Origin of the sequence: Undibacterium sp. JH2W (genome assembly GCF_049340425.1) — a bacterium.
In the GTDB taxonomy this organism is placed as follows: domain Bacteria; phylum Pseudomonadota; class Gammaproteobacteria; order Burkholderiales; family Burkholderiaceae_D; genus Undibacterium.
On the sequence record NZ_JBMPOT010000013.1, the window covers coordinates 1 to 113,869 of the forward strand.

109 protein-coding genes and 2 pseudogenes (1 of these 111 cut by a window edge) are annotated in these 113,869 nt (G+C 51.8%); 56 read left to right on the forward strand and 55 right to left on the reverse strand.

Annotated elements, in window-relative coordinates; all coding sequences use genetic code 11:
• Positions 1-978: 978 nt before the first annotated feature.
• The gene (locus ACO0LC_RS19515; RefSeq protein ID WP_423006146.1) at positions 979-2,109 is read right to left on the reverse strand and encodes a hypothetical protein; all 1,131 of its coding nucleotides are present in this window, start codon (positions 2,107-2,109) and stop codon (positions 979-981) included.
• 151 nt (positions 2,110-2,260) lie between these two features.
• Between ACO0LC_RS19515 and modA the strand changes: the two genes are divergently transcribed.
• The 7 genes from modA to ACO0LC_RS19550 are packed head-to-tail and all read left to right on the forward strand — an operon-like array spanning position 2,261 to position 8,550.
• Positions 2,261-3,019, forward strand: coding sequence for a molybdate ABC transporter substrate-binding protein (gene modA / locus ACO0LC_RS19520; RefSeq protein WP_423006148.1), 759 nt, complete (start codon positions 2,261-2,263; stop codon positions 3,017-3,019).
• A 17-nt stretch (positions 3,020-3,036) separates the two neighbouring features.
• Entirely contained in the window at positions 3,037-3,711 is a 675-nt protein-coding gene (gene modB, locus ACO0LC_RS19525) for a molybdate ABC transporter permease subunit (protein ID WP_423006150.1), read from the forward strand.
• 24 nt (positions 3,712-3,735) lie between these two features.
• Positions 3,736-4,434, forward strand: coding sequence for an ABC transporter ATP-binding protein (locus tag ACO0LC_RS19530; protein WP_423006152.1), 699 nt, complete (start codon positions 3,736-3,738; stop codon positions 4,432-4,434).
• A gap of 56 nt (positions 4,435-4,490) precedes the next feature.
• On the forward strand, positions 4,491-6,515 hold the full coding sequence (locus ACO0LC_RS19535) for a TonB-dependent receptor plug domain-containing protein (RefSeq protein ID WP_423006154.1): 2,025 nt from the start codon (positions 4,491-4,493) through the stop codon (positions 6,513-6,515).
• An 11-nt stretch (positions 6,516-6,526) separates the two neighbouring features.
• Positions 6,527-7,069: a molybdopterin-dependent oxidoreductase gene (locus tag ACO0LC_RS19540; protein ID WP_423006156.1), complete on the forward strand. Its 543-nt coding sequence runs from the start codon at positions 6,527-6,529 to the stop codon at positions 7,067-7,069.
• Positions 7,070-7,104: 35 nt separating this feature from the next.
• Complete coding sequence (locus ACO0LC_RS19545) at positions 7,105-7,731, forward strand: nitrogen fixation protein NifQ (RefSeq protein WP_423006158.1); 627 nt, start codon at positions 7,105-7,107, stop codon at positions 7,729-7,731.
• Positions 7,732-7,737: 6 nt separating this feature from the next.
• Positions 7,738-8,550 carry a TOBE domain-containing protein gene (locus ACO0LC_RS19550; protein WP_423006160.1) on the forward strand — a complete coding sequence of 271 codons (813 nt, stop codon included), beginning with the start codon at positions 7,738-7,740 and terminating at the stop codon, positions 8,548-8,550.
• 486 nt (positions 8,551-9,036) lie between these two features.
• On the opposite strand, the gene ACO0LC_RS19555 is transcribed toward ACO0LC_RS19550, so the two are convergent.
• On the reverse strand, positions 9,037-11,202 hold the full coding sequence (locus ACO0LC_RS19555) for a gluconolaconase (protein WP_423006162.1): 2,166 nt from the start codon (positions 11,200-11,202) through the stop codon (positions 9,037-9,039).
• A gap of 158 nt (positions 11,203-11,360) precedes the next feature.
• Between ACO0LC_RS19555 and ACO0LC_RS19560 the strand changes: the two genes are divergently transcribed.
• Positions 11,361-12,068: a glutathione S-transferase N-terminal domain-containing protein gene (locus ACO0LC_RS19560; RefSeq protein WP_423006164.1), complete on the forward strand. Its 708-nt coding sequence runs from the start codon at positions 11,361-11,363 to the stop codon at positions 12,066-12,068.
• 78 nt (positions 12,069-12,146) lie between these two features.
• Here the strand turns inward: ACO0LC_RS19560 and ACO0LC_RS19565 are convergent, their stop codons facing one another.
• Positions 12,147-12,842 carry a substrate-binding periplasmic protein gene (locus ACO0LC_RS19565; protein ID WP_423006166.1) on the reverse strand — a complete coding sequence of 232 codons (696 nt, stop codon included), beginning with the start codon at positions 12,840-12,842 and terminating at the stop codon, positions 12,147-12,149.
• A gap of 175 nt (positions 12,843-13,017) precedes the next feature.
• On the opposite strand from ACO0LC_RS19565, the gene can reads away from it, so the two are divergent.
• From can to ACO0LC_RS19580, 3 genes are all read left to right on the forward strand, one after another.
• Positions 13,018-13,695, forward strand: a complete 678-nt coding sequence (gene can, locus ACO0LC_RS19570) for a carbonate dehydratase (protein ID WP_423006168.1) — start codon at positions 13,018-13,020, stop codon at positions 13,693-13,695.
• A gap of 115 nt (positions 13,696-13,810) precedes the next feature.
• Positions 13,811-13,972 carry a DUF2256 domain-containing protein gene (locus ACO0LC_RS19575; protein WP_423006170.1) on the forward strand — a complete coding sequence of 54 codons (162 nt, stop codon included), beginning with the start codon at positions 13,811-13,813 and terminating at the stop codon, positions 13,970-13,972.
• Positions 13,973-13,998: 26 nt separating this feature from the next.
• Positions 13,999-15,558: a cryptochrome/photolyase family protein gene (locus ACO0LC_RS19580; protein ID WP_423006172.1), complete on the forward strand. Its 1,560-nt coding sequence runs from the start codon at positions 13,999-14,001 to the stop codon at positions 15,556-15,558.
• Between the two features lie 93 nt (positions 15,559-15,651).
• Here the strand turns inward: ACO0LC_RS19580 and ACO0LC_RS19585 are convergent, their stop codons facing one another.
• Complete coding sequence (locus ACO0LC_RS19585) at positions 15,652-16,269, reverse strand: nitroreductase family protein (protein WP_423006174.1); 618 nt, start codon at positions 16,267-16,269, stop codon at positions 15,652-15,654.
• A 37-nt stretch (positions 16,270-16,306) separates the two neighbouring features.
• Positions 16,307-17,188 carry an EamA family transporter gene (locus tag ACO0LC_RS19590; RefSeq protein ID WP_423006176.1) on the reverse strand — a complete coding sequence of 294 codons (882 nt, stop codon included), beginning with the start codon at positions 17,186-17,188 and terminating at the stop codon, positions 16,307-16,309.
• Between the two features lie 189 nt (positions 17,189-17,377).
• Here ACO0LC_RS19590 and ACO0LC_RS19595 point away from each other — a divergent pair, with 189 nt between their 5' ends.
• Positions 17,378-17,881 (forward strand): MarR family winged helix-turn-helix transcriptional regulator, encoded by a 504-nt coding sequence (locus ACO0LC_RS19595; protein ID WP_423006178.1) that lies wholly within the window; start codon positions 17,378-17,380, stop codon positions 17,879-17,881.
• Between the two features lie 209 nt (positions 17,882-18,090).
• Here ACO0LC_RS19595 and ACO0LC_RS19600 read toward each other — a convergent pair whose 3' ends face one another.
• From ACO0LC_RS19600 to ACO0LC_RS19615, 4 genes are all read right to left on the reverse strand, one after another.
• On the reverse strand, positions 18,091-18,447 hold the full coding sequence (locus ACO0LC_RS19600) for a carboxypeptidase-like regulatory domain-containing protein (protein WP_423006180.1): 357 nt from the start codon (positions 18,445-18,447) through the stop codon (positions 18,091-18,093).
• Between the two features lie 194 nt (positions 18,448-18,641).
• A complete protein-coding gene (locus tag ACO0LC_RS19605; RefSeq protein ID WP_423006182.1) occupies positions 18,642-19,040 on the reverse strand; it encodes a hypothetical protein in 399 nt (132 codons plus the stop codon).
• 326 nt (positions 19,041-19,366) lie between these two features.
• Complete coding sequence (locus ACO0LC_RS19610; RefSeq protein WP_423006184.1) at positions 19,367-20,152, reverse strand: hypothetical protein; 786 nt, start codon at positions 20,150-20,152, stop codon at positions 19,367-19,369.
• A 151-nt stretch (positions 20,153-20,303) separates the two neighbouring features.
• On the reverse strand, positions 20,304-20,948 hold the full coding sequence (locus ACO0LC_RS19615) for a TetR/AcrR family transcriptional regulator (protein ID WP_423006186.1): 645 nt from the start codon (positions 20,946-20,948) through the stop codon (positions 20,304-20,306).
• A gap of 220 nt (positions 20,949-21,168) precedes the next feature.
• Between ACO0LC_RS19615 and ACO0LC_RS19620 the strand changes: the two genes are divergently transcribed.
• Positions 21,169-22,242, forward strand: a complete 1,074-nt coding sequence (locus tag ACO0LC_RS19620) for an MBL fold metallo-hydrolase (protein ID WP_423006188.1) — start codon at positions 21,169-21,171, stop codon at positions 22,240-22,242.
• 50 nt (positions 22,243-22,292) lie between these two features.
• On the forward strand, positions 22,293-23,156 hold the full coding sequence (locus ACO0LC_RS19625) for an SDR family oxidoreductase (RefSeq protein ID WP_423006190.1): 864 nt from the start codon (positions 22,293-22,295) through the stop codon (positions 23,154-23,156).
• Positions 23,157-23,241: 85 nt separating this feature from the next.
• Here ACO0LC_RS19625 and panB read toward each other — a convergent pair whose 3' ends face one another.
• From panB to ACO0LC_RS19660, 7 genes are all read right to left on the reverse strand, one after another.
• Complete coding sequence (panB, locus tag ACO0LC_RS19630; RefSeq protein WP_423006192.1) at positions 23,242-24,054, reverse strand: 3-methyl-2-oxobutanoate hydroxymethyltransferase; 813 nt, start codon at positions 24,052-24,054, stop codon at positions 23,242-23,244.
• Positions 24,055-24,485: 431 nt separating this feature from the next.
• Positions 24,486-24,833: a DMT family protein gene (locus ACO0LC_RS19635; RefSeq protein ID WP_423006194.1), complete on the reverse strand. Its 348-nt coding sequence runs from the start codon at positions 24,831-24,833 to the stop codon at positions 24,486-24,488.
• A 29-nt stretch (positions 24,834-24,862) separates the two neighbouring features.
• Complete coding sequence (folK, locus tag ACO0LC_RS19640; protein ID WP_423006196.1) at positions 24,863-25,348, reverse strand: 2-amino-4-hydroxy-6-hydroxymethyldihydropteridine diphosphokinase; 486 nt, start codon at positions 25,346-25,348, stop codon at positions 24,863-24,865.
• A complete protein-coding gene (pcnB, locus tag ACO0LC_RS19645; RefSeq protein ID WP_423006198.1) occupies positions 25,345-26,703 on the reverse strand; it encodes a polynucleotide adenylyltransferase PcnB in 1,359 nt (452 codons plus the stop codon). The genes folK and pcnB overlap by 4 nt, the downstream gene beginning before the upstream one ends.
• Entirely contained in the window at positions 26,700-27,377 is a 678-nt protein-coding gene (locus tag ACO0LC_RS19650) for an HAD family hydrolase (protein WP_423006200.1), read from the reverse strand. The genes pcnB and ACO0LC_RS19650 overlap by 4 nt, the downstream gene beginning before the upstream one ends.
• A gap of 1 nt (position 27,378) precedes the next feature.
• Positions 27,379-28,074 carry a DnaA regulatory inactivator Hda gene (gene hda, locus ACO0LC_RS19655; RefSeq protein WP_423006202.1) on the reverse strand — a complete coding sequence of 232 codons (696 nt, stop codon included), beginning with the start codon at positions 28,072-28,074 and terminating at the stop codon, positions 27,379-27,381.
• Positions 28,071-29,156: an AI-2E family transporter gene (locus ACO0LC_RS19660; RefSeq protein WP_423006204.1), complete on the reverse strand. Its 1,086-nt coding sequence runs from the start codon at positions 29,154-29,156 to the stop codon at positions 28,071-28,073. Before ACO0LC_RS19660 ends, hda begins: the two co-directional genes overlap by 4 nt.
• 153 nt (positions 29,157-29,309) lie before the next feature.
• Between ACO0LC_RS19660 and purM the strand changes: the two genes are divergently transcribed.
• From purM to ACO0LC_RS19675, 3 genes are all read left to right on the forward strand, one after another.
• A complete protein-coding gene (gene purM / locus ACO0LC_RS19665) occupies positions 29,310-30,353 on the forward strand; it encodes a phosphoribosylformylglycinamidine cyclo-ligase (RefSeq protein ID WP_423006206.1) in 1,044 nt (347 codons plus the stop codon).
• Between the two features lie 209 nt (positions 30,354-30,562).
• Positions 30,563-30,790, forward strand: coding sequence for a BrnT family toxin (locus tag ACO0LC_RS19670; RefSeq protein WP_423006208.1), 228 nt, complete (start codon positions 30,563-30,565; stop codon positions 30,788-30,790).
• A gap of 25 nt (positions 30,791-30,815) precedes the next feature.
• The gene (locus ACO0LC_RS19675; RefSeq protein WP_423006210.1) at positions 30,816-31,073 is read left to right on the forward strand and encodes a BrnA antitoxin family protein; all 258 of its coding nucleotides are present in this window, start codon (positions 30,816-30,818) and stop codon (positions 31,071-31,073) included.
• Positions 31,074-31,208: 135 nt separating this feature from the next.
• Here the strand turns inward: ACO0LC_RS19675 and ACO0LC_RS19680 are convergent, their stop codons facing one another.
• Both ACO0LC_RS19680 and ACO0LC_RS19685 read right to left on the reverse strand, forming a co-directional pair.
• On the reverse strand, positions 31,209-32,372 hold the full coding sequence (locus ACO0LC_RS19680; RefSeq protein WP_423006212.1) for a hypothetical protein: 1,164 nt from the start codon (positions 32,370-32,372) through the stop codon (positions 31,209-31,211).
• Positions 32,373-32,833: 461 nt separating this feature from the next.
• Positions 32,834-33,598, reverse strand: a complete 765-nt coding sequence (locus ACO0LC_RS19685) for a substrate-binding periplasmic protein (protein ID WP_423006214.1) — start codon at positions 33,596-33,598, stop codon at positions 32,834-32,836.
• Between the two features lie 108 nt (positions 33,599-33,706).
• Here ACO0LC_RS19685 and ACO0LC_RS19690 point away from each other — a divergent pair.
• From ACO0LC_RS19690 to ACO0LC_RS19700, 3 genes and pseudogenes are all read left to right on the forward strand, one after another.
• Positions 33,707-33,943, forward strand: a pseudogene (locus ACO0LC_RS19690) (GNAT family N-acetyltransferase); the annotation flags it as partial.
• A gap of 190 nt (positions 33,944-34,133) precedes the next feature.
• A complete protein-coding gene (locus ACO0LC_RS19695) occupies positions 34,134-35,246 on the forward strand; it encodes an HAF repeat-containing protein (RefSeq protein ID WP_423006216.1) in 1,113 nt (370 codons plus the stop codon).
• A 138-nt stretch (positions 35,247-35,384) separates the two neighbouring features.
• Positions 35,385-35,795, forward strand: coding sequence for a lysozyme inhibitor LprI family protein (locus tag ACO0LC_RS19700; protein ID WP_423006218.1), 411 nt, complete (start codon positions 35,385-35,387; stop codon positions 35,793-35,795).
• Between the two features lie 150 nt (positions 35,796-35,945).
• On the opposite strand, the gene ACO0LC_RS19705 is transcribed toward ACO0LC_RS19700, so the two are convergent.
• The 12 genes from ACO0LC_RS19705 to ilvA form a co-directional block, all read right to left on the reverse strand.
• Positions 35,946-37,388, reverse strand: coding sequence for a slipin family protein (locus ACO0LC_RS19705; RefSeq protein WP_423006220.1), 1,443 nt, complete (start codon positions 37,386-37,388; stop codon positions 35,946-35,948).
• Between the two features lie 317 nt (positions 37,389-37,705).
• Positions 37,706-38,545, reverse strand: a complete 840-nt coding sequence (locus ACO0LC_RS19710) for a hypothetical protein (RefSeq protein WP_423006222.1) — start codon at positions 38,543-38,545, stop codon at positions 37,706-37,708.
• Positions 38,546-38,678: 133 nt separating this feature from the next.
• Entirely contained in the window at positions 38,679-39,647 is a 969-nt protein-coding gene (locus ACO0LC_RS19715; protein ID WP_423006224.1) for an aminoglycoside phosphotransferase family protein, read from the reverse strand.
• Positions 39,648-39,727: 80 nt separating this feature from the next.
• Complete coding sequence (locus tag ACO0LC_RS19720) at positions 39,728-40,867, reverse strand: WD40/YVTN/BNR-like repeat-containing protein (RefSeq protein ID WP_423006226.1); 1,140 nt, start codon at positions 40,865-40,867, stop codon at positions 39,728-39,730.
• A 148-nt stretch (positions 40,868-41,015) separates the two neighbouring features.
• On the reverse strand, positions 41,016-41,588 hold the full coding sequence (locus ACO0LC_RS19725) for a polymorphic toxin-type HINT domain-containing protein (protein WP_423006228.1): 573 nt from the start codon (positions 41,586-41,588) through the stop codon (positions 41,016-41,018).
• A gap of 83 nt (positions 41,589-41,671) precedes the next feature.
• Positions 41,672-42,535 (reverse strand): RNase adapter RapZ, encoded by an 864-nt coding sequence (gene rapZ, locus ACO0LC_RS19730; protein ID WP_423006230.1) that lies wholly within the window; start codon positions 42,533-42,535, stop codon positions 41,672-41,674.
• A 53-nt stretch (positions 42,536-42,588) separates the two neighbouring features.
• Positions 42,589-43,530, reverse strand: a complete 942-nt coding sequence (gene hprK / locus ACO0LC_RS19735; protein WP_422954109.1) for an HPr(Ser) kinase/phosphatase — start codon at positions 43,528-43,530, stop codon at positions 42,589-42,591.
• Positions 43,531-43,632: 102 nt separating this feature from the next.
• On the reverse strand, positions 43,633-44,106 hold the full coding sequence (locus tag ACO0LC_RS19740) for a PTS sugar transporter subunit IIA (RefSeq protein WP_423006232.1): 474 nt from the start codon (positions 44,104-44,106) through the stop codon (positions 43,633-43,635).
• A gap of 102 nt (positions 44,107-44,208) precedes the next feature.
• Entirely contained in the window at positions 44,209-46,887 is a 2,679-nt protein-coding gene (locus ACO0LC_RS19745; RefSeq protein ID WP_423006234.1) for a sensor domain-containing phosphodiesterase, read from the reverse strand.
• Positions 46,888-47,048: 161 nt separating this feature from the next.
• Positions 47,049-47,642, reverse strand: a complete 594-nt coding sequence (locus ACO0LC_RS19750) for a hypothetical protein (RefSeq protein WP_423006236.1) — start codon at positions 47,640-47,642, stop codon at positions 47,049-47,051.
• Positions 47,643-47,696: 54 nt separating this feature from the next.
• Entirely contained in the window at positions 47,697-48,542 is an 846-nt protein-coding gene (queF, locus tag ACO0LC_RS19755) for an NADPH-dependent 7-cyano-7-deazaguanine reductase QueF (RefSeq protein ID WP_423006238.1), read from the reverse strand.
• 32 nt (positions 48,543-48,574) lie between these two features.
• Entirely contained in the window at positions 48,575-50,125 is a 1,551-nt protein-coding gene (gene ilvA, locus ACO0LC_RS19760) for a threonine ammonia-lyase, biosynthetic (protein WP_423006556.1), read from the reverse strand.
• Between the two features lie 153 nt (positions 50,126-50,278).
• On the opposite strand from ilvA, the gene ACO0LC_RS19765 reads away from it, so the two are divergent.
• From ACO0LC_RS19765 to ACO0LC_RS19775, 3 genes are all read left to right on the forward strand, one after another.
• Positions 50,279-50,770 (forward strand): YqaA family protein, encoded by a 492-nt coding sequence (locus ACO0LC_RS19765; RefSeq protein WP_423006240.1) that lies wholly within the window; start codon positions 50,279-50,281, stop codon positions 50,768-50,770.
• 16 nt (positions 50,771-50,786) lie between these two features.
• Positions 50,787-51,650, forward strand: coding sequence for a metallophosphoesterase (locus ACO0LC_RS19770; RefSeq protein ID WP_423006243.1), 864 nt, complete (start codon positions 50,787-50,789; stop codon positions 51,648-51,650).
• Positions 51,651-51,838: 188 nt separating this feature from the next.
• Positions 51,839-53,140, forward strand: a complete 1,302-nt coding sequence (locus ACO0LC_RS19775; RefSeq protein WP_423006245.1) for an HAD family hydrolase — start codon at positions 51,839-51,841, stop codon at positions 53,138-53,140.
• A gap of 126 nt (positions 53,141-53,266) precedes the next feature.
• Here ACO0LC_RS19775 and ACO0LC_RS19780 read toward each other — a convergent pair whose 3' ends face one another.
• Entirely contained in the window at positions 53,267-54,367 is a 1,101-nt protein-coding gene (locus ACO0LC_RS19780) for a hypothetical protein (RefSeq protein WP_423006247.1), read from the reverse strand.
• Positions 54,368-54,861: 494 nt separating this feature from the next.
• Between ACO0LC_RS19780 and ACO0LC_RS19785 the strand changes: the two genes are divergently transcribed.
• From ACO0LC_RS19785 to ACO0LC_RS19795, 3 genes are read left to right on the forward strand one after another with little or no spacing between them, the layout of a single operon-like run.
• The gene (locus ACO0LC_RS19785) at positions 54,862-58,836 is read left to right on the forward strand and encodes a DUF3683 domain-containing protein (protein ID WP_423006249.1); all 3,975 of its coding nucleotides are present in this window, start codon (positions 54,862-54,864) and stop codon (positions 58,834-58,836) included.
• Complete coding sequence (locus ACO0LC_RS19790; protein ID WP_423006251.1) at positions 58,836-59,264, forward strand: HIT family protein; 429 nt, start codon at positions 58,836-58,838, stop codon at positions 59,262-59,264. Before ACO0LC_RS19785 ends, ACO0LC_RS19790 begins: the two co-directional genes overlap by 1 nt.
• A complete protein-coding gene (locus ACO0LC_RS19795) occupies positions 59,261-59,680 on the forward strand; it encodes a gamma-butyrobetaine hydroxylase-like domain-containing protein (RefSeq protein ID WP_423006253.1) in 420 nt (139 codons plus the stop codon). Before ACO0LC_RS19790 ends, ACO0LC_RS19795 begins: the two co-directional genes overlap by 4 nt.
• A 790-nt stretch (positions 59,681-60,470) precedes the next feature.
• Here ACO0LC_RS19795 and ACO0LC_RS19800 read toward each other — a convergent pair.
• Complete coding sequence (locus ACO0LC_RS19800) at positions 60,471-61,166, reverse strand: hypothetical protein (protein WP_423006255.1); 696 nt, start codon at positions 61,164-61,166, stop codon at positions 60,471-60,473.
• 4 nt (positions 61,167-61,170) lie between these two features.
• On the reverse strand, positions 61,171-62,205 hold the full coding sequence (locus ACO0LC_RS19805) for an NADP-dependent oxidoreductase (protein WP_423006257.1): 1,035 nt from the start codon (positions 62,203-62,205) through the stop codon (positions 61,171-61,173).
• 141 nt (positions 62,206-62,346) lie between these two features.
• On the opposite strand from ACO0LC_RS19805, the gene ACO0LC_RS19810 reads away from it, so the two are divergent.
• The 11 genes from ACO0LC_RS19810 to pcp all read left to right on the forward strand — a co-directional run bounded on the left by ACO0LC_RS19810 (position 62,347) and on the right by pcp (position 73,419).
• Positions 62,347-63,264: a LysR family transcriptional regulator gene (locus ACO0LC_RS19810; RefSeq protein ID WP_423006259.1), complete on the forward strand. Its 918-nt coding sequence runs from the start codon at positions 62,347-62,349 to the stop codon at positions 63,262-63,264.
• 143 nt (positions 63,265-63,407) lie between these two features.
• Positions 63,408-64,142, forward strand: coding sequence for a bifunctional demethylmenaquinone methyltransferase/2-methoxy-6-polyprenyl-1,4-benzoquinol methylase UbiE (gene ubiE, locus ACO0LC_RS19815; protein WP_423006261.1), 735 nt, complete (start codon positions 63,408-63,410; stop codon positions 64,140-64,142).
• A 75-nt stretch (positions 64,143-64,217) separates the two neighbouring features.
• Positions 64,218-65,117, forward strand: a complete 900-nt coding sequence (locus tag ACO0LC_RS19820; protein ID WP_423006263.1) for a Tim44 domain-containing protein — start codon at positions 64,218-64,220, stop codon at positions 65,115-65,117.
• A gap of 151 nt (positions 65,118-65,268) precedes the next feature.
• Complete coding sequence (locus ACO0LC_RS19825) at positions 65,269-65,850, forward strand: ubiquinone biosynthesis accessory factor UbiJ (RefSeq protein WP_423006265.1); 582 nt, start codon at positions 65,269-65,271, stop codon at positions 65,848-65,850.
• Complete coding sequence (gene ubiB / locus ACO0LC_RS19830) at positions 65,847-67,412, forward strand: ubiquinone biosynthesis regulatory protein kinase UbiB (RefSeq protein ID WP_423006267.1); 1,566 nt, start codon at positions 65,847-65,849, stop codon at positions 67,410-67,412. Before ACO0LC_RS19825 ends, ubiB begins: the two co-directional genes overlap by 4 nt.
• 13 nt (positions 67,413-67,425) lie before the next feature.
• Positions 67,426-68,034, forward strand: a complete 609-nt coding sequence (locus tag ACO0LC_RS19835) for a methyltransferase (protein WP_423006269.1) — start codon at positions 67,426-67,428, stop codon at positions 68,032-68,034.
• A gap of 272 nt (positions 68,035-68,306) precedes the next feature.
• Entirely contained in the window at positions 68,307-69,329 is a 1,023-nt protein-coding gene (locus ACO0LC_RS19840) for a patatin-like phospholipase family protein (RefSeq protein WP_423006271.1), read from the forward strand.
• Positions 69,330-69,392: 63 nt separating this feature from the next.
• Positions 69,393-70,742 (forward strand): CDP-diacylglycerol--serine O-phosphatidyltransferase, encoded by a 1,350-nt coding sequence (gene pssA, locus ACO0LC_RS19845; RefSeq protein WP_423006273.1) that lies wholly within the window; start codon positions 69,393-69,395, stop codon positions 70,740-70,742.
• Between the two features lie 291 nt (positions 70,743-71,033).
• Entirely contained in the window at positions 71,034-71,768 is a 735-nt protein-coding gene (locus ACO0LC_RS19850; RefSeq protein WP_423006275.1) for a DUF969 domain-containing protein, read from the forward strand.
• Positions 71,765-72,751, forward strand: coding sequence for a DUF979 domain-containing protein (locus ACO0LC_RS19855; RefSeq protein WP_423006277.1), 987 nt, complete (start codon positions 71,765-71,767; stop codon positions 72,749-72,751). The genes ACO0LC_RS19850 and ACO0LC_RS19855 overlap by 4 nt, the downstream gene beginning before the upstream one ends.
• Positions 72,752-72,768: 17 nt before the next feature.
• Positions 72,769-73,419 (forward strand): pyroglutamyl-peptidase I, encoded by a 651-nt coding sequence (pcp, locus tag ACO0LC_RS19860; RefSeq protein WP_423006279.1) that lies wholly within the window; start codon positions 72,769-72,771, stop codon positions 73,417-73,419.
• Between the two features lie 192 nt (positions 73,420-73,611).
• Here pcp and ACO0LC_RS19865 read toward each other — a convergent pair whose 3' ends face one another.
• The 5 genes from ACO0LC_RS19865 to ACO0LC_RS19885 form a co-directional block, all read right to left on the reverse strand.
• Positions 73,612-73,941 (reverse strand): hypothetical protein, encoded by a 330-nt coding sequence (locus ACO0LC_RS19865; RefSeq protein WP_423006281.1) that lies wholly within the window; start codon positions 73,939-73,941, stop codon positions 73,612-73,614.
• Positions 73,942-74,203: 262 nt separating this feature from the next.
• Positions 74,204-75,238 carry a WD40/YVTN/BNR-like repeat-containing protein gene (locus tag ACO0LC_RS19870; protein ID WP_423006283.1) on the reverse strand — a complete coding sequence of 345 codons (1,035 nt, stop codon included), beginning with the start codon at positions 75,236-75,238 and terminating at the stop codon, positions 74,204-74,206.
• A gap of 42 nt (positions 75,239-75,280) precedes the next feature.
• On the reverse strand, positions 75,281-76,729 hold the full coding sequence (locus tag ACO0LC_RS19875) for a DUF4407 domain-containing protein (RefSeq protein ID WP_423006285.1): 1,449 nt from the start codon (positions 76,727-76,729) through the stop codon (positions 75,281-75,283).
• A 2-nt stretch (positions 76,730-76,731) separates the two neighbouring features.
• A complete protein-coding gene (locus ACO0LC_RS19880; RefSeq protein WP_423006287.1) occupies positions 76,732-77,502 on the reverse strand; it encodes a LytR/AlgR family response regulator transcription factor in 771 nt (256 codons plus the stop codon).
• The gene (locus tag ACO0LC_RS19885) at positions 77,495-78,748 is read right to left on the reverse strand and encodes a sensor histidine kinase (RefSeq protein WP_423006289.1); all 1,254 of its coding nucleotides are present in this window, start codon (positions 78,746-78,748) and stop codon (positions 77,495-77,497) included. The genes ACO0LC_RS19880 and ACO0LC_RS19885 overlap by 8 nt, the downstream gene beginning before the upstream one ends.
• Positions 78,749-78,958: 210 nt before the next feature.
• Here ACO0LC_RS19885 and ACO0LC_RS19890 point away from each other — a divergent pair, with 210 nt between their 5' ends.
• Both ACO0LC_RS19890 and ACO0LC_RS19895 read left to right on the forward strand, forming a co-directional pair.
• Positions 78,959-79,573: a DUF4337 domain-containing protein gene (locus ACO0LC_RS19890; RefSeq protein WP_423006291.1), complete on the forward strand. Its 615-nt coding sequence runs from the start codon at positions 78,959-78,961 to the stop codon at positions 79,571-79,573.
• A gap of 161 nt (positions 79,574-79,734) precedes the next feature.
• On the forward strand, positions 79,735-80,349 hold the full coding sequence (locus ACO0LC_RS19895; protein WP_423006293.1) for a hypothetical protein: 615 nt from the start codon (positions 79,735-79,737) through the stop codon (positions 80,347-80,349).
• Between the two features lie 160 nt (positions 80,350-80,509).
• Here ACO0LC_RS19895 and ACO0LC_RS19900 read toward each other — a convergent pair.
• Positions 80,510-80,608 (reverse strand): annotated as a pseudogene (locus ACO0LC_RS19900) (GDP-mannose pyrophosphatase); the annotation flags it as partial.
• An 87-nt stretch (positions 80,609-80,695) separates the two neighbouring features.
• Between ACO0LC_RS19900 and ACO0LC_RS19905 the strand changes: the two are divergent.
• Positions 80,696-81,451: a DeoR/GlpR family DNA-binding transcription regulator gene (locus tag ACO0LC_RS19905; RefSeq protein ID WP_423006295.1), complete on the forward strand. Its 756-nt coding sequence runs from the start codon at positions 80,696-80,698 to the stop codon at positions 81,449-81,451.
• 21 nt (positions 81,452-81,472) lie between these two features.
• On the opposite strand, the gene ACO0LC_RS19910 is transcribed toward ACO0LC_RS19905, so the two are convergent.
• From ACO0LC_RS19910 to ACO0LC_RS19930, 5 genes are all read right to left on the reverse strand, one after another.
• A complete protein-coding gene (locus ACO0LC_RS19910) occupies positions 81,473-82,276 on the reverse strand; it encodes a substrate-binding periplasmic protein (RefSeq protein ID WP_423006297.1) in 804 nt (267 codons plus the stop codon).
• Between the two features lie 196 nt (positions 82,277-82,472).
• Positions 82,473-83,381: an MBL fold metallo-hydrolase gene (locus ACO0LC_RS19915; protein ID WP_423006299.1), complete on the reverse strand. Its 909-nt coding sequence runs from the start codon at positions 83,379-83,381 to the stop codon at positions 82,473-82,475.
• A complete protein-coding gene (locus ACO0LC_RS19920; RefSeq protein ID WP_423006301.1) occupies positions 83,338-83,871 on the reverse strand; it encodes a hypothetical protein in 534 nt (177 codons plus the stop codon). The genes ACO0LC_RS19915 and ACO0LC_RS19920 overlap by 44 nt, the downstream gene beginning before the upstream one ends.
• A 232-nt stretch (positions 83,872-84,103) precedes the next feature.
• Positions 84,104-86,491, reverse strand: coding sequence for a DUF6600 domain-containing protein (locus ACO0LC_RS19925; protein WP_423006303.1), 2,388 nt, complete (start codon positions 86,489-86,491; stop codon positions 84,104-84,106).
• 151 nt (positions 86,492-86,642) lie between these two features.
• The gene (locus ACO0LC_RS19930) at positions 86,643-87,611 is read right to left on the reverse strand and encodes a LysR substrate-binding domain-containing protein (RefSeq protein ID WP_423006305.1); all 969 of its coding nucleotides are present in this window, start codon (positions 87,609-87,611) and stop codon (positions 86,643-86,645) included.
• 109 nt (positions 87,612-87,720) lie between these two features.
• Here ACO0LC_RS19930 and ACO0LC_RS19935 point away from each other — a divergent pair, with 109 nt between their 5' ends.
• Both ACO0LC_RS19935 and ACO0LC_RS19940 read left to right on the forward strand, forming a co-directional pair.
• Positions 87,721-88,005: a hypothetical protein gene (locus ACO0LC_RS19935; protein WP_423006307.1), complete on the forward strand. Its 285-nt coding sequence runs from the start codon at positions 87,721-87,723 to the stop codon at positions 88,003-88,005.
• On the forward strand, positions 88,002-88,382 hold the full coding sequence (locus ACO0LC_RS19940) for a VOC family protein (RefSeq protein WP_423006309.1): 381 nt from the start codon (positions 88,002-88,004) through the stop codon (positions 88,380-88,382). Before ACO0LC_RS19935 ends, ACO0LC_RS19940 begins: the two co-directional genes overlap by 4 nt.
• A 94-nt stretch (positions 88,383-88,476) precedes the next feature.
• Here the strand turns inward: ACO0LC_RS19940 and ACO0LC_RS19945 are convergent, their stop codons facing one another.
• Positions 88,477-89,457, reverse strand: coding sequence for an alpha/beta hydrolase (locus ACO0LC_RS19945; RefSeq protein ID WP_423006311.1), 981 nt, complete (start codon positions 89,455-89,457; stop codon positions 88,477-88,479).
• An 83-nt stretch (positions 89,458-89,540) separates the two neighbouring features.
• On the opposite strand from ACO0LC_RS19945, the gene ACO0LC_RS19950 reads away from it, so the two are divergent.
• Positions 89,541-90,176: a TetR/AcrR family transcriptional regulator gene (locus ACO0LC_RS19950; protein ID WP_423006313.1), complete on the forward strand. Its 636-nt coding sequence runs from the start codon at positions 89,541-89,543 to the stop codon at positions 90,174-90,176.
• 158 nt (positions 90,177-90,334) lie between these two features.
• Here ACO0LC_RS19950 and ACO0LC_RS19955 read toward each other — a convergent pair whose 3' ends face one another.
• Complete coding sequence (locus tag ACO0LC_RS19955; protein WP_423006315.1) at positions 90,335-92,323, reverse strand: OPT family oligopeptide transporter; 1,989 nt, start codon at positions 92,321-92,323, stop codon at positions 90,335-90,337.
• Positions 92,324-92,653: 330 nt separating this feature from the next.
• On the opposite strand from ACO0LC_RS19955, the gene ACO0LC_RS19960 reads away from it, so the two are divergent.
• Positions 92,654-93,865 carry a hypothetical protein gene (locus ACO0LC_RS19960; RefSeq protein ID WP_423006316.1) on the forward strand — a complete coding sequence of 404 codons (1,212 nt, stop codon included), beginning with the start codon at positions 92,654-92,656 and terminating at the stop codon, positions 93,863-93,865.
• Here the strand turns inward: ACO0LC_RS19960 and ACO0LC_RS19965 are convergent.
• The 3 genes from ACO0LC_RS19965 to ACO0LC_RS19975 all read right to left on the reverse strand — a co-directional run bounded on the left by ACO0LC_RS19965 (position 93,862) and on the right by ACO0LC_RS19975 (position 96,043).
• Complete coding sequence (locus ACO0LC_RS19965; protein ID WP_423006318.1) at positions 93,862-94,557, reverse strand: flavin reductase family protein; 696 nt, start codon at positions 94,555-94,557, stop codon at positions 93,862-93,864. The genes ACO0LC_RS19960 and ACO0LC_RS19965 overlap by 4 nt on opposite strands.
• 114 nt (positions 94,558-94,671) lie before the next feature.
• Positions 94,672-95,469: a type IV pili methyl-accepting chemotaxis transducer N-terminal domain-containing protein gene (locus ACO0LC_RS19970; RefSeq protein WP_423006320.1), complete on the reverse strand. Its 798-nt coding sequence runs from the start codon at positions 95,467-95,469 to the stop codon at positions 94,672-94,674.
• Between the two features lie 136 nt (positions 95,470-95,605).
• Complete coding sequence (locus tag ACO0LC_RS19975) at positions 95,606-96,043, reverse strand: Lrp/AsnC family transcriptional regulator (RefSeq protein ID WP_423006322.1); 438 nt, start codon at positions 96,041-96,043, stop codon at positions 95,606-95,608.
• A 131-nt stretch (positions 96,044-96,174) separates the two neighbouring features.
• On the opposite strand from ACO0LC_RS19975, the gene ACO0LC_RS19980 reads away from it, so the two are divergent.
• The gene (locus ACO0LC_RS19980) at positions 96,175-96,789 is read left to right on the forward strand and encodes a LysE family translocator (RefSeq protein ID WP_423006324.1); all 615 of its coding nucleotides are present in this window, start codon (positions 96,175-96,177) and stop codon (positions 96,787-96,789) included.
• A 161-nt stretch (positions 96,790-96,950) separates the two neighbouring features.
• Here the strand turns inward: ACO0LC_RS19980 and ACO0LC_RS19985 are convergent, their stop codons facing one another.
• The 4 genes from ACO0LC_RS19985 to ACO0LC_RS20000 form a co-directional block, all read right to left on the reverse strand.
• Positions 96,951-98,537 carry a DUF4139 domain-containing protein gene (locus ACO0LC_RS19985; RefSeq protein ID WP_423006326.1) on the reverse strand — a complete coding sequence of 529 codons (1,587 nt, stop codon included), beginning with the start codon at positions 98,535-98,537 and terminating at the stop codon, positions 96,951-96,953.
• A 193-nt stretch (positions 98,538-98,730) separates the two neighbouring features.
• Positions 98,731-99,039, reverse strand: coding sequence for a putative quinol monooxygenase (locus tag ACO0LC_RS19990; protein ID WP_423006328.1), 309 nt, complete (start codon positions 99,037-99,039; stop codon positions 98,731-98,733).
• A 36-nt stretch (positions 99,040-99,075) separates the two neighbouring features.
• Entirely contained in the window at positions 99,076-99,897 is an 822-nt protein-coding gene (locus tag ACO0LC_RS19995; protein WP_423006330.1) for a helix-turn-helix domain-containing protein, read from the reverse strand.
• Positions 99,898-100,014: 117 nt separating this feature from the next.
• A complete protein-coding gene (locus tag ACO0LC_RS20000; protein ID WP_423006332.1) occupies positions 100,015-100,824 on the reverse strand; it encodes a substrate-binding periplasmic protein in 810 nt (269 codons plus the stop codon).
• A 506-nt stretch (positions 100,825-101,330) separates the two neighbouring features.
• Here ACO0LC_RS20000 and ACO0LC_RS20005 point away from each other — a divergent pair.
• From ACO0LC_RS20005 to ACO0LC_RS20035, 7 genes are all read left to right on the forward strand, one after another.
• Positions 101,331-101,927: a DUF938 domain-containing protein gene (locus tag ACO0LC_RS20005; protein ID WP_423006334.1), complete on the forward strand. Its 597-nt coding sequence runs from the start codon at positions 101,331-101,333 to the stop codon at positions 101,925-101,927.
• Between the two features lie 107 nt (positions 101,928-102,034).
• Positions 102,035-103,000: a YHYH protein gene (locus ACO0LC_RS20010; protein ID WP_423006336.1), complete on the forward strand. Its 966-nt coding sequence runs from the start codon at positions 102,035-102,037 to the stop codon at positions 102,998-103,000.
• A 550-nt stretch (positions 103,001-103,550) separates the two neighbouring features.
• Entirely contained in the window at positions 103,551-104,213 is a 663-nt protein-coding gene (locus tag ACO0LC_RS20015) for an SCO family protein (RefSeq protein WP_423006338.1), read from the forward strand.
• Between the two features lie 115 nt (positions 104,214-104,328).
• Positions 104,329-104,808: a hypothetical protein gene (locus ACO0LC_RS20020; RefSeq protein WP_423006340.1), complete on the forward strand. Its 480-nt coding sequence runs from the start codon at positions 104,329-104,331 to the stop codon at positions 104,806-104,808.
• A gap of 9 nt (positions 104,809-104,817) precedes the next feature.
• Positions 104,818-105,522: a hypothetical protein gene (locus ACO0LC_RS20025; protein WP_423006342.1), complete on the forward strand. Its 705-nt coding sequence runs from the start codon at positions 104,818-104,820 to the stop codon at positions 105,520-105,522.
• 240 nt (positions 105,523-105,762) lie between these two features.
• A complete protein-coding gene (locus ACO0LC_RS20030) occupies positions 105,763-106,779 on the forward strand; it encodes an SPFH domain-containing protein (protein ID WP_423006344.1) in 1,017 nt (338 codons plus the stop codon).
• A gap of 14 nt (positions 106,780-106,793) precedes the next feature.
• Complete coding sequence (locus tag ACO0LC_RS20035) at positions 106,794-107,762, forward strand: sugar kinase (RefSeq protein ID WP_423006346.1); 969 nt, start codon at positions 106,794-106,796, stop codon at positions 107,760-107,762.
• A gap of 328 nt (positions 107,763-108,090) precedes the next feature.
• Here ACO0LC_RS20035 and ACO0LC_RS20040 read toward each other — a convergent pair whose 3' ends face one another.
• Complete coding sequence (locus ACO0LC_RS20040; RefSeq protein WP_423006348.1) at positions 108,091-108,783, reverse strand: hypothetical protein; 693 nt, start codon at positions 108,781-108,783, stop codon at positions 108,091-108,093.
• Between the two features lie 356 nt (positions 108,784-109,139).
• On the opposite strand from ACO0LC_RS20040, the gene ACO0LC_RS20045 reads away from it, so the two are divergent.
• The 4 genes from ACO0LC_RS20045 (at position 109,140) to ACO0LC_RS20060 (ending at position 113,489) form a co-directional block, all read left to right on the forward strand.
• The gene (locus tag ACO0LC_RS20045) at positions 109,140-110,084 is read left to right on the forward strand and encodes an ADP-ribosylglycohydrolase family protein (RefSeq protein WP_423006350.1); all 945 of its coding nucleotides are present in this window, start codon (positions 109,140-109,142) and stop codon (positions 110,082-110,084) included.
• A gap of 283 nt (positions 110,085-110,367) precedes the next feature.
• Positions 110,368-111,765: a class II fumarate hydratase gene (gene fumC, locus ACO0LC_RS20050; RefSeq protein ID WP_423006352.1), complete on the forward strand. Its 1,398-nt coding sequence runs from the start codon at positions 110,368-110,370 to the stop codon at positions 111,763-111,765.
• 94 nt (positions 111,766-111,859) lie between these two features.
• Entirely contained in the window at positions 111,860-112,159 is a 300-nt protein-coding gene (locus tag ACO0LC_RS20055) for a putative quinol monooxygenase (RefSeq protein WP_423006354.1), read from the forward strand.
• 79 nt (positions 112,160-112,238) lie between these two features.
• Positions 112,239-113,489, forward strand: coding sequence for an ectonucleotide pyrophosphatase/phosphodiesterase (locus ACO0LC_RS20060; RefSeq protein ID WP_423006356.1), 1,251 nt, complete (start codon positions 112,239-112,241; stop codon positions 113,487-113,489).
• A 187-nt stretch (positions 113,490-113,676) separates the two neighbouring features.
• Here the strand turns inward: ACO0LC_RS20060 and ACO0LC_RS20065 are convergent, their stop codons facing one another.
• On the reverse strand, positions 113,677-113,869 hold the final stretch of the coding sequence (locus tag ACO0LC_RS20065) for a GNAT family N-acetyltransferase (protein ID WP_423006358.1). The gene runs 305 nt beyond the window's last position; only the last 193 of its 498 coding nucleotides appear in the window; its start codon lies off the right edge, out of view; it ends in the stop codon at positions 113,677-113,679.

The window sequence follows — 113,869 nt, forward strand, 5'->3', positions numbered from 1 at the left end:
TATAACCGCCAGCGACGTCACTCGCGTCTTGGCAATATATCGCCAGCCTTATTTGCTGAAAATTTTAATCGGCACTCACAGGCAGCTTAGAACATGAGTGTCCGCTATTGACAGTACACCTCACTTTAATCAAGATATTGGTAGATTGATTTCCATCTGTTGGAAGGCAATCCAATTTTTTAATTTCAACATGCTCAAAGCGTGGCTCTGTTATCTCAATGAATTCAATTCCCCGAACAATGAGTTCGACTAGCAGTACGCCTGCAAAAACAAATAACCCCCATTCATTATGCCCAGCTAGATGAAGCCAGATACCGCTAAAAAATGCAAAAGTTGATAAGATAAATCGACATAAGTCTTTTTTTCTGAATCTGGTCAGTAGGTAATAGCTTATCCAGAATCTCGTTTGAATTCGCATGAAAGTCTTTCAATTTTGGGATTGATATTTTGCACAAGTAGTAATTCTTAAATTATCAATTAGGTACTATTTTAAAGTTAAAATAAGATATTTTGTTGATTTTTATTTAATTTTTCAAGCAACTCAGATGGAGTTTTCTTGCTTTAAATTAACTACATTAAGGTCGACAATCCCTTTTTGAAATTCCTTATATCAGTGCACATTACGCTTCAAAGTCATTTTCTCTCCATGCAACGCGAATACAGCAAGGTAGTTGCCTCACCAGCCCGCATAGCGGAGACTAAGACGATACTGCGTCTTTCAGAATTTTCTCCTCAATACCTGAGCCCGCCGAGTTGGAAATGTATGAATGTGAGCGTAGACCTGATGCCCCGCTGCGCATCTGGCTGGGTGAATACCCGGCAGACCGCAACCTCAAAAAAGCCATGCTGGCTGAGGAAGATACGCGCGGTCGTTGAGCATGCAAAAAGTGGCGGTTAAAGTGGCGCAAAAGCCTGCCACAAACCGCCACCCATTTTCTTCAGCATTGCCAATACTTCCGCGTAATTTCTCAAGCAATATCAGGGCAATTGCAACTGCATGGGATAGTTTTTCTTGCCCATCCACACACCAGATAAAACGCCATCCTTGAGCTTTAGCTCCATCTTGTAATTCTTGCCTTCAGGATCGGGATTGGTTTCAGTAAATTCCAGCTGATTGTTTTTCATATCACCGCTGAGCGGTATGGCTTTGCGGTGCTTGTCGTAAAAATAGACGGCAGTATAGTGTTTGTCTTCGCTGTACTGTATCAGCATGGTGATGGGATTATTCCCCAGGCTGCCGTGCAAGACCTGCCCCTGCCAGCCATCGGCCTTTGCTACTCCCTCATTGAGCAATAAGGCGCGTCCATATGCATTCATATAGGGGCGCAAATTCTCAAAGCTGACATTGACGGCAATATCGCCTACGTCATCCAGTGCACGCATCGCATGATTGCTACATCTGCCCAGGAAAACGATGAGTTTGTCCTGCAAGAAACGGACTGAGCGCTGCAAGGGGTGTTCATCTGTCTTCACCTGGCTCAGGCAATCTTCATTGAGGCTGATACGGCTTTCAATATCATCAAGTTCTGTCTTCCTGGTTTTGCTCTTCTGTGCCTTTTTCAACTGTGCATTCAGTGTGCTCAATTGCTGGCGGTATTGCCTGGTTTGTTCAGCCTTGATTTGCTGTGCCAGGTATTTTTTCGCATTCGCTTGCAATACATCATGCAAGCCAAGATGGCGGCCAGTCTGCAAGTCAAAATTAAAGTAAAGATGATTTAGCTCGCAGTAAGCGCCGCAGCCATCCATCGCTATGCTCATCGATAGCAGGCGCTCACTTTGATATTCGAGCTTGTAGTCCATGCCTGCAATACTTGCCGTGTCCATATCGGCTTCGCGCCATTCCTGTACATAATTGCGTGGCGGCAGAGACTCCAGTGTTCCCAGGTAGATACGCTCATTGATGAGTCTTGCTATGTCCTGCTTCTCCATCTGCAAGTAAGGCATCACTACTTCATCATATCTTTTGCCACGCTCTTCTTCATTTTTAGCTTTGATCTTGATGCGGCTGATAGTCAAATTGTTTTCGGGTGCGGCAATTGCAGTACTTGCACTGAAACTCAAGATGGCGCTCAAGAGGCAAGAACTGAGCAAGATGATATGTTTATGCATGAGAATTAAATTCTGACTATGGGCGGGAATAAATGATGGCCTTTATAGCATGATCCAGGTCAAGTATTCCCAAAAATGCGGCGCTCAGGCCGTGAAAGTCGCTATATATAAGTGTATATTACGCTTCTGGTTCACCTTTCTCTGGATAAACATGCAAATCAAGACCTTGAGCAAATTACTTGCCAGTATTGCTTTCTGCACAATCTCAGCCAGCAGCCTTGCTGCAGAAGTCACAGTCTCTGCCGCTGCCAGCCTGACCAATGCCTTCAAGGAAATCGCGCAAAATTATCAGACGCAATATCCCGAAGCCAAGGTGTCCCTGAACTTTGGTGCATCTGGTGCACTGCTGCAGCAAATTGCCAAAGGCGCTCCGGTCGATGTATTTGCTTCGGCAGACCAGGAAAGCATGGATGAAGCACAGAAGCAGGGTCTGGTCCTTGCCGCAGACCGCCGTGATTTCGTTAAAAATACTCTGGTACTGATTGCACCTGTAGACGGCACTTTGTCCATCAAACGCCTGGAAGATCTGACCCAGGCTGGCGTCAAGCGCATTGCCATCGGCAACCCTGCCAGCGTGCCGGTCGGTCGCTATACCCAGCATGCGCTGACTGCAGCAAAGCTCTGGCACGCACTGGAAGCCAAGGCCATCTATACCCAGAACGTACGTCAGTCGCTCGATTATGTCGCCCGTGGCGAAGTCGAGAGTGGCTTTGTCTATGCGACCGATGCTGCCATCATGAAAGACAAGGTCAAAGTGGTCATGGACGTACCGCTGGACATGCCTATCACTTACCCCGTCGCCAAGATCAAGGCCAGCACCAATGCTGATGAAGCCAAACGCTTTATCGCCTTTTTGTTCTTGCCGCAAAGCCAGGCTATCCTGACTAAATACGGTTTCCAGAAACCGTAAAAAGCTTAAGGCCAGCAATGAATCCAGCATGGACAGCCCTGCTATTGTCATTGAAAGTCGCGGGCTGGGCCACGCTGCTGAATCTGATTTTGGGCATAGGTGTGGGCTATTTGCTGGCACGCAAACGCTTCCCTGGACGCGACTTGCTTGACACGCTATTGACCCTGCCCATGGTCATGCCGCCCACGGTACTTGGTTATTACCTGCTGGTTTTGCTGGGGCGGCGCAGTGCGCTGGGTGCATGGCTGCAGGATCATTTTGGCTTCAGCTTTATTTTTACCTGGCAGGGCGCGGTGATTGCCGCAGCCATCGTCGCCTTCCCGTTGGTATTCAAGCCAGCGCGGGCGGCTTTTGAAGCGGTGGATGGGCAACTGGAACAGGCGGCCAGAGTGTTGGGTATTTCTGAAATGGGGATCTTTTTTCGCGTGACTTTGCCGCTGGCATGGCGCGGCATTTTGGCCGGTGTCTTGTTGGCCTTTGCCCGCGCCCTCGGTGAGTTTGGTGCCACCCTGATGGTGGCTGGTAGCATACCCGGCAAGACCCAGACTCTGTCGATTGCCGTGTATGAAGCAGTGCAAGCCGGGCAGGATGATGTCGCCAATACCCTGGTCTTGCTGACCTCGGCAGTTTGCATAACGATGTTGCTGCTGGCGGGCAAGCTGGCACCGGGCCGCATCGCCAACCGTATGTGAAGCCTTTGAATATGAGTAGATACCATGCAATTTGACCTGCACATACACAAGAGCCTGCAATCCGGCCAGCGCAGTTTCGAGCTGGATGTTGTGGTCCGCAGCGATAGTCAGCGCCTCGTCATACTCGGCCCATCTGGTGCGGGTAAAAGCCTGGTGCTGAAAGCCATCGCCGGTTTGATGACGCCTGATACTGGTTATATCCATGTCGCTGGCAATACCTTGTTCGACCATACAGCCCGTATCAATCTGCCGCCACAGCGCCGCCAGTTGGCATACCTGTTCCAGGACTACGCCCTGTTCCCGCATCTGAACGTAGCGCAGAACATCGCCTTTGGCCTGGCCCATGGCTGGCGCAACCCTTCAGCCAAAGTGCAGGATGAAAAGGTCGATTACTGGCTGGACACTTTGCAGATAAAAGCCCAGGCCAGACAAATGCCGCATGAGTTATCCGGCGGGCAAAAACAAAGAACTGCCCTGGCCCGTGCGCTGATCGCCGAGCCGCGGGCGCTCTTGCTAGATGAACCCTTTGCGGCGCTTGACCAGCCCCTGCGCATCAACATGCGCAAAGAGCTCGATAGCCTGCAAAGGCAATTGAATATCCCCATGATACTCATCACCCATGATGCAGAAGATGCCCAGGTGTTTGGTGAACATGTGCTGAACCTGCAGGAAGGAAAGCTGCAAACCAGTTTAAGCCTTGCAGGTTTGTCCAGCGCCGCTTAAAAATTTTTAACCACCGTTATATACAAGTTGCTATAACGTTTTTGAAAGTAGCTATGTTGTCAGGTTTTAAACAATCTCCATTACACAGATTCAAGCCCGGCCTGCTTGCCACCAGCATTGCCCTAGCTCTGTTGACCATGCAAAGCCAGTCTGTTCAGGCAGCCGAAGAAAAGACCACAGCTTTTGAACTGGGCACAGTCCTGGTGACCGCCAAGCGTCTGCCACAGACTGAAGTAGGCGAGACGGGTGACCAGGTTGCCTCTGTCCTCACTGCCAAAGACATACAGCAATACAACCGCCATAATATCGGCGATGCACTGAACCTGCTGTCTGGTGTGACTTTGTCCACAAATGCCCGCAATGAAAAAACCATCGCCGTGCGTGGTTTCGATAGCCGCCAGGTGCCTTTGTTCATAGACGGCATCCCTGTCTATGTGCCCTATGATGGCTATGTGGATTTCAACCGTTTCACGACAGCTGACCTGGCAGCAATACAACTGGCCAAGGGCTTTTCAGCTATGGCCTATGGCCCGAATACCCTGGGCGGCGCGATTAATCTGATTTCACGCAAACCCAGGGCAGCGCTGGAAGGCGATGCAGTAATTGGTTTCGGCAGCGGCAGTGAAAGACAGGCTGCAGTCAATCTTGGCGGCAAGCAGGGCATCTGGTATTGGCAAACGGGTTTGTCTTATCTGCAAAGCGATACTTTCCCGCTATCCGCTGACTTTACGCCTACCAGCAGCGAGAACGGTGGTTCGCGCAATAATGCCTATCGCAAAGACAGCAAGTTCTCTTTCAAGCTGGGCCTGACGCCCAATGCCGGTGATGAATACGCCATCAGCTATTACAAACAAAATGGTGAAAAAGGCCAGCCGTCATCTACAGTACCCGCCGCTGCACGTTACTGGAAATGGCCTTACTGGGATAAAGAGAGCCTGTACTTTATTTCCAATACCACGCTGGGTGAACATGAATCCATCAAGCTCAGGCTTTACCATGATAGCTATGGCAATGAAGTCGATACCTATACCAACGACAGCTATACCACACTCAAAACTTCAGGTTCGGGCAGTGTCAGTACAGGTCGCAGCATCTATGACGACCACAGCAATGGCGCATCCCTGACGCTGGAGTCCATGCGTTTCTCAGCGCATACCCTGCGTCTGATCGGCCATTACAAGGCAGATGAGCATAAAGAACTCGATGGTGTCGGTACTCTGAATACCCGCTTTAAAGACGTGCTCATGTCCATTGCGGCAGAAGACAATATACAACTAAGCCAGTCCCTCCTGTTGTCACTGGGCCTGGGCAGGCATGAGTTAAGGCCGGACAGCGTCTTCAGCCTCGGCAACCCTTATTCCCTGCCACGTACACAGTCCGCGACAGATGCGCAGGCAGGCTTGTTCTACACGCTCAGCAATAGCGCACGCCTGTATGCCAGCATCGCCCAAAAGAACCGCCTGCCCACACTCAAGGACCGTTATTCACAACGCCTCGGCACCTTCATAGAAAACCCTGACTTGCAGCCAGAGCGTGCCCTGAATATGGAAGTCGGCTACCAGGGCCAGCCATGGCAGGGTGCCAAGGCTGAGGCCGCCATTTTCTATAGCGATGTCAGCAATAAAATCCAGACTGTCGCGAATGTCGTCGGCACTAAATCGCAAATGCAAAATGCGGGCAAGGTCAGGATCAGCGGCCTGGAAGCTGGACTCAGCAGCAGCGTTAACCAATGGCTGGAGCTGGGTGGCAATTACACTTTCACCGACCTCAAGAATATCAGCAACCCTGCGACGCGCTTGACTGATATCCCGCGCCACAAGCTGACCGCCCATGCAGCGCTGCATCCGCTGGAACAGGTCGATGTGACAGCATACATAGAAAACAATAGCAGCCGCTGGGTCTCGAATACCCTGGAGTTGCCGGGCTTTACTACCCTGAATCTGAAGCTGGCTTACCAGCCTCTAAAGAACTTGAACCTGGAAGCAGGCGTCACAAATTTGACTGACAAGAACTATGCCTTGGCAGATGGTTTCCCCAATGCTGGCCGTATGTGGTTCGCCAATCTGAATTACCGTTTTTAAGGAAAACAGCCATGTTAAAAATCCTGAGTAATACCGCCTTTGCCCTCATACTCTTGCACGCGCCCGCCGCCTTTTCCCACGATAAGCCAGGGGACATTTCCCAATATGTGAGCCAGACCCTGAGCATCAGCGGTGCGGTTGAAAAACCATTGACGCTGACGGTAGAAGACTTGAAAAAGTTCCCAGCCCAGCAAATCAATGAACTGCCACTGACCAGGCAAAACGCTGCGAATGCAGGCAAGCTGGAAAACTTCAAAGGCGTGCGCCTGCGCGACCTGCTCGACAAAGCCACCGTCATTGCGCGTGACCATAATGACGTCAAAAAAACCATCATCATTGCTACCGCCACTGATGGCTACAAGGTTGTCTATTCATGGAGTGAAATTTATAACACTGCCGTTGGTGAGGACGTACTGGTCTTCTTTGAAAAAGATGGCAAGGCCCTGGCGGATGAAGAAGGGCGCATCGCCATGATATCCGGCAAGGATATACGCACCGGCCCGCGCCATGTCAAATGGCTCAAGGCCCTGGAAGTCAGGAAAGTCGGAGAATAAGTCAGCGAATAAATTGAAGAATAAGGACTAGCACCATGGATACCTGGCAGCTACATCTCATCAGCAAACATCAGCTGCATACCTATAAGGCCCATAAAGCCCATGAGGCCAGTGATACCAGTAATTTACGCATGACAGTAGCTGGCGTATTAAGGCATGCGCAAGAAGGCGAGCTACCGCTGTTCGCCTGGACCCTGGGTCTGCCGCAGCAAGACTTACTCAACATGCTGGCAAGCTGCTTCCCTGAACTGGGCCTGGCTGAATCCCAGGCACTGACAACTTTGCCAGTCGGGCAGTACCTGACACTGATGCAGACGGCTCCGGCCGAATTCATGCCCCTGAAGCAGCTATTGCTGGATCATCTGTCACCGTCAGTTGATGCGCAACATGGGCACTGGCTGGCCTGCGCCATCGCCGCTGCCAGTTTTGGCAGCCGCCATCTGTGGCAAGACCTGGGACTACCAGGCCGCGAGGCAGTCTCGGCTTTGATGCGCGACTATTTCACTGCGTTGTTTCTGGCGAATACACAAAACCTTAAATGGAAGCGTTTTTTGTTTGCCGAACTGGGCCGCAGGCAAGGCAAACATGATTTACGCCCACCAAAATGTACGCATTGCGACGACTTCCATGTATGCTTTCAGGATTCAGCAACTACCGCATAGCACAACATGGCAGCGAAAGATAAATCCATCGCCCTGCAAGGTTCAGTATGGATGACAGTCGATGGTGAAAACTTTGGCGGCAAGGGCCGCATTGCCCTGCTGGCTCAACTGGCGGAGAGCGGCTCCATCACCCAGGCTGCAAAAGCTGTCAAAATGAGTTATAAAGCTGCCTGGGATGCCATCGACACCATGAACAATCTCGCAGGCGAACCTCTGGTGGAGCGCCTGACAGGTGGCAAGGGTGGTGGTGGCACGCGACTCACACAGCGCGGCGAGCAACTGGTCAGCAATTTCAAAATTCTCGAAGAGCAGCATCGCCAGTTCATCGCCCAACTGGACAAACAGGCAGCAGGCATTGCCGACGACTTTTTACTCATCAGGAGAATGAATATGAAAACTAGCGCACGCAACCAGTTCCTAGGCAAAGTCAGCCAGGTCAAACCCGGTGCCATCAATGACGAAATAGAACTCGAAATAGCTGGCGGCCAAAAGGTCGTTGCCATCATCACCCATGAAAGCACACTGGAACTGGGTTTGCAAATCGGCGCAGAAGCCTTTGCACTCATCAAGGCGTCTTCCATCATCCTCATGGAAGAAGACCCCAAAGCCAGGTTATCTGCCCGCAACCAGTTGACTGGTAACATCAGCCGCATTTTGCCAGGTGCAGTCAATACCGAAGTAGTAGTCGAATTGCCAGGCGGCGCCACCCTGGCTGCCATTATCACCAATGAAAGTGCGACCAGCATGGGCCTGGCAGTGGGTGGTACTGTGACAGGCTTGTTCAAGGCGTCGAGTGTGATACTGGGTGTGGCTGGCTGATTGTATTGCTTGATGTATTACTTGAAACTCTCAAACAATAGGTAAATTCCCTCCCCTTCAAGGGGAGGGCTAGGGTGGGGATGGGGTTCAGTCGATTGACAGCAAATAAATTTGCTACAGAAACCCATCCCAACCTATCCACTGCGCCGCTTGCAAGCGGCTTAGATTTCATCGGCGCAAAGCTCGCTTTGCGAAACCCCGACTTCATCCCCTTGAAGTGCAAGAAGTTTTAAGTGTTTTTCTGGTCAAGACCGAGCATCAACATCTCGGAAGTGTGCAAGCCGACAATAGTGAAATGCCGATCAAGCTGATACTGAATTGCAGGGATTTGTTATTGATCAGTTGGCGTAAGGATTTGTAGAGTTTCATCAGTGTGTCAATGGTTCCGGTAAATGTTGTGCTGGCTAAGTGCCATAAATACGGTCTTTATTTTAGCATGCGTGAAAACTTCACCATCAAAAGCAAGGTTCATGGAATCGTCAACACTTATTCCACCCTGAACCCCAAATCCCGATTACTCTTCGCTACATTCCCCGCAAAATCTGCCGCATGGATACGCAAGACATAATCGCCAGGGGCGAGTTTGCTGATATCCAAATTGCCTTTTTTGGTGATCCCATCCTTGACGGTATTGCTGGCCAGGTAGAGGAAACGGGTTTTCTTGGCGCCGTGTACGGTGATGCCGCTTTCTTCTGCATATAATAATTTGACCATTTCGCGGTCGGGTGGCAGGGCATTGAATTCCATGGTCATGTGCGGGTTTTCATAGCCGGGCACGGGGCTGCCGTCGGTGTACAGGAGTTGATAGCCCAGTTGGTAGAGGCCGAGGCGGCGGCGTTTGGCGTTGCCATCTACCTGGTCATAGGCATCGACAACGATGCCGTAATCCCTGGCCTGGCCCGACAGGAGCAGGCGGCCTTTTTGTTTTTCCTTGATTGGTTTGCCGCCGCCATCGACGATCATCACTTCTTCTATTTGCGGTGCCACGGTATCGACCAGGCCAGGGAAATTCAGTTTCAAGGGGTTGATTTTGAGACCGGCATGATTATGTTCCAGATGCACATGAAACATGCGGTTGATACTGCCCAGCGCTTCACCGGTCTTGAAGCGGGTGCCGCGCCTGACGCGTACTGCATAGGGTTTGCCATCCGCCAGCGTCTGTAGCTGGAATTTGTCTTCATCGAGCAAGGCATCTTTGGCATTTCGCCCTACCTTCATGTGGATGTAGGCCATGCTGTCGAGCTTGACGCCTTCGCTGAGGCCAGAGTAACCCCAGGCGCTGCTGGTGCCGCGTACTTTTTCATTGGCGATGGCATACACGGTCGTGCCCATGTTTGCCTGCACATCCAGACCACCATGAAAATGGTCGCGGCTTTCGCCATCATAATTGCCGCGCACTTCACCCATGGTGCCTACTACCTCATGCGGCGATTGTTGTGGCTTGATAGGCCAGGGGTAGGATTTGGTCTCATCGTCAAGACGGGTATTTTTTATTTCCGGCATGGGGGCTGGTGCTGCCGGTGGTTTTGGCTTGTCTGCGCCATCCATAGTACCGCGAGCAGCTAGTTTCACCAGTTGCAGGCGTGCCGAATCGCTGACGAACAAAGCGCCCTTGTCGTCCAGGGCGATGCCGGTGGGTTGCAAGAAACGCGTCATGGTTTCATCACCGGGTTCAAAATTGATACCCACTCCCGTCACCCCACGCATTTCACCTGTGGGAGAGATTTGTATGATGCGCCCTTTGCTGCCTTCACCGACATAGAGATGATCGTCATAGGTGACAACGATGCTCAGGGGGCGACGCATCAGGGGCGTCTCTTCATTGTCGAGGGCGCGGGCTACGGTGGTGACTTGCCCATCTTTGCTGAGCCTGCGTATGGTGTCGTTCTTGCTGTCGGCGATGAGTATTTCACCCTTGCTATTGACTGCCAGGCCTGTGGGCGTATCAAACAAGGCAGCGCCTGCCGGGCCATCCAGATAACCAGAGCCATTGCCACCAGCCAGCGTGCTGACCTGGCCATCCGGGCTGATCTTGCGTATGCGGTCATTGTAGGTATCAGCCACGTAGATATTGTCGACCTTATCCACGGCTATGCCCACCGGGCCATTGAATTGTGCCTCGCCACCGATGCCATCGCGGTCGCCGGGTTTACCATTGCCTGCCAGAGTAGTCACCACGCCTTCAGGGCTGATGCGGCGTATCGCATGGTTGCCTGTATCAGCCACCAGCAGATTACCCTTGCCATCGAGTGCAATGCCTGAAGGAGTATTGAATGCTGCCTGATCTGCCTTGCCATCAATAAAACCCTCGATTGAGCCCGCAAACGGCGCGACGCTGCCATCAGTACTGATCTTCATGATACGGTTATGTTCACCAGCATCGCTGACAAAAATATTGCCTTGTTTATCGATGGCGACCGCATAAGGGTCTGAAAAATAACTGGCATCAACATCGGGCAGGCCCGCATACACATTCAGTTCGGCTTGCCAGTCAAACGAGGTCGCTGCGGGTTTTTTTATCACGCCTGTTGTCGCCAGCAAGCTGCCAGGCACATTGCTGATTGTGTCCTTGTCCAGATAGCGTGCCAGTCCCAGTATGATGGCGAGTACGGCAATGACAAATAACAGACGTATGGCGATGATTCTGGACATGGAATAAATTCAGTAAAGGGAAATGCAAGTCGTGCAGCTTAGCCCAAATACTGCGGGCTTGCCATTGCCTGCATGGCTATCTCGCACAAAAAAATCCTAAATGGATTAGCATCTCTACTTTAAGCCTGCGGGCATGATTACATCAGGAAGGAAACATCATGAGCAATACAGTACTAAGCGATTTCCCCATCACCAAAAAATGGCCAGCCCAGCATCCTGAACGCCTGCAACTGTATTCGCTGCCTACCCCAAATGGCGTAAAAGTCTCTATCATGCTGGAAGAAACCGGCCTGGCTTATGAGCCTCACCTGGTCAACTTCGAGACCCATGACCAGACCTCGCCAGAATTTTTGTCGCTGAACCCGAATAATAAAATCCCTGCCATCATCGACCCGCAAGGCCCGGGCGGCAAGCCGCTGGCCCTGTTTGAATCCGGTGCCATCCTCATCTATCTGGCTGACAAGACTGGCTTGTGCATCCCTACAGATGCAGCAGAGCGCTATGAGTGCCTGCAATGGCTGATGTTCCAGATGGGCGGTATAGGCCCCATGTTTGGCCAGCTCGGGTTCTTCAATAAATTCGCTGGCAAGACTTATGAAGACAAACGCCCGCGTGATCGCTACGTGGCAGAATCCAAGCGTCTGCTGGGTGTCGTCAACCAGCGCCTGGCAGACCGCAAGTGGATCATGGGCGATACCTATACCATTGCCGATATCGCGATCTTCCCCTGGATACGCAATCTGATTGGCTTCTATGAAGCGGGTGAGCTGGTGGGTATCAATGATTTCCCGCATGTACAACGCGCCCTGGCCGAATTTGTCGGGCGTCCGGCGGTGCAGAGGGGCTTGTTGATACCCGGGCGCTGATACTGAACTGTTGATGAACAACAGTTTGCCTGCAAGGGTAGTGTGCTGCTTTATACCAAATCAGCACACCAGACTGTATCAGTGATTTTTGCGCAGCAAAGCTTCGAGCTGCCTGGCCAGGTCCGCATGTTTCTTATGCAGATAATGGTAGAGCGGGATAGTGCTGATAGGTGGTGTCAGCATATGCACTGTACCTTCCAGCCCCATTTCCTTCACTAGTTGTAAGCCTGCCTGTTCATCAATGACGATCAGCTCCACCCGTTTGTTCAGCATTTGCCTGAAGGCAGCCTTGATATTTTGCTCGGCATGGCCAGTAGTGTAAGCCTGGGTGTTTTGTTCTATGACCTTGGTGCCGGTTTCATAGGAAAAGCTGTGTTCACGCAAACTATCCCAGCCTTTATCAAGATCAATGTTTTTATCCAGGGCAAAGGCGACAGTATTGGTGGTTGCCAGTGGCACAGGGATTTGCAAAAGGTTGGGATATTCCATGCTCAAGCCTGCCTTGCGCATGAGTTCGCCATCCAGGCGTCCGCTATTTGATTCTTGCAAGGCGCGGTTGCCCGGTAAATTGACGAACTCAATCTGCACACCCAGTTTTTTATAATTTTCAGTCAGATAGGAAGCTGCGGTTTTCTCCATGGGGCCACCCTGGCCGAAAGTGGCAATGCGCAAGCTTACTTGCTGTGCCTGGACCGTGCCAGTGACGCTGAAGCAGAAAATGCAGAGTGCGTGCAACCAAGCCGCTATCATCTTGCCATACTTGCCTGAGATCATGCCTGAGCTCCATATCCATCGATGGATGTTTATTTCTATTAAGTATTGCTGATACAGGCTTGCTTCGCAATACGAATATTTCTCATCATGTCAGATTAACCATGTCAGGATATATTATGCAGGCAAACGCCAATACGGTTAGAATCTCGCCTGTCTAAAATAAATGGGCGAGAGCATGAACGCAACAAGCAACACTGGATTGACTCCACAGCAATTATTTGAAAACAACCGCAATTGGGCTGCTGCCATCACGGCAAAAGATGCTGACTTTTTCAAAAAACTGGCAGCACAGCAAAGCCCTGAATACTTATGGATAGGCTGCTCTGACAGCCGCGTTCCAGCGAATGAATTACTGGGCCTTTTGCCGGGTGAATTATTTGTCCATCGCAATATCGCCAACGTCGTCGTCCACTCTGATTTGAATTGCCTGTCTGTATTGCAATTCGCAATCGAAGTGCTGGGCGTCAAGCACATCATCATCTGCGGCCATTATGGTTGCTCGGGCGTGCATGCCGCACTGACCAAACGCCGTGTCGGCCTGGCTGACAACTGGCTGCGCCATGTACAGGACGTGCATCAAAAGCATGAAAAATACCTGGGTGAAGCACTGTCTTTGCAACAACAAAGCGAACGCCTGTGCGAATTGAATGTCATAGAACAAGTTGTCAACCTTTGCCAGACCACTATCGTGCAAGACGCATGGGACCGCGGCCAGCAAGTGACTGTGCATGGCTGGGTATATGGCTTGCGTGATGGCTTGCTCAGTGAGTTGGGCATGACAGTCAGCTCTGCCGACGAACTGGCACCTCATCTGGAAGCCAGCCTGGCACGTTACGATGAAGTAGCTAAATAAGTCACAAAATAAGTTGTAGACTGGGCAGATAGTTGGGGGTGGCTGTATTCAGCAGCCATCGCTTCATTTGCATGAATCAGGTATGACCAGGCATCTTTGTGATGGAGTTATCCAAATGAAAATGCGAAAAAAGTCTGACTTGCCCAGCAAACTTTGCCAGACTTGCGGCTTGCCATTCAACTGGCGCAAGAAGTGGGAAAAAGTCTGGGACGAGGTCAAGTATTGCTCCCAGCGTTGCCGCAACAATGGTAATAGCAATGGCGAACCACGGGCTTGAGCGCTGTTACCATATCGGAATATGCCATGCAGCCAACCATGCAATCTGCTACACCTGCGACAACTTTGCGCCTGATCCTGGGTGATCAGCTCTATCCTCAGCATAGCTGGTTTGGTCAGGTTTCACATGATGTGGTCTACGTCATGATGGAAATCCGGCAAGAGACAGATTACGTCCTCCATCATGCACAAAAAATTATCGCCATCTTTGCTGCCATGCGCGAGCTGGCTGTGCAACTCCAGGCTGCTGGCCATCGCCTGCATTATCTGACTATCGATGATGCAGACAATACGCAATCCTTGCCAGATAATCTTGACTGGCTGCTGGCTCACTATCAATCGAGTCAGTTTGAATACCAGGAGCCTGATGAATTCAGGCTCGATGCGCAACTCGCTGCCTACAGCGATGCCAGCAAGATCAACTGCCATATGTGCAGTAGTGAACATTTTTTTACCCGCCGTGATGAAGCCGCCATCCTGTTTGAAGGTCGCAAGAAATGGCTGATGGAAAATTTCTATCGCCACATGCGTGTCAAACATCAGGTCTTGTTGGAAGAAGCCAACAAACCAGTCGGCGGCCAGTGGAATTATGACCACGACAATCGCAAAGCCTGGCCAGGTATACCCTGGGAACCTGCTGATTTCCGAGCACGGCATGATCATTCAGGTCTGTGGAGAACCATACAGCAGGCAGGCGTCAATAGCTTTGGCGAAGCAAATGCAGATAACTTTGCCTGGCCGCTGAACCGGGCAGAAGCACTGGCGCAACTCGATGCCTTTATCCAGCAAGCCCTGCCGCATTTTGGCGAGTTCCAGGATGCCATGAGCAGCAAGTCATGGCGCTTGTTCCACTCACTGATTTCTTTTGCCCTGAATGTCAAAATGCTGCATCCACAAGAAGTGGTCAGCAAGCTTGAGGCTGCTTTGTGGTCAGGTCATACTGCCTTGCCAGCAGTAGAAGGCTATATACGCCAGATACTCGGGTGGCGTGAATATGTACGCGGCATCTATTGGGCACAAATGCCCGGCTATGAAGCGCATAATTTTTTTGGACATGAGGCAGAGTTGCCCGCATGGTTCTGGACCGGGAAAACAAAAATGCGCTGCCTCTCCAGCGCCATCACCCAGTCACTGGAACAAGCCCATGCCCACCACATACAGCGCCTGATGGTCATCGGTAATTTCGCCTTGCTGGCAGGCTTGCAACCGCAGCAAGTCCATCGCTGGTATCTGGGTATTTATATTGATGCGTTTGAGTGGGTAGAGTTGCCCAATACCCTGGGCATGAGCCAGTTTGCTGATGGCGGCAAGCTGGCGACTAAACCCTATGTATCTGCCGCAGCCTATATTGACAAGATGAGTGACTATTGCAAGGGCTGTCATTACGATAAAAAGCAACGTACAAGCGAACAAGCTTGCCCCTACAATGCCCTGTACTGGGATTTTTTTGCGCGCAATGAAGACAAGTTATCCAGCAACCCGCGCATAGGCATGGTGTATCCGCAACTCAGGAAAATGGATAAAGATGTTTTGCAGGCGCTGCGTGACAGGGCAACGCAGATACGCGCAAACCTGGATGATTTGTAAGTCAGTCGCAATGTCTGCATCATTGCAGCGACATGCCGGTCATATTCGACAGCATGTGGCTGTATGTCCCACGAGTTTTTTCCTGAAAAATCTTTAGACAACTTGCATCACTTCATGCACTTGCTTGCGTGGTTTTTGCGGCCAGTTACCTGCAGCCGCATAGCCCACCGTGATCAGCATGACCGGGATTTCTGTCTCATGCAAATCAAACTCACATGACACCGCATCTGCATCAAAGCCACTCATGGCGCATGATGCCAACCCCATGCCCTGTGCTGCCAGTATCAAAGTCATCGCCGCCAATGAGGCAGAGCGCAAGGCTTCATCCCTTTGCAGTACCGCATTATTGCTATGGCTTTGTTCTGCCATGCCTACCCAGGTATTGAGCATCTTGTCATCGATAATCCTGGCAGTAACAGCAGGGCGCAAGGCCGGTTCCAATTGTTTGTGTGCATTCAGCGTGCCGCAGATAATGAAAGTCACAGCAGCATCGCTGACTTTTTGCTGATTAAACGCTGCTGCCTGCAAGCGCTGCTTGGCCTCATCGCTGACAACCGCCAGGAATTTCCAGTTCTGGAAGTTGTAGGCAGAAGGTGCCAGTGTCGCCAGACGCACCAGTTCACTGATCTCGGCATGGCTGAGCTTGCGGCTGGAATCATAATTATTGGCAGAGACGCGGGACTCGATAATTTCTTGTATGGATGCGTGCATTTTGTTTTCCTTGATGAAGGTGAGAGTGAAAAAAATTTCAGGCCTGGCTACGCATGCTCTTTTGCACAACGATGACACTGGCCAGAACGATCAATAAACCGGCCAGTGACATCCCCCGCATGCTTTGATCCAGCACGACCCAACCCAGGATGACGGCGGTGATAGGGCTCAACAAACCCAGTGAAGACACCGCAACCGGTGACAAACGCGCTATGCCGCGGAACCACAGGCTATAGGCCAGCAAGGCCCCAACGATGGACAGATAGGCATAAGCCAGTATTTGCGTCAGGTTCAGTGCAGGCAGCGGCGCATCCACCAGCAGGCTCAAAGGCAGCAGGATCAAACCGCCCAGCAAGAGCTGCCAGCCAGTGAAAGCCAATACCGGCAAACTGCTTTGCCAGCGTCGTGACAGATAAGTGCCGCCCGCCATGCAAATCGCCCCTACAGCAGCGGCAGCCAGACCCACCGCATCCATGACTGCCGTAGCCGACAGCAACAGCGCCGCCATGCCCAGCACCGCAAAGACGCTGGACGTGATCGCCAGCGCGGCTGGTCTGCGCCTGTCCAGCAACCAGGCCATGGCCATGATCAGCAAAGGCTGTATAGAACCAATTACCGCTGCCATGCCACCAGGCAGGCGATAAGCCGCAATGAACAGCAGCGCCTGGAAGAAGCCTATATTCAGCGCAGCCAGTACCAGCAAACGCCCCCATTCACGCGACAAGGGCAGGCGTTTGCAAAACAGCACCAGCAAAATCCCGCTGGGCAGGCAGCGCAGCAGGGCGGCAGTAAATGGCCGGTCAGGCGGTAAAAATTGGGTAGTGACGATATAAGTCGAGCCCCAGATGGCAGGTGCCAGGGCAGTCAGTAAAGTATCCAGCCAAAAGCCGAGGCGAGAAGAGCTAGTTGCAGTTTTCATGATAATGTCTTGAGTTCAAGATAAATCATGGTAGCACAAACTATCTTGATATCCAGATAAATTCACCATGCCTTGTGTGGTCTTTCAAGGCGTGGGCAAGCAGCCGTAGCGGCCAAATGCCTGAAGCGCCAGGGGCAGCGCATATAATGGCAAGCTCAACAAAGAATAAATAATGAGGGAGTAAGCAAGATGGCGGAAAAGACAATGGATGCAGTCGACAAGATCATGGAACAGTGGCGCAATGCCAGGCCAGACCTTGATTGCAGCCCCATGGAAAACATAGGCCGCCTGCGCCGTTGCAGCGACCTGCTTGGCCGCGAGCTTGAGGCGACCTTCAATAGCTTCGGCATGAGCTCCTGGGAATTCGACATGCTGGCCACGCTGCGCCGCTCCAGCGCCACTTTCTGCATGAGCCCCACCGACCTGTTCTCCAAACTCATGGTCACCTCCGGCACCATGACCCACAGACTGCAAAAACTCGAAGCCAGCGGCTGGATACTACGCCTGCAAAACCCCGACGACGCCCGCAGCATGCTGGTTCAATTGACAGATACAGGTAAAGACCTGGTAGACCGCGCAGTGGCTGCTCATGTGGAAAATGAGAGGCGCATCATGTCTGGTTTAAACGCTGCGGATTTGAAGCGTTTGAATGAGGGGTTGCGGGCGATGTTGGCGGTGTTGGAGAGGGAATGAAATCGTATGTAAGTTGTGCATCAAAATAAGTCGCTCAAATCGTCGCGCTCAAGTTTCTGGGAAATGTATTTTCTTAGCTTAGATGTGTAGCGCTTATGTTTAACTAAGTGCTTAGCAGCGATTTACATGCGTCCGATTACGCGGGGCTAATCGGACCTACTTTGACTGTCGCTTGGGGACGCACAATGTGCATGCATATATGTAGCTAACTAAGGTTTGTGCTCAGGTGTATTCAGCATGTCTTGCTTTCCTTTGATTAAGACTATGGTTTTGTTAACTTTTGCTTTGTCGCTGTCGAGGGACTCGTAGTACAACTGCTTACCTTCTTTTGAGACGAGCAAGCTGACATTTTGATTGCCTCCATGCGTCCTTGCATTGAAGAATTCTCCGTTTTTGTCAGTGACAGAGTCACTGACCCAATTTACAAAGATCAACCATACCTTTGCTCCTTCAACGGGTGCGCCATTCTCATCCACGACTTTTCCAGAAACTCTCATATGTGCGTCACAGGCGGATAAGGTAAGGAAAAATATCGGGTAGACGATGAGTTGTTTGATTAATTTCATATGAGATATTTAGCCAGTAGGTACGATTAGCGCAAGCTAATCGTACGCATGTTGTGCATCAAAATAAGAATATAAAGTCAGATAAGTAGCTCACATCACTACACGCAAGCCCCAAGAAAATGCATTTGTCTTAGCTTGATGAGATGTTTTATTGAATTGTCAGTAGCGATTTGCATGCGTCCGATTACGCGGGGCTAATCGGACCTACGCGGGTTGGATTCTTGCAATAAAATTTTCTGCAGCTTATAGGCATTGAAAACAAGATACCAGCCTAGAAAAATGGACGATAAATTAACCGCAGTGCGTATCCAATAAATATTATCGCCAAGCTTGATGTACATATATATCTGTACCAACAAATATAAGGCCACTAGCACGCAGCAAAAGTTGAATAGTCGAAGAAATGCAGTTTGTCTTGTTTTGATCGCGTACGCCAGGTAAGCAGCAATGATACCTGTAGCCACGACCGCTAGCATTGCTGCGCCATAGGGAAAAAATGGCAGTGGTGGGCGCGAACCTATGAGTGAGTTTGCCAACAAGCTTATCAGCATGTAAGCAAAGAGAAGTGCGGTAATCAATTTCCGTTTTTTCATATCGAATATTTACGCATGTGGGCTTGTATTAAGTATAGTCCTTATTGTGCTGCTAGTAGATAAGCCAGCCAGTAGGTACTATTAGCGCAAGCGTAATCGTACGCATGTTGTGTATCAAAATAAGAATATAAAGTCAGATAAGTAGCTCACATCGCTACACGCAAGTTCCAAAAAATGCATTTGTCTTAGCTTGATGTGATGTTTTATTGAATTGTCAGTTGCGATTCCATACGTCCGATTACGCAGGGCTAATCGGACCTACTTGGCATACTTATGTTTATGTTCCGCAGACCACAAGTTCTTTACTGCAGCCTCGAACTATTGCCTCAATAAGCCTTGCTACCGATAGCTTTGGCGCGTTGTCCGCTAAATTGTCCTTTCCCAAAACCTGACAAATTCCAGTGGCCAGATACTGCGCCTGTCGCAAGGTTGATCTTGCCATCGAAGTTGGCTGAACCGGCCAGGCCTTTTCCTGTCATTTGTACGACACCCTCGGTTGATACTTTGCCTGTAATGGTAAAGCTGCTACGGGCGGTGCGTGAGTCGGCAGAACCGAGGATATTGCCTTTATGGTCAACGTGGATATAAAACGTACCGGTATCGGCGCCTTGATAATTGCCGTAATAATCGCCAAGTATGCTCTGATTGCCAGATTCACTGGCCCCACTTTGTGCCGATTCTCTGGCGAGCAATGTTGCCTGTGAGCGCAGTTGCGCAAGATTGATAGCACTTTTGGCAGATGCATCTACTTCGACATCCGCAGTAATATCAGTCCTTGATTTTTCCGTTACCTGAGGCACAGGCAATGTATCGGCTGATGCAGGGCTTGCTGCCGCTGGTTTCTTTACTGGATGCGGAGTTTCTATTGCTGAAGTAAGCGGCGGCTTTTGGTGTGCAGGCCTTTCCTGTTTAGTCTTTGGTATCAATGGATAGTTTGGCTTCGCCACAGACGTCAAGAAAGTCACATCTGTTCCTGGTGTTGCATTGTCTGTCTGGCTGGCATGGTGCAGAGAGAACACCAGGAGTAGCAGGATGTGCATCACCAGGATGGCAAGCAGAGGCCATATACGGATAGCTGTGCCGCCATGCAATGATTGCTGTATTGATGTCATTCACATATCCCCTGACTTAACATGTCCTGCATTGAGTACACCAGGGGCATGATATTACAAATCAGTTTGATATGTTTCTGTCATTTTGAGGCATAGGATGCGTCGGATTACATAGAGGCTAATCTGGAGCTACCAGCTGACATGCGTACGATTACGCTGCGCTAATCGTACCTGCAAGGCTTGCATGCGCTACTCCGTAATACCCCAAAAACATCCCCGCCGTCAGTTCTATCAAGACCTTTTGCTGCGGCTCTTCCAGCAAGACCTGCCCCATCGCGACCTGCGGCCAGAAGGCCAGGGACTTGAGCTGCCCTTGCAGCATGTCGCCCATGAGGTAGGGATCGCCAGGCTTTAACTTGCCATCAGCCTGTGCGGCCCTGATCCAGGCGACGATGCCTTCTTCGCGTTTGCTCATGCGCTCTACCATGTCGCGGGCGCGGTCCGGGGTGTGGATGGTGGCGGCGACGGCGACGCGAACCAGATCGATGAAATTGCTGTCGCACATCAGGCGCATCTTGTTACCCAGGAAAGTTTCCAGCTGTTCGCGCAGGCTTTTATTGGCCTGGTAACGAAAATCATCCTGCGAAACCGCGCTTTGCCACAATTTTAACAATATTGCGGTGAATAAATCGTCTTTACTAGGGAAGTGGTTGTACACCGTGCGTTTTGAGACGACGGCCGTGGCAGCGATCTTGTCCATGCTGGTAGCTTCGAAACCATTGAGGCGAAATTCATGGATGGCGGCCTGCAGTATGGCTTCGCGCTTGCGGTCGGTCTGGCGTACGGGTTCTGACATTTTATTATTTTATTAATGTTGTTTGGTTTTGCAGTTGGCTGAACTGCGGATAAAAGAATTTTACACTAAGTAGTTTACTTTTTCAGATTTAGAAACTACACTGTGTAGTGTAATAATTCGATGTGCCAGTGTATGCCCGCCTTGTGCTTCATTTTAGGCCCGACTTATACCCAATTTTGTGGTTTGTATGCTTATCTTCATGACAGGAGTGTTGATTACCATGGCTTATGTTTCCTACCCCAGTAATGCCCAGCAGTTGCCCGCTGTAGTCCCTCAGCCTGCCAGCGAAGGTTTCGTCAACCAGTCACCTGTGCGTGAACCCAGTCTTTTGGGTAACCTGAAAATCATGTGGAAGTTCTTCTTCGACAAACCAAAGGACACCGTGCCTGGTGGCAGCATCCCTGTATTTGAACTGACCAAAGAACAGTTATTGGCTGCACCAGACTATAGCCTGTATCGACTCGGTCATTCGACCATGCTGATGAAATTGCAGGGCGAATTCTGGCTGACTGACCCGGTGTTTTCTGAACGGGCATCGCCTTTCCAGTGGATGGGCCCTAAACGTTTTCACCAGCCACCGATCAGCATTGCTGACCTGCCACCTATCAAGGGCGTGATTCTGTCGCATGACCATTATGATCATCTCGACTATGCCGCCATCATGCAACTGGCGCAAAAGACTGAGCATTTTTTGACGCCACTGGGCGTGGGTGACAGGCTCATCAAATGGGGCATAGAAGCAAGCAAGGTACAGCAACTGGCCTGGTGGCAAAGCACCTGGGTGAATGGCACGCAGTTTGTTGCGACACCTGCCCAGCATTTTTCTGGCCGTGGTTTACATGACCGTGACCATACCCTGTGGGCATCCTGGAGCATACTGACGCCTGAGCTGAAAATATTTTTCAGCGGTGACACTGGTTACTTCAAAGGCTTTAAAGAGATAGGCGATAAATACGGCCCCTTCGATCTGACCATGGTAGAAACCGGCGCCTATAACAAGATGTGGCCCGACGTGCATATGCAGCCCGAGCAATCACTGCAGGCGCATATCGACTTGCGTGGCAAGGTCATGCTGCCCATCCATAATGGTACTTTTGATTTATCCATGCATAGCTGGTATGAGCCTTTCGAGCGCATCGTAGCACTGGCAAAACAGCATGATGTCAGGATCAGCACGCCACAAATGGGTGAAGAAGTCGATATCGCCGAACCGCAAACCGGCAAGCGCTGGTGGCTGTTTCCGCTGGCGCAAGCGAGCAAGCCTGTGTCTTTGCAGTCTGCTTTGGCGGAATAAAATTGCCTCACATTGCTACAGAAACAGAACACATAATGGATGGAATAAAAATGCAAAAAAATTCTCGGAAAAAAGTAGCGCTGATTACCGGCACTTCGTCCGGCATAGGCCTGGCAAGTGCGATTGCCATGGCGCAGGCTGGTTACGTGGTTGTTGCGACCATGCGCAATCTTGCCAAGGCGGATGCCTTGCGCCAGGCAGCACAGCTCGCCGCAGTGGAAATAGATATACAACACCTGGATGTACAGGACCAGGCCAGCATAGAGCAGACTGTGCATCGCATCATGCAAAGCTATGGTCGCATAGACGTGTTGCTCAATAATGCCGGTGCCGGTTACTTTGCAGCCTTGGAAGAAGTACGCATTGAGGAAGTGCAACAAGTCATGGATGTGAATTTCTATGGCGTCTTGCGTGTCACCCAGGCGGTATTGCCGCATATGCGCGAGGCACATGCTGGTCGCATCCTGACCGTGTCCAGCGTAGGCGGTCTGATAGGCCAGCCTTTCAATGATATCTATTGTGCTGCCAAATTTGCCGTCGAGGGCATGATGGAAAGCCTGGCACCAGTAGCGCAACGCTTTGGCGTGCAGGTCTGTCTGATTGAGCCAGGCCCGGTCAATACTGAATTTGTTGCCAATGTGCGTGCGCATGGCAGCAGGCCAGAGCAGCATATAGACGATTATGCAGTCATGCGCGACGCTTATCTGGCAGGCACTGAACAAGCCTTTGCCAGCATGGGCCAAACACCGCAAGCCGTGGGTGAGTTCATTGCTGGCCTGGCTGACGGTGCGCATTTACCCTTGCGTGCACCTACGTCGGATTTTGTGCGCAGCATCATTGCGCGCAAGTATGTAGACACCAGCGGGGACAGCGTGCTGGCCTTGAATAGCTCGCGCTTGCCAGCCTTGAAGTAAGTCTGGTACTAAGTCTGATGATAAGTCTGGCCCCTACATTGACAACACAGGGTAGCGGCCAGACTATTGCTGATGAAGTATCAGCTTAGAAACTATGCTCAGTCGCGGGGAAGGACTTGTCTTTCACCGCCGCCACATAAGCCTGTACCGCAGCGTCTATGCTGGTCTGGCCTTCCATGAAGTTTTTCACGAAGCGGGCTTTACGGCCCGGGAATACACCCAGCAAATCGTGCATGACCAATACCTGGCCTGAGCAATCGACGCCTGCGCCTATGCCTATGGTGGGGATGCGCAAAGAATCTGTGACTTCCTTGCCCAGGCTGGCGGGGATGGCTTCCAGCACCAGCAGGGTGGCACCGGCTTCCTGCACTGCCAGCGCTTCGGCTTTCAACAGGCTGGCTGATGCATCAGTCTTGCCCTGTACCTTGTAACCACCGAGTTGATGCACGGATTGTGGAGTCAGACCCAGGTGGGCGCAGACGGGTATGGCGCGTTCCGTCAGGAACTTGATGGTGGGCAACAGCCAGTTGCCACCTTCGATTTTGACCATTTGCGCACCAGCCTGCACCAGTTGCACGGCGTTGTTGAAAGCGGCTTCTGGCGTGGCATAGCTGCCAAAAGGCATGTCGGCAACGACCAGTGCTTTTTGATTGCCACGGGTGACGGCTGCGGTGTGGTAAGCCACGTCTTGCAGTGTGACTGGCAGGGTGGAGTCATGTCCCTGGCATACCATGCCGAGGGAATCACCGATGAGCAAAATTTCTACGCCGCAACGGTCCATCAAAGATGCGAAGCTGGCATCGTAGCAGGTGAGCATGGTGATTTTTTCACCTTTTTCACGTAGTGCGATCAAGCCAGGAATGCTTACTGCTTTACGGTCTTGCAAATATTCAGCCATTCTTTTTCTCCAAAGGTGATGCTGTCATTTGGTTTTTTTTGACAGCGATTTTGTCTCCACCTACATCCTCAAATTTATTTTTTGTATTCTTTATTGTGCTTGCTTCTTGAATTCTATTGCTGTTGATCGACCAGGCCGGGTGTCGTCCCGGCGGCCGAAATACTTTCTTTGCTTCGCCAAAGAAAGTATTCAAAGAAAGGCGACCGCAGACTCGCTCCCTGCGGGAGTACCCATTTATGCAGCGCAAAAAATGGGAAATGTCCGCAACTCGCTTCGCTCAAACATCGGCCATTTCTTATCCATTTTCTGCGCTACACAAATGGCTTCATCCCAAGCGGATGAAATTCAAAAACAACTACAAATTCAAAAGCAACTTCAAAATCAACACACAACTTATTTGGTGTTTCTCAGGTGTTGGCGATTCTATTTTTTTAACTTCTGAAAATAAAATAAACTGCTCCAACCAGACACAAGCCCGCCCACACGTAATCGAGCTTGAACGGTTGCCCCATATAAAACATGGCGAAGGGCACGAAGACGATCAGGGTCAGGGCTTCCTGTAATATCTTTAGCTGGGCCAGGCTATAGGCAGTGTAGCCTATTCTGTTGGCGGGCACTTGCAGCAGGTATTCGAACAGGGCGATACCCCAACTGATGAAGGCGGCTACCCACCAGGCTTTGCTGGACAGGCTTTTCAAATGGCCGTACCAGGCTACCGTCATAAAGACATTGGAAAGTATCAACAAGCCCGTGGTTTGCAGAATAATAGGGATTTGCATTGCGCCTCGCTTATCGCCTTGTCAAGCGCTCAGGTAGTGGGTAATTCTTGTATGCGTTGCCCAGCAACGGCATCGACATAATCTTGCGCACTACCTTTGCCGGGGATGCCGATATCAGCAGATAGTTGCAGCAGGGGCAGCAAGACAAAAGCGCGTTCTGTCATGCGTGGATGGGGCACTTGCAAGTTGGCGGTGTTGATTTCTTCATCGCCATACAAGAGCAAATCCAGGTCCAGGGTGCGTGGTGCATTACGGTAGGGACGCTCGCGGCCGTGCGCCAGTTCTATGGCTTGCAGGTGTTGCAGCAAGTCAGCAGCGCCGAGGCTGCTGGCCAGTTCCACTACAGCATTGACATAGTCATCGCCAGTCGAATCGATGGGCGCGCTGCCGTACAGGGCAGACTGCGCCACGAGTGCGCTATCCGGCAATTGCGCCAGCGCGGCTATGGCCTGACTGACAGTGACCCTGGCGTCACCCAGGTTGGCGCCTATGCCTATAAAAACTCGTAGGCTCATTCTTCGGCTGCGGCGGCTGCCTTGCGGGGGGCGCGGCGGCGGGGTTTGCGTTTCTTAGGACCTGCTTCGGCTGCCTTGGGTTTGGTGTTGATGAGGCGGTCACGTTCTGTGCTGTCGCCTTCCATGAAGTCTGTCCACCATTGACCAATTTCTTCATCGATTTCACCAGAGGCGCAACGCAGCAACAGGAAGTCATAACCCGCGCGCAGGCGTGGATGTTCCAGCATCTTGTATGGGGTCTTGCCTACGCGTTTGTCGAAACGTGGTTGCATGGCCCAGATGTCGCGCATGTCTGAGCCTATCTTGCGTTGTATCGCCAGGGCATCGGTCTGGGTGTTCAGTACATCATCGGCTGCCAGGTGCAGGGCAGGGATGGGGAATTCACCGGCAGCTTTATAGGCTTCCCATTTCTCAACGACCTGGTGCCACAGCAGTGAGGCAAACAAAAAGCCAGGTGAAACTCCCTTGCCTTGTTGTACGCGCTCATCGGTATTGGCCAGGGCCAGGGCGACGAATTTTTCGCCCAGGGGTTGCTCCAGCACCACGTCCAGCAAGGGCATCAGGCCATGGTGCAGGCCTTCTTTGCGCAGTTGCTGCAGGCAGGCCATGGCATGGCCGCTGGTCAGCAGTTTCAGGGTTTCATCAAAGACGCGGGCGGCGGGTACATTGTTGATCAATGGTGCCATCACGGCGATAGGTGCGCGGGTGGTGGCGTCTATCGTGAAACCCAGTTTTGCGGCAAAGCGCACCACACGCAGCATGCGCACCGGGTCTTCACGGTAACGTGCTTCTGGTACACCGATGATACGCAGGGTTTTCTTTTTGATGTCTTTCATGCCGCCGTGATAATCGAGCACGACCTGGGATGCCGGGTCGTAGTACATGGCATTCACGGTGAAGTCGCGGCGGGCGGCATCTTCATATTGTTCGCCAAAGGTATTGTCACGCAGCACGCGGCCATGTTCATCCTTGGGTGCGCCATCGGTGGCAGCACCACGGAAGGTGGTCACTTCAAGCAAATCCTGCCCAAACATGACGTGCACGATCTGGAAGCGGCGACCTATGATGAAGGCGCGGCGGAACAGGCGCTTGACCTGCTCAGGCGTGGCATTGGTGGCAATGTCAAAGTCCTTGGGTTTGACACCTGTCAGCAAATCACGCACGGCCCCACCTACCACAAAGGCTTTGAAGCCATTTTCTTGCAGGGTCTGGGTGATGCGTATGGCATTCGCGGACACCAGTTGCGGGTCTATGCCGTGGTCTTTATGACTCAGCACAGTGGGCTTTTGGTTGGCGCTGGCGGCATCGCTCTTGTTTTTTACGCCCAGTATTTTGCGAATAAATTTCTTGATCATTGCTTGTCAAACAGGTGAAGTTGAGGCCAACCTTTTGCCAGCGCATGTGCGCTTAATTTGGCATTGGGATTGGTTGCGACAGGATGGCTGACGCGTTCCAGCAGCGGTATATCGTTTTGTGAATCGCTGTAAAAATAACTATGGTGAAAGTCGCTGAGTTGCAGGTTTTGTTTTACCAGCCAGTCTTGCAGATGCACGACCTTGCCCTCGCCTGAACTGGGCACGCCCAGCAGCTTGCCGGTGATATTACCATTGGCATCAAGCTCAGGCTCTGCCGCCATCAAGTGGTGCACACCCAATGCCGTGGCAATGGGTGCAGTCACAAAACGGTTGGTGGCGGTGATGATGGCGACCAGGTGGTCCTGATCCTGATGTTTTTTGATTAAGTCATAAGCCGCAGGCAGCAATGCAGGTGTGATGACTTCCTGCATGAATTGATGATGCAATTCATCCAGTTTTGCACGCGGGAATTGCGCCAGGGTGCCTAGCGCAAATTCCAGGTATTCCACCGGGTCCAGCGTACCTGCCTGGTATTGCGCAAAAAAATCGGCGTTGCGGCGGGCAAATTCATCGGCATCGACTGCACCAACGCGGCACAGGAACTGGCCCCATTCATAGTCAGAATCAATAGGGATCAGGGTGTGGTCAAGATCAAATAGGGCGATATTGCGCATGCTAGTCTGTCGTAGTATCAAGGCCGGGCATTTGCTGCAACATCAGTTCACGCAGCAAGGGCAAGGTAATGGGGCGCTTGGTGACCAGGGAATAATGGTCGAGCTGGTCGAGGATATCGGTCAGCGAGCTCATGTCGCGGCGGTAATGGGTAATCAGATAGGGTAACACGCCAGGCGACAGTTGTATGCCCCGTGCATGGGCGGCACGCTCCAGTGCGTCTATCTTGTCTTCATCGGTCAGGCCATGGACCTGGTAAATCAGGCCCCAGCCAAAACGGGTGCGCAAATCGTCACGTACATTCAAAATCATGGGCGGGCGATTGCCAGCACCGATCAAAAAGCCGCCACGGGCGCGCGCCTCATTGAACAGATTGAAGGCGGCGATCTGGTTCAGCGGTGGCAATTGGTCGCAATCGTCGAGCAGATAGAGGCTGACGCCTTCAGTAAAGTCAAAGGCGCTTTCCGGCGCATCTGCCGGGATATAACGGGCCGTGTCATTATCTGCCAGCGCGTGCAGCAAATGTGTTTTGCCAGCACCTGGCTCACCCCAGATATACACTGAGCGCTCACCATACTGGCTGGTGATGCGCTGGGCAAACATGCCCAGTAATTGCGCCAGTTCGGCATTTTGCCCCACCACGAAGGTGGCGAGGGACGGCAGTTTTTGCGCGTCCAGGTCGAGTATTAATTGCCTCATGTCTGACTATAAAAATGGCTTTTCAGATAAGACACACGCAAATGCTTGACGGCGACCGAGATCACGGCAGAGGCTGGCAAGGCAATCAGGATGCCAATAAAGCCAAACAATTGTCCGAATGCCATCAAGGCAAAAATCACGGTTAGCGGATGCAAGCCTATGCGCTCGCCCACCAGGCGTGGTGTCAGGTAAAACGATTCCAGCATTTGTCCTATGCCATAAATAATGGCGACCGACAACAGGCCGCTAAAGCCATCAAATTGCAGGATAGCACCAATCAGCGCCAGCACCAGCCCCAGGCCATAACCCAGGTAAGGAATGAACACCAAAAAACCAGTGATGATGCCGACCGGCAAAGCCAGGTCAAAGCGGGCGATGCTGAGTGCCACCGAGTAATACACGGCCAGGACGATCATCACCAGGATTTGCCCGCGCAGGTATTGCGCCAAAATATCATCGACTTCTGCCACTGCATTGGCAGTCACGTGGACAAAGCGGCGCGGGATGAAATGGCTGAGGCGGCGTATCAGTGCATGCCAATCCATTAACAGATAGAACAGCACGATAGGGATCAGCAATAAATTTGCCACCATGCCCAGCACTGCCGTGCCACCGACACGTATCGAATTCAAGACCGCCTTGCCGATGACTTCACCACTGCTGGCCATCTGCTCGGTCAGCAAGGTCTTGATGCCGGTACTATCAAGACGCACCTTGATGCCAAACTCAGTGAGCATGGGGGCCAGCATTTCATCGAGCTTGTCAAAGAAGCGCGGGATTTGATCTTGCAATTGTGGCACTTCTTTTTGCAGAATAGGTATCATGATCAAGACCATGGCCAGCACGGCAGCAATCAGAATCACGATGACCAGGGTCGCTGCCACCGAGCGTGGCAAGCCAAACCTGCGTATGCGTAAGGCGCACAACTTGTCTACCCAGGGTGTCAATACATAAGACAAGATGCTGGCGACGACAAAGGGCATCAGCACAGGACCCAGCAAACCCAGCAAACCCAGCAGGGCAAATGCCAGGGCCAGCCACAGCATGGATTGTTTTTGCTCCGACGTAAAAGTAAATGGCATTTTTAAGCTTGGTTAGTAGTCATTTGTCATCGAATTTACCGTCTGTCCCAAAAAATCAGGGTTTTCGCGGTCAATTTGTTAAAATAGCGCTTTTGCCGGACTTTTCTGGCAATTTCTCTATTTTACCGCCTCCTGCCCCTATTGCCGAATATCATGAGCACTTCTACCCCTGTTTCTCTCTCTTACGCCGACGCTGGTGTCGATATGGTTGCCGGCGACGCGCTGGTTGATGCCATCAAACCCTTTGCCAAACGCACCATGCGCGAAGGTGTCATGGCTGGCATAGGCGGTTTTGGCGCCATGTTTGAAGTCAGCAAAAAATACAAGGAACCTGTCCTGGTCTCCGGCACTGATGGCGTGGGCACCAAGCTGAAACTGGCTTTCCACCTCAACAAACATGACACCGTAGGCATAGACCTGGTGGCCATGAGTGTCAATGACATCCTGGTACAAGGCGCAGAGCCTTTGTTCTTCCTCGACTATTTTGCCTGCGGCAAGCTGGATGTTGCTACGGCAACTGATGTCATCAAGGGCGTGGCCTTTGGTTGCGAACAAGCTGGTTGTGCCCTGATCGGTGGTGAAACAGCCGAGATGCCATCCATGTACCCTAACGGTGAATACGACCTGGCTGGCTTTGCCGTTGGTGCCGTAGAAAAATCCAAGATCATCGATGGCAGCAAGATACAACCGGGCGACGTTATCCTCGGCCTGGCCTCTTCCGGCATCCACTCCAATGGCTTCTCACTGGTGCGCAAGATCATCGAAGTTGCCCAGCCAGACCTGAATGCCGATTTCCATGGCCGCAGCCTGGGTGACGCCCTGATGGCACCAACCCGCATCTACGTGAAACCCCTGCTGGCCCTGATGGAATCCCTGGAAGTCAAAGGCATGGCCCACATCACCGGCGGCGGCCTGGTAGAAAACGTCCCACGTGTACTGGGCGATAAACTGACTGCTGTCCTGCATAAAGACGCGTGGACACTGCCACCCCTGTTCACGTGGCTGCAACAACACGGCGGCGTGGCTGACGCAGAAATGCACCGCGTCTTCAACTGCGGCATAGGCATGGCCGTCATTGTTGCAGCTGAACTGGCTGATGCAGCCCTGGCACAACTGACTGCGGCTGGTGAATCGGTCTACAAGATCGGTGAAATCCGTGCGCGTGAAGGTGATGAGCATCAGACTATTGTGGTGTGATGGCTTGATCGCTAGCTGTTAATGATGACGGGACCTTTCAGGTCCCGTTTTTTTTGGCCGTCTTATTTGCTCGTCTGATTAAGGCGAAACCCGGCAAAGCTGATAATCCTGTCCTATAGTATCAATAAAAATGTCAATACAAATGTCAATACAAATGTAAATACAAATATCAATGCAAAATAAGTGTAACTTATATGTATAGGTGAACAATGCGCTTTGAATGGGATGAAAACAAAAATCAAACCAATATTCGCAAGCGCGGCATAGACTTCAGTGATGCCGCTGATATTTTCAAGCATCCCATGCTGACGCTTTTTGATGGTCGTGAAGATTATGGTGAAGATCGCTGGATTGCCCTGGGATGGATACATAGTGTGATAGGCGTCGTGGTTTATGTGGAAAGGGGGAGATGTTATCCGCACTATCTCTGCCCGTAAGGCAACAAAAATGAGGTGAAACGCTATGAGCAAAGTATCTAAAACAGATTGGAAACGCCTGGAAGCGATGAAAGATAAAGAGATCGACACCAGCGATATTGCCGAGCTGGGAGATGATTTTTTCCAGCGCGCAGAATTACGCACGCCATCCAAGCAGGCCGTGACTATCCGCCTTGATAGTGATGTACTTGAGTGGTTCAAGGAACAAGGCCAGGGTTACCAGACACGCATTAATCAGTTATTACGTGTGTATATGGAGACCAAGCAACAGAAGTCCAATTAAAAGTTCGCTTGTCATTCATTGGCAGCAAGTGAATAAACACGCCTAAAGTAAAAAATCTATGTCAGTGTATGTGTGATTATGCATTGCTATTTGGAGTCGCTTGCAAGTCTAATCGCAACTATCTTGGTTGTCGTATTAACCAAGATTAACGATCAAGTCCGTGCCGAAAGTAATTTGGGCCACATCGCATGCCATGATTATGATTTGACCGATAGTTTGTTTGCTGTGATTTGTACTCATCCACCAACCAGATGTTAATTTGGTAGAGCAATCGCGAATTAAGTCTGGACGTCCAGGATAAAGCTCGTTGGGATCTATCGCTAAGTAACGGCGACTCCGGCCATGTTTGGGGAGCCCTGAAAACCGTTGTGCGAACGATTCATCCCTCTGAATCAGCAAATCGAATATTTGTCTGAGATTGTCAATAGCGTTGCGAGCTGGGTGAAATTGATTTTCGAACGAAAAACCTGTTTGTACCTGAGGTGATTTAGAAGAATGTTGAATAGCGTTTGGATATTGCGAATGCGCTGGATATATTATTGCGCTTGATAAATTCGATTTAGGAACTGAAGTTGATCTCTGTAGTGGTTGGGGTGTAATTTTTTTCCCCTGAATGATAGATAACGGTTCAATGCTTACTGCACTTTCCTTCATGAAAGAAGCAACCATGTCTGGCCCTGGCTTGAATCCGCACAAGATTTCGACACGATCTGCAACAATCTCCAGTAACATTTCGTCTTCGTCAGCTATGATCTGCTGCCACGCCTTTGGAAGGGTTGCTAACATCTGTCGATCTTTAGAAACGTTACGATAATCGTCGCGGGCAGCCTGTATAGCGGCTCCGGAAATAACAGCTGAATGCAATAAATACCGTCTCAATCGCTCCGCGCATTCCTTGACATCACGGTCAACAATATCAAGTTTGTAGACGCGGCGCTCGCCATAATTGCCTTGTTCACCAGGGAGAAAGAAATTCCACTCACGACCATCAGTCAGGATTGCCATGGGTACGCCATCATGAAAGGCATATTCGAACAGCTGTCGCTCGGCTCCATCGCTCTGGCCGATCTGTTTAACCTCAATGAACATGATCGGTTTAGTTGGTGGATTACACAGGGCAAAGTCAACTCGGCGACCACTTAACGAGTATTCTGGCCATACAGAATCGGTGTCGTAAGAGGGCCAGCCGAGGGCGTGAAGTAACCTTAACACGATGCCTTGTGAGACAGATGCCTCATTAGAGAAGCGGCCAGCTCGGATGCCAACACGAATGGCTTCAATTTGTTGTTCAATCTCCATCTTGTTTGCTCCTATAATTTTAGAGGCATTTTACAGGAGGTGTTGATTTAGTGGATTATGTGTCTAGTAAAAGCAAATCTACTCTGAATTGAACAGTATCTTAATAAGACAGGTTTTCACTTGTGTAGATCAGAAACGCTTAATCGTAAGTATGTGATGTTTTAAAATTGAAAGTTATTCTAGCAATGTGCAGTAGCGAGCGATCTCAAATAGGTGCCGGCACTTAAGACATGATTTCGATGCCATCGTCATCCACCAGCTTTAGCACTGCCATGTCAAGACCAGACATAGAAAAATCACGCATATCCTTGCTAGTTAAAACAGCTTCGCCTACGATTTTTTGACTGTTAGAATTTGCAGGCAGCCCAGGCATGCATTTAGCAATGCGTTAACGGCAAATTAATGGAGCTTTGCTGTCCGGGCTTGCACCTATTTCTTTTGGCTTGTGCTTGCGTATAGCTTTAACGTGCATCAGGCGGTGTCACACCAGGCAGCCACTTTTTGTAAATGCGTTCAAAGCTGCCGTCGGCCTTCATGTCATCAAGGGCTTTTTGCCAGCGGTTGGCGACGCTGTCAGGTGTATCACGTGAAAAGGCGATATATTGGACTGCCTGGGTAATCGTGGAAGCAGTCTCTATGTCATTGGCATTGATGCCAGCTGCCAATAGCGTATCAGCAAGCGTCACATCATCAAGGGCCATCAAGGGGGCTCTTCCTGCCACCAGCATGCGCACGGCATCAGCCGGAGTGGGCACAGAGTTGATATTGTTAAAACCCATGCCACGCAGCATTTGCTGCAAATACCATTCTCGCGGAATCAGGATGCGTTCGGCACGCCTGGCTTGTTCCAGATTATCAAAGCGCTGGCCGCCGCGACGAGTATAAAAATGTGCAGTGGTTGCAGAGACAGGGCCCACCCATTTGAATAATTTTTCGCGCTCCGGGGTTCTGGTGGTGACAAATAATCCTACGTTAGGTGTAGTGCTTGCATGGGCATAGGCTCTTGCCCAAGGCACAACTTCGATAGGTGCACTTATACCTAGACGGTTCATGATTTCTTCAACTACTTCAGTACCAAGACCGGCAGCCTTGCCTTTTTGTGAAAAGCTGATGGGTGGATACTCTTCAGTATAGAACCTGAGTGGTGTTTCTTCTGCCATCGCGTCCAGGCTTGCCAGCATACAGAACAGCAACGTGGCCAGGCGACGAACTGGCTGAAAAGACATGATCTTCTCCTCTTTGCATAAGTGGTTTCAATATATGCAGGTGGCAAATAGATGTCAATCTTGTGGGCAAGGGACGTGCACATTCGCAAATAATATAATGGCTTTGCAACACTCGCCCTGCAACATTTACTGAAAGTGGCGCGCAAGGAGTGGCAACTGAAACGCTTGTTTGCCTGCGTTACTGTGAATAATCCCGCGTCCGCAAGGGTACTGGAAAAATGTGGCTTTATCCGGGGCCAACACCTGGCCCGTCTTGCCTGTATAGATGGTAACTGGCTTGATGGCCATGAATTTGCACATGCCCTCACTGCACCTACGTTGCCAGTCCTCGAAGCGATTATATGAGTACGCTGCACCGCTGAACTGCGAGCAAGTGCACTGTAGCTACTGTCCAGATTGTCCGGTTCTGGACAGATATCCAGGGTCGGGTAAGAATAGTGGCAAATAACAATCATTTATCTTTATTGCAAAATAATAATCCTGTATATTTGTTTGCAAATTTCCCGTACGACCTCCCTCCAGAAAGGATATTTGTATGCAGCATGCATTGCGTGGTTCTTTGGTTATGCTGGCTCTGATCGGTGGCCAGGCGGCCGCGTCGACGAGTCACTCACTGGGTATAGAGCGCAAGCAATATGGCGAATCGATAGCCTATGACATGAATGCTGCAGGCCAGGTGGCAGCCGTCATCAAGGAGAAAGATGGTACGCCGCATGCTGTATTTTTTGAAAACGGCAAACTGGTCAAGCTGGAGTTGCCGGGGGAAACCGAGAGTGAAGCCAAGCGTATCAATGACAAGGGGGAGATAGTCGGGTCTTCCAAAAAAGACCAGTCCTGGAGAGCCTTCATCCGCAATCGCGAGCATGGCGTACAAGAGCTGGGCACCCTGGGGGGCTCCAATAGCTATGGCGCTGCCATCAACAACGCAGGGCTGGCAGCAGGGTTTTCGGACACCCGCAATCATGAATTGCATGCCTTCCTCTATACCCCTGGCGAAGAACTCAAAGACCTGGGGACCCTGGGTGGCAGAATCAGTTACGCCAGCGGTATTAATAATCCTGGCCAGGTGGTGGGCACTGCGATGATCACAGACGGTTCGCGCCATGCCTTTTTATATGACAAGGCCACCGGCATGCGAGACCTTGGCACCCTGACAGGTCGCTATAGTTCAGCAACAGCGATCAATGATCACGGTGTCGTCGTCGGCACTGCAGAAATGAAAGACCGTCGCTGGCATGCCTTTATCCATGATGGCAAACAGATGATAGACCTGGGCGCAAAAATTGGTTTTGGCGACAGCTTCGCCACTGGTATCAATAATGAAGGCCATGTCGTTGGCGTGGTAGATACCCAGGACATGCGCTTATCCTTTGTCTGGCGCGACAATAAAATGACCTTGCACCCGGCTGGCAAAAGCCTTTACCTGACCAATGCCATCAACAATGCCGGTCAAGTCATAGGTGCCAGCTATGACCGCGGCCTGAATGCCGCCACCATGCCTTCCAATGCCATCCCCTTTGTTGATGTGGGTGGCGACAAAATCCTGTTCTTTAATGTGTTGACGGTATTGCTGGCTGCTGGCATTGCCATATTCCGCAAACGTCTCAAGGGTTTGTTTTTTGATGGCAGGTTGATTTTCAGGACCTGATGCACTCTAATTGCGGAACCCAGGCAAGATATGCAATGCTATTATTGCAATTTGTATTGCCGCCTGGGCTGCGCATAGTGGCAAGGAAACCTAAAGAGTCCGGCAAAATTCCCAACGACCCCGTCTATTCATAAACATATGCAAGCCAGATACAAACTTATCTTTATCTTGACCGCAGCTTTGAGCACTACCCTTTCATTGCCAGCATATGGCAGAGCTGGGCCAGCACGCAGTGCCGAATATAATAAATGCATGGACAAATCGGAGGGGGTTGACCCGGTCATGCTCGATTGCATATCTGCTGAATATGACCGCGTCGACAAACGCCTCAACAATGCCTATAAAAAACTGATGGCTAAACTCAAAGCTGAGCGAAAAAAGGAATTGCAGGAGGTGCAGCGGCTGTGGCTGAAATTTAGCGATGCTAACTGCCAGTTTTATTATGATCCCGATGGTGGCACTTCTGCCAGAATGAGTGCAAATGAATGCTCTGTGACGGCCAGAATATTGAGAGCTGAAGAACTTGAGTTACTCACTCCTGACTATTGAAATATTCAGTTCGCCACCGCTTATGAGTGACAGGCCAGCACTGCTGCTTTTGAGCTGACTAAATCAGGTGCACCAGACCAGGCGCAATAGCCAGCTCAGTGCGGACAACAATTTCAGTTGGCAGGTGTTATCCGCACCGTGTTAAGGTTTTTATTTGTCGATTGCAGGCTTGAATGCAGCGACTTGTTTGAGCAAGCTTTCCAGGCCGCCATAGACACTGATCTTATCGATTTTCTCTGTCATTTTTTCCAGCGTCTCCAGTTCCTTGAGACGCAAGGCAACCGGATTATCTTCCATCACCCTAGAAGTATTCATCAGTGATCTGGTGGCAGCAGTTTCTTCGCGGCGGCGTATCACATTGACTTGCGCCGCTTTTTCTGCTTCCACTACCTTGGCCAGCATGGTTTTTATTTCACCCGGCAAGATCAAATCCTTAATACCCAGGCTGACGATTTCTATACCCTGGGCCTGGGCTTTTTGAGCGACATACTGCAAGATCTGCCCATCAGTTTCATTCTTGTTTTCCAGCAGCCCATCCAGCGTTTTGCTGCCCACTGCAGCCCGCAGGGCGAACTGGATCTCCTTGTATATAAAATCCTTGTAGTCATTCAGGCTGGCCAGCATCAATGGCGCATCGATGATCTTGTATCCTGCCGTGGCATTGACGCGCAAAGGCACCTTGTCTTGCGTCAGCATTTCCTGGACGGTAATTTCCAGCGTCGTCAGGCGGGTATCAATGACAGTCAGGCTCAGGCGGTTTCCACCATGCCAGTAGGCATAAAAACCGGGTTTCAAACTGGCATGGAAAACGCCGTCAATGTAAAGCATGCCGACATGTTCGGAAGGTACTTCATAACTGGTGACATGCTTTGCCAGCAGGCCAGCGATGCTGGTATTGCTGCGCATGGCCAGTACGATATGCTCTTCAAGGGCGCGTGGGGCCTGTTCCAGAGAAATCAGTTCCAGCTTCAAGTCGCTGCTGGCAAGCGCAGGCGTTGCCTGGCTGGTGACATGCACCAGTTCATTCTTGTTCCACCAGACGGCAAGTTGCTGGTCACTGGTTTCAATTTTCTTCAGTTGTGTGCTTAATACTGCATGCCCACTGGCGATGATGGCTTGTACGACATCCTTGGCATCAATAACCTGTGATTGCTTGCAGAGAGTCAGCCTGGTCTTGGGCCAGACCTCAAAATAGGCATGCCGCCCAGGCAGCAGAAAATCGCGAAAACTTTCTTCAGCAAACAAGAGCCCATAAGAACCGGCTGCTATGGTGAGCTGTTTTATGCAGCCTACAGGTACGCCTGCGGGCAGCTGCTCCAGCCATGCAACTGGCACTTTCAAGTCTGCTGCAATGTGGGTCTTGAACCCCTTGACACCCAGACCCTGCTTCCAGAAAGCCTGCAATGAATTTGGCGCGACACAAAGAAATTGCTGGCCGCTACAAACCAGTGCCACTTCATCATGGGCAGTTTGTACAATGTCCAGATGAGCTTCCAGTTCTTGCTTGTGATGGGCATTCAGCCATTCCAGCTTGCTGATGCTGGCTGGGAAATCCGTCAGATTAGAAAGTGTTAACTTCTTTGACCATGGCAAAAAATGGCTGCCGCTGGCCAGTATTTTTTCAAAACCATTTGGGCCATATCAGGTATGCGCAGGGGCTGGTAAAAAGTACCGATGCACCTGGATTTTGAAGACACCGATAGATGGCATGCTAATGCCTGGCCTGTAAAGGTTTTAGGTTACCAGGCCCAGAGATAATAGAGGTGGCAATTTGATGTCTTGTTACATTACGCCTCCTATTGACTGTATCCCGTAGTCAGTAGGAGGCATTCAGGAGGTATATGCTTGATGCATACTCTTACGCCTCACTAAATTGAGGCAAGTAAGATCAATCACAATTTGAAGGCCAACTAATTTTTTAGATTTCCACTGATAAATGGCTGGAAACCTTCTGTTGCAGACAATCGCTTTCTATAACAGGCAGTATTTTTCTGTAAAGTAATCCAATATGGCTCGCTCGTACTTAATTCGGCTTCCTTGCAAATGGCCTTGATCGTAACGATAGAAGAATTGCCTTTGCCTGGCATTTTCATGGCAGTAAATCCAAGCTTGAAATCTTCGGTTGGATTATATGTTTCTATGGTCGTGGCGGTTGCCATTTGAATCTTCATATCGGAAGTTTTCACAATATAAATTTCAGTGAGCGAAAATAGTTTGTCGCATTCAGTTTTTGACTGACAAGTGATTTTTGAGCTTTCTTCGGCGCGAGCAATTTTTTGACTTAATTGGAGTTGCTCATCTTTTTCCTGGCCTACCTTTTGTATGGTGAGCGCCAGATCTTCGTCTTGCTTTAATTTTTTCTGACGTTGTTCTTCTTGCCAGTTGTCGGCTGTCATCGTCATCCTGAAGATTTTATTAGGGCCTTGATTGAACCATTTTATATCTGGATCCGGCGTATATTTTTCTTTGGTGAAGGTGATCTCTCTGGCTTCCATCTGGCCACCTTCAAAGAGACCATTGGTCATTCTCGCACTTACTTCACATGCGCCAGTCGCATCGCTTATACAAGAATTGTGCGTGGTTTTTTTGCTGTAGACGTCAAAAAGATCAAAACTGATTTTCACACCTGCGATAGGTGTTTTTTCATTCCTGTCTGTTACCTCAGCCCGCCATTTCATGTCCACATCAGCAAAAGCAGGCAAGGATGCTATCACTAGCATTCCTGCTACGCACTTCATCAAGTTTTTCAAAGTATTTTCCTTTTTTATCAGATTCTAGTTCCAGATATCGCATATGTCGTTGCGATTGTAACGGAATCATAAGGATAATGCGTGATGATGCAGGCTGGTGGTAGCTGCTGTAAAGCGGACAGCGCGCCTGCCTTCACAGCGGAAACATCTGCTCAGCCACCTGCTCCCAGCTATCTCGCGGCCCACTAGCGGGCACTTGTTGCATGCAAAACGTGACATCAGAATCTGGCCTGATCAGCATATAGGCGGTCAACTGGCGTTGCAGTTCTGCTGTGCTGATATCCTCAATGCCACCGTAGGCTTGCAGCAAGGCTTTAAGAAGCAAAGGATTGCCTTGTGCCATGAAGATCATGGGTGTCAGGATTTCCAGGCGGTCGCTGTTGCCGGCGATGGCATCACCAAAGTCCAGCAAGCCGCTTAACTTCCACAGGCCCTGTTCCTGCTTTGCCATCAAGTTCCAAGGGTGTATATCCATATGGATGAAACGCAATTCATCTGCCCTGGCAAAATCGCCTGCTTGCTCCAGATAAGTCATGACCTGGGCCAGCAGAACCTCGGGCATTTTTCTGCGCTGGTGCCTGGCCATGCAATCAGCGATCAGCTTCTGTATATAGCCAGACCAGTCGACCTTGATGGCGATGTCAGCATCAAGCTTCACGCTGCCCAGTTCGCGCATGAGCTGGCCAGTCTGCTGCATGATGGCGAGTTTTTCTTCCAGCGCCAGAGAGGGCCATATGTCAGCCAGCAAAGTGCCATGCAAACGGCTGCTGATGATGAATACCCAGCCGTCAATCTCGCCGCTACCTAGCAGCCTTGGTGTCTGCAATGATAGCTTGCCCTCAAGCAGTGGCGTCACCAGAATTTCTTTGTCACCCTGACGCCGCCAGTTGGGTGGCACCAGTTTGACGATCACTTCATCACCGAGGCTAAACAAGGCATTTGCCCCTAGAGGGATTTTCTCCCAGTTGCCAGCTGGCAGATCAAATGTCTGCTGCAGATAGTCCAGTACTGGTAGCCAGGCTGGCAAAGCCGACTTTGAGATATAGTCATTGCACGTCGGATTGTCCAGATTTTGTGGCAGGCAGTTGAGGCTAATGGTCATGAGGATGTATAGAGAAAATAAGCAAAAAATATGGGGACCATCAAGGTCCCACATACCAGCACAGGAGTACTATTAAACCATCAAGGCAAACGCGCATTATCCTGCTTGAGCTTGAACACTTCCACACCTATCGCATAGCCGACAAAGCCTTTGTCTGTAGGCAGCAGGCGTATCTTGTTGACGGCGCGGCCCATGGGCACGTGTTTCCAGGTCTGGCCGCCATCGGTGGTTTGGTAGCCGCCATCGATGGCGCCTACCCAGCCGGTCTTGGCATCGATGAAGCCTACGCCAAATTCCCTGACCTTGATGTCGTTGACCAGGGGGATTTCTTTCCAGCTCAGGCCGCCATCTTCAGTCTTGGCGACATAGCGCTGGCTGGTGGCAGGATCTGGGTTATAGCTCTGTATCGTCACATAGCCAGTGTCGCGGGTAGGGAAGCTGGCTTTCCAGGTGATTTCATTGAAGCGGGTCGATTCGTAGACAGTTTTCCAGGTGGCACCACCGTCCCTGGTCAAGATGATGCGGGCGTGCGATTTCTCGGTGTCGCTGCTGGAGGCACCGATGACAAAACCGGTATTGGCATCAAAGAATTTGACGTCAAGTATCATGCCTGTGTACGGCGTCATGTCTATGCTTTTCCAGCTATTGCCACCATCCAAAGAACGCAGCAAGGTAGCTGGGCCACCAACGCGGCCACCTGCATGGATGACGGTTTTTTCTGCACCGCCAGATTTGTCATGCAAGATGTCTATGCCACACAAGCCCTTGATGCTGATACCTTCCATGCCTCTGGCGACTTGCCAGGTGGCACCGCCATCGCGGGTTTCATACAGCGGCGTGGTATCGGTGACGCCTGGGTAGTAATCCGTCCCTATATTACCCGCATAGCCGTGCATGGCATCGACAAAACCCACAGTGCGAAAGAAGGTGCCGGGCTTGGATAATTGTTCCTGCCAGTTTTGACCACCATCGCTGGTCTGGTAAATCTTGCCGCCGCCGTTGACATACCAGCCCAGGTCTGGATTGACAAAGTAGATGTCATCCTGCTTGCCTTTGTAGGCGACGGTATTGAGCTTGCTCCAGGCGGCATCTGTGCTTAATTGATAGTGCGGTGTGGTGGCTTGTGGTGCTGTGCTACATGCCGTGAGGCCCAGGCTTAACAAGCCGCTCAATATAGTCGCTGTTGTCGCCGTCCAGATTTTTTGTGGTTTGGTTTTCATTTTTATTTTTTGAATTCAGGGATGATGGAGATGCTTGGACTTGCCTGGATGATGGAAGTTTCTTGAACTATTTATTGCCTTGGGAAATATGCGATCGCTATATTGTGTACCTGTCGCGGTCCTGGCGATGAGTCAATTGCATCCCATCTCATTTATTGTGCACCCAGACACCGAGTTTTTCTACATAGTAGGTGTGGTATTCATCTACTTCTATGTTGTAGACGCGTGCGGATTCGCCAGTTTGCTTGACCTTGGTTACTAAGAGGTTGCCAAAATTGGCAGCTTCCAAAGTACTTCCAAATCTTAATTCACCACATGGAACCCATCCCACCTTACTTACATAAAATGGATGATCCGGGGTCACACGTAGAGGACTGGCTACTTTCTCGCCACCTGGTTGTACATAAGTGATATGCACAATCGGTTTGTCATCATAGATAAAAGTTTTAGTGACTTGTTTGTAAAAATATTCTTGTTCCATTCGAATATGAGAAGGCGTGTCTTCATTCTCCGGATAAGACAACACCCAATCCCCGACACAAATATCCTCTATGGGTTTCAAACCTTCCTTGGTATGCACTAATGTGCCAGCGACAAAACAAGCCTTATCCCTGGGCATCTCAATTGCAGCAGTCATAGTGACGGATTGAGTTGAATTGCCATTGTTTTCTATGGCACTGATTTGAAGATGTTTTGCCGGGATAATATTGAAGACGCGCATGCTTTATTGTTATCAGTGTTGTAAAAGCTGAGTATGGCCGTCAGCGATGATCAAACTAAGGAATGGCATGCCTGGGCTCTGCCTCAAGTCAAACGCCTGTGCCTGACCAGCACCTGCTCCTGCGCCTTGAAATGCGCAGCGAGTTTTTCCACCATGTAGACAGAGCGATGCTGGCCGCCGGTGCAGCCTATGGCGACGGTCAGGTAGCTGCGGTTGTCGCGTTTGAAGGCGGGTAGCCATTTGCTGATGAACTGGTGGATATCGCTATACATCTCGTCCACCATGGCTTGTTCTTTGAGGAACTGGATGACGGGTTCGTCGCGGCCGGTCAGCGGGCGCAGCACGGGGTCGTAATGGGGGTTGGGCAGCATGCGTACGTCGAAGACATAGTCGGCATCCAGCGGCACGCCTATCTTGAAGGCGAAGGATTCAAACATCAGTGTCAGCGGGGTATAGCCTATCTGTATGACATCCTTGACCCAGGCGCGCAGTTTGTTGGCGGACAAGTCGCTGGTATCGATGACATGGGCCACGACTTGTATGCCTGAGAGGATTTCGCGTTCTTCCTGTATGCATTCGGTCAGGCTGAGTCTGTCGCCGGGTTCTTTATCGAGGCCCAGGCGGTGTGACAGTGGGTGGCTGCGGCGGGTTTCTGAAAAACGCGCGACCAGGGATTCTGTGCTGGCGGTCAGGAACAGGACTTTGACATTATGGCCCTGGTCACGCAGGGTCTGGATAGAGTCGGGCAAGCCCGTCAATAAATTAGCGCTGCGGGTATCAATGGCGATGGCGGCCGAGGGTATGCCTTCGCGCGTCAGGGTGTTGATGAGCTCGGCCAGCAGGCTGGGCGGCAAATTGTCGACGCAATAATAACCGGCATCTTCAACCACATTCAGAGCTACCGATTTGCCAGAGCCGGAGATACCGGAGATAAGCAGGATTTCCATAGCGGATACCGTCGTGGGTAATTACAGCAATTAGTCGTGGACAATCAAATCAGTTAGTCACCGTTTTCCATGGCGCGTCGTTGCCGCTCCATGAAATCTTCCAGCGTATTAATGCCACGTAATTGTAATATGGTATTGCGTACCGCTGCTTCCAGCAAGACCGCAATATTGCGGCCAGCAGCCACCGGGATGACGACTTTTCTGATCGGCAAACCCAGCACTTCTTCGGTTTGCGAATCGATGGGCAGGCGCTCGTAATTTTCTTCCAGGGTGCTACGGCGCACCAGGTGTACGATGAGTTTCAGGCGCATCTTGCGGCGTACTGCAGTTTCACCAAAGATGGTCTTGATATCGAGCAAGCCCAGGCCGCGCACTTCCAGCAGGTTTTGCAGCAATTCGTGGCAGCGGCCTTCTATCATATTGGGGGCGATGCGCGAAAATTCGACGGCGTCATCAGCCACCAGGCCATGGCTGCGGGAAATCAATTCCAGCCCCAGCTCGCTCTTGCCCAGGCCAGATTCACCAGTGATCAGCACACCCACACCCAGCACGTCCATGAAGACGCCATGCATGGTTATTTTTTGTGCGAGTTTTTTCGACAGATACACGCGCAGATAATCAATGACTTGCGCTGATGGATAAGGCGTGGAAAACAGCGGGATATTATTATCGTCGCAAGTCGTCAAAAATGCCGGCGGTGATTCCAGACCTTGCGCTACGATCAGGGCAGGCGGTGCACCAGCGACCAGTTCACGCATGAGGTTATTGCGTGAGGCATTCGACAGGCGGTTGTAATACGAGAGTTCCTGGTGGCCCAGCACTTGTATGCGGCCAGGGTGGATCAGGTTCAAATGCCCGACCTGATCGGCAGAGGAAGCTGCATCGCCCGTGATTTGCTTGTCCGCGCCAGCAAAACCGGCAAACCAGCCCAGTTGCATGGTGTCGCGGTTATCGTCGTAGATTTTTTGTACCGTGAGTTCTGTCAATGATGGCATGGCTATATGGGCTGAATCTGACGATATGCTACTGGGTGGCTGGGAGGGATAACTAGGCGAGTCTGGTGGCCATGCGCATGCATGGCTGCCTCAGACCTTCAATCAGGCATTGCCAGGCAAATTGGGGCGCCATGCCATGATTTTTTCATAAATTGCCGCCGCACTGGCTTCTGTGTTGAGGCTATCGCGGAAAGTTTCATTGGACAGCATCTCGGCCACTTCAGACAGGATTTCCAGATGCTGTTGCGTGACATTGTCAGGCATGAGCAAGAAAATCAGCAGGCTGACCGGCTGGCTGTCGGGTGATTCAAAAGGAATCGCCTCTTTGAGCCTGACCAGGGCGGCAATCGGAGCTTTCAAGCCCTTGATGCGGCCATGCGGAATGGCCACGCCGTGGCCCAGCCCGGTAGAGCCCAGGCGTTCACGGGCAAACAGGTTATCGGAGACAACTGAGCGCGCTATGCTGCAATTATTTTCGAATAACAGCCCGGCCTGTTCAAATGCTCTTTTTTTGCTGGAGACTTCCAGATCCAGCAGTACGTTGTTGAGAGGCAGGATTTTTGCAATATTCGTCATGGTGCAAGATCGTTTTACAGCGAAATGGTGCGATGCACAAAATTGGGTTTTGACAAATTATAGGCTTCTTTTGGGCGCTATGCGCAAAACTTGACAACACTTTTAACGAACGTTGTCTCTTAGTAATTTTTCAAATTTATCAACTGGCAGTGGCTGGCTGAAATAAAAGCCCTGCATTTCCTGGCAACCAGAGTCGGCCAGGAAGAACATCTGATCGGCTTTTTCCACGCCTTCTGCAGTGACACTCATGCCCAGCGCCTTGGCCATGGCGATGATGGCATGCGTCAATACCACGGAATCCTGGTTCTCTGGTATCTCGCGAATAAAGGAGCGATCTATCTTGAGATTGTCGATAGGGAAGCGTTGCAAATAAGATAAAGATGAGAAACCTGTCCCAAAATCGTCGAGCGAAATACTGATACCGAGTTTCTTGATGGCAGCAAATACCGGCAGCAGCAAGTCCACATCACCCATCAGCAAGCCTTCGGTGATCTCCAGTTGCAGGGCAGAGGGGGGCAAGCCTACTTCCTGCAAGACTTGTTCTATGTATTTTGGCAAGCCAGGGTCCTGGAATTGCTTGGGCGAGATATTCACGCTGATCACCAGGTCGGGCGAATACTGTTCGCGCCATAACTGGGTTTGCAGGCAAGCCTGGCGTAAAATCCAGCGACCCAGCGGCAGGATGAGGCCAATTTCTTCCGAGATGGGGATGAATTCATTCGGTGGTACCAGGCCGACGTCCGGCATTTGCCAGCGTATCAGCGCTTCGGCCCCCACCACGCATGAGGTGCTGAGGCAAATCTTGGGCTGGTAATACACCAGGAATTCATTATCCGTCAGGGCACGGCGCAGATTGGTTTCCAGCGCATAACGGTGCTGGGCACGGACATTCAGCTCAGTGGTGAAGAACTGGTAGTTATTGCGGCCAGATTCCTTGGCATGGTACATGGCGGAATCGGCACAACGCATGAGCGTAGGGCCGTCTTCACCATCATGCGGATAGACGCTGATACCGATAGAGGTGCCCAGATGGTATTCATTGCCATCGATGACAAAGGGATCGCGCATGCGCGCCAGCACGCGTTCTGCCAGGTCCTTGAGTTGCATGGCATCTTCAAAGGCTTCGGCAACGATGACGAATTCGTCACCACCCAGGCGGGCCAGCATATCGCTGGTACGTATGCAAGAACTCAGGCGTGAAGAAACATCGCGCAAGAGCGTATCACCAGCGGCATGACCAGCCGTGTCATTGACGTTTTTAAAACGGTCAAGATCAAGGAACAGCAGGGCCAGGCGGTGTTGGGTACGCTTGGCATTGGCCAGCGCCTTGTTGAGGCGTTGATTGAGTTGATGGCGATTCGGCAAGCCAGTCAGGGCATCATAAGAAGCCATGAAGTGCAACTGCCTTTGTGTCTCGCGCACCTCGGTTGTGTCGGTGAATGAAATCAATACGGCAGAAACACTGGTGCTGCTTTTTTTGTTGATAGGCAGGATATTCACCAGCAGCCAGACGATGGAGCCGTCACGTAACTCCACCCCCGTCGATAAATTCAAAATCGGTGCCTTGTTGCGAAATACCAGTGAGACTGGATCATCGCCCATGCGTATCGATTGCCCCTCGTCGCCGAGTATGCTCTTGAAATAACGATGGCGCTTGCCTACGGTGTTGATGTCATCTATCTTCAGGATGCGCTGGGCACTGGGGTTGCAGGTCAGGATCTGGCCGCCTGGGCCTATCATCATGATGCCTTCACTGAGATTGGTGACCACGGAGCGATAGCGTTCTTCGCTTTCCTCCAGGCTTTGCTCCATGTTCTTTTTGTCTATCGCCAGACCGATGAGATCGCAGGCATCCATCATCATGGCTTGCTCATCTTCATTCGGGCTATGTACCTTCTGGTGATACACGTCGACCGTGCCTAGCAGGGTATTGAAGGCGGTCGTAATCGGTAAAGACCAGCAGGAGCGCAAGCCATAACGCAAGGCTGGTTCACGCAAATTCTTCCACAGCGGGCTGACGGCAATGTCCTGGACGATGGTGGTGCGCTGGTAGAAAATCGCTGCCGAGGCCGAGCCCGAGCTGGTATCGACCGGCACATTGCCCAACAAGGCGCAAAAGCCGTCGGGTAGCGAAGGGCCAGCCCCAAAACTCAGTTGCTGGGTACTCGCATCAAACAGGGTGATCGCGCATAAGGCACCATTGTCGAGCAGGCGTTCCATGCGGTCACAGACGTCTTCCAGGATATCGGTCAGGGGTTTGTCCAGCGCGATCATCTCGAGGATTTCTTTCTCGTGATGCAGGGCTTCATGAACGCGGCTGGATTTGTAGCGGACTTGATCGATGATGGGGAGGGCGGTGACAGTCGTGTTGTCGCGGGGGTTGAGACGGGAGCTTACTTCGCGCGCCGTCAACAAGATGGCAGTTTGTTCATTAAAACTGAATTGCGTACCCCGGACTTCTATATCAAGCAATTGCCCATCCAGGCGTATGCATTGACAGGTATGCTTGCTTTGCGCTCCCTCTTGCCGCAGTTTTTGCAAGATGGCCCTGGCGCCTTCATGATGCCGCCCATGCAAGAAAGCTTCAGGTTTCAAGCCTATCAATTGCTGGGCGTCACCGGCATGCATGAGTTCTACACCGGCGGGATTGGCATACACCAGACTGTCGTCGATCAGCACATACATCGCGTCCGGGTTATGTTCCAGCAAGGCCATGTGCCAGTCTGAACTGGCGACAGGCTCGCGTGGGCGGGTGCTTGAAAACGGGACCGGAATTATCACGACAACAATCTATAAAACGAATAAGTCTGCTTACTTTACATCAAGCAAGTTCTAAGGACAATGATGGTAATTCGCTAGTATTAAAAACATATGACGCCAGAATAGACGAAAAATCACCAAGGCGCGTTACCACTTTTACCCGTACTACATGCCTTCAGACTTTACTTCAAATCAAAGCGAACAAACAAAAAAAGTACGTCGCCATTACCCTTGTTTTTGGAAAAACGTGGGACATAAGTTGCCATCAGCTTGGTGCTGCGTGTACCTATCGAGGCTATCGGCAAGACGGCGGGAAAAGGGATGCCACCAAAGTAATCGGTACGGCTGATCATCACGCCCGTCAGGCCACCACCGACTTCAACCGTATCACCCAGGGTCTTTGTCCATTGATAGGCATAGCCAGCCATGGGCTGGGGTTTGAAATGCGAATCCGAAATCATCATTGCATACAGGGATTCTTCATTATCGTCCTTGGTGCGTATGGCTTTGGTAAAGCCCAGGCCCCAGGTATTTTCATTCAATTCAGCAATTCTTTCCTTGGTGTAAGTACCTCGGCCATGATGAGTATGGCCAGCCACCATCAGCGACAAATCACCTTCATCCAGGATTTTATTGGCCCTGGCTTTGGCACTATCCCACCAGCCCATTTCTTCAGGGGCAGGAGTACTGGTCGTTTGCGCCTGGGATGCCGCGCAGAACATGAAACTGGAGACGCACAAGGCAGCGCCCAGCGAGAAATTTTTGAATTTCAACATAATATTGCTTACAAATGGATACAAAAAAGAGTGATGGGAAGGGGGCTACGCCGTTTATTGGCGCGCATTCCGGCGGTTATCCGGGCCCTGGCCCGAACTGAAATTGCTGCGCCATGGGTTGATGTCCAGCCCGCCGCGACGGGTATACCGTGCGTAGACTGACAATTTCTGCGGTTTGCAGTGGCGCATGATGTCGACAAAGATGCGTTCCACACATTGCTCGTGGAATTCATTGTGATCGCGGAAGCCTATCAAATACTGCAACAGGTTTTCCTGGTTGATTTGTGGGCCTACATAATGGATTTGCACGCTACCCCAGTCTGGCTGGCCAGTCACCAGGCAGTTGGACTTCAGCAAATGCGAGATCAGGGTTTCTTCCACTGCCGACTCGTCAAAATTCGCAGTCAGCAGTGCTGGATTAGGGGTGTAGCTATCGACTTCAATATCCAGCCTGTCCAGCAAATGGCCCTGCAGCTCATGCATGGCGAGTTTGTCGAACTGGTCAGGCGTCGTCAGTTTGACTTGTACTGCCGCACCAAAACCGGCAGACAAATCTGCCTGCAACAGACTGACCAGGGCATCTGTACCCGCCAGGCGGGTCTGGTTGAAAGAGTTCAGGTAAAGCTTGAAGGACTTGGATTCTATAATGTTTGGTGAATCTGCCGGTACCGTGACAGCGGCTATCGCCACCTGCGGTTTGCCGCGCATGTTGAGCCAGGAGATTTCATAGGCATTCCAGATATCCACACCAAAGAAAGGCAGGCTGCTGCCCAGGCCCAGCTCTTCCCTTTTCCCTGCGCGGGAGATAGGGAATAGCAGGCTGGCATCGTATTCGGACTTGTAGGTCGCTGGCTTGCCCAGTAAAGAATGCTCAGGCGTATTTGGTGCGGAATCTGTCATGTTGTTTGTAGTAATTAAATCGCCGGGCTGCATCAGCCCAAAAACAATTGATAAACGGGATTCTTGCTTTCATCCCAGTAACGGTAACCCAGGGTCGCCAAAAATTCGCGGAAAGCTTTCATTTCCTTCTTTGGAACCTGTAAACCCACTAAAGTTCTGCCGTAATCGGCGCCATGGTTACGATAGTGGAACAAACTGATGTTCCAGTTCGGTGCCATGCTATTCAGGAAACGGCCCAAAGCACCCGGGCGCTCCGGGAATTCAAAGCGGTACAGCAATTCATCCTTGGCCAGGCTGCTTTTGCCACCAACCAGATGGCGGATATGCAATTTCGCCAGCTCATCATGGGTCAGGTCCAGCGTGGCAAAACCATGCTTTTCAAAATTCTTGGCAATTTTGCCAGATTCTTGCTTATCGTGTACTTGTATGCCCACAAAAATATGTGCGGCTTTTTCATCACTGATGCGGTAATTAAACTCTGTGACATTGCGCGCGCCTATCAGTTCACAAAAACGGCGGAAACTGCCGCGCTCTTCTGGTATGGTCACTGCAAACACGGCTTCACGGGCTTCACCGACTTCGGCTCGCTCAGCCACAAAGCGCAGGCGGTCAAAATTCATGTTGGCACCGCAGGCAATGGTCACCAGGGCTTCATTCTTCAGCGGCTTCTTGCTGGCCTTGGCACGTTCTATATAAGCCTTGCAACCGGCTACTGCCAGGGCCCCAGCTGGTTCTAAAATACTGCGGGTGTCCTGGAACACATCCTTGATGGCCGCGCAGACTGCGTCGGTGTCTACCGTAATCACTTCATCGACATACAGCTTTGCCAGGCGGAAAGTTTCTTCACCCACCAGCTTGACGGCTGTACCATCCGAGAACAGGCCTACATCATTCAGGGTCACGCGCTTGCCGGCTTTCAGGCTGCGTGCCATGGCGTCAGAATCCGTCGTTTGTACACCGATGATCTTGATATCCGGGCGCACCGCCTTGACGTAAGCCGCCACACCCGAGATCAGACCACCACCACCGATGGCGACGAATATCGCATGGATAGGTTCGGCATGCTGGCGCAAAATCTCCATGCCCACCGTACCCTGGCCTGCGATAACATCCGGGTCATCGAAGGGATGGACGAAGGTCAGCTTGCGTTTTTTCTCCAGCTCCAGCGCATGACCATAGGCGTCGGTATAGGAATCGCCAAACAGGATGATTTCAACCAGATCACCACCGTGGGTGCGCACGGCATCGATTTTGACGGGCGGCGTGGTCGTCGGCATGACGATGACGGCCTTGCAGCCTTTCTTGCGGGCACTCAGGGCCACGCCCTGGGCATGGTTGCCAGCGGAGGCGCAGATGACACCGCGCTTCAGTTGTGCCGCAGTGAGGTGGGCAATCTTGTTATAAGCACCACGCAACTTGAAGCTGAACACGCTTTGCATGTCTTCGCGTTTGAAATAAATTCGGTTATCCATGCGTGCCGACAGGCTGGTAGCGTATTCCAGCGGGGTTTCAAAGGCGACGTCATAGACGCGCGCTGTCAGGATCTTCTTCAGATAATCGGTGCTCATGGATGTCTTATTTATAGTTAAAAATGGCTGATCTAATCGTGATTTACTGGTGAACTGCTGGTGAACTACCAGTGATCTAGGGCTAATTTGGCCCTAAGTTGCGGCATACTGATTTCAAATTACCGGCGCCATTATAATGTATGCCTTTTACCGACATATCAAACCACGATGATAGAAGCTGCAGTTCATTGGTTATTAAGCGTGCTGGCCCTGCCTGAAATTGGTCTCAGTTCTGTTTTTATTATCAGTTTTATTTCCGCCACCTTGCTGCCCCTGGGCTCGGAGCCAGCGGTTTTTGCCGTTATCAAGAGTAACCCGGCCATTTTCTGGCAAGTCATTGTCGTCGCCACCATAGGCAATACTCTGGGTGGGGTGGTCGACTATGGCATGGGCTATGCTGCCAAGCAGGCATTTGACCGTGAGCGCGAGAGCTACTGGTATCGCTGGTTACAGCATTTTGGTGCCAAGACCATGCTACTGGCATGGCTGCCTGGCATAGGTGACCCCATCTGTACCCTGGCAGGATGGCTGCGCATGCCTTTCTGGCCCAGCGTGTTTTATATGGCCGTGGGCAAGTGCCTGCGCTACATCATCATGAGCTGGTTACTATTGAAAGTGCCAGACAGTTTTTGGGCCAAACTGGCTGGCTTCCTGGCTTGATGAGATTGAATTGAGCATGGGTAGAGGCAAGTATTACGGCTGGTGGCGGCAAGCTGGCGAGGCTATGGAAGCCGCTTTCTATCAAGAAAACTGGGCAGCCCGCATAGCCTATGCCCTGGGGCTGCAAGGCCAGCTCCATCTGGACAGGCGCGACTTTTATCTGCCTGTACCCAAGGGCTTTACATGCAAACTGGCCTTCATTTCTGACTTGCATGCTGGTCCGCTGACCGATCACCGCCTTATCGAACAAGCCTTTGCCGCGATAGCTGCTTTTGAGCCGGATGTCATCTTGTTTGGTGGTGACTATGTCTCCCTGCATGCCAGGCATATGCAGCATCTAGCCGGGCCACTGGGTTTGCTTGATCCTGCTACTCCCAAGTTTGCCGTCATGGGCAATCATGATTTGTGGCTTGATGATGAGCACATTGCCAATTGCCTGCAAGATGCCGGCGTGCAAGTCCTGGTCAATCAAAACCGGCGTTTGCCTGCGTCTTTCGAGGTAATTTCCATTTGCGGTATGGACGAACCAGGGGTAGGCATGCCAGATGCAGAGCAGACTTTTGCCGGGGCAGGGGAGGTGCGCCTGCTACTCATGCATTCTCCGCTGGGCCTCAGGCATGTCGCCCAGCATGATTTTGCCATCGCCTTTTGCGGCCACACCCATGGCGGCCAAATTGCCACCCCAGGCGGCATGCCCCTGGTGCTGCCGCCTGGTTCGGGTGAGAGGCGCTATGCCCAGGGCTTGTTCCCCTTGCCTGGCCAGCGCTTATTGTTGACCAGCCGTGGCATAGGCATGAGCGATTTACCCATACGTCTGTTTGCCCCTTCAGAAGTGCATTTATGTCATTTGCATTCAGTTCATGATGGTGTAGAACTGTAATACCCGATCCAATTTGGCAAGACTTAGATTTTTTTGTCTAAAAATGTTTCTGTTTACAGGCATGTCATAATGTTTGACTATAATACTTGCCTTGAAGCATAAATATGCCTTTATATTTTTAGCATTACAAGTCATCAAAATACCCGCCCCAGCATGCGGCTCAGGCATGCGCATTACAAGGAAATCAAATGCAAGATAGCAAATCAACAAACAAACAGCCACGCCGTGGATTTTTGCAAGGCCTGGTCGCTACTGCAGCAGGTGCCACTCTGGCCGCGCCAGCACTGGCCAAACCAGCAGCCGCTGCCGCCAATGTTTACCTGGATGCTGCAAAATGGTCACCGCGTAACCGTGAGTTGGTTACATCCCTGATCGCCAACCATGGCAGCGCCAGCAAAAACTATTCTGCCAAGCGCAAGCCTTATGCCGTGTTTGACTGGGACAATACCAGTATCATGAATGATTGCGAAGAAGCGCTGTTGATGTACCAGATCAACCATTTGGCATTCAAACTGAACCCGACAGAATTCTCTGCCACCATCCGTCAAAACGTACCGGCTGGCAACTTTACTGCAGACTACAAAAATGCCGCTGGCAAGCAGCTCGACCTGGAAAGCATCTGTACTGATCTGGACAGCGACTATGCTTACCTGCACGCCAACTACAAAGGCATGGCTGGTAGCCGCAGCCTGGAAGAAATCATGGAGACAGCACAGTTCCAGGACTTCCGCGCCAAGCTCTACTTCTTGTATGAAGCCGTCAATGACACGCATGGTGTGAATGTCGGTTACCCATGGGTCATCTACTTCTTCGCCAATATGACAGTTGCCGAGGTCAGCGCCCTGGCAGAAGCATCCAATGACGCCAACCTGGGCATGAGCCTGACCAAGACCAAGTACACCAGCCCTACATCCCTGCCTGGTGTGGCCGGTGTCATCACCACAGCCCATTTCCACGGCATACGCCTGTGTACAGAAGTGGCAACATTGATGAACACTTTCCGTCAAAACGGTTTCGACGTGTATGTCAGCACCGCTTCGCTGGAAGATGTGGTTGCCGTATTCGCGACCAATCCAAAATATGGCTACCACGTACAGCGTGAAAACGTCCTGGGCCTGCGCCTGGAACAAAACGGTGATGTCTACAAAAACGCCTACCGCAAAGACTGGCCTTTGAACTGGGGCCCAGGCAAGACCGTCGTCATCAAACGCGAACTGGTCGCCAAAAAAGGCTACGGCCCGGTATTTGTTGCTGGCGACAGCGATGGTGACTACGACATGCTGCGCGATTTCCCGGAAACAGAAATCGGCCTGGTCGTGAACCGCCTCAAAAAAGGCAAGATCGGCGAATTGTCCAAAGCCGCTGCCGACACAGTCAAAGAAGCGCATCCACGCTTTTTGCTGCAAGGCCGTCAGGAATCCACGGGTAACTGGTTGCCAGTAGAGACTACACTGAAATACGGCAAAACTGCGCCTGCTTTGCTGGGTTAACTGTATTGAAACTGCGGAAGGTTGCGTACAGCCTTCCGCAGATACCCTTGATAACAAGCAGCTTTCCTAATTGCGGAAATCCAGAGTAATTTTAGTCAGCCTCTTATTTTCTTCAGTCTGTTCTGATCAGCGTCTGGAAAATGCCATCTTGCCTGAAGACCGCACCGCTACATTGTCTCCAATGGCAATCATGTAGGTGACGTTGGCATGCGGTGCTGCGATTTTGTCCCAATGCACACCATCGCAACTGTAGACGACAGCGTGGTCATCGGCTACAAAAGCGCTTGCATAATCAACGGCCATGACTTGGCCGCCACCTGCGACCATTTGGTTGCCACGCGCAGGAGTACTACCTCGGCCCCTGTATCCGATTTTCCAGCTAATGCTATCAGTGCTATAAGCAATCACACCTTTGCTGTCTATCGCTACATACTTGCCGTTGACATATTGCATCCCGGTGATGATATCGGTAGGAAACCCTTCATCACTGGTGATTACTTGTGTTTGCCAGGTATTACCGTCGCTGCTGACACTGAGCTGATTTTTACTTACAGTGCCGTAAGTAAAGAATTTGCCATTGGCAAAGGCGACCCATACTGATCCTATTACTTTGGTGTTAGTCAGACTGGTTGCTATATTCCAGTTCTTGCCATCTGCACTCCAGATGATATTACCGTTTCCGCCGACTACTACGAACCTGCCATTACCGTAAGTAATATCTACAGGTTCAAAAACTGGTATGGCCTGTGCAGACTTGTCGTTACCATCTGAGATCAATATGTCTTCCCATTTCACGCCATCACTGGTGATGGAGGCAATCAAATTGGTGAAATTGAATCCTGCTTTGCCAACTTTGACAAACTTCCCACCACCATAGGCGATGTTCGGACTGTTGATGGAGGAGTTGCTTACCTTGCTCCAATTTTCACCATCTGTGCTTGCCAGGGTATCTCCATAACCCATGCCTAAAAACAAGCCATTGCCATACACAACGATACTGAAATAGGGTACGTTCTTTGCTGCATCAATTTCTGTCCAGGTTGTTCCAAACTTGTTTGTGCAGCCATAGGCCGTTACCGTACCCGTATTAGTACCTGTATTATTTCCGGTACCAGTCCCATTGTTAACAACGGCGGTATTGTTTGCAGGACTGTTACCGCCACTTCCACCACCACAGGCAGATAAAAGAAGAGCCAGAGAAAGGCTTGTTGCATGTGTTAGTTTCATATTGTTCGTGATCAGTGATTTCTTGGCTTAAGAATGTTGACGATTCGTTATTTCAATTGCAGATAATGGCAGCATTGTAACAAAATATTTCATTTGCAAAAATCTGGGATTTGTCTGTTCCACGAGGTTTTTTTATCAGACTTGGCAAATTGCGCTGATGTTTTGAATGATCGCAAAGGATTGGAAGTGCTGGCTTAAGTTTCATCTTTTTTATTTTGTGTCAAACGACCACTGCCTGCTCTTCAGTCAGGTGTAAAATACGACAAACCAAACGATGTAAATCAAATTCCCTGCCCAACATTTGTGCAGCCGCAATTGCGATGAATTTGCAAGCTTAACCACTTTTGCATCATTTCTGACGACTTTTTCCAAATTCCATTCGGAAAATTGCTACAAAGACCATTCATTTCCATATAAACTTCAAGGCTGTTGGCGCGTTGTGCATCGCAATACGCTAGAATGGACTTTTATATATCCGTCCAACCACGTCACTGATGAATGCTCCAGCCCAGATACAGGCCTTGCTCGCAGATGCACCCCAAGGCGCAACACCGACCCGCGTGCGGGAAATCCCCTATAACTATACGTCGTTCTCTGACCGTGAAATCGTCATCCGCCTGTTAGGTGAAGATGCATGGCAATTGCTCGATCAATTGCGCGGCAAACGCCAGACCGGGCGATCTGCGCGCATGCTGTATGAAGTGCTGGGTGATATCTGGGTCGTGCAGCGCAATCCCTATCTGCAAGACGATATGCTGGATAACCCGCGCCGTCGCCAGGATTTGATTGATGCGCTGAACCACAGGCTGGCTGAAGTTGAAAAGCGCCGTCTCAGCACAGCCAATGACGACGATGCAGAGCGCAGCAATAGTGTAGAGACGCTGGTGCAGGCCGCCCGCAAGGCGGTGGCAGCCTTTTCCAAGGATTTTCGCGACACTTATGATTTGCGCAAGAAAGCCAACAAGCTGCTGGCGCGCTTCACTGCAAAAGACAATATCAAGTTCGATGGCCTGAGCCGTGTATCGCATGTCACTGATGCAACTGACTGGCGCGTTGAATATCCCTTCGTGGTGCTGACGCCCGACACCGAAGATGAAATGGCTGGCCTCGTCAAAAGCTGTATAGAACTGGGCCTGACCATCATCCCGCGTGGCGGCGGCACGGGTTATACCGGCGGCGCTATTCCGCTGACGCCTTTGTCGGCTGTCATCAATACAGAAAAACTCGAACAACTGGGCGAAGTCGAAATGACACGCCTGCCGGGCGTGGACCGCGATTATGCGGTTATCTATTCCGGTGCTGGTGTGGTCACCAAGCGCGTCTCGGATGCCGCTGAAAAAGCCGGTTTTGTATTTGCCGTAGACCCAACCTCGGCCGAAGCCTCATGCATAGGCGGCAATGTCGCCATGAATGCAGGCGGCAAGAAGGCAGTATTGTGGGGCACAGCGCTCGACAACCTGGCTTCATGGCGCATGGTGGACCCTAATGGTGACTGGCTGGAAGTAACAAGGCTTGAACATAATCTCGGCAAAATCCATGATGTGGAAGTGGCCAAATTCAAGCTCGAATGGACACATCCCGGCGAGAAGCAGCCCTTCAAAACTGAACAACTCGATATCAAGGGCCGCGTCTTCCGCAAAGAAGGCCTGGGCAAGGACGTGACCGACAAGTTCCTCGCGGGCTTGCCAGGTGTGCAAAAAGAAGGTTGCGATGGTCTGATCACCTCGGCACGCTGGATCTTGCACAAGATGCCCAAGTTTGCCCGCACCGTCTGCCTGGAATTTTTTGGCCAGGCACGGGATGCGATACCGAGCATTGTTGAAATCAAGGATTACCTCGATAACGAAACCCGCAAGGGCGGTGCGATATTGGCAGGTCTCGAACATCTGGATGAACGCTATCTGCGCGCCGTCGGTTATACGACCAAATCCAAGCGTGGCGTCTTGCCCAAGATGGCCTTGTTCGGCGATATCGTCGGCGATGATGAAAACGCCGTGGCCCAGGCTGCGTCTGAAGTCATACGCATTGCCAATACCCGCGTCGGCGAAGGCTTTGTGGCCGTCAGCCCTGAGGCACGCAAGAAATTCTGGCTGGACCGCGCCAAGACAGCAGCGATTTCCAAGCACACCAATGCCTTCAAGATCAATGAAGACGTGGTGATACCGCTGAACCGCATGGGTGAATACACCGATGGCATAGAGCGCATCAACATAGAATTATCGATACAAAACAAGCTGGCCTTGCTCGATGGCTTGAAAGGATTTTTTGCCAGGCGCAATCTGCCGCTGGGTAAGAGTGAAGATGCCGCCGGTGATGATATTCCCGCATCTGAATTGCTGGAAGACCGCGTCAATGAAGCCAATGTACTCTTGCAGGCAGCAGAAGCACGCTGGACTTATCTGCTGAATAATCTCGACAAGCCACTCAGTGCAGCCAAGGCAGAATTGCTGGAACTGGGCCTGGACAAGCTGGAATTTGTCTTTGAAGATAGATTAAAATCACAGCCTGATGTGACGGTATTTTCCATCGTCCAGGACAGGACAGTGCGGGTATCCTGGAAGACAGAAATTCGTGCGCAACTGCGCCAGATTTTCAGCGGCTCTTCCTTCAAGCTGATACTCGATGAATGCGTGGCCGTGCATAAAAAAGTCTTGCGCAGCCGCGTCTTTGTGGCCCTGCATATGCATGCCGGTGATGGCAATGTGCATACCAACTTGCCTGTCAATTCTGATGATTATGAAATGCTGCAAGTGGCACATCATGCCGTTGCCCGCATCATGGTATTGGCCCGTTCATTGAATGGCGTTATCTCTGGCGAGCATGGCATAGGTATCACCAAGCTGGAATTTTTGACTGAAGATGAAATCAAGGATTTCCGCTCATATAAATTGCGCATCGATCCAGAAGGCCGCTTTAACAAGGGCAAGCTGCTGAACCTGCCAGATTTTGCTGCCGACTTGCGCAATGCCTACACACCATCCTTTGGCCTGATGGGGCATGAGTCGCTGATCATGCAGCAAAGCGATATTGGAGCAATCGCCAATAGCGTCAAGGATTGCCTGCGTTGCGGCAAGTGTAAGCCTGTCTGCGCCACCCATGTGCCACGCGCGAATTTGCTGTATTCGCCGCGTAATAAAATCCTTGCGACCTCGCTGCTGGTTGAAGCCTTCTTGTATGAAGAGCAGACACGCCGTGGTATCTCCATCAAGCACTGGGAAGAGTTTGAAGATGTGGCTGACCACTGCACGGTTTGCCACAAATGCGTAACGCCCTGTCCGGTCGATATCGACTTTGGTGATGTGTCGATGAATATGCGCAATCTCTTGCGCAAGATGGACAAGAAGTCATTCAACCCCGGCACCGCATCAGCCATGTTCTTCTTGAACGCCAAAGACCCGGCCACCATCAAGGCAGCCCGCCAGGTGATATTTGGCTGGGGTGTGGCGGCACAACGCCTCGGTAATACCGTATTGAAAAAGCTCGCCAAGAAACAGACCAAGGCACCACCAGCCAGCCTGGGCAAGCCTGTCATACGCGAGCAGGTGATCCACTTCATCAACAAGAAAATGCCAGGCAACCTGCCCAAGAAAACGGCGCGCGCCTTGCTGGATATTGAAGATGACAAGATGGTACCCATCATCCGCAACCCGCAAACCACGACAGCAGATACTGAAGCCGTGTTTTACTTCCCCGGCTGCGGTTCAGAAAGGCTGTTCTCGCAAGTTGGCCTGGCAACCCAGGCGATGCTGTGGAATGTAGGCGTGCAAACCGTGCTGCCACCTGGTTACCTGTGCTGCGGTTACCCGCAACGCAGTGCCGGCCAGTTCGACAAGGCCGAGAAGATGATTACCGATAACCGCGTACTGTTCCACCGCATGGCAAACACGCTCAATTATCTGGATATCAAGACCGTCGTGGTTTCTTGTGGCACCTGTTATGACCAGATACAGGGCTATGAATTCGACAAGATCTTCCCTGGCTGCCGCATCATCGACATCCATGAATTTTTGCTGGAAAAAGATGTCAAACTGGCGGCAGTGAATGGCACGCGTTATATGTATCACGACCCTTGCCATACACCGATGAAATTGCAAGACCCTTTAAAAACGGTCAATGCACTGATTACTACGGTCGATGCAGTCAAGATAGAAAAGAATGATCGCTGCTGTGGTGAAGCTGGTACGCTGGCAGTATCGCGTCCTGATATCTCTACCCAGATACGCTTCCGCAAAGAAGAAGAAATGAACAAGGGCGCAGACAAACTGCGCGCCGATGGCTTTACCGGCGACGTCAAAATCCTGACATCCTGCCCGGCCTGTTTGCAAGGTTTGACGCGTTACGATGAAGATTCAGGCACGACTGCCGACTACATCGTCGTCGAAATGGCCAAGCATATCCTGGGGCCAAACTGGATGCCGGAATATGTCGCCAAAGCCAATAACGGTGGTATAGAAAGGGTGCTGGTGTAATGACGGTCGTTTGTGAATTATGTGATGCCAGTGCTGGCGATATCCTCGTCAGCACAGATCAGTTACGCGTCATCCTCGTCGATGATGCAAATTACCCCGGCTTTTGCCGCGTCATCTGGAATGCGCATGTCAAAGAAATGACGGATTTATCTGATGCAGACAGGACGGTGTTCATGCAAGCTGTCTGGAAACTGGAAGCGGCCATACGTGCTGTCATGCAGCCGCATAAAATGAATGTCGCCAGCCTCGGTAATATGGTGCCACATCTGCACTGGCATTTGATACCGCGTTATACCGATGATGCGCATTTCCCTAACCCCATCTGGGCGGCTACGCGCAGCGATGCGACTGATCAGGCTGCACTGGACACACGTCGCAACTTGTTGCCGCAATTAAGGCAAACCATTATTTCGAATTTCGCATCATGAGCATAGGCAACCCACAACCCACTTCCCTGAACGCACGCACACAATCGCGGGTGCTTGAAGTCGCTTTTGATGATGGCAAGGAATTTTCTTTGCCGTTTGAATTACTGCGTGTGTCTTCACCTTCTGCCGAAGTGCGTGGTCATGGACCTGGGCAGGAAACGCTGCAAACTGGTAAGCGTGATGTTGGCATTGTTGGCATAGAGCCAGTTGGTAATTATGCGATCAAGCCTATCTTCTCTGACCAGCATAGCTCGGGGATATTTACCTGGGATTACCTGTATTGGCTGGGTGAAAACCAGACTCAGGTCTGGCAGGAATATCTGGAGAAATTGCAGGCGGCGGGGTTTGCGGGGGAGACGGGGCGGGATGCACCCATGCCGGTGAAGGGTGGTGGGAGTTGTGGGACTAAGCATTGAGTGAGCGTCGATCTCAGATCTCAATTCTCAGATTTCACGTCTCAGGTGTAGACCAGCACCGCGATCTTTTGATAAGCCGTACACACATTAACGTCATTCCAGCGTGCTTTTAGCTGGAATCTAGCGGCGTTCGCAGTATGTCGTGTAGTTTATTAATATCAGAATCGTGAGATTTTGTGAGCTGATTTTATGATGATTGCATTCGTTAATTTACGATTGCACGCCGGGGAAAATTCGTAGGTTGGGCTACGCTTCACCAGCCCAACACTCAGCCTCCGATCAACGTATTCCTAAAAAACGAAACGATATTTCTGAGTTCGTTTTTTAATTGCCTGCATACGTTATTTAAGATTGCAGGCCGGTGGTAGACCGGCGGCTACATACCTTTTTGCTTCGCCAAAAAGGCGACCCAGGCGTCGATTCCACTGCGCCGCTTGCAAGCGGCTTAGATGTTGTCAGCGCAAAGCATGCTTTGCGAAACCCTGCCAACATCCCCCTGAAGGGGGGGGCCTTTGCTGCAAGTCAAAAAATGGGAAAGTCCGAAAACTCGCTTCCCTTGCAGGGCGCACAATCGCTTGCAAGCGATTGCCGTTACGCAGGCGGACAGCATGCTGTCCGAAACCCCTGCTACACCTCAGACAGCGGCCTTTCTTTTTCCATTTTCTGCCTTGCAACAAAGGCGTCGACACATAGGAACTGCAAAATTCAAAAGCAACCCCAAAGTCAAACCCAACTTCAAAACCGACGCTAATATGTGTGCTGGTGAGTGATGCGTGTCCAGCTTGTCAGTTTACTCCAAATCCGCCTTATCAAGATAAATCGTCCCCTTCACACCAGCCCGTTTATCCACCTTGCCTTGCAAGACCTGCAAAAACTCCGCATCTGTCGCAGCCTGCAATCCCGCTTTCTTCACTACGACATCAGCCATCGCCGCAGCCGCAGGCACACTGATCGCCAGCACATGATCAAAGTCAGGCCTGCTGTCAATTTCCTTCAACAGGAAACGTTGCGTGCCACTACCTATCTGATGATACACAGCCTGATTGTTGTTACGCATTTGCGGCGACAACTGGCGGAAGATCAGGGTTTTTTCTACGACTACCGGAACATCCTTGTATTCGGTTTTGCCACCCTGTTCAAAATGCCCAAGCACGATATTGGCCTTGAATTGTTTCAGCGGCGTCTTGCTGTCTGCAGCCAGTCTGGCGATCTCGAATTGTTCTGGTTCCATGGTCCACAAGACCAGTTTTTGTTCCAGCCTGGCTTTGATTGCCGCATCGAGCTTTTGATCCAGGCAGCGTATTTGCAAGACGACCTGGTAATCATGCGGTGTATGGAACATGGGCAGGTGCGAGACATACATGCCTTCGCTGTTGCCAAACAAAAGCATGCCGTGCACGCCCCAGGTGGGGCCGTGTTTTTTTTCAGCGTGGGCGTTGAAGATGAAGCAAAAGCTGAGCAGGAATAAGGATAAAAAGCGTCTCATAGCTTCACACCTTCACCAGCAATTTGCCGCGATGCTCACCGGTGAACAAGGAATTCAGGGCAGATGGCAATTGTTCAAAGCCGTCGATAACCGTTTCTTCAAATACCAGTTCACCCGCCTTGACCCAGGGCGAGACGATGGCCAGCATTTCATCCATGCGGTGCAGGTAATCGCGCGCCAGTATGCCTTGTATGGTGGCGCGCTGGTAGAGCATGTGTTGCAGCAGGCGCGGGCCCATTTCTGCTACGTCCAGGCCGCCGTTGTACTGGCTGATCTGGCCGCAGATGATGATACGGGCGCGGCGTTTGATGATGGGGAGGATGGCGTCGGTGACCATGCCGCCTACATTATCGAAATACACATCGACACCGCCTGTGAGCTTGAGTATCTCCTGGCTCAGTGTTTCGTCGTTGCTGAAGGTTTTATAATCCAGTGCCCAGTCAGCGCCCAGCTTGTCTTTCAGCCATGCGCATTTTTCTGCGCCACCGGCGATGCCCAATACTTTTGCGCCGTGGCGCTTGGCGAATTGCACGACCAGTGAACCAACAGCCCCTGCTGCGCCAGATGCCACGACGACTTCGCCTGCATGTGGCTTGCCTGCCTCGGTCAGGCCAAACCAGGCCGTTCGACCTGGCATGCCGAGTACGCCCAATGCTGTGGACACGGGGGCAATGGCCGGGTCTATCCTGGTCAGTGCGCTGACATGCACGCGCGCATGGCTTTGCCAGCCCGTCATGCCAAATACCCAGTCACCTGCCTTCAGGCTGGCGGCATTCGATGTCAGCACCTGGCCAACTACGCCTGCGGCCTGCACGGTATTGAGCGGGTGTGGTTCCGGGTTATAGGTAGGCTTGGATGACTGGTTGATACGCATGTAAGGGTCTACGCTGATATAGCGGGCGGCTATCAAGACCTCGTCGCGATCCAGCGAGGTATCCAGAGGCTGGCTGCGCAATTCGTAGTGCTCGTTGCTGACTATGCCCGTGGGATGGCGGCTGTATATCCATTGCTGGTGTACGACATTTTCAGTATTGGTCATGATGAGATTTGAGATAGAAGTCAATGAGGGAAGTAGATGCTTACATCTTAGGTCTGATAAAATGTCTCGTAAAGCAATATAAATTCACTTTTAATGTCCAAATTGGAAATTTAAGCGAGAAACTTAAGCAAGATGAACCTCATGGACCTCAAAATTTTTGCCTGCGTAGCAAGGCAGCCATCGCTGGGGGCAGCGGCGCTGGAGTTGCACCTGACGCCTTCCGCCATTTCCAAAGCCTTGCGCAGGCTGGAGGGCGACATTGATACGGTTTTGTTTGACCGTTCTGCCAAGCAACTCAGCCTGAATGCCAGCGGCCAGCGCATGCTGGACTTTGCCCGCAATATGTTGTCCATGGCTGACCAGGCCAAGGCTGATGTACGTGGTGATGATGCCAGCATCAGTTGCCGCGTGGCTGGCCCGGCCATATTGCTGTGGCGGCATGCAGAACAACTGGCGCAAGCCATGGCAGCTTACCCGGCGGCAGACATGCATTTGCTGAGTATGTATGAAGAAGATGCCCTGGCAGCCCTGGCCAGGGGCGAGGCAAGCCATGCCCTGGTCACCAGCGAAGTCTTGCATGGCCGCACGGCGCATTGGTCGGCAGACTGGGCCAGTGCCTCGCTGGGTATGTTAAAGCTGCAATTGCTGGCCGGGCAGCAGCATCCCTTGCTGGTGGACGCTGCCAGCAAATCAGACTTGAATTTCACCAGTTTGAATTTCACCAGTGCCCAGGTGCTGGCCCATGATTTTGTCAGCCCGGTGCGCTCCTTGTTTTGCGGCAAGCAACGTGGCAAGCATTCTGATGGCTGGCGCGATGACCAGTTCCCGCGCCGCATAGCGTACTGGATAGATGATTTGCAATTGCTGCTGGCCATGGTCAGGTCGGGCAAGGCGCTGGCCTATCTGCCTGATTTTGCCCTTGACGATGCCGGCCTGGTGCGGCTTGAAGTGACTGACTGCGGTTTCCAGTGCATGGAAGAAGTCCACCTGGTCTGGAATACCAGGAATGCAGCGCAATGGCAGCAAGCTGTGGTCAGGGCGCTGACAGGAGAAAACTGATTTTTTTACATAGTGTGCAGAAACTTGCAGCGGTTGAGATACAATCCGTTACATAAGAAGCTGAATGTCAGGCAGCGGAAATTTCTATAGCCGCCAGAAAACCGTGATAATTCAGCATTCTTGAAGAAAACAGGGCAGATACCATGAGCAATACCACCCATTTTGGTTATACCACCGTAGAAGAAGATCAGAAGGTCCATAAGGTCGCTGAGGTCTTTCATTCTGTCGCCGCCAAATATGATGTCATGAATGACATGATGTCGGCTGGCTTGCACAGGGTATGGAAGATTTTTACGGTCGCCCAGGCGGGTGTGCGCCCTGGCTTCAAGGTGCTCGATATTGCCGGTGGTACGGGTGATCTGACCAAGGAATTTGCACGTCAGGCGGGCAAGACCGGTGAAGTCTGGCATACCGATATTAATGAATCCATGCTCAGGGTAGGCCGTGACCGCCTCTTGAATAAGGGCTTGATCACCCCCACCTTGTTATGCGACGCAGAAAAATTACCCTTCCAGGATAATTACTTTGACAGAGTGAGCGTGGCATTTGGTTTGCGCAATATGACGCACAAGGATCAGGCACTGGCAGAAATGCAGCGTGTGTTGAAACCAGGTGGCAAATTGCTGGTGCTGGAATTTTCCAAGGTACCAGAAATTTTGCAAAAACCTTATGACCTGTATTCTTTCAAGGTCTTGCCCTGGATGGGACAAAAGATAGCTGGCGATGCTGACAGCTATAAGTACCTGGCTGAATCGATACGCATGCATCCTGATCAGGAAACCCTGAAAACGATGATGGAAGCAGCAGGGCTGGACAGCGTGCAATATTTTAATTTGACGGCAGGTGTGGCCGCTTTACACACCGGTATTAAGTTGTAAGCGAAGTTGCGAAGTTAAAAGTCTGAAAAAAGTAGTTTGAAGTAGTAAAACCTTGAAACAAACAGGAGTCGAATGATGAAAAAGTTTCTGATCGCCATGCTGGTCGTAGCAAGTACGATGGCAATGACAGTCTCTGACGCAGAAGCCAAGCGTCTGGGTGGTGGCGGCTCTATAGGTCGTCAATCCAATAATGTGTCACGCCAGGCTACGCCGCCATCACCAGCTAATGCTGCCAAGCCAGCAGCGGCGCCTGCGCCTGCAGTTGGGGCACCTGCAGTAGCCCCTCCTAAACCAGGCATCCCATGGAAGGGTATCGCAGGCGGTTTGATCGGTGGTGCCTTGCTGGGCGCAGCCTTGTCGCATTTTGGCCTGGGTGGCGCTGCTGCCAGCATGCTGGGTAGTTTGCTGACCTTTGCCCTGATCGGCTTTGCGATTTTCTTTGTGATACGTCTGTTCCGTAACAAGAATGGTCAAAACACGGGCAATAGTTTTAATCAGCCAGCCTTTGCTGGTGTTCCACCTGTAACACCGCAACCCATGGCTTTCCAAAGCAATGCGCCGGTATCTACAGGCAGCAATGCGGACGTCAATCCCACCTGGACTATTCCGGCTGACTTTGATGTGCCAGGCTTCCTGCGCAATGCAAAAAGCTATTTCATCCGCCTGCAAGCGGCTTGGGATAAGGCAGATATCAATGACCTGCGTGAATTCACGTCGGCAGAAATGTATGCTGAACTGAAATTGCAAATCCAGGAACGTGGTGCATCAGCCAATGTCACTGATGTGGTGACTTTGAATGCAGATTTGCTGGGTGTGGAAACTGTAGGCGCTGACCATCTGGCCAGCATCAAGTTCACAGGCATGATCAAGGAAGCAGCCAATGCACCGGCAGAAGCCTTCAACGAAGTCTGGAACTTGTCCAAGCCTGTGAATGGCCAGGGTGGTTGGGTATTGGCCGGTATCCAACAAATGTAATCAAGTTTGATACGTCGCAGGCATGTCCATTGCGATAAGCTGTTAAACTGGAAGCCGCCCCGCAAATGCTGGGCGGTTTTTTTATTTGCACGATAGATCTGGTTACCATTTCTGAGTTGACCAGGTGTTTTGCAATTGCCCTGATTTGAACATGATCCCCATTGCACCCTTTGTAACTTTTATCAATCACCTGCTGGCACAAGAAAGCTGGGCCAGAAGCCAGCTCTTGCCGCATGCCGGTAAAATTGCCTGTATAGACTTGCAAACCATGCAGTTGCGCCTGAAAGTTGCGCCAGATGGCTTGCTGGAAAGTGCCGTCGCTAGCGAATTGGCGCAGGTGACCATCTACGTCAAACTCAGCGACCTACCCTTGATTGCGCAAAACCGTGAACGTGCTTTTTCTTATGTCAAGATAGAAGGCGATGCAGATTTTGCCAATACTATTTCCCATCTCAGCCAGAACCTGCGCTGGGAAGCGGAAGAAGACTTGAGCAAATTGTTTGGTGATGTGGCGGCAGTACGCATGGTTGGTTTTGCCAAAGCCTTGCACCAGACAGCGCTGGAAACCCATCAAAAGCTGCAGGAAAACCTGGCAGAATATTTTTTAGAAGAAAACCCCATGCTGGTCCGGCCCCAGGTCGTGCAGGGTTTTAGTACCGAAGTCAACAAGACGCGGGATGATGTCGAGCGTCTTATCAAGCGCATCGAAAAACTGGAAAGGATGCGCGGATGATATTGAAGTTCCTGAGGCTGGCAAAAATCATACGTATCGCCATCAAATATGGCATAGATGAAATCGCGATTTCCGGCCTGTCCGTGCCACGCACGGCACGCCTGATCGATATCTTGATATTCTGGCGCGACATCTCGGCACCGCGTGGTGAACGCCTGCGCAAGGCACTCGAAGAACTCGGCCCCATCTTCGTCAAGTTTGGCCAGGTATTGTCAACCCGGCGTGACCTCATGCCCTTTGATATTGCTGAAGAACTGGCACATCTGCAAGACCGCGTGCCATCGTTTGACCCTGACCTGGCGATCGCGCAAATCAAGAAATCCCTGGGCTCGCACCCTGACCAGTTGTTCGCCAGTTTCGAGCGCGTGCCCGTCGCGTCGGCCTCCATCGCCCAGGTGCACTTTGCCACGTTAAAAGATGGTCGCGAAGTGGCCGTCAAAGTCCTGCGCCCCGGCATGAAAGAAGTCATTGATGATGACGTTGCCCTCATGCAAATCGCTGCTGGCTGGCTGGAAGCCTTGTGGGCCGATGGCAAACGTCTCAAAGCCAAGGAAGTGGTCGGCGAGTTCGATAAATACCTGCATGATGAACTTGACCTCATGCGCGAAGCCGCCAATGGCAGCCAGTTGCGCCGCAATTTTGCCGACTCGGATTTGTTGATGGTGCCCGAGATGCATTGGGATTATTGCTCGTCTTCTGTCATCGTCATGGAACGCATGCAGGGCATACCGATTTCGCAACTGGATAGATTACGAGAAGCTGGAGTCGACCTCGGCAAACTCTCGCGTGATGGCGTCACCATTTTCTTCACCCAGGTGTTTCGCGATGGCTTCTTCCATGCCGATATGCATCCCGGTAATATCCTTGTGTCAACCGCACCGGAAACGCTGGGCCGTTATATCGCCCTGGACTTTGGTATCGTTGGCACCCTCAATGATTTCGACAAGGATTATCTGTCGCAAAACTTTTTGGCCTTCTTCCGCCGCGACTATAAACGCGTGGCCGAAGCGCATATAGAGTCAGGCTGGGCACCCAAAGAAACCCGTGTCGATGAGCTGGAAGCAGCAGTACGTGCCTGTTGTGAACCCATCTTTGATCGGCCTTTGAAAGATATTTCTTTTGGCCAGGTCTTGCTGCGCCTGTTCCAGACTTCGCGTCGTTTCAATGTAGAAGTGCAGCCACAACTGGTGCTGCTGCAAAAAACCCTGCTCAATATCGAAGGCCTGGGCCGCCAGCTGGACCCTGACCTGGATTTGTGGAAAACCGCCAAACCCTATCTGGAACGCTGGATGAGCGAGCAGGTAGGCTGGCGCGGTCTGATAGAAAAACTCAAGGACGAAGCGCCGCGCTACAGCCATATCTTCCCGCAATTACCACGTCTGGCGCACCAGGCTCTGACACGCGCTGCCGAGCCTGGGCATAGTGATGAAATGCTGATGGCCCTGTTAAGTGAGCAAAGACGCACCAACCGCCTGTTGCGCACCATCGTGTATTTTGGTGCGGGCTTGTTCTCCGGCGTCGTGGTGGCGCAATTGCTGCTGCATTTTTATTTCAAAGTCTGACAGGCACTGCGACATGGCTGAGTTCCTGAACCGTGATCCGCGTAATCCGCAATTCTGGGATGAACGCTTTGAAAAAAACTTCACACCCTGGGACAAGGGTAATGTCCCGGCAGATTTGCAAGCCTTCTTGCAGGCTGCATCTCAGCCCATGAATACCCTGATCCCCGGTTGTGGCAATGGCTATGAAGCCGCTTTCCTGGCGCAGGCAGGCTGGCCAGTTGTGGCCATTGATTTTTCCCCCGCTGCCGTGCGCAGCGCGCAGGCAGCGATAGGCGAGTGGGGCAAGCATGTCATAGAGGCAGATTTTTTTGCCTATACACCAGCGCAGCCGCTGGACCTGATTTATGAACGCGCCTTCTTTTGCGCACTGCCTGCTGCCATGCGGGCAGATATAGTCCAGCGTTGGGCAACACTCTTGCCAGCAGGTGCTTTGCTGGCAGGTTATTTCTTTTTTGATGATGCGCCAGATGCATCGCTTAAAGGGCCACCGTTTACCATACGCAGTACGGCATTCCGTGCATTGATGCTGCCGTATTTTGACTTGCTGGAAGAACGGGCAGTCAGTGATTCCATCCCAGTGTTTGCGGGTAAGGAAAGATGGCAGGTTTGGCGGCGCTTGTAATATCGTAATCGCGGTTGGGTTAATCGTAGGTTGGGCTAGGGTGTAGGTTGGGCTACGCTTCATCAGCCCAACACTCGGCCTTTGCAAATGTTTACGTGATTTAAATGCCGAGTGTTGGGCTGATACCCCGTAGCCCAACCTACGAAGTTAACGCATTCAATACTCACAGGCACACCCCTTGCTTACCACTCTCTCATACTGACCTGGTCATAAGCCGGTCACCTCCATGCTTCACTCTCCCTCATGGCGTATGCCTCTGGAAAGGGAATAGAATGAACAAAACAGTCACACTGGCATTACAGGGCGGTGGTTCGCATGGTGCACTGACCTGGGGCGTGCTGGACAGATTGCTCGAAGATGGGCGTGTCAGTATAGAGGCGATCAGTGGTTCCAGCGCCGGGGCCATGAATGCGGTGGCACTGGCGCATGGTTATCAGCAAGGCGGGGCAGATGGAGCCAGGCAGGCACTGAAGAATTTCTGGGATAGCGTCGCCAGCAGCTCCCCTTTTAGTACGGTCATGGATGAGCATGTGCTGACAGCGGATATCGCTGCTCAATCAGAGTTACCGGCTGCCATGAAGCATTTGTTTTCCTGGACACGTTTTTTTTCACCCAGCCAGCTTAATCCTTTTGATATCAACCCCTTGCGCGATATCCTGGCAGCGCAGATAGATTTTGAACGCTTGCGTAAGCAACCGGGCATTGAACTCTTCATCGCTACCACACAGGTCAGCACGGGGACCTTAAAACTATTCCGCAATCGCCAGATGAGCCTGGATGTCTTGCTGGCCTCGGCCTGTTTGCCCATGCTGCACAGGGCAGTGGAGATAGAGGGCGAGGCATACTGGGATGGTGGGCTGACCGCCAACCCACCGTTGTTTCCGCTGGTGCATAAATGTGCGGCCAGCGACATCATTGCCATCTTGCTGCATGCGCAGCCCAGGACGCAAGTGCCTTCTTCTGCCAGCGAAATCTGGCACCGCCTGACTGAGATGGGTTTCAGTTCCACCTTCCATACTGAATTGCAGGGGCTGTTGCTGGCCAAGCGCGAAGCTGAGCGTGGCTGGCTGGCCTGGGGCAAGCTGGAGCGTCGCCTGCGCAAACTCAAGCTGCATGTGATTGCCGCACCTGAACTCATGAGCCAGTTGAGCAGCCATAGCAAGATGAACGCACAGGCGGCATTTTTGCATAGCCTGCATGCTGAGGGCCGGGCCCGTGCGCAAACCTGGCTGGACCAGCATTTCCAGCAACTGGGCAACACATCCAGCTTCAAGATGGCACACTTGTTCCGCTAGCAGTAGTCCTGAAGCCGCGCTGGTGTTACCATCGTCAGGTTTTCACTGGTATTTATTTTAACCATGCGCCTCTTCAAGTCCGCTTCCGACCTTATGCATTTAAACGGTATCCCGCTACAGGCGGATGCCGTCCAGACGTTGCACACAGCAGCGGATTACCGCAACACGCTATTGGCAAAAATTGCTCAGGCAAAGCACAGAATTTATTTGTGCAGCCTGTATTTGCAAAACGATGAGGCCGGTGCCGAAATCCTGCAGGCCCTGTATGCCGCCAAGGCTGCCCGCCCTGAGCTTGATATCGCCGTTATGGTTGATTGGCACCGGGCACAAAGAGGCTTGATCGGGGCTGCCAAAAGCGGCGGCAATGCTGCCTGGTATAAAGAGGTCAGCAAGGCCCATGCCTACACCGTGCCGTTGTATGGCATACCGGTGCAGACGCGGGAATTATTTGGCGTGCTGCACCTGAAGGGCTTTGTCATCGATGATGAAGTCATCTACAGTGGTGCCAGCCTGAACAATGTCTACCTTCACAAGCAGGACAAATACCGCCATGACCGCTACCTGCTGATACACAATAAAGTGCTGGCCAATAGCATGGTGCAATTCATCCGTGCACACTTATTGTCTGCCGCTGCCGTGCACAGGCTGGACATGCCGGAGATACCGGCTACCCGCAGCATACGCCGGGAAATCAAGCAATTCAGGAGCAAGCTGAAAAGTGCCCGTTATGACTGCAATCTGGCCGAACAAGAACATGACAGGCACAGTCTCAGTGTGACGCCGCTGGTGGGGGTGGGAAAGAATAATCCGCTCAATAAAGTCATCTGCCAATTGCTGGCTGCCAGCAAGACCCAGATCACCATTTGCACGCCCTACTTTAATTTCCCGCTGGCGGTCACGCGTGAAATCAATCGTGCCCTGAAACGTGGTGTGCGTATCTGCATCATCGTTGGCGACAAGACGGCCAATGATTTCTTTATCCCGCCAGAAGAGCCATTCAAGGTTATTGCAGCTTTGCCCTATTTGTATGAAGTCAATCTGCGCCGCTTTGCCAAGTCCCATCAGGCAGACATCAGCAGTGGACAATTGCAATTGCGCCTGTGGAAAGATGATGACAATACCTATCATCTCAAAGGTATGTGGATAGACCAGGATTATGCCCTCATGACAGGCAATAACCTCAACCCGCGCGCCTTCCGCCTCGACCTGGAAAACGCCTTGCTGATCCATGATCCGCAACATGAATTGCAGCAGCAAAGGCAGGCAGAGTTGAGCAGTATCATGGAAAAGACGGCGGTCATTTCCCACTATCGCGAGCTGGAAAAAAATACGGATTATCCTGATCCCGTGCGCAAGTTGCTGGGGCGGCTTAGCGGTACGCGACTGGACAGGCTGGCGTACAGGGTCTTGTAGTTTATTTCCTTGTTTTCAAGTTGCAGGCAAGCCGGGAATTAGCAGGATTGCTTTAGCCCCTTCCCTTTCAAGGGGATGTAGTCGGGGTTTCGCAAAGCGAGCTTTGCGCCGACGAAATCTAAGCCGCTTGCAAGCGGCGCAGTGGATAGGTTGGGATGGGGATGGTGTTCTGTCGAAATTTGATGATAAGTTGATTAACCGAAACCCATCCCCACCCCCACCCTAACACTCCCCTTGAAGGGGAGGGGATTTAAAAAAACAAAAAAATAAAAAAACAAAACAGGAGACCGCATGAACCTGGCATTATTACTGCCACTGATAGGCATACCCCTGGTCGTCATAGGCTTTGCCCTGCGTTTCAACCCCTTGCTGGTCGTCACCGTTGCTGGCCTGGGTACAGGCTTTGCCGTAGGCATGGATTTCATGAGTCTGCTGGAAACCTTTGGTGAAAAATTTCTCAATAGCCGCCAGCTCACCAGTTCATTATTGATTTTGCCCGTCATAGGCTTGCTGGAACACTATGGCTTGCGTGAGCGTGCCCAGCAATGGGTAGCCAGCATACGCAGCGCCACCACGGGGCGTATCCTGATGCTGTACTTCGTCGTACGTGAAGCCAGCGCCGCCATGGGTTTGCTAAGCCTGGGCGGGCAGGCGCAAACCGTGCGGCCCTTGTTGTCACCGATGGCAGAAGGGGCTGCCAGCAACCTGCACGGTGAATTACCACCTGCCATACGCGACCGCATCGCTGCCCACGCTGCTGCCTGCGATAATGTTGCGCTGTTCTTTGGCGAGGATATCTTCATCGCCTTTGGTGCCGTGCTGCTGATGACGGCCTTCCTTAAAGAAAATGGCATCAGCGGAATAGAGCCTCTGGCTATCGGCATCTGGGGTATGCCTACGGCACTGTGTGCCCTGGTGATACATCTGTTTCGCCTGTCGCGGCTGGATGCCAGTATTGCCAAAGACATTGCAGCCTGGAAGCAGGAGAATCTAGCCAAGCAGACAGAAGTCGTGGTGAATGCATGAATAGCCTGGTCAGTATCAATCTGGTGCTCTACCTCATAGGCATCATCGTCATGCTGGTGGCTTTCATGACGCTGCGTGATACCAGTAACCCGCGGCGTTTGACCACAGCCTTGTTCTGGTTCCTGTTTGGCTTCAGTTTTTTGTTTGGCGACCTCATGCTGGCCACGCTGGGCAAGCCGCTGACTTATCGTATCGTCGGTATCTCAGTGCTGGTGATGGCAGTGCTGGCCGGTGCCAATTTGCTGGGTATGGGCAAACATGTGGATCATGACAGGCCAGCACGCCTACAAATCGCCAGCAAGTTGGGCAACCGCATTTTCATCCCGGCACTGACCATACCCATAGTCACGGTCTTGTTGACGGTGGTGGTGAAAGACTTTCAAATTGCGGGATGGTTTTTGCTGGATCAAAAAAACCTGACCCTGACTGCGCTATGCATAGCCTGTCTCTGCGCGCTGGGCCTGGCCTGCCTGTACACCCGTGGCACACCTCTGCAAGCCGTGCGTGCATCGCGGCGTCTGGTCGATGCCATAGGCTGGGCGCTGACCCTGCCGCAAATGCTGGCCATGCTGGGGGGCGTGTTTGTTGCCGCCAAAACCGGGCAATCCATACAGGATATCGTCAAACTCTTCATCAATCCTGACAGCCGCCTGACCCTGATCATCATGTATTGCTCAGGCATGGCCTTGTTTACCATGATCATGGGCAATGCTTTTGCGGCTTTCCCTGTCATGACGGCGGGTATCGCCCTGCCATTCCTGATCAACCAGCATCATGCCAATCCGGCGGCCCTGGTGGCGATAGGCATGTTCTCTGGCTATTGCGGCACTCTGATGACACCGATGGCAGCCAACTTCAATATCGTACCTGCCGCCTTATTGGAGCTGCAGGACAAGTATCAGGTAATAAAAGTGCAGATTCCTACCGCATTGCTGGTCCTGGGTTGTAATATCCTGTTGATACACTACTTTGTATTTCCCTGAATGGGCATGGAGGCAGCATGAAGCGCATCTTACTGACAGGATTTGATCCCTTTGGCGGCGAGCAAAGCAATCCCTCCTGGGAGGTAGTGCGCAGGCTGGATGGCTTGCTGATAGGTGACAACCACCAGATAGTCAGCGCCCGCCTGCCTTGTGAATTCGTGAATTCCCTGTTGATACTTGATGTTGCACTCAGGCAGCATCAGCCAGCTATCGTGATAGGCCTGGGCCAGGCAGGTGGCAGGGCAGATATCAGCCTGGAGCGTATTGCCATCAATGTCGATGATGCGCGCATGCCGGATAATGTTGGCGCTCAGCCCGTCGATGTGCCGGTGGTGCCAGGTGGCCCGGCAGCTTATTTCAGCAGCCTGCCCATCAAGGCGATAGCGCAAGAATTGCACTTGAGCGGCATACCGGCATCCATTTCACAAACTGCCGGCACTTTTGTCTGCAACCATGTGTTCTATGGGCTGATGCACATGGCCACCAAACTGGACTGCATACAAAGAGCAGGCTTTATCCATATCCCTTATTTGCCGGAACAGGCGATTGCCCACCCCGGGGCTGCCAGCATGCCGCTGGAGATGCTCAAGACAGCGATCTTGAAAGTATTGGAAAGTGTATTGAAAACCGACAAGGATTTGCGCATTGCCGGTGGGGCAACACACTAGGCGCTTGTCGTTGCTTTGATACGCTAAGGACTTATTGCAAGATGAGGGCTGTATTTGTTAGGGTGCGCCATGCGCACCATTTTTTGAAGATATTCGCTGCTGAACATGAAGCTAGCAATTTTTAACCATGTGGGTGGTGCGCACAGCGCGCCCTACAACCCAGACTTGTTTCTCTAAACGCTGCAACAGCCTTTAAGGCATTTTGAGCATGCCAGACTGTTTGCCCGGCAAGCCTTCTGCTTCCATGGCCTTGTCAGATTCGGTTTCGGTACAGATCTGGGTATCGTTGCTAGCTTTGTTTTTATCTGCAACTTTGGTGCTTGTCTCAGTTTTTTCTGCGGGCAAGTTTTTTTGTACTTTTTTGACCAGCACTTCAGCCGCCGGGGCGTACGGGCGGAAGTAGGAAATCAATTGCGCATCCAGGTTGGATACGGCCAAAGGTGCAGCGCCAGCAGCCAGTACATTTGCCAGCAAGGTGGTGGCGAGCACCAGTTTGGCCAGCAAGTTCAGTCTCGTTTTCATTTTTATATCCCTTTTTTCTACAGCGCGGATTTTGCAGAACGACAGTCTGGCAATGGTAACTGCAAAGAACGTGCCAGAGACAAAAGCAGGGCTTAGTACATACTTAAGTATGGCGCCTGCAGCAAATCCTGCTGCGAACTGTCCGCTTGTCGACATATCAGCGGACACTGCGGACAGGCCGGACACTTTCTGGCTGCTTGAATGACGATGCTGCAAGACACAGAAGGCTGAGCCATCTTAATTTCGCAATAGCCTCTAAGTGCTATTTTGACACATAATTAAATTTCATGAGCAAACCTTTGGGGCCAACTGCCCAGCCAGTCTGGGCATTGGCAAAGGCCACGGTATTCATGGGCGTCTGGCCCAGCACTTGCCAGGTCTTGCCAGCATCGCGGGAAATGCCGGAACCGGCCAGGCCCGCCGCTACATAAGTCCAGGCAGCACCTGGGACGGTGGTGATGACGGACATAAAGCCCTGGGGCAATACCGGTGAGGGCAGCCAGGTCTTGCCTCCGTCTTCAGTGCGCGCGCCATTGAGGCTATCGAGTTGCGGGAGTTTGTAGTCACCACCGACTACCATGCCATTTTTTTCATCCAGAAAAGCTACTGAGAAAGCGCCCTTGCTGGCCGCTGCCGCAGGCAGGGGCAGGTTTGCGACTGACCAGCTCATGCCTGCATCGCTACTGGCAAATACCCTCGCTTGTTCCGCGCTGCCGCTGACTATCCAGGCATGTTTGCTGCCGTAGGTGGCAAGGCAGGTGCCGCTGGCGGCAAACGCACCTTCATTGGCTAATGCAGTCAAACCTGCATGGCGATGCTCTTGCCAGTTCAGGCCGCCATCAGTCGTCGATAAAATCTGGAACTGGCCATCGACGGGGTCGCCAAACAGCATGCCCTGTTTGCTATTGGAGAAGGAAATCGCATCCCAGAAGCCAGTCCTGGCTTCATTGGTTTTCAGTAACTGCCAACTGCTGCCACCGTCGCTGGTTTGATACAGGCGCGACAAAGCGCCAGGACCGGCACTCATGATAATGGCATGCTGTGCATCAAAGGCATGGATGTCACGAAAATCCAGGCCGTCTGCGCCTGCCACCTGCATGCTTTGCCAATGCTCACCATCCACGGTGCGCAAGACTGTGGCCTTGGCGCCGCTGGCCCAGGCAACCTGGCTATTGACGACGGACAAGCCGCGCAACTCAACTTCAGTGCCACTGGTTTGTGCAATCCAGGCATCTGCGGCAGATACTGAGTGCATGGTGCTGATCAAGACTGCAAAAGCGATGGCGGCGAGTTTCATGGGCTTATGAACTGGAAATAATCGTGGCGTTATTAAACCTCTTTATTTGTGTGCCAGCAAGCGCAAAAAATTCGCATTCATGGCGTCCAGGCTGTCTTGCAATAAAGACCGCAAACCCGAAGACATCTGGCCTGAACCAGACTCAGCCTGCTGTTCCAACTGCTGCATGCGACGTATGGTGGCCAGTGCCGCGGTGCTGATACCATCGTCTGCTTGCAGGGCAGCGCGCTCACCCTTGAGCCTTGTCATCTCGCGCAATTGTGCAACTTCAATTTGTTCCTGGCGCAGTTTGACTTTGCTGCTGATAGTCCGTTTCAATAAATGCTCATCCGCATTCAACCTGGCATCGACATCGGTATGGCTGGTGAACTTGACGATGATGGCGACCAGTTCTATCGTCAAAAACCATAACAGCCACCAGATGAATTGCAAACGCCTGTGCATATCGTTTTGCAGCATGTCCCAGGTGGCGGCAAAGTCGGCAGCAAAACCGGCATGCGATGCCGCCTGTATGTGCTCAGCCTGGGCTTTTTCCAGCACCTGTGCATCTATCCTGGCCTTGCTGGCGATGGTATTTGCCTGGCTACGCTCTTCTGCGAGTTGCGCTTTCTCTGCCAGTTTTTCTTTGCGCCAGGCGATCAGGGTAGTATTGATGTCCTGCTCTTGTCGCTGGCATCTGGCCCTGGCTGCATTGATGCGGTTTTGTGCTGCGCTGATTTTTTGTTCCAGCAAGACAGCTTCGGCAGGCAGGGCTAGGTTCATGGCTTTGTGCCAGTTGGCGATCTGGCCATTGCTGCGGCGCTCTTCGGTTTTTGCCTGTTCACGCAAGCTTTGTAATTGCTGGCGCATTTCTGCCATTTGCGGTGGCTCGCTCAGCAACTTGTCTTCTGCCTTTTGCAGCTTGTCATCGAAAGCTGCTACCTCCTGCTGCAGGCTGGGCAAGCCAGTTGCCTGTTGCGCGCTTTGCAGGTTTTGTATCAGGCGGCTGCGTTCCAACTCGCCGGTCTTGACGGTGATTTCGGCGCGGTTGCTGTCTACATAAAATGGGTAGACCATGGTGATCGCCGACAATAACGCCAGCAGGCTGCGCCAGAACAGTCCCATGCACTTTGCCCGCCAGCTGGCATCGGATTGTATGGACATGATCATCTGTCTCTCCAGACACCACTGGAACAGCGCCCACAGGCTGCCCGAAATCATGGCGCCGGTGCTGCTGACATTCACCATGGTGGCCAGCATATGGGCCATGCCATAGCCTGCAAACAGGGCAAAGAAAATTACCAGTGCGCCTATGCCAAAATACTTGTGGCGACCGCGTGCATACAGGTAATTGCCCTCACTATCCTGGGCATCGATGACTTTCAGGCTGACCGCTGCTGACAGGGCCAGCAGGGACTTACTTGTGTGCACTATGGCGTGCACCATGGTGTTTACCAGGGCCTGTATCCAGACCTGACTAGCCTGACTATTCTGACTATTGAGAGAGCGCATGCCTACATATTCCTGAACAAGACCATGAAGGGCTGGCTGACGCTCAGCGTCTCTGGCCTGGTCTTGAGTTTGACCAGACCTTTACCGCTGTCATCACGACTGATGGCAGCAATCGCCCGCATATTGACGATGGTCGATCTGTGTATTTGCTTGAACATGCTGTTATCCAGCACTTGCAATAAATCGCGTATGGGTTTGCGCAACAGCGATTCACCTTCCGCTGTCATGACCACGGTGTATTTGCTGTCAGCCTGGAAGTAGGCAATATCATCGACCATGATGAGTCTGGTTTCATTCCCTACGCTGGCCGTGATCCAGACCAGCGGTGCCGGTTTGGGCACATCGGCGGGGCCGCCGCTAAGCTGGCGTACCAGGGCGCTGACGGCCTGTATATCCACCGCACCAGTCAGCGCACGCATTTGCAGACGCTTGACGGTGGCCAGCAACCTGTCCTGGGTGATAGGTTTCAGCAGATAGTCGACTGCGCCTTTTTCAAAGGCATCAATGGCATACTGGTTATAGGCAGTCACAAACACGATCTGACTATGCGGGCTGACTTCAGTCATGGCCGCAGCCACTTCCAGGCCGCTTAAACCTGGCATACGAATATCGAGAAACACCACATCCGGCTGGTGCGCGGCGATGGCTTCCAGCGCGCTGCCACCATCGTCGCAGGCTGCGGCAATTTCCAGCTCTGGCCAGGCCAGGCTCAGTTGTTGCAGCAGAGCTTCGCGCAACAGGCTTTCATCTTCAGCAATGACACATTTAGGCATGTTGTTCTCCCCTGGCTTTGATGACGGGGACAGTGATAGTGGCGGCTACTCCACTGGGGAAATTACCCACCAGGACAAAACTCGCGGCATTGCCATGCGCCAGGCGCAGGCGTTCACGGACATTCTTCAAACCTATTCCGGTACCGCCAATTTCTGTCCCCAGGCCATTGCCATCATCGGCCACAGTGACGGCAACATTGCTTTCATGCTGTCTGGCGATGATCCAGATGGTGCCGCCGCCGGTCTTGGGTTCCAGGCCATGCTTGATGGCGTTTTCCACCAGGGTTTGCAACATCATCATGGGGAAGGGCAGGGTTTTCAATTCTGCTGGTACTTGTATCTGTATATTCAGGCGTGCACCCATGCGTATCTTCATGATGTCCAGATAGGCGATGGATCTCTCCAGTTCTTCCCCTATGGTGGAGGCGGTATCTTCAGTACGCGGCAGGGAATGGCGTAAATAAGTAATCAGGTTGCCCAGCATTTGATCCGCTGCTGCCGGGTCAGCCCGCGTTAATAATTGCGCGCTGGCCAGGGTGTTGTACAAAAAATGGGGCTCTACCTGGGCATGCAGTAAATTGAGTTTGGCCACCGTCAATTCTTTTTCCGTGACTGACTGCGCAGTGCTGACTTTTTCATTGCGCCTGCGTTCGGCGATGCGGCGCGTGATGGCGCGGCTGATGGCTTCGGCATTTTCCAGGTTGGTGCCATTATCGACCAGGAATAAATCCGTCCAGGCCGGGCGCTCAGGTTCACAAATCAAGGTCAGGCTGCCGACGCCATCACCAGGTGTGATGGTGGCCAGGATTTGATTACGTTCGGTCGTCAAAAAATCCAGCAGTTTTAATTCATCAATAAAATTGGCCTGGTAAGGGTCTATGCGTTTGATCTTGGCGCGTATTTGCAGGCTGTCTCTGGCACTCTCGGTATCTTCTGCACCCGGTAATTCGCGGATGGCGGCATCGACCAGTTCAAAGGCTTCATTGGCTTCCAGCGGGATTTCTATCTGACGGCGCTGACGGTTGGCCAGCGTAGTGGCGTTGACCTTGCTGGCGATCAGGCGTACCCGGCGCACATGGGAAAAGCTGATGCCCATGACCAGGGGCACCATACTGAGAGGAATGAGGACAAAGACATCCGGTATATGGCCTCTAAAAATCCCGTTGACCAAGAATATCGTGGTGAACAGGATCACCAGGCTCCAGCCAAAACTGGCGCGGATGATAAACCAGAGCGTCGTGAACATGATTATTTCCTTCTTATTTGCGATTGCTGCCAAGAATAATTGCCTGCGCGACTTTCGTCTCGCCTTTTCCGACGAAAGCAAAGAAAAACAGATGAATTCTTGAAATAGAGGAGTAAAAGCCAGTTGCTAGCCCGCACAATTTAATATCGGCAAAAGCGGCACTTGGTGCGACAATACTGTTTTGATGCAATTTTGAACATAGGAGTAAATATGGACATCGATCCCATGGAAACCGTAGAGCAATTAACAGAACAGCAGGAAGAAAACAAGCAAAACAAGGCCAATAATCAGCTCAATATCTGGGTTGCCATCACGGTGGCTTTGCTGGCGACCTTCATGGGTATCTGCAAGGTCAAGGATGACAATATCGTGCAGGCCATGCAGCAATCGCAAGCTAACAAGATAGACCACTGGGCGTTTTACCAAGCCAGGAATATGCGTGAAGAACTGGCCAAATCAACAGAGTTGCAGTTGCGCCTCGCCTCTAAAAATGTGCCTGCCGACCAGAAAGCAGAATACCAGGTTGCCATAGACAGTTATGTCAAGCTGGCCAAGGAACAGCACGAGAAAAAAGAAGAACTGAAAAAGCAGGCTGAACAAGACCAGGTTGATTATGACAATGCCAATTACAAGGATGACCAGTTCGACTTGTCAGATGCCTTGCTGGCGATTGCGATTTCCCTGCTGGCAGTCACCGCACTGACCAGGCAGCGCTGGCTGTATTTCGTGACACTGATACCTACCGGCTTTGGCATATTCATGGGGCTGGCAGGATTACTGGGCTGGCACGTCCATCCCGATGCCTTGGTGCTTTTGTTGTCGTGAGCTAACAGGCAAAGAGCGTGGGTTAAAAACCCACTTCTTTGCTTGATGAATTGTAAATATGCTATCTTTTTTGGAGCTTGTGGACAGGTGTTCCTGCGCTCCTCTCTACTACCCTGACGCTGTGACTTACGCCTTAACTTCACCAAAGCAAAGGACAGGACATGAGCATTCACCTCAATTTCATCAACCAATCAAATAATGCAGATAATCCGGAAATCGTCATCTTCCAGAAAAATGTGGCAACAAATTTTGACGAATTGTCAGTTGCCTGGATGCTCATCAAGAACTGCGGGATAGGCGACAATTACCCCTTTAGCTTCTCTATGAGCATGGCTGTCGGCGTAAGCGACTCCTATGGCAACTATAGCCCGCAACTGCCAGCGCAAAACGGCCAGCTTTTTAGTATGACGTTAACGACTTCAGGTAATCAACTGCTTGCTACTGGTACAGGCACCAGTAGCAAAGAGGTGCAAGTGCTCAATAATCTGCCGAAAGGTGCGATCAATGCATCCATCTACAGAGACGGGAAATTGCTGGCAACTAAAACTTCTATAGCGCCACAGCAAAAAGCTTTGTTCGGATTCAAACCGACTATCTGGATAGGTGCTGCTTCACAAGTCGTGCAAGGTCAGCTCATGAACCCGGCGATTATTTCCAGCATCAATACAGAATTGTCACTGCTAGAGGTAGCCAGCGCGGATATCGTCATGACAGGCGGCACTGGCCATAATTCCACGCCCTTATCTTTTAACTTGAGAAATGTCGTCATGTCGTAAAGTGATGGGCACTTGCCAGTGTTGCCGATATGAGCAAATCGGGAAGGCTGGCATCTACTGGCAAGCAGGAATGTCAGATAAGGAATGGTAGACGGGTTTCCCCAATTGATGGGCCAGACCGACCATCATGTCTGCTCCTGCAGAGTCTCTGCTGTCAGCGACCATCGTGACGCAAATAGTCAAAACGGGTTTTTCGCAAAATATGCCAGTCATCTGACAGTACTTTGACATCATGTATGCGAACGCGGTCGGTATCCATGGGTTCCTCAATTTACTTGATTTTTTAGTGTATCGTGCAATATCGTGATAAATCAAGAAAAAACATGAAAAAAATGAAGGAACTACTATGCTGACCAGTCAAAGAAAAAAATACTTGATGGACTTGCTGGAAAAAGACCGGCAACTGGTTGCAAAAAAACTGAGTGAAGAGCTGGGGGTGTCGGAAGATACTATTCGCCGCGACCTGCGTGAAATGGCCAGAGAAGGAATGTTGCAACGTGTCCATGGAGGTGCTTTGCCGCTCTCCCCGGCACTGGTGGATTTCAATCAGCGCGAGAGTATTGCTGCGGATGAAAAACGTGCCATAGGCCAGGCTGCTGCTGGCATGATAGTGCCGGGACAAATCGTGTTTGTCGATGGCGGGACGACTACTGCACAGTTGATACGGTATTTACCTGCCTCCCTGGTCGCTACCATAGTCACCCATAGTCCTTCAATCGCGATGGCACTGGGTGGACATGAGCACATAGAAGTGATCTTACTTGGGGGGAGGTTCTACAGGCATTCCCTGGTCGCTGTTGGTGCTGCCACTGTGAACGCAATCATGCAAATTCGTGCAGATTGCTATTTTATGGGGGCAAGCAGCCTGCACCCGGAGGCTGGATTGAGCACGGGCGATTATGAAGAGGCAGCAGTCAAACATGCCATGAGCGTACAGGCAGGCAAGACGATACTGCTGGCGTCTTCAGAAAAATTGGACGCAGTATCACCTTATCAAATCATGCCAGCAAGAGCCTTGGATACCATTGTCGTCGCCAAAAACACTGAAGCAGACTTGCTGGCCCCCTACACTGCCATGCAGGTGGAGGTGGTGTATGCCTGATCGCAGCTATGCCAACCTGGATCAGGGTTTAGGTGGGTCCAGCCTGATGACCGCCATGGGTGGTGCTTCGTTAGGTAGCCATTTTTGATGGATGCGGCTGAAGTGGCCTTCTTTCTTCAACCAGCGCAAGGCATCTTCCCAGACCTTGATAGTGGTGGCTGGAGTGGAGCTGGAAAAAGCCAGATACAATTCCAGGCTGTCGAGGACTTTGACTTTTTCCACCTCATCGGCGCTATGCCCTATGTCCTTCAATACCGAGGAAACCACCAGGCTGCCCTCTACCCATAGATCAAAGCGCTTCGCCAGCAGCATATTGGCAATGATTTGGGGGGTGGGCGCTTGCTCTATGTTTTGAAAACCTTTCTTGCGCGCCGTGTCAGCAAAGATACTGGAGCGGTATGCGCCTACCTTGAGTTTTTGTATGTCATCGCTCATGGCCAGCAGGCGTGCGGCATTGCCTTTGCGGGTATATAGAGAAGTGGTGGAGATGGCGATAGGCCCCAGCAAGACCATGAGCTTTTCCCGCTCCTCTGATCTGCCTACCGTGAACAACAGGGTATTTGGTTCTTCCAGCAAGGCTTTATAGCCACGCGCCCAGGGCACGACTTGCACGGCCTGGGTGCTGCCCATATGCGCCTGCATGGCTTGCACCACTTCTACTGCCATGCCCTCGGCTTTAGTGCCTGTGCCAAAGCTGATGGGGGGCCAGTCTTCCGTAAAGATTTGCAGTTCTTGCGCTTGCGCCGGTACAAAAAAAACCGACAGAGCCAGCAGGCAGGCAAGGATGACATATTGATAGAACAAGGGGGAGCTGTCCTGACGCATCTTGAGACTTTATCCTGTTGTGCAAAGGGCAAAACCTTGTTACAGGCTTGCCTGTCTTTGATAGGGTGGGCATGCAATATACTTACCTTACCGAAATTTACAACAATTGCAGGACTAAGGGTAGCAGTGTACGTAAACTGTGTTGCAGATCAAGTCAGGCAACACAGTTTTGAGGAGCAGGAATGCCATACAGTATTCAGGTTTTTTCTGCAGGCGGTTGGGCTGCCCGCCTTAATTCCAGGGCTTTTTGAAATTCTTGCAAGCTGCCACTACGGCCATGTACACCGACCAGTTGCTGTACTTGCAAGCTGCCTTGTTTGATCAACTGTTCCAATTCCAGGCCTACATCAAATACCGGGGGGATGGGCCCAATTTCAGGCAGATAAAACAAGTCGCCCTGGAACAGGGTCTGGCTGCTTTTATCATAGGCCACCAGCATGTCTGAGGCATGGCTGCTGGCCAGCGGATAAATGCTGATACTGCGGCCGCCAAGGTCCAGTTCGCGTGCCTGGGTGACCTCAACAACCTTGCTGGCAACAGCAGCGCCCAACTGGCGTTCTACGGCCAGTTTGCCATCCTTGCCTGCCAGTATCTGCACACCTTCCTGAGCATAGCTTGGTGTTCCGGCGATATGGTCGCGGTGGCTATGTGACAGCACCAGATACGCCAGTTTGCGGCCGGGTGCAGTCTGTTCTATGAGTGCTTTGACCTTGGCTGCTTCTGCCGTGCTGATGGGGGCGTCATAGATAGCTACGCTGTGGCTGCCTACGGAAAAGCCAGTGTGATAGCCAGATTCACTACCATCTACCCTGTAGGTGCCAGGGGCAATCAGGGTTGCCCGCAAGCTGCCCTGGTCCTGTATCTCTACATAGCCTGCTGGCAAGTCAAAGCTATGGGCATCGACATGTTCAGTGAGCTGCGCATGGATGGTCCATTGCAATACCAGCTTGTCACCATTTTTTACGGTGATCTGTTTCGGTTGCTTGAAATCTTGTTTGCTGCCGTAGTCGGCGTATTCATAAGTCGATGCTGCTGTTTTTGCGCTCTGCACCTGGCCGCTGCTACGTTCTATGACCATGCTGGCTGGCTGGCCGGCCAGCGGCATCGCTGAAATTGACTTGTTCGTATTTGCCGCTGGTATCACCAGGCAGTGGAACAGGTTGAAGATTGCTGGCTTGCTGCTGCAAGAAGGCCGGGACCAGGAACAGGAAATCAGCATAGGCTTTGCGTGCTTCGCTGGCATCGCCCCTGGTAATCTCCAGCCCCTGCCGCCATTGCAGCAAGTCAAGCACAGCCATGCCATCCTTGTTACCTGTAGACAGGAACTGGAAGCGGATATTGCCAGGCCAGAGAGAATCACTGACGGAGCGGAATTGCCCATTTTTTTGCAAGATCAATTGCTGCTTGAGCTTGATTTCCTGGACCGCATTTTGTGGAGTGGCGGCTTGATGCGACGCCAGGCGTGTGCCCTGCATATCCAGAATGGCGGCAGTAAGCGGGTCGACAGTTTGCGCCTGTGTACCGTAGCAGACGAACAAGCAGCTGATAGCTGCTGCTGGTAACAACGGGCGCAAAGTAGCTAAGACAGGCATCATCGGTTCTCTTTCACATCGCATAAGGTGATATGCATGCCATTTGGCTGTAAGTCACTTTCGGCAGGAGGAGAGCGAAAAAGTTCCGAAAAATAAGCAAAATTTTCTGCCTGGCCTATGGTGATTTACAAGTCAGTGTGACAGGAAAATAGTATTGCTTAATGTCAGAGTAAGGCCATAGTTAATAAGCTGGCTCATCCATATTGAATCGACACGCCAGCTCAGTATTTAATGCTCAGCGCTCATTATTACCATTCTTTTTTGGATTACGTGGATCCTCTTTGTCCTTGGCTTTTTCTGCCGGAGCAGGGGCCGGTGCAGGCATTGCGCGCGGGGCAGGTGTTGGGGCAGAAGCTGGCATGGGCATAGGTGCAGGTCTGCTTTCCATGCGGGCAGGCTGAGGCATGGGTTGTGCTTGTGGTGCAGGCTGGATAAGCGGAGCCTGTGGCACGGGTCTTTCCACCGCGTTTACAGTAGGGCGACGCTCCAAAGGCCTGTCATTACCACGTTCAATATTGCGCTCTGGCTGCCTTTCGCGCATTTCTGGCTGACCATTGTTATTCCAGCTATTCGCTGGCCTTGCCGATCTGTCGACGTTCTCAACTGGCCGGTACTGGTTCGTGTTTGAAGGCGCCATGATGGCATTATTGGCGGGTGTATTGCCCGTCGGTGTATGCAACTGCTGGTTGACGGGGGGATTGGCAACCGGCGCGACATTGATGGTATTGGCAGGCTGATTCTGTATCGGGCGCTGGTTATTCATATTCAGCGGTGCATTGCCGGTATTCGGCATGCCATTGCCATAAGAGCGTGGCTGGTTATTGCCCGCTTCATTATTCCAGGTATTGCCTGGCCTGGCTGACCTGTCGTTATTTTCTATCCTCTCCGTTGGCCGGATCTGGTTTGGTGCAGGTGTGATGCCATTGACAGGGGTATGCGCAGGCGCATTGACCGCAGGGGCAATATTAATGCCTGCAGAGTTGCCGGTCTGTGGCGCCAGGTTAGCCGGTGTTCTGGGTGTGTACACATTACTGCCCTGGTTGCTGGTGTTGGGAGTAATAGGGGTATTCGGCGTATTGGTGAACGAATTGGAATTTTGCAAGCCCACAGCTGCATTGTTCGGGCGTATGCCAGGTGCTGTATTCGCATTCACTTCTGCCGGACGTGATACCGGCCTGCCTTCGTTGATATTGCTGATCACAGCGGGTCGCTGGTCGCCACGGGCAGCTGGCATATTCAGGTTTCTTTGGCGGTATTGATCAGCTTCGCCCCCGTTGCGTGGGCGGGTTTCGCCGAAGCGATTATTGTTGACTGGGGTGAGATTGGGTGCTTCCGTAGCAACCAGTGAGTTTTGCTTGATAGGCGTGAATAACCTGCTGCTTGACACTGGCATGACATGCTCGCCACGCACAAAGGTCGTAGTCGGCACGACAGTGACCGCATGCTGTATCCCTTGATTCACATAGCGCCCGCTGACCAGGGTGTTATTCACAACCAGGCTTTGATTCAAACGCTGTATATACTGGGTATTGTGGGTGTAACCAGGCCGGTAGACTTCGCCAGGCCCGAGCGGGAACCAGGCTACCGAGGCCTGGTTTTGATGGCCACCCGGCTTGGCAAGATAGCTGCCGCCGACAAAGACCACCAGGGCAGGGGCATACACAGGCCTGATATGATGCTGGCGCGGACCAGGCACCCAGGCCCAGCGTGTACCTACATAGGCCCAGCGGCCATAATGGTAAGGCGCAAATCCCCAAGGGGCGCGATCGACCCAGGTCCAGCCCCAGGGGGCGACCCAGACCCAGTTGCCATCGCGGTAAGGGGCCCAGCTGGCACTGACCTGGCGCGGATACCATACTGCACCGTAGTCGGTGGTGGTTTCCCATGCGCCATATTGATCCAGTTGTTCATAGCCTATGACTTCACGCGAGACATAGCGTACGGTTTCCACATTTTCTTCAGCACGGTCACGATCCGCCGCCCACAAATCAAAAGCATCAAGAGGCGAGACATTGCCTATGGACATGTGTTGCAGGTTACTGCCAGAAAAACGGGTTTGCTCACCCTGTCTGATGGTGATGGTATCGCGCTCGCCATGGGCTATTGCAGTACCGCGCCTTACTTGCACGGTAGTGGTATTGTCATCATTGACATTGATTCTGTATTCGCCAGGTTCTTGCAGCGAGAACACCAGGTTGGGGGTGCGTATGTCAAAATTTTCTCTATTGTTGAGGGCGCGTACGCGTATCACGATACTGCCCTGGTTCAAGTCTATCTGGGTATTGTCATCGTCGAGCAGGCTAAAGCTCAAGAGGGTGTTTTCCTGCATGCGCAAGGCATTCGGGCCTACATGCAATTCTGCCTTGCCAGCAAAGGGGACTTGCAGGCTGTCGCCCGTAGAGATGGGGCGGTTCGGTGTCAGTGTGCCCCAGTTATTCGTGCCTGCATCAGCAAAACCGATATTGCCATAGGCATAACTGACTCTGGCGACGCGGCCTGGTGGCTCATCCTGGGCATGTACAGGTGCCAGCACAAACAGGCTGGCCACTGCCAAAGCGGCAATTTTTAACAGGGGAGCACGGCGGGCTCTGGCGAGCAGGTTCAGCGTATCTGAGGCAGACATGGATTTCTTCCCGGCATGGGTAAATAAAAGTGACTAGTTCTATCCTTAACGCGCGAGCCACCTGTTTGGATGGCAGGAAATGTCACAATTTTTGTATTTTTTTGTAGCAAGCTTGCTGCTTGTTTTGTCCTGCTCCTCAACACTTATCGCATCAGGCAGTGCTGGCTATCCGGTTCACTTCGTCCAGCCATCGTATAGATGCCAGCCCTGCAGCGCTTTGCGCGGAAAAATCCTGGGCCTGCCCCATAAGCCAGTCGTGTACACACTGTACGGCAGGGATACTCATACTCTGTTTAGTGGAAAGTAAATAGTATCGACTATGGCTGCGCACGCCACTGTCAAACAGCCTTTGCAAATCGCCGGATTTGATGCGGGCGCTGACATGGCTATGGCGCTCAAAGGCAATACCATGTCCATGTTCGGCCGCTTGCAAGACCAGGTTGCTATCATCAAAGCTGATGCTACGCAGTGTCTGTTGTGCATGCAGGCCCAGAGCCTTGAAATACGCAGACCAGGATGAACCGGCACCTATGGTATTGGCGTGTACCAGCAAGGGCAGGCTCAGCAAGTCGGCCGTAGCGGCTGGCTGCAATCTGGCAATGAAATCCGGTGAAGCTACAGGGTAATAATATTCATCCAGGAATTTGTCGCTTTGCACATGCGGCCATGTACCCTTGCCAAAACGCAGTGCCAGGTCGACGCCGTTGTTTCCCAAATCAGCCAGTTCTATACCGGCCTGTATCTGTAGCGAAATCTCAGGGCGTAGTAAATAAAATTCATGCAATCTGGGTAGTAGCCAGTAAGCAGCAAAAGCGGGCAGGCAGGCTACCCTCACTACCTGGCGTGGGTTGCGGTGATGCTGGCCAATGCGGTCTATGGCTGTGCCCAGTTGATCCAGTGTGAGTGTCACTGCTGCATGCAATTCCCGCCCGGCATCGGTCAGCCTGACGCCATTCTGGCGCTCGAATAGCTCCAGCCCCAGTTGTTCTTCCAGTGAGCGTATGCGATGGCTGACCGCGCTATGCGTGAGGCTGAGTTCTTGCCCGGCCAGGCGAAAATTCTGCAGGCGGCCCGCTGCTTCAAAAATACGTAAATCATTCAAGCCCGGAATTTTTCGCATGACTATATTATTAACTGATTAGTTTTTCTCTATACCCTGGCGCATATTTGTCGCTAGTCAGTATGATGCTGCTAAAAGATACTGCGGACTTCGCTAACAAGGAGTTCGTATGACAAATCAACATATCAGCAAGGCCAGTTTTTCAGCTCAACAAATACGGGTGAGTTTTTTTGTCAGTATGATGTTGTTGTGTTTATTCTTAAAACCAGCGCTTGCTGCTGAAGCGCCAAGGTATCCGCTGACAGCCGATGTCAACAGCATCGATGGCATTATGCACGCCTATTATGATGTTGTCTCAGGCCCGGCCAATAACTGGATATTGTCAGAAACCTGGGGTAGCGAAAGCCCACAAAATCCCTTGCCCTTACCAACAGCAGCAGGAGTCAGCAAATGAAGATAGACCATATCTCCCTGCTGGTGAGTTCACTGGAAACCAGCATGCCTTACTATGAATGCCTGTTGCCGCAACTGGGCTTTGTCGAGAGCAAGCCCCAGGTCTGGACCGATGATGAGGGTTTCTTTTTCCAGTTCATGCAGGCCCATCCTGATACCCGCTCCTATGAACGTTATGGCGCAGGCATGAACCACCTGGGTTTTGGTGCGACCTCGGCAGAGCAAGTCATGCAGATACGCCAGACCATGCAAGAGGCAGGGTTTGACGTACAGGATATCAAAAACCTGGGTGGCTCACTAGCCTTGTTCATGAAGGATGCCGATGGCATACGTTTTGAGATCACTTACTATGCGCCAGGGGCAGAAGTGGTCGGCTGATTCATGTAGGAGCGGCTTCAGCCGCGAACAGCAGATGCCTTAAGCTCACTTTACGTATAGCCTGCGAAAAAAATGTTCGCGGCTAAAGCCGCTCCTACAGATCAGCATGGGCAAGGCTGGCCAGCCAACGCGTACCAAGCTGGACTAGTTCAGCATTGAATGCTGGCAAAAGAGAAAAATGTCCCCAGTCGATTTCTACATAAGTTTTTTGACCCGCAAGGCGCTGGTAGCAAGCCAGCGTCAGTTGCGGCTTGACCATCTTGTCACGTTGCTGATTGATGACCAGCACCGGCACCTGGCTATTTTCTTCCAGTGGTATCGCAAAAGGGGTATTGAGCATGCTGGCAAAATAGCGGGCCGTGACTGTGCGTAAAGTCAAAGGATCAGCTCGCCATTTGGCATAAAAACCTAGCGCAAGATCACGCTCATCCATCATGTTTTCAAAGCGTGCCAGCGGGCGGTATGGCAGGCACAGGCGCGGCGCGATTTTTGCCAACGCACCACTCATGGCCCTGCATGCCCTGGCCAGACCGGGGATGTTTGCCAAACCTGCAAAGCGGGTAAACGCCAGGCCAGTGACCGGGTCACCAAAGTCATACAAATTCAGACAGACGGCAGCGACCGGAGGCTGGCCTTGCTTGGTCAGCGCAGCGGCGGCGGCATATGTCAGGCCACCACCTATGCTGCCGCCGCACAGATACAAGGGGCCGTTGAATTCCTGTCTGGCCCAGGTGGCCGCATCGACGATGTTTTGCACTGCCTCTGCCACCGTAAAATCACCCATGGCACCGCCAGAACGACCCTGGCCTTTTTGGTCGGGTACGATGACGGTATAGCCTTGCTCATAAAATGCCAGTGCCAGTCCAACGAATAAACCACCATAACCGCCACCACCATGATTGAGTATCAGCACCGGGGTTGCCGGGTCAGCTTGCTGGTACAGGTCTATATGCAGTTCTACCCCTGTGGAGAGCAGATGGCGGGTTTGCACTACAGCCAGCACCCGTGCCAGCAGGGCTGGTTCATGGTAGCAATGCCAGTAAGTTTGCTCAGAGCGTGCTTGCTTCATATTCATAATGTAGTCCGGTAATCTTGCTGGACTATAATATGAATAATCATTCATATTGTCTATTCGCATTCTGGAGCCTGCTTTTTACCATGAGCAAATCGCGTAGTCAGCCTATAACCCAGCCTTTAAAACAGCCCTTGCAGCAAAGATCCAGGATGACGGTGCAAGCCATCATGGAAGCTGCTATTCATATTTTCGATGAGTATGGTTATGCCGCTGGCACCACTTCCCGCATCGCCAGCCGGGCTGGCGTCTCTATAGGTTCACTCTACCAATACTTCCCCAGCAAGGATGCGATCCTGACGGCCCTGGCAGAGCAGCATCTGGCCGAGGGCCTGGCGCTTGCCATACGCATGCTGGAAACCCTGCGCAGCAGTCAGCAGTCACTGCCTGCCACCCTGAATGAAATCGTCGATCATATGCTGGCGCTGCATGAACACAATCCCGGCTTGCACAGATTGCTGTATGAAGAAGGCTTGCTACCGGCAGACTTGCGGCAAACCGCCAGGCAGGCAGAACAATTCCTGATCGCTGAAGTGGCACGCTGCCTAAGCCTGCGCAGCGATGTGGCCGCTCACACAGACCGCCAGATGCAGGCTTACTTCGTGGTGCACACGATAGAACACTTCACCCACAGGCTGGTGATAGACCAGGCAACGGCGGAGTTTCAGTCAAGAGGGAAAGAAGAACTGGTCGGTATGCTGCAGAGGTATTTGCAGGTATAGATTTGGAAATAACTTCGTAGGTTGAGGGGCTTCGTAGGTTGGGCTACGGGGTATCAGCCCAACACTGGGCCTTTGCAAACGTATACGTTATTAAAAGCCGAGTGTTGGGCTGGTAAAGCGTAGCCTAGCGAGGCCCGGCCCAACCTACAAATGTACAACTACATCATCACATTAATAATAGCATTACCTATACCCAGGATAGCCGCACCAGAGATCAAACCGGCGCTGATGGCTTCACAGCCCTCTACCCAGAAAGTATGTCCCTTCGTGCCTTTTTCTGAATTTTTCTTGCCCATGTACCAGAATATCAAGGCACCTATCCACATGGCGAAGCAGGACTCAGGTGGCAAGACCACACCCAGGCCTATGGAAACCGCAGACAGCGGTAGGCGGCCACGGGTGATGATATTGCCGATTTCAATAAAGGCTGCGCACAGGCCAGCTACCGCCATGGCAATGATGGCTGAAGTCGGCAAACCGCTGACACCTTTGGCGATGATCTCGGCGACACCCTTCCATTGCAAGGCAGACGGGAAGGCAAACTGGTCGCTGACTATCGTTGCTGGGCTGCGCAGACCTTCAGCATCGGGCGGCAGGAACAACAGGAAGAACAGCGGAACGCAAGCCAGCGTGCCAGAGAAAATGCCGATAATATGGCCGATCACCTGATGCCTTGGTTTGCCGCCCAGCATATAGCCAGGCTTGATATCAGACAGCAGTGAAGAGGCATTGAAGGCGATGTCTGAAGTCATACCGGCTGGCAGCAAATTGGTGGCCGGATTGCTGCGGTCGATTGCCCCCATGCTGAATTGAGTGATCTTGGCCAACGCACCTATCGGTGCCCAGGAAGTCAGCGCCATGGCATTGATACAAATCACTGTCAGGACGAAAATCAGCGGGAAGGAAATCAAGGCCATGATGTAAGACACACCAAACAAGACATTGATCAACCAGGCTGCAATACCGCACAGGATAGGTACACCAACAAACGATATCCACAAAGGTACTTCTACCTCTTTCAACGGATCAGGACCGGTATCTTTTTCCTTGTTGCCTTTGCCGCTCAGGGATTTGAAGGCTGCCTTGAACAATTCAGGCTTGGCCAGCAAGCCGACCATGGCACCGACCACCATCATGGTCACTGCCCACCACAGGCCCCATTGATTGACGATCTCGGTGCGCGAGATTGGTACTACCGTGCCATTTGGCAAGGTGCGCGCGACGATTTCACCTCTTTGTATGATCCATGGCGCAAGCAAGACAAAATTGATGAAGGCACCCAGCATGACGCTGCTGGCAACCCGTATGCCCATCAGGCCGCCTACCCCCATCATGGCAACATCGAGATTCAGACGCAAGCCGAGCTGGCGTATATCGGTGCCCAGGATATTCGGTATTGCCCAATGCAGCTTGGTAGCCGCCGTATAGTAATAAGTATCCAGACGCTCAGGCAGGCTCCAGGCTTCTGTCATGCCGGCCCATTTATCCATGCGCAAAATCTTGAACTGTATCAGGCGCATCCAGCCATCGCTGACGATGAGCTGGTAAAAACCGGCAAACAGGCTGGTATAGCCAAGCAACTTGGCCTTGTAGAGGCCGGCACCGGCGCCATCGGTGTAGAGAGAATCCAGCACCACACCGCAGGCACGGCCTTCAGGGAAAGGAAGCTGGTCTTCATTGACAAAGCGGCGCTTGAGGGGAAAGGCCACCAGCACGCCGATTAAAGCGACGACGCAGATCCAGATGATCATTTGCCACCAGGGGATGATTTTCCCGGTAATCAGCATATAGGCTGCGAGGCTGGAAATCAGCGGGTTGACCATGTAGCCAGCCGCTGTAGCGATGGACTGGGTACAATTGTTTTCCAATATGCTGTAATCGGCAGTCAAACCCAGGCTATGCAGGATGCGAAAAATCGCAAACGACAAAATTACCGACGTCAGACCCACACCGATACCGATACCGGTCTTGGCACCGATATACAGGGCTGTGGCTGCGAGTATGCCACCCAGCAAGAAACCAGTGAGGGCAGAGCGCAGGGTCAGCTGTGCCATGTCCTTGCGGTAGACATTGTCAAACCACCATTGATCCTTTTGTCTTCGTGTCCAGGTGCGTATCTGTTCATCATCCAACTGCTGCAGAGCCATGTATCCTCCATTTTATTTGAGGACTTGCGCAAAACTACCCCGACTGCGCAGCAAAGACTGGCAGTAACAATTTTGCGTAAGTCCTGATTGTGATAGGCTGCCTTGTGGGCAGCCTATCTATCCTCAGTGTCACGCCATGGCTCATTTTTTGTATGCATGAGCTCAGGCGGTAGCGCAATATAGTGTTAGCTGAAGGTCATGTCAATTTTTGTGCACTGCGCTGTGAAAACAGACGTGAATTTGAACAGTTACCATCTGTCCAATAGCAGTAAAATGCTGGCAACAAAATGTCTTATTAAATACATGCGGAGAACGCTTATGGCATCGATCATGACACTCAATCAAGTAGCAGAAGCTTATGTAAAACTTGTCCTGGCAACAGGCCAGCATGATCCTGGCTATGTCGATGCCTATTATGGCCCGCCAGAATGGCAGGCAGCATCGCAAAAACTGCCCCTGCCTGATTTGTTGCAGCAAGCGGAAGAATTGACGAAACAGGCACAGTCCCTGCCAGCGGCAGAGGCAGGGCAAGAGCTGCGCCAGGACTTTTTGCGCCTGCATGTCGCTGCCGTGCGCACCTACATCGCCTATCTGGCAGGCCATAAACTGTCTTTCGATGAAGAGTCTGTGGCCTTGTATGATGCCCGTTCACCGGATTTAAGCCCGGCAGACTTTGACCCCATCCTGCTTGAACTGGGTCAGCTCTTGCCCGGTGAAGGCGACTTGAATACCCGTTTGAGTGCCTACGCCAAGCAATTTGAAATCCCGCAAGACAAGCTTGATGTCGTCTTCAAAGCCGCCATCCATGAATCGCGCGCCCGCACCAGGAAATACATCAGCCTGCCGGAAGAAGAAAATTTCGAGATTGAATATGTCAAAGACCAGGTCTGGAGTGCCTACAACTGGTACAAGGGCAATAGTTATAGCCTGATACAGGTGAATACCGACTTCCCCATGTTCATCAGCCGTGCCATCGACCTGGCCAGTCATGAGGGTTACCCCGGCCACCATGTCTTCAATCTGCTCATAGAAAAACACCTGGTCAATGAAAATGCCTGGGTAGAATACAGCGTCTACCCTTTGTATTCACCTATGTCTTTCCTGGCCGAGGGCAGTGCCAACTACGGCATAGAAGTCGCCTTCCCGCATGCCGAGCGCCTGGCTTTTGAAAAAGAAGTCCTGTTCCCATTGGCAGGCATAGACCCGGCCAAGGTAGAACATTATTACCAGTTGCAGGCAATCCTGCAAAAGCTGACTTATGCCGGCAACATGGTCGCCAAGCTGTATCTCGACGGTGATATCGATACCGAGGCTGCCGTCGCCATGCTGATGAAATACGCCTTGTCTGACGAGGCCAGATCAAGGCAACGCCTGCGCTTCATGGAAAAACATCGCTCCTACGTCATCAACTACAATCTTGGCCAGGATATGACCAAGGCCTATGTAGAAAAACTGGCCAAGCCGGGCGATGAACAAAGTCGCTGGCAAGTCTTTGCCGAGTTGTTGTCCAAGCCCAGGACCGCTTCGATGATGAAAATCTAAGTCTCTGTCAGGCTAGGTATCTTGGTTATTTGTCTGGCCTTGTCGACCTCCGGACTGCGGTAAGCCTTCTCTGGTATCGTTGCCAAGGTCGATGCATGCACTTGCTGATTATCGAGTCCATAGAATTTCTGGAAACTCATGATCAGCGGCTGCCACTTGTCCGGGTCTATGCGGTCAGGATTGCCGTCCAGCAGTAGCGATGCATCGACATGCAGGCGCTGTATCTTCAACTCGAAAGTCAGTATGCCGCCCTTGAGCATGGCTTCATCTTCGGCTATGCCATGCATGGCAGCGACTGTACATTCTTGCTGTACCAGGCATTCCTGTACCCGTGCGGCTTGCACGGTTTCTGATGCTTGCGGTGTCAAGCCTGCCAGTTCAAATTTATTCCTCTCCAGCCGGTAACCGCGTGCTGCCTTCCACGGTGACATGGCGTCTGAACCTGTGGTCAGCGCCAGTTTGTTGACGGCGGCTACATCATTGACTGAGGCCAGGTTGAGTACACACTGGCCATTTCTTTTCAGATTGCGGGCGGTTTGTGAACTGGAGCCCACGCCGATGACGGCCCGCCAGCCCAGCCAGAAAATGGAAGAGATAGGGGCCAGGTTGAAACTGCCATCTTCATTGACAGTGCTGACCAGGATGACGGGGGTGCCGAAATAGAGTATGGATGATTCGCTGCTGATGTGCATGCTGTCCTCGCTTGAATGTTGTAAGACCTTCGGTTTGATGGAGGAAGTATGCAGGGTGTCATTTGTTTGGGCTCGCTGGAAACGGACAGGGGATTTTACGCTTCATTAAAAAACTCAAACCGCCATCTGCTGATACATCCCGGTAATCTTGTCCATCACTTCAAGTATGCGTTCGCTTGTGGTGGCGACATTGGCGGCGGAATGGCGTTGTAGTTTTCCATCGCCTGTTTGGTGCAAGGCTGCCTCGAAGAAAGTCCATTGTGACTGGGCCAGCAGTAATTCATCTTTGAGCCTGGTATTGCTGCCACTCGATGCTTGCAGGGTTTGCATGGCGGCAGAGAATTCCTTGCGGGTACTCTCTATGCTGCTGGCCGCATTGCCGGGCGCGATATTCCAGTTGCTGGCCTGGTAGAGCTTGGCCAGGCGTTGCGATAGCATGCGTTGCCGGCCTGCCAGGTTGACCAGTTTTCCAGCGCCGCTGCCTGCATGCTTTTCCAGTTGGGTGGTGACGTCATCGGCCATGTGCAGCAGGGTTTCGCTATGCTTGAGTACCAGCCTGGCGTCGCCCTGATTGGGTGCTTTGCCGACCAGTGCCTGCTTGTATTCCTGCCAGGTTTTTTCCATGCTGGATAAATTACTGCGTATATCCGCTGTGGGAGCAAAGGCATGCAGCTCCACCAGTTGGCGGTCAAAGCTGGACATGGACTGGTCCAGTATTTTCTTTGATGCTTCCGTTTCCACATCCAGGCCAATTTGCAGGTAAGCCTTGGCCAGTCTTTGTGTCAGCATGCGCTGGCGGCCAGCCTTGTTGATGGCGTCGTTGACGCTGGCGACCTGGGCCATGGTCGGAAAAGCCAAAGTCAGGCTGGCTGCTGTGACCAGGCTGCCAGTGATGAATGTTCTGCGTTGCATGCCAACTCCATATACATAGTGAATACGATGGAGTGCAGACTAGGCGCTACAAAATTGAAAGCCTATTCCTCAATAGAACTAGTCCAGCCGGTTTTTGACACAGACTTTGACATAGCACAAGCATATGGCTGCTAACTCAGGCTTGATAAGCGCGCAAAGCAATGGGTGCTGACATGATGATAGACGTGCGCGTCTCACCATAGTGGTTGATATTGCCGACAAAGCTTTCCAGATGACGCAAGTCTTTGGTGGCAACACGCAGCAGGAACGAATCCTGCCCCGTCACATGCAGGCATTCCAGCACTTCTGGCAGGGATTTCAGATGCGCGATGAGGCTGGCTTTTTGTGGCTGGGGCACGGTGATACCTATCACGGCTTGCACTTGCAGGCCTATGGCTTCGGCATTGACCTCGGCACGGTATCCTTTTATGACGCCAGCTTCTTCCAGACGTTTGACTCTCTCTGATGTGGCAGGTAGCGACAGGCCGGTTTCGTCAGCGAGTGCTTTCAATGAGATGCGGGCGTCGCGTTGCAGGGCTGCCAGGATTTTCCAGGCTTTGGCGTCGATATCCATGAGATTTAAGTCCAGATGAGGATACGCAAGAATAATGAAGGCAATGTAGCAGTTTTACCTGAATTTTTCCATGTCAATCACTGACTCAAATCTTCATACTGTATGCCTGTTTGTGATTTCCAGAGGCAAAGATGGAAGCAAGTTTATTTTTCAAAGCGATGCTGATAGGTCTGTCAATTGCAGCGCCAGTCGGCCCCATAGGTTTGCTGTGCATACAACGCACGCTGGCACAGGGCATGCGTACCGGCTTTGTCAGTGGCCTGGGGGCAGCCTGTGCTGATGCCGTGTATGGCGCGATAGGGGCATTTGGCATGGTGGCGGTGACGGATTATTTTGTCTCGCTGAGTACCCCGCTGGCGATAGGCGGAGCCTTGTTCCTGGGCTGGATGGGCTTGAAGCTGCTGCTGGAAAAAAATGAAGCAGGGCAGGCGGCCAGCGTGGGTAAGCAGAAAACTGGCCAGGCTTTCATCTCGGTATTTGCCCTGACCCTGGCCAACCCCATGACCATCATCTCGTTTGTCGCTGTCTTTGCCAGCATCGCCGGGCCTAAAGTGCTGGGCCACGCGGCGGCAGGCTTGATGGTGCTTGGGGTGTTCCTGGGGTCGGCAATTTGGTGGCTGATGCTCAGTGCGGGTGTTGCCTTGCTCTCCAGGCAAATGGGAGCAGGTGTATTGGGCTTTATTAACCGGCTTGGTGGCCTGTTGCTGTTGGGTTTCGCTATCTGGCAGTTATGGCAGCTCGTGTGATAATGCACGTGAGCCAGTCATGCCTTGTAGGAGCGGCTTTAGCCGTGTATGCCCGATACGGCCAGGGCTTTCACGACTAAAACTGCTCCTGTGAAGGTAAAAACTACCTGACCAGGAGCAAGTGAAACTGAAAACTTTTCCTGCATGTCCTGAGATGCAACTCAACGTAAACCATTCACCATCGCATCCTTGGGATAACTGATCGTATAGTCGGCCCTGAGTTTCAATTTCTTGCCAGCTTCCAGCGGCATCTGCCAGGCGATGATGCCGGGTTGCTTGTTCCAGCTGCTTTGTGTCGCTTCAGGGGTAAACTTCGTTTCCACCTTGATGTCTTCATGGCGCGCCACTGGCGAAGCTTCCAGCACTTGCAGCGTGACCGTGGTTTTGTGATTGTTTTCTATGACATAGGAATTGGTGAATTTTTTCTCTATGCGGCTGTTGATGAAACCCTTGTTGGCATCATCGCGCTGTTCTGGTTCGACTTCTACCCTGACCAGATTGTCGGTGCCAAAGAAGAGTTCCAGTTTTTCCTGGCTACCAAAAGCGAGCTGGCTTTGGCCTATAAAATCATTGTCGCGGTATAACTGCAGATTGCCGCTAGGCCATGAACCTGCAGGACGGGCAGCATTGGCCAGCAAATAAGCCTGTGCCTCTTGTTTGGGTTGTACGCGCACCAGCACTTGTGCATCGACGACCTGGCTGCCCAGGGCAAAACCGGTTTTCTGGCCGTCGCTGTTCAGGTTGATTTTGCCTGGCACCTGGAATTCTGCTGCATATTCACTTTGAAATACGCTGACATCAAAATTGGGCATTTCTGCCACATTCTCAGCATCACGGTCTATCGCCATTCTGGCGACTGGGGCGGGTGAAGGTGGTGGGGTAGCCTTCGCCAAGGAATACGAATATTGTGCTTCTTTAGGCAAAGGCGGGATGATGCTCAAGGTCCACGGAGACGGCGGATATAACTGGCTGGACTGATTAGGCTGTGAGGTCGATAGCTTCAGGTTGATGGCATTCCAGTCTTCCCCGCTATTCTGGGCTACCTGGGCATGACGCTCCAGTCTGACTTGCGACTTGGCAGTGTCAAGATAGGCACGATAAACCGGCGTCCAGCCAGCCTGACTCAGACGATAGGATAAACGGACTTCACCTTCAGTTTGTGCTGCCAGGCGAATTTGCACGCTGCGCACTTGTGGATTGGCCTGGAATTGGCGGCTTTGTTCTGCCCGCAGGGGCACCAGTTGCTGCTCCAGTTCATTCAGGCGCTTTTGCGCAGCCAGGCGACGTTGCAAGGCATCCTGCCCGCTGCGGCGTAATTGTTCGGCGGTAGTGACAAGCGCGGCGCTGCTGTTCTGGCGTTCGTTGGCAAAGCTTTTCAGATAGCCTATGACCAGGTCTTGCGCTTCACTTTCTGCACTGATGCTGGCCTTTTGTTCCTGCAATTCACGTATGCGCATATCCAGGCTGGTATTGGCACATTCAGGTGCGCGCGCCCTGTCCAGGGTTTGTACACTGATGTCACCGACCTGTATGCCTGCATCCGCCTGTACTTTTAAAGAATCAAGGTCAAAGCGCGCAGACAGGCAATTGATCTTTAATTCCCTGGCACCGGCGGCCACCCTGGCCACTCTTTCGACGTTGGCACCACCAGGATAAACCAGAACATTGCTGATCTTTGAATTCGCAGGGTTTTGCGCCAGCGCAAGTTGTGGCAACAAGGCGGCAAGGATGAGCATTTTCATTTTCATGGATATTCCTGATGAGGTGCTGTTGATCTTCATTAATGGCTGTTCTTGCCAGTATCGCATTAATTATGCAATTGGCAAAATCGGCTGATGATGAATGAGCCTGCTTCAACATAGAGTAGCACTAGCAAGTGACAGGAAAAGCCAGTTAGTTTTAAAGAAGAACAAGGCAAGCCCGCACTTGCCTTGTTCTTGTTTATGCTGCTGGCCAGCTTGTGTGCGCCACCATATTACCAAAAGTAATTTTCGGTGGCTGTGCCAATAATGTTTCCATGCGCTGCAAAGCAGCCTTGAGTGGTGCCGATTGCAGGTGTGTATCGCAGGCTGCCTGATCGCGGTACAGCTCATACACCATAAAAATATCAGGCTGTGCCTGCTGCTGATGCAATGCATAGAAAATATTGCCAGGCTCTTCCTGGGTGGATACTACTAATTTTTCCAGCAGGCTTTTTACTTCATCGCGCGCCGCGCCATGGGCTTGCAGTTCGGCCAATAATAACAGCATGTTTTGCTCCGTTTAATAAGGGAGCTTCAGTATGCTTTAGTGGCCTCGGCTGGTATTGTAAAAATGCGTCCTGCTGCGTGCCAGCTTCAAATATTGGTCCGGGCTGCTACCAGTAAATTTCTTGAACTCATGGATGAAATGCGCCTGATCATAATAGCCGTGGTCCAGCGCAACTGAGGCAGCATGCATATGCTGATTCAGCATCAGGCTGCGTACCGTATGCTGGAAGCGACTGCTGCACTTCACACTATTTGCTGTTTGCCCGCTGGCCGCCAGAAAACGGCGTTCAAACTGTCGTCTGCCTATGCAAAAATGCTCAGCCAGGCTAGCTATGCTGAGGTGTGCATATTGCCGGTACAGTAGCGGCATGGCTTGTTCTATCAAGGCATCAGGTGCAACTGGCCGCAAGTGCCTGAGCAAGAAGACTTGTATTAACTCCAGTCGCTCAGACAGTAAGCTGGCATACGATAATTGCTGGCATAAGCTGCGCGCTGCCTGGCCCCAGATATCTTCGACCGACACTGTCAGGTCCGTCATTTCCTGCATCGGTATCTTGCTGAAACGCGACAACATACCTATCTTGAAGCGCACGGCGATAAAACCCAGATCAGCCGAGGCAGACAGGCTCACAGACTGTTGACGCAAGCACAGTAAATGCGCCTGGGTCAATGCCTGTTCTACGGTATCGCCTTGCCTGCGAAAGTGAAAGGGACGGCGATAGTGAAAATACAGTTCTGCCCCCGTACCCGGCAATAATTCTGGCAGGGCGATGAGCTCAGTTGCCTCGCTTTCCCATCCCCAAAAACGGTCTATATAGGGGCGCAGTTGCGGATGGGCTGGTTGCTGGAATTTTTTCATGGCTGAGGCTAAGCCAGCTTGGCTATGCACTTAATGCACAGACTCTGACACAGGCTCTGATAATGTATCAAAAAGCAATAATAGCAGACTGGAGTCGATCGCGTGAGAGGGCAAGCGTCATGGCAGCATGTTCTGCGCCTCACGTGCATCCACATATTTTCGGTAGATTTTGAGTAAAGTACCGTCTTGCTGTATCGCCTTGAGCAGCATGCCCCATTCATGCGCCTCGGCCTGGCTGAAACGTGCTTTACTGATGGCAAGATTGCCCACGGCTTGCAAATTACCCGCATCCCAATCCACAACGCGCACGGTGTTAGGGTTGATTTTGCTATCGATGTAAAACTGGAATGCACCTTGATAAGAGGTGACAGCAGCCACTTCACCCTTGATCAAGGCATTGATCAAATGCGCTTCATCGACATAGAATCTGATTCTGTCCGCCTGGGTCCAGGCAGTGATCAATGGGTCATAAAATGCACTATGCATGAAGCCCCTGATAGCGCCAAATTTAAGCGTACTGGCTGCCTGGAATTGCGCCAGTGTCTGCATCGTAGCAGGTGCTGCCGGACCGAGCAGGACGATGTGATGGCTGCGTACATAGGGGAAAAGCCAGAGATATTCTTCGCGCTCAGGTGTGCTCAAAGTCGCCATCATCATGTCAGTGCGACCGGCTTTTATCTCTATCAGGCTGCGCGCCCGCGCCTGCATTCTTGCATCAAAAACACAGCCACTACGCTTGCTGAGTTCATCAACCAGGTCACGGTCTATGCCATTGCCGGCTGCTACGCCGCGTTCGGATTTGAAATAAATGCCCAGTTCTATAAAGTCCAGCTTGATGGGATTTGGCGGACACTTGGGTGCGGCTGTCGCGATATTACAGGCAAGACAGATGGGGAGCAGACAAGCAGGAAGGCAGCGGTTCAACATTGGTCACCATCAAGAATACCTGTCAAGACTGGCAAGAGAGCGGCATGCAGGTTTGCATCAGTGAATTTTCAGCATACCACCTGCATGAAAAATTGAGTATTTTGAAATGTCAAGATTTGAAAAAAATGGACTGAAAAATACAGTTTCAGGTGCTTGTGCACGGACGCTGCCCAGCAATTCATGGAGGGAATTCAAATGCTGGTGTGAAGTTGTTTGGTATTATCTAAAAAATATCTTGATTAGGACTTACGCAAAATTGTCCCAACAAGGCTATCACCAAGGAAACCTCCCTGGTAAGGGAGGTTCGTTTCGTCGGCAGGCAATGTATTGCCTGAACCCCCGACTACACCGTAGCGACGAAGACAGTACTTTAGTACCTAATTTGCTAAATGCAGGAGCTACAACGTAGTTGGGGCGGTTTTGCGTATGTCCTATTGATAACATATCAAGCAGACAGCCATATGCTGCTATGCTCAGACAAGTCATCGCTATATGAAAGAAGTGTAATGAGTAAATTGTTTTCGGCTGCCTGCGAAAGAAACAGCGCACCCATACTGCAAGTCATCCAGCCCCTGTTAAGTAACTCCCAGAGCCTGTTGGAGATAGGGAGCGGCACTGGCCAGCATGCCGTGAATTTTGCACGGTCATTGTCGCACCTGCAATGGCAAACCAGCGACAGGCTGGAATATCATCCCAGCATCATCGCCTGGATGGCGGAGGCCGCTTTGCCCAATTTGCTACCACCCCTGGAGTTGAATATAGGAATCAACCCCTGGCCTCAGGCCCAGTTTGATGCTGTGTACACTGCCAATACCTGCCACATCATGGCGTGGGAAGAAGTGGAACTCATGTTTGCAGGCGTTGCCACCTTGCTCAACGAGGGGGGTGTGTTTCTCATCTATGGTCCCTTCAATTATGCCGATAAATTCACCAGTGCCAGCAACCAGCATTTTGATGCATCGCTCAAACAGCAAGCTGCCCATATGGGCATACGCGATATAGAAAACATCCTGATCCAGGCAAGCCAGCATGGCATGCGCCTGCAAGATGATATCGCCATGCCTGCCAATAATCGCTTGCTGGTGCTACGCAAAACCGCATAGACCAGACTAACTTATTTACACTTCATATTTCCTCCATATTCCTGCGCCAGGATTACTCATTGCTTTTAATAAGCGCTTGATGCGCTGTTGGCGTAAAGAGGGGAAATATGAAGAAGTCCATGTTGATCGCTACGCTGTTGGCTGGCCTGAGTGCGATTTTGCTTGCCTGTGGTGGCGGTTCGGGCAGCGCCGCAGTAGCGGGTAGTTCTGGCATCACCGCGACAACTGGTGCTACCAGCACTAGCACAGGCAGCAACACTGGCACGTCTGCCAGCAATACGATAGATGCAACCAGGCTGCCGCTAGGGGACGGCAAGTTCAGCCGCACCACACCTGCTGTTGGCTATGTCTACGCCTGCTATACCGCGGGCTCAGGCGGTGCCAGCAGTAAGGGGCCATGGTTCAATGCCGACGGCATGACCTGGAATGCCCTGGGCAAGATCAGCGTGCAAGGCGCAGTCAGCTGGACCTCCAGTTTTCTGGTGAGCCTGGGTTCCAGCCTTGGCATCACAGGCAATGGTTTGCCGCCAAATCCCACGGGCACTTTTCCCATCGCCAGCACTGACCCGGCCTATGCCTATGACCGCAATCCAAATAGCATCAGCCAGGCCAACATCGCCTGGGGCTTGCCCGCCAATCCCGTGGTCGCTGCCCAACCCACATGCACCAGCCTGGGTGCCATCGGTGTCTTGCTCGATGGCGTGCGCCTCTATAATGCCGACGACGGCGGCTACCGCGACGCCGTCGCCTGGGAAATCCAGGACGCCTGCCAGGGCCATCCCGAACGCTCAGGTCAATACCATCACCACAACATCAGCTCCTGCCTGACACAAAAAGACACCCCGGGCCAGCACTCCCCTTTAGTCGGCTACATCGCCGACGGTTTCGGCATCTATGGCAACCAGGGCGAAAATGGCAAAGCCCTGACTAATGCCGACCTCGACGAATGCCATGGCCACACCCATGCAGTAGAACGTAACGGCGTGACGGTGACTCAGTACCATTACCATCAGACCAAGGAATTTCCTTACACCATAGGCTGCTACAAGGGGACGCCGGTGACTGTGCATTAGGGTTTGTATGTATTTTAAAATCAAGACCAAAAGGCTCACCACAGAGGCGCAGATGGAAATGAAGAAGTCTTGAGAGTTTTCTCTTGTGAAAATATGGATAGCGCTTGTGTTGACGTTGGTTTTGAATTTGGGGTTGCTGTTGCTTTTGTTTTTGACTTTCGCAGTTCCGATGTGTCGACGCCGTTTGTGCAGTACAGAAAATGGAAAAAGAAGAGCCGCTGTTTGAGGTGCAGCAGGGATTTCGGCCAGCATGCTGGCCGCCTGCGTAACGGTATGCGCTTGCAAGCGCATACTCCTAAGGGCAAGGCCGCAGGCGAGTTTCGGATCTTCCCATTTTTTGTACTGCACAAACGGGTACCCCGTAGGGGCGACGACGCCTCGGTCGCCTTCTTTTGCATTCTTTTCTTGGCGAGACAAGAAAAGAATGTAGCTGTCGGGCTACCCCCGACCTGCAATCGAAAAAAACGAATGCGAGTAATAAAAGCACGATCTCAACAGACAATAAAAAACACGATCTCAACAGACAAAAAAATTCCAGCACGCCCCCACCATGACCATCATAAAAAACCTGCTCCTGAGCTTACTGATCTTAGTCACCACCACCCTCAGCCTGGGCTGGCTGACCGGCGCATTCGCAGGCCCACAAAACGCACTCAACAATGACAGACTGCCATATTACTACCAGCAAAACCTGCAAGCACATTGGGACACCTGGGCATCCTGGCAACGCATAGCCAGGTTCAGCCTGATCAACCAGCATGGGCAAGAGATCGATCAAACATTACTCCATCACCAGCCCAGCTTTGTCGGTTTCTTTTATGCAGGCTGCGTCACCCTGTGCCCCATCTCGCTGGAAGTGCTGCGTGAACTGCAAACACAAACAGGCAGGAAAAAACTGATGTCACCCCAATTCATCATGCTCACCGTGACACCGGAACAAGATGATACCAGCACCATGGTTGCCTACGCAAAAAAACTGAAACTACCAAGTGACTGGACCCTGCTCACAGGCAGCAGCCAGCAAATGCAAAAACTGACTGCCAGCCTGATGACCGACATCAATGCCCGCGCCAGCAATGGCGAACCCCTGCATGGCCAGCGCGCTTTCCTGCTGGATGCACAAGCCCGCATACGCGGTATCTATGATGCCTCGTCCATGCTGGAAATGCGCCGCATGATCAGGGATTATGAAAGCTTGTTGCAAGACCAGTAGGGTGCGTTATAACGCACCATGGGCAAGACCAAAAATCTCAGCACAAAGAAAAAAAGGAATCAAGTTCTCATACCCTGGCCTGGCAGGCATGATTTTCTTGCGTTATCATCCTGCCATGAAAAAATTAACTTTGCTATCGACAGCCCTGTTTATCAGCCTGAATCTAGCATCTGCCAGTATGATGGCAGCGGCGGATACTCCCGTGCAAACCAAAAAAGACGATGCGCTGACGCTGTGCCGCCTGCCAGAAATGGGTATCAGGAGTGATGTGGGCCTGGGCTTTCCCCGTATAGGAACACGTCTGCGTACTCTCGGCGATGTCAAGGTCACCGTGCTATTCGTCGATTTTAGCGATGTCCCAGCCACACAGACACCGCAGCAAGTGATGTCCATCATCTCGCCGCAGGCAGAGAAATATTATGAAGCAGTCTCTTATGGCAAGCTAAGGCTGCATTTTGTATCGAGCTACCAATGGCTGCGCATGGGGAAAAGCTCGGTAGACTATCATTTTGGCCGCGGCGCCCCATTCGAAACCCAGCGTAGCTACATGCAAGAAGCCGTCATGCGAGCTGGCAAATCGATAGATTACAGCTAGACCGATGCCTTGCTGGTGATCGCCAATCCGGCAGTCAAGGCCATAGACTGGGGCCCGGCATTTTCTGCTTCGCCAGGTTTTGGCATACAGGCAGGTGGGCGTGAAATATTGAACGGCGCGACTTCAGGCAGTGACCTGACAATATTGGGATGGTCATGGTTCGCCCATGAATTTGGCCATGTCATGTCCCTGGTCGATCTGGCAGGGCCACTGCCGAGCACGCAAGAATGGCATACCTATGTCGGCGACTTTAGCGTCATGGGTAATCCGGCTGGCAAGGCGCACGAATTACTGGGCTGGGAAAGATGGCAACTCGGCTGGCTGGACGATCAACAAGTACAGTGCGCCAGTGGCGCAACACTGCAAACCAGGCTGACACCCATAGAGCGCCGTGATGATAGCGGGACCAGCAGCAAGATCATCATCGTTCCCACAGGAAAAAACACCGCCATCATCATAGAAAGCCGTCGCGCTGAAGGCTATGACAGCGGCATTCCCCAGCCTGGCCCACTGGTCTATACCATAGACACCCGCCTCAGCTCACACGACGGTGCAATTCGCCTGCAACCCGTTGACGACAAAGACACGCAGCACCTGCAAGCACCCATGAAACCTGGCCAGACCATGCGCATAGGGAAAACCAGCATCAGTTTTCTGGGTAGTGATGCAAGTGGTGATCTGGTGCGGGTAGAGACAGGTAATGGTGGACGATGAAAGATTGCACTGCTTGATGGCAATGCTAAAAGCAGGATGCGCCATGCGCAGCTTGTTTACTACTTCCTGCATATGCCTGAAAGGCGGTGCGCGCAGCGCATCCTATTGAGCATAGCCATTATTTATTAAAAACCACCTTAGTTAAAATAATTAACTAACTTAGTTGAAATTAATAACTAAGTAAGCTATCCTTGTATTCAAGCAGGCAAACACGCGCCTGAAAATACCGGGGAAGCCAGCATGTTCAATATTAAATTCATCAAATTCCAGCCTACTACCTATGTGCTGCAATTCAAAAATGGCCAGGTCAGGCGCGAAGGTGCAGGGTTGGCCTTCTTTTACTATGCACCCACGACGTCCATGCTGGCCATCCCCATGGCGAGTGAAGATACGCCGTTTATCTTTGAAGAAAAGTCTGCAGATTTCCAGACCGTGACAGTGCAAGGCCAGGTTACTTACCGCATCAGTGAACCGCAAAAAATCAGCAGCTTGCTGAATTTCTCCATCAACCCGGTGAGCCAGCAATACATTTCTGATGATCCGCAAAAACTCTCGCAGCGTGTCGTCAATCTGGTTAAGGTGCTGACGCGCAAAGGCTTGCAAAGCCTGGCCCTGCGCGATGCGCTGAAGGCGGCAGATACCCTGGGTGGCGCGGTCACCATGGCTGTGCGGGACAGCAAGGAATTGCAAGCCCTGGGTGTGGAATTGTTGGGCCTGAGTTTTTTGGCCTTGAAGCCCACGCCAGAAGCTGCCAAAGCGCTGGAAGCCCAGGCGCGTGAACAAATCCTTAAATGTGCAGATGATGCGATTTATGAGCGTCGCAATGCTGCTGTGGAGCAGGAACGTCGCATACGCGAAAATGAATTGAATACCGAGATTGCTGTCGAAAGCAAAAAACGGCAAATACGTGAAACCCAGATGGAAGCTGAAAAAAGCATACAGCAAAAAGAAAGCGAATTGAAACTCGCCCAGATGCAAGCCAAAATTGCCGAAGAAAACCAGCAAACCACCTATATTAAACTGGCGACAGAAAATGCCAGGTCCGAGGCTGACAGCCGTGCCTATGCTGCCCAGACCCTGATGCATGCTTATAGCGGTGTTGATCCCAAAGTCTTGCAGGCACTGGCGATGGGCAATATGCAATCTGGCCAGTTGATTGCCCTGGCTTTCCAGGAGCTGGCCGAAAAAGCCGGGACCATAGGCCAGTTGAATATCACGCCTGATCTCTTGCGTGAACTCATGTACCAGCCAGCATAAAGCGAGGGATAGCCATGCAGATGAACCGGGCGAATGAGCGTCAGACAGAAAACAAGATCATCCTGGTCACCCGCAAGACCAGGCTGGAAGAACTCATCGTTAAATATAATACCGTGGGCCAGGCCAGGTTTTATATAGAACATCTGGGTGCTGATTTTGCCGGTTATCAGGCCGAGCATGACAATTACCAGGCTTGCGTCAAAGCGGCAGAAACCAGTTTGCTGCGCCTGGGGCGTTTGCAAATAGTAGACCGCGGCTTTGTACCCAATATGATCTTTGGTGAACACGATATCGTCATCGCCCTGGGGCAGGATGGCCTGGTCGTCAATACCATGAAATATCTGGACGGCCAGCGCCTGATCGGCGTGAATCCAGATGCGCAACGCTGGGACGGTGTGCTGTTACCCTTCGAAGTCAGCGACCTGCCCAGTCTGGTGCCCGAGGTACTAAGCCAGCGTCGCCCTGTGCGTGAAGTCACCATGGCCATGGCCAGACTTAATAATGGCCAGACCATGCTAGGCGTGAATGACATCTTTATCGGCCCCAGGAGCCATATATCGGCCCACTACACCATACAAAGCGAGGGGCAACAAGAACGGCAATCATCAAGTGGCATCATCATATCCACTGGCCTGGGTTCCACAGGCTGGATGAAAAGCGTACTCGCCGGTGCCAGCGCCATCTGCCAGCCACTGGCTGACGATCTGCCGTATGAACTACCCTTAATCCCCATGCCAGCCAGCAGCAGTTGGGATACCAGGGAATTGCAGTTTGCCGTACGCGAACCTTTCCCCAGCAAGACTTCATCCACCAATCTCGTGCATGGGCTCATACGTGATCACGCCAGCCTGCAAATCACCTCACTGATGCCAGAACACGGCGTCATCTTCAGTGATGGCATAGAAGCTGATTATCTGGAGTTTAATGCGGGCTTGACAGCCGAGATAGGAGTGGCGGATAGAAGAGGGTATCTGGTCATGTAGTCTGCTGCATCTTGCTTAAGCATTGAGAAGCAAGTTTCTCATCTGGAATGGCAGATATGCAAAAAAACACTTTTGATTTTAAATAAAACCAAGATGCTTTCTGGGGGCGTGTAGGGTGCGCCGTGCGCACCACCCTTTTTGTCATAGATATCGAGAGCTGCATGACGCATTCGCTGGAGCGCATACATGCGACCTAAACCATGTCTCACTTTTCTATTACTTTAGCTGGAGGTACAGCTGAAAAACAAGGCTGATTGAAATGCATGGCAAGGCCACATAATTTTAGGCAGCCTCTCAGTGAGTTAATGCGCCAAAGCCAGGCAATCGCTTACCATTGCTTGAAGGAGAAATCTTCATTGATATAAAACTGCAATTCTTTGATGCCATCGCTGTAACTGCGGCAGTTAAATCCCTGGAGCCCGGCCAATCTATGTTCGACCATCTTGATTTCCACTTCTTTGTATAGCTTGTTCTTTTTCCTGGATAAAATTATTTTGTCAGTCGCATAATTGATACTTTGACGGTAAAAAGATCTTTCTTCATCGTTGCTGTCTATGTGATTTTCGCCTATGAGTTCCAGGTCTTTGCGAGTAGAGTTGTATCTGAATTGCAGTGAAAAATTAGAGCCATGCAGATTTGCATAACCCGTCACCAGCAAGGATTTATTTTGAATTTCTAGATTGTAATGATAGCGTACCCTGCAAAAATCATCAGATGCAGCAAGCACAGTGTAGCTTCCATTTTTCTGTCCAGCCAGGATAACCAGCCTCTCCCCACGTTCCCCTTCCTCTCTATGGCTGGTAAGAACCGCGGCAAAATCATCAATGCCATCGCCGTTCAGATCGCCTTTCACAAATTCCCATACGTTGAATTGTTCTTCGGGGAATAATGCATCAACCGCCGCTTTGACCCTGACATGATCAGGGATTTCAGCGGCTGTGCTTGAGGCCGATGTACTCAGTAAAATGGACAGCGTGGCGACTGCGAATAAATTCACGAGATATCCTTTTTTATTGTTCATTCATATTACCTTTTTGCGCAATTCATCATACCAGATGGGCGTGTCTGAGCATGCACATCAGCATCAATAAATATCGTGACCTGGCTTTGAATGTAAATTCAACTAAGATAGTTGTAAATATTAACTAAGTAGGTTATCCTGCATCTATGGCATCGTCTCAATCCCGGGGCTAGCTGCTCACTTGCTAAGGATCACGCATGAGTATCACACTGCAACAAGGCTTTCTTGGTACATGGCAGGCTTGGCGGGTGGCGCGATTGGGGCGTGATCGCGTCTATTATCGAAGAAGAGTTGGCGGGCATGGATCATGCGCTGGTGAGGTTTAATGCCTGAAAAAATTAACGGAACATCTACTCATGATAAAAAAACCTACAAAAATAGAGCGTTTGACTGGCGGCCTGCTGGGTTTGCTGGTCGGCGATGCCTTGGGCGTTCCCTACGAATTTCACGATGCATCAACTATCCCCGCAGCAGAACTCATAGAGTTCCAGCCACCTGCTGGCTTTGCACGTTCACATCACCTTGTTCAACCCGGAACCTGGTCGGATGACGGCGCGCAAGCACTTTGTCTGCTGGCCTCATTATTGGAATGCGGGCAATTTGATGCAGATGATTTTGGTCGCAAGCTTGTCATGTGGTATGACGAGGGCTATATGGCAGTTGATGGAATTGTTTTTGATGTCGGCATCACGACAGGTAAAGCGATACTTGCCATGCGTCAGAATGTACCTGCGCTGCAAGCTGGTGCCCGTGGTGATCACGACAATGGCAATGGTTCATTGATGCGTGTATTGCCACTGGTTTTGTTTCATCGTGGGTCGGATTCTGATTTAGTCCGGATTGCACAATTGCAGTCGCAAATTACTCATGCACATCTGCGTTCGCAAGTCTGCTGTGCGCTCTACTGTCTTTGGGCACGCAGGATATTTAATGATGTTGCCGATCCTTGGAACGATGCTGTGATGACGCTGCGGGCGATTTATAAAAATCAACCCCAAGAACTTGAGGAACTGGAATGGTCGATACGACCAGACGATGAACCCATAGGTCATGGCTCAGGTTACGTGGTCGATAGCCTGCGCTCGGCCCTTATGGTTGTCGAAGCAGGGAATTATGAAACAGTAGTTCGTGCCGCGGTGAGCTTGGGTAATGATACTGATACGACAGCGTGTATTGCCGGGGGCATAGCTGGCATCCGTGATGGCATAACTGGCATACCTGCGCGCTGGAGAAATCAATTGCGTGGAGAAACCATTTTGACACCATTGCTAAAGCAATTGTTGGCCTATCATGAAGAATGAATGTGCAAGCTCATGTTCAGAAAACGCATGCCTGTCCACAAAATCAATTTTTATCTGTAGGAGCGGCTTCAGCCGCGATTTTTTGCTGAGTGGACTCTGCAAGATAGTGCAGGCAGTTTGAAAGCCTGTTCGCGGCTAAAGCCGCTCCTACAGAGGAATTGCGCGGCAGACTGAAATTACCAAATCGCAATCAGGCAGACTATGGCATTCGCAGCTAAAATGAGAGCATAGTTTCAAGATTTTATATCATGAAGTTCTACTCTCATCCCAGGAGCTGTTGCAAATGAAAACCAAGTATTCCGGCGCGCAGCGCAATGAGCGCGATACCTTTGGCGAAATTGCCGTCCCCGCAGATGCATTATGGGGTGCGCAGACCCAGCGTTCACTGCATCACTTTGCGATTTCCACAGAAACCATGCCGCCAGAACTGGTGTTGGCGCTGGCCCGCGTCAAGCGTAGTTGTGCCCAGGTGAATAGTGATCTGGGGCTGCTTGACGGCAAGGTGGCAGGGGCGATTGCCCAGGCGGTAGAAGAAGTATTGGCAGGTACGCATGCAGCAGAATTCCCGCTGTCGGTCTGGCAGACAGGTTCTGGCACGCAGAGCAATATGAATATGAATGAAGTGCTGGCCAACCGTGCCTCAGAATTTTTGGGCGGCACACGCGGCATGAGCCGGGTCGTGCATCCAAATGATCATGTGAATATGGGGCAGTCATCGAATGATGTCTTCCCCACAGCCATGCATGTGGCTGCTGCTGCGGCCGTCATTGAACACGTCTTGCCATCGCTGAAAAAACTGCGCACTACCCTTGATGCCAAGGCCAAAGAATTTGCCGACATCATCAAGATAGGTCGTACCCATTTGCAAGATGCCACACCGCTGACCCTGGGTCAGGAAATCTCGGGCTGGGTGGCACAACTTGACTATGCCGAAAAAGCCTTGCGTCACACCCTGCCAGCCTTGCAGGAACTGGCGATAGGTGGCACGGCCGTCGGCACTGGTCTCAATACCCATGCTGATTTTGGTGACCTGGTTGCCGCCAACCTGACAATCGATACCGGCATTGCCTTTAGCGCAGCCCCCAATCGTTTTGCTGCACTGGCTGGCCATGATGCCATGGTCAGCAGCCATGGTGCACTCAAGACCCTGGCCACCGCCTTGATGAAAATCGCCAATGACATACGCTGGCTGGCATCCGGCCCGCGCTCTGGCCTGGGTGAATTGCAGATACCAGAAAATGAACCCGGTTCTTCCATCATGCCTGGCAAGGTCAACCCTACCCAGTGCGAAGCCGTGACCATGCTGTGTTGCCAGGTGCTGGGCAATGATGTGGCACTCAGCATAGGCGGCGCATCCGGTAATTTTGAATTGAATGTTTTTAAACCCCTGATCGTCCATAACTTCCTGCAAAGCTGCCGCTTGTTGGCTGACGGCATGGCCAGCCTGGATGAACATTGCGCCCAGGGCATGCAAGCCAACCGGGCACGCATCAAGGAATTGCTCGATAATTCCCTGATGCTGGTGACGGCACTCAATCCTTATATAGGTTATGACCGCGCTGCTGCGATTGCCAAGCATGCACACAGCAAGGGCACGACCCTGCGCGAAGCGGCACTGGCTTTGGGCTATGTCACGGCGGAGGAATTCGATGGCTGGGTCAGGCCTGAGGATATGGTCTGATACGTTGCAATCCGTAACGCTGGTAGGGTGCGCCGTGTGCACCCCAGCAAACCTCAACACAAGCTTGTACTTAATTATTGTCTGGAATTATTTTATGTCTGAAGCACTCATGCTGGTCATCCTTATCCAAACCAAACCCGGTCAGCGTAGCGAACAAATCGCTGCCTATACCAGGCTGGCACCGCTGGTGCGTGCTGAGGCCGGTTGCCTGCAATATGATATGCACCCTGTCGATGGTGATGAAGATAAATTTGTGCTGGTAGAAAAATGGACTTCCAAAGCCGCTTTGGACGCGCACGATGCCATGCCCTACATGATAGAAGCAGATGCACTCAGCCCGAGTTTTCGTACCGGGCCTGCGACAGTCTTGTTTTTGGGGCCAGTGATCGCCTGATTGAAGTAGGGTGCGTTATAACGCACCATTAACTATCAACCCATATGGCGCGGGGGCTGCGCTCTATTCATCATACATCATGAAAAAAATTTTCGTAAATATAGTTGCTTATAGCCTGTTATCGCTGGCCGTTACTGGCTGCGTCAGGCCGCATCAAGACGCACCCATGATTCAAACTGCCAATAGCAGTTATCACCCCGTCATTCTGATTTCCATCGATGGCTTCAAGCCAGAATACCTGGGGCGTGGCGTGACCCCTACGCTGAATGCATTGGCTGCTGAAGGTGCCCGCGCCGAGAATATGCGGCCTTCTTTTCCATCGATTACTTTTCCCAATCACTATACTCTGGTGACTGGCTTGCGCCCTGATCATCATGGCATCGTCGCCAACACCATGGATGACCAGAACATTGCAGGCGTGCGCTTCAAGATGAGTAACAAAAGCGCCGTGCTCGACAGGCGCTGGTGGGATCAGGCTGAGCCTGTCTGGGTCACAGCAGAAAAAAATCAGGTCAAGACCGGCATCATGTTCTGGCCAGGTTCAGAAGCGGCTATTCATGGTGTGCGTCCTTCTGAATATCGTGCCTTCGATGAAACAGTAACGCCAGTCGCAAGGGTAGATACGGTATTGCACTGGATGGACAAGCATGCTGGCAGCCGCCCAGGATTTTTGACGATTTATTTTGATCAGGTCGATCATGCCGGTCATGACTTTGGCCCTGATACCCAAGAGGTGACAGATGCCGCGGCCACGGTTGACGCCGCCATTGCACGCCTGACGGAAGGTTTGCGTGCGCGCCGGATCGCGGCCAATATCGTCATCGTATCCGACCATGGCATGGCGGCGACCAGTTCAGAGCGCACCATCTTGCTGGACCAACTGGCACCGCCAGCCAGTTATGATGTCGTGGTCTATGGCAGCTATGCAGGCGTAGAGCCCAAGGCTGGACAAGAAGAGAATGTGGCCAAAGCGCTATTGAAAACACATGAGCACATGCAGTGCTGGAAAAAAGAAGACACCCCGGCCCGCTACCAATACGGCAAAAACCCACGCGTACCGCGCTTTGTTTGCCTGGCCGATGTTGGCTGGCTGGTCGTGCCGGATGCCAAGGCTGCGGGCAAAGCCAATAAAGGCGCGCACGGTTACGATAATCTGTCGCAGGAAATGCAGGCTTTGTTCATTGCCCATGGCCCGGCCTTCAAGAAAGCCACGGTCTTGCCAGCGTTTGATAATGTGGATGTGTATTCACTCTTGATGAAACTGACAGGCCTGCCTGCCCAGCCTTCAGATGGCAAGATTGATGCGATTCAACCGGCTTTAGTGCAGTGAGCTTGGTTGCTTGATCATGCGAAGTGCGGCCACTCTAACTAGCCAGTAGGGTGCGCCGTGCGCACCTGGTCGGGCGCAAAACTTCAAGATCACGCAATGCAGAGGCACAGAGACACAGGGAAAGACATCTGAAGGATGTACATGCAGGGGTGGTGCGCATGGTGCACCCTACTCATGGAGCTGGATATCAAGCTGTCGCGGCTACTTGGCCCGCAGAAAACGCCTGCAAGCCTTCACCTGCCAGACGGTAGCGTATCCATTCATCCTGCGGCCTGGCACCGATGGACTGGTAAAACTGTATCGCCGGTTCATTCCAGTCCAGTACACTCCACTCCAGCCTGCCGCAGCCTGTTTCTACGGCTATCTGTGCCAGATGCCGC

Excerpts from the sequence above, each read along its gene's own strand:
- ACO0LC_RS19515 (WP_423006146.1), bottom strand. The coding sequence starts at position 2,109 with ATGCATAAACATATCATCTTGCTCAGTTCTTGCCTCTTGAGCGCCATC.
- modA (WP_423006148.1), top strand. The coding sequence starts at position 2,261 with ATGCAAATCAAGACCTTGAGCAAATTACTTGCCAGTATTGCTTTCTGC.
- modB (WP_423006150.1), top strand. The coding sequence starts at position 3,037 with ATGAATCCAGCATGGACAGCCCTGCTATTGTCATTGAAAGTCGCGGGC.
- ACO0LC_RS19530 (WP_423006152.1), top strand. The coding sequence starts at position 3,736 with ATGCAATTTGACCTGCACATACACAAGAGCCTGCAATCCGGCCAGCGC.
- ACO0LC_RS19540 (WP_423006156.1), top strand. The coding sequence starts at position 6,527 with ATGTTAAAAATCCTGAGTAATACCGCCTTTGCCCTCATACTCTTGCAC.
- ACO0LC_RS19545 (WP_423006158.1), top strand. The coding sequence starts at position 7,105 with ATGGATACCTGGCAGCTACATCTCATCAGCAAACATCAGCTGCATACC.
- ACO0LC_RS19550 (WP_423006160.1), top strand. The coding sequence starts at position 7,738 with ATGGCAGCGAAAGATAAATCCATCGCCCTGCAAGGTTCAGTATGGATG.
- ACO0LC_RS19555 (WP_423006162.1), bottom strand. The coding sequence starts at position 11,202 with ATGTCCAGAATCATCGCCATACGTCTGTTATTTGTCATTGCCGTACTC.
- ACO0LC_RS19560 (WP_423006164.1), top strand. The coding sequence starts at position 11,361 with ATGAGCAATACAGTACTAAGCGATTTCCCCATCACCAAAAAATGGCCA.
- ACO0LC_RS19565 (WP_423006166.1), bottom strand. The coding sequence starts at position 12,842 with ATGATCTCAGGCAAGTATGGCAAGATGATAGCGGCTTGGTTGCACGCA.
- can (WP_423006168.1), top strand. The coding sequence starts at position 13,018 with ATGAACGCAACAAGCAACACTGGATTGACTCCACAGCAATTATTTGAA.
- ACO0LC_RS19575 (WP_423006170.1), top strand. The coding sequence starts at position 13,811 with ATGAAAATGCGAAAAAAGTCTGACTTGCCCAGCAAACTTTGCCAGACT.
- ACO0LC_RS19580 (WP_423006172.1), top strand. The coding sequence starts at position 13,999 with ATGCAGCCAACCATGCAATCTGCTACACCTGCGACAACTTTGCGCCTG.
- ACO0LC_RS19585 (WP_423006174.1), bottom strand. The coding sequence starts at position 16,269 with ATGCACGCATCCATACAAGAAATTATCGAGTCCCGCGTCTCTGCCAAT.
- ACO0LC_RS19590 (WP_423006176.1), bottom strand. The coding sequence starts at position 17,188 with ATGAAAACTGCAACTAGCTCTTCTCGCCTCGGCTTTTGGCTGGATACT.
- ACO0LC_RS19595 (WP_423006178.1), top strand. The coding sequence starts at position 17,378 with ATGGCGGAAAAGACAATGGATGCAGTCGACAAGATCATGGAACAGTGG.
- ACO0LC_RS19600 (WP_423006180.1), bottom strand. The coding sequence starts at position 18,447 with ATGAAATTAATCAAACAACTCATCGTCTACCCGATATTTTTCCTTACC.
- ACO0LC_RS19605 (WP_423006182.1), bottom strand. The coding sequence starts at position 19,040 with ATGAAAAAACGGAAATTGATTACCGCACTTCTCTTTGCTTACATGCTG.
- ACO0LC_RS19610 (WP_423006184.1), bottom strand. The coding sequence starts at position 20,152 with ATGACATCAATACAGCAATCATTGCATGGCGGCACAGCTATCCGTATA.
- ACO0LC_RS19615 (WP_423006186.1), bottom strand. The coding sequence starts at position 20,948 with ATGTCAGAACCCGTACGCCAGACCGACCGCAAGCGCGAAGCCATACTG.
- ACO0LC_RS19620 (WP_423006188.1), top strand. The coding sequence starts at position 21,169 with ATGGCTTATGTTTCCTACCCCAGTAATGCCCAGCAGTTGCCCGCTGTA.
- ACO0LC_RS19625 (WP_423006190.1), top strand. The coding sequence starts at position 22,293 with ATGCAAAAAAATTCTCGGAAAAAAGTAGCGCTGATTACCGGCACTTCG.
- panB (WP_423006192.1), bottom strand. The coding sequence starts at position 24,054 with ATGGCTGAATATTTGCAAGACCGTAAAGCAGTAAGCATTCCTGGCTTG.
- ACO0LC_RS19635 (WP_423006194.1), bottom strand. The coding sequence starts at position 24,833 with ATGCAAATCCCTATTATTCTGCAAACCACGGGCTTGTTGATACTTTCC.
- folK (WP_423006196.1), bottom strand. The coding sequence starts at position 25,348 with ATGAGCCTACGAGTTTTTATAGGCATAGGCGCCAACCTGGGTGACGCC.
- pcnB (WP_423006198.1), bottom strand. The coding sequence starts at position 26,703 with ATGATCAAGAAATTTATTCGCAAAATACTGGGCGTAAAAAACAAGAGC.
- ACO0LC_RS19650 (WP_423006200.1), bottom strand. The coding sequence starts at position 27,377 with ATGCGCAATATCGCCCTATTTGATCTTGACCACACCCTGATCCCTATT.
- hda (WP_423006202.1), bottom strand. The coding sequence starts at position 28,074 with ATGAGGCAATTAATACTCGACCTGGACGCGCAAAAACTGCCGTCCCTC.
- ACO0LC_RS19660 (WP_423006204.1), bottom strand. The coding sequence starts at position 29,156 with ATGCCATTTACTTTTACGTCGGAGCAAAAACAATCCATGCTGTGGCTG.
- purM (WP_423006206.1), top strand. The coding sequence starts at position 29,310 with ATGAGCACTTCTACCCCTGTTTCTCTCTCTTACGCCGACGCTGGTGTC.
- ACO0LC_RS19670 (WP_423006208.1), top strand. The coding sequence starts at position 30,563 with ATGCGCTTTGAATGGGATGAAAACAAAAATCAAACCAATATTCGCAAG.
- ACO0LC_RS19675 (WP_423006210.1), top strand. The coding sequence starts at position 30,816 with ATGAGCAAAGTATCTAAAACAGATTGGAAACGCCTGGAAGCGATGAAA.
- ACO0LC_RS19680 (WP_423006212.1), bottom strand. The coding sequence starts at position 32,372 with ATGGAGATTGAACAACAAATTGAAGCCATTCGTGTTGGCATCCGAGCT.
- ACO0LC_RS19685 (WP_423006214.1), bottom strand. The coding sequence starts at position 33,598 with ATGTCTTTTCAGCCAGTTCGTCGCCTGGCCACGTTGCTGTTCTGTATG.
- ACO0LC_RS19695 (WP_423006216.1), top strand. The coding sequence starts at position 34,134 with ATGCAGCATGCATTGCGTGGTTCTTTGGTTATGCTGGCTCTGATCGGT.
- ACO0LC_RS19700 (WP_423006218.1), top strand. The coding sequence starts at position 35,385 with ATGCAAGCCAGATACAAACTTATCTTTATCTTGACCGCAGCTTTGAGC.
- ACO0LC_RS19715 (WP_423006224.1), bottom strand. The coding sequence starts at position 39,647 with ATGACCATTAGCCTCAACTGCCTGCCACAAAATCTGGACAATCCGACG.
- ACO0LC_RS19720 (WP_423006226.1), bottom strand. The coding sequence starts at position 40,867 with ATGAAAACCAAACCACAAAAAATCTGGACGGCGACAACAGCGACTATA.
- ACO0LC_RS19725 (WP_423006228.1), bottom strand. The coding sequence starts at position 41,588 with ATGCGCGTCTTCAATATTATCCCGGCAAAACATCTTCAAATCAGTGCC.
- rapZ (WP_423006230.1), bottom strand. The coding sequence starts at position 42,535 with ATGGAAATCCTGCTTATCTCCGGTATCTCCGGCTCTGGCAAATCGGTA.
- hprK (WP_422954109.1), bottom strand. The coding sequence starts at position 43,530 with ATGCCATCATTGACAGAACTCACGGTACAAAAAATCTACGACGATAAC.
- ACO0LC_RS19740 (WP_423006232.1), bottom strand. The coding sequence starts at position 44,106 with ATGACGAATATTGCAAAAATCCTGCCTCTCAACAACGTACTGCTGGAT.
- ACO0LC_RS19750 (WP_423006236.1), bottom strand. The coding sequence starts at position 47,642 with ATGTTGAAATTCAAAAATTTCTCGCTGGGCGCTGCCTTGTGCGTCTCC.
- queF (WP_423006238.1), bottom strand. The coding sequence starts at position 48,542 with ATGACAGATTCCGCACCAAATACGCCTGAGCATTCTTTACTGGGCAAG.
- ACO0LC_RS19765 (WP_423006240.1), top strand. The coding sequence starts at position 50,279 with ATGATAGAAGCTGCAGTTCATTGGTTATTAAGCGTGCTGGCCCTGCCT.
- ACO0LC_RS19770 (WP_423006243.1), top strand. The coding sequence starts at position 50,787 with ATGGGTAGAGGCAAGTATTACGGCTGGTGGCGGCAAGCTGGCGAGGCT.
- ACO0LC_RS19775 (WP_423006245.1), top strand. The coding sequence starts at position 51,839 with ATGCAAGATAGCAAATCAACAAACAAACAGCCACGCCGTGGATTTTTG.
- ACO0LC_RS19780 (WP_423006247.1), bottom strand. The coding sequence starts at position 54,367 with ATGAAACTAACACATGCAACAAGCCTTTCTCTGGCTCTTCTTTTATCT.
- ACO0LC_RS19785 (WP_423006249.1), top strand. The coding sequence starts at position 54,862 with ATGAATGCTCCAGCCCAGATACAGGCCTTGCTCGCAGATGCACCCCAA.
- ACO0LC_RS19790 (WP_423006251.1), top strand. The coding sequence starts at position 58,836 with ATGACGGTCGTTTGTGAATTATGTGATGCCAGTGCTGGCGATATCCTC.
- ACO0LC_RS19795 (WP_423006253.1), top strand. The coding sequence starts at position 59,261 with ATGAGCATAGGCAACCCACAACCCACTTCCCTGAACGCACGCACACAA.
- ACO0LC_RS19800 (WP_423006255.1), bottom strand. The coding sequence starts at position 61,166 with ATGAGACGCTTTTTATCCTTATTCCTGCTCAGCTTTTGCTTCATCTTC.
- ACO0LC_RS19805 (WP_423006257.1), bottom strand. The coding sequence starts at position 62,205 with ATGACCAATACTGAAAATGTCGTACACCAGCAATGGATATACAGCCGC.
- ACO0LC_RS19810 (WP_423006259.1), top strand. The coding sequence starts at position 62,347 with ATGGACCTCAAAATTTTTGCCTGCGTAGCAAGGCAGCCATCGCTGGGG.
- ubiE (WP_423006261.1), top strand. The coding sequence starts at position 63,408 with ATGAGCAATACCACCCATTTTGGTTATACCACCGTAGAAGAAGATCAG.
- ACO0LC_RS19820 (WP_423006263.1), top strand. The coding sequence starts at position 64,218 with ATGAAAAAGTTTCTGATCGCCATGCTGGTCGTAGCAAGTACGATGGCA.
- ACO0LC_RS19825 (WP_423006265.1), top strand. The coding sequence starts at position 65,269 with ATGATCCCCATTGCACCCTTTGTAACTTTTATCAATCACCTGCTGGCA.
- ubiB (WP_423006267.1), top strand. The coding sequence starts at position 65,847 with ATGATATTGAAGTTCCTGAGGCTGGCAAAAATCATACGTATCGCCATC.
- ACO0LC_RS19835 (WP_423006269.1), top strand. The coding sequence starts at position 67,426 with ATGGCTGAGTTCCTGAACCGTGATCCGCGTAATCCGCAATTCTGGGAT.
- ACO0LC_RS19840 (WP_423006271.1), top strand. The coding sequence starts at position 68,307 with ATGAACAAAACAGTCACACTGGCATTACAGGGCGGTGGTTCGCATGGT.
- pssA (WP_423006273.1), top strand. The coding sequence starts at position 69,393 with ATGCGCCTCTTCAAGTCCGCTTCCGACCTTATGCATTTAAACGGTATC.
- ACO0LC_RS19850 (WP_423006275.1), top strand. The coding sequence starts at position 71,034 with ATGAACCTGGCATTATTACTGCCACTGATAGGCATACCCCTGGTCGTC.
- ACO0LC_RS19855 (WP_423006277.1), top strand. The coding sequence starts at position 71,765 with ATGAATAGCCTGGTCAGTATCAATCTGGTGCTCTACCTCATAGGCATC.
- pcp (WP_423006279.1), top strand. The coding sequence starts at position 72,769 with ATGAAGCGCATCTTACTGACAGGATTTGATCCCTTTGGCGGCGAGCAA.
- ACO0LC_RS19865 (WP_423006281.1), bottom strand. The coding sequence starts at position 73,941 with ATGAAAACGAGACTGAACTTGCTGGCCAAACTGGTGCTCGCCACCACC.
- ACO0LC_RS19870 (WP_423006283.1), bottom strand. The coding sequence starts at position 75,238 with ATGAAACTCGCCGCCATCGCTTTTGCAGTCTTGATCAGCACCATGCAC.
- ACO0LC_RS19875 (WP_423006285.1), bottom strand. The coding sequence starts at position 76,729 with ATGCGCTCTCTCAATAGTCAGAATAGTCAGGCTAGTCAGGTCTGGATA.
- ACO0LC_RS19880 (WP_423006287.1), bottom strand. The coding sequence starts at position 77,502 with ATGCCTAAATGTGTCATTGCTGAAGATGAAAGCCTGTTGCGCGAAGCT.
- ACO0LC_RS19885 (WP_423006289.1), bottom strand. The coding sequence starts at position 78,748 with ATGTTCACGACGCTCTGGTTTATCATCCGCGCCAGTTTTGGCTGGAGC.
- ACO0LC_RS19890 (WP_423006291.1), top strand. The coding sequence starts at position 78,959 with ATGGACATCGATCCCATGGAAACCGTAGAGCAATTAACAGAACAGCAG.
- ACO0LC_RS19895 (WP_423006293.1), top strand. The coding sequence starts at position 79,735 with ATGAGCATTCACCTCAATTTCATCAACCAATCAAATAATGCAGATAAT.
- ACO0LC_RS19905 (WP_423006295.1), top strand. The coding sequence starts at position 80,696 with ATGCTGACCAGTCAAAGAAAAAAATACTTGATGGACTTGCTGGAAAAA.
- ACO0LC_RS19910 (WP_423006297.1), bottom strand. The coding sequence starts at position 82,276 with ATGCGTCAGGACAGCTCCCCCTTGTTCTATCAATATGTCATCCTTGCC.
- ACO0LC_RS19915 (WP_423006299.1), bottom strand. The coding sequence starts at position 83,381 with ATGCCGCTGGCCGGCCAGCCAGCCAGCATGGTCATAGAACGTAGCAGC.
- ACO0LC_RS19920 (WP_423006301.1), bottom strand. The coding sequence starts at position 83,871 with ATGATGCCTGTCTTAGCTACTTTGCGCCCGTTGTTACCAGCAGCAGCT.
- ACO0LC_RS19925 (WP_423006303.1), bottom strand. The coding sequence starts at position 86,491 with ATGTCTGCCTCAGATACGCTGAACCTGCTCGCCAGAGCCCGCCGTGCT.
- ACO0LC_RS19930 (WP_423006305.1), bottom strand. The coding sequence starts at position 87,611 with ATGCGAAAAATTCCGGGCTTGAATGATTTACGTATTTTTGAAGCAGCG.
- ACO0LC_RS19935 (WP_423006307.1), top strand. The coding sequence starts at position 87,721 with ATGACAAATCAACATATCAGCAAGGCCAGTTTTTCAGCTCAACAAATA.
- ACO0LC_RS19940 (WP_423006309.1), top strand. The coding sequence starts at position 88,002 with ATGAAGATAGACCATATCTCCCTGCTGGTGAGTTCACTGGAAACCAGC.
- ACO0LC_RS19945 (WP_423006311.1), bottom strand. The coding sequence starts at position 89,457 with ATGAATATGAAGCAAGCACGCTCTGAGCAAACTTACTGGCATTGCTAC.
- ACO0LC_RS19950 (WP_423006313.1), top strand. The coding sequence starts at position 89,541 with ATGAGCAAATCGCGTAGTCAGCCTATAACCCAGCCTTTAAAACAGCCC.
- ACO0LC_RS19955 (WP_423006315.1), bottom strand. The coding sequence starts at position 92,323 with ATGGCTCTGCAGCAGTTGGATGATGAACAGATACGCACCTGGACACGA.
- ACO0LC_RS19960 (WP_423006316.1), top strand. The coding sequence starts at position 92,654 with ATGACACTCAATCAAGTAGCAGAAGCTTATGTAAAACTTGTCCTGGCA.
- ACO0LC_RS19965 (WP_423006318.1), bottom strand. The coding sequence starts at position 94,557 with ATGCACATCAGCAGCGAATCATCCATACTCTATTTCGGCACCCCCGTC.
- ACO0LC_RS19970 (WP_423006320.1), bottom strand. The coding sequence starts at position 95,469 with ATGCAACGCAGAACATTCATCACTGGCAGCCTGGTCACAGCAGCCAGC.
- ACO0LC_RS19975 (WP_423006322.1), bottom strand. The coding sequence starts at position 96,043 with ATGGATATCGACGCCAAAGCCTGGAAAATCCTGGCAGCCCTGCAACGC.
- ACO0LC_RS19980 (WP_423006324.1), top strand. The coding sequence starts at position 96,175 with ATGGAAGCAAGTTTATTTTTCAAAGCGATGCTGATAGGTCTGTCAATT.
- ACO0LC_RS19985 (WP_423006326.1), bottom strand. The coding sequence starts at position 98,537 with ATGAAAATGAAAATGCTCATCCTTGCCGCCTTGTTGCCACAACTTGCG.
- ACO0LC_RS19990 (WP_423006328.1), bottom strand. The coding sequence starts at position 99,039 with ATGCTGTTATTATTGGCCGAACTGCAAGCCCATGGCGCGGCGCGCGAT.
- ACO0LC_RS19995 (WP_423006330.1), bottom strand. The coding sequence starts at position 99,897 with ATGAAAAAATTCCAGCAACCAGCCCATCCGCAACTGCGCCCCTATATA.
- ACO0LC_RS20000 (WP_423006332.1), bottom strand. The coding sequence starts at position 100,824 with ATGTTGAACCGCTGCCTTCCTGCTTGTCTGCTCCCCATCTGTCTTGCC.
- ACO0LC_RS20005 (WP_423006334.1), top strand. The coding sequence starts at position 101,331 with ATGAGTAAATTGTTTTCGGCTGCCTGCGAAAGAAACAGCGCACCCATA.
- ACO0LC_RS20010 (WP_423006336.1), top strand. The coding sequence starts at position 102,035 with ATGAAGAAGTCCATGTTGATCGCTACGCTGTTGGCTGGCCTGAGTGCG.
- ACO0LC_RS20015 (WP_423006338.1), top strand. The coding sequence starts at position 103,551 with ATGACCATCATAAAAAACCTGCTCCTGAGCTTACTGATCTTAGTCACC.
- ACO0LC_RS20020 (WP_423006340.1), top strand. The coding sequence starts at position 104,329 with ATGAAAAAATTAACTTTGCTATCGACAGCCCTGTTTATCAGCCTGAAT.
- ACO0LC_RS20030 (WP_423006344.1), top strand. The coding sequence starts at position 105,763 with ATGTTCAATATTAAATTCATCAAATTCCAGCCTACTACCTATGTGCTG.
- ACO0LC_RS20035 (WP_423006346.1), top strand. The coding sequence starts at position 106,794 with ATGCAGATGAACCGGGCGAATGAGCGTCAGACAGAAAACAAGATCATC.
- ACO0LC_RS20040 (WP_423006348.1), bottom strand. The coding sequence starts at position 108,783 with ATGAACAATAAAAAAGGATATCTCGTGAATTTATTCGCAGTCGCCACG.
- ACO0LC_RS20045 (WP_423006350.1), top strand. The coding sequence starts at position 109,140 with ATGATAAAAAAACCTACAAAAATAGAGCGTTTGACTGGCGGCCTGCTG.
- fumC (WP_423006352.1), top strand. The coding sequence starts at position 110,368 with ATGAAAACCAAGTATTCCGGCGCGCAGCGCAATGAGCGCGATACCTTT.
- ACO0LC_RS20055 (WP_423006354.1), top strand. The coding sequence starts at position 111,860 with ATGTCTGAAGCACTCATGCTGGTCATCCTTATCCAAACCAAACCCGGT.
- ACO0LC_RS20060 (WP_423006356.1), top strand. The coding sequence starts at position 112,239 with ATGAAAAAAATTTTCGTAAATATAGTTGCTTATAGCCTGTTATCGCTG.